The organism is Burkholderia sp. AW33-5 (genome assembly GCF_053427615.1).
Genome location: NZ_JBSAXA010000001.1, coordinates 112,573 through 226,502, shown reverse-complemented (window position 1 = coordinate 226,502; position 113,930 = coordinate 112,573). Strand labels below are relative to the sequence as shown.

At 65.2% G+C, this 113,930-nt stretch carries 110 protein-coding genes and 3 pseudogenes (2 of these 113 only partly in view); 59 read left to right on the top strand and 54 right to left on the bottom strand.

What is annotated here, in order from left to right:
* On the bottom strand, positions 1–220 hold the 5' portion of the coding sequence (locus ACV22V_RS01095; RefSeq protein WP_448012739.1) for a hypothetical protein. It extends 161 nt beyond the left edge of the window; the window shows 220 of its 381 coding nt (coding positions 1–220); the start codon lies at positions 218–220; its stop codon lies beyond the left edge, outside the window.
* Positions 221–477: 257 nt separating this feature from the next.
* Here ACV22V_RS01095 and ACV22V_RS01090 point away from each other — a divergent pair, with 257 nt between their 5' ends.
* Together ACV22V_RS01090 and ACV22V_RS01085 are read left to right on the top strand one after the other, a co-directional pair.
* Positions 478–666 (top strand): hypothetical protein, encoded by a 189-nt coding sequence (locus ACV22V_RS01090; protein WP_448012738.1) that lies wholly within the window; start codon positions 478–480, stop codon positions 664–666.
* 21 nt (positions 667–687) lie between these two features.
* Positions 688–1,056: a hypothetical protein gene (locus ACV22V_RS01085; protein ID WP_448012737.1), complete on the top strand. Its 369-nt coding sequence runs from the start codon at positions 688–690 to the stop codon at positions 1,054–1,056.
* A gap of 159 nt (positions 1,057–1,215) precedes the next feature.
* On the opposite strand, the gene ACV22V_RS01080 is transcribed toward ACV22V_RS01085, so the two are convergent.
* The 3 genes from ACV22V_RS01080 to ACV22V_RS01070 form a co-directional block, all read right to left on the bottom strand.
* Positions 1,216–2,136: a LysR family transcriptional regulator gene (locus ACV22V_RS01080; protein ID WP_059692501.1), complete on the bottom strand. Its 921-nt coding sequence runs from the start codon at positions 2,134–2,136 to the stop codon at positions 1,216–1,218.
* A 137-nt stretch (positions 2,137–2,273) separates the two neighbouring features.
* Entirely contained in the window at positions 2,274–3,734 is a 1,461-nt protein-coding gene (locus ACV22V_RS01075; RefSeq protein WP_448012736.1) for an NAD(P)/FAD-dependent oxidoreductase, read from the bottom strand.
* A gap of 234 nt (positions 3,735–3,968) precedes the next feature.
* The gene (locus ACV22V_RS01070) at positions 3,969–4,313 is read right to left on the bottom strand and encodes a cupin domain-containing protein (protein ID WP_059692502.1); all 345 of its coding nucleotides are present in this window, start codon (positions 4,311–4,313) and stop codon (positions 3,969–3,971) included.
* A gap of 197 nt (positions 4,314–4,510) precedes the next feature.
* Here ACV22V_RS01070 and ACV22V_RS01065 point away from each other — a divergent pair, with 197 nt between their 5' ends.
* From ACV22V_RS01065 to ACV22V_RS01055, 3 genes are all read left to right on the top strand, one after another.
* Positions 4,511–5,380, top strand: coding sequence for a helix-turn-helix transcriptional regulator (locus tag ACV22V_RS01065; protein WP_448012735.1), 870 nt, complete (start codon positions 4,511–4,513; stop codon positions 5,378–5,380).
* Between the two features lie 165 nt (positions 5,381–5,545).
* Complete coding sequence (gene speB, locus ACV22V_RS01060; protein WP_448012734.1) at positions 5,546–6,496, top strand: agmatinase; 951 nt, start codon at positions 5,546–5,548, stop codon at positions 6,494–6,496.
* 22 nt (positions 6,497–6,518) lie between these two features.
* Positions 6,519–8,000 (top strand): aldehyde dehydrogenase family protein, encoded by a 1,482-nt coding sequence (locus ACV22V_RS01055; RefSeq protein WP_448012733.1) that lies wholly within the window; start codon positions 6,519–6,521, stop codon positions 7,998–8,000.
* Between the two features lie 72 nt (positions 8,001–8,072).
* On the opposite strand, the gene ACV22V_RS01050 is transcribed toward ACV22V_RS01055, so the two are convergent.
* A complete protein-coding gene (locus tag ACV22V_RS01050; protein WP_321850438.1) occupies positions 8,073–8,477 on the bottom strand; it encodes a nuclear transport factor 2 family protein in 405 nt (134 codons plus the stop codon).
* Positions 8,478–8,717: 240 nt separating this feature from the next.
* On the opposite strand from ACV22V_RS01050, the pseudogene ACV22V_RS01045 reads away from it, so the two are divergent.
* The 3 genes and pseudogenes from ACV22V_RS01045 to ACV22V_RS01035 all read left to right on the top strand — a co-directional run.
* Positions 8,718–8,897 (top strand): annotated as a pseudogene (locus ACV22V_RS01045) (haloacid dehalogenase-like hydrolase); the annotation flags it as partial.
* A gap of 167 nt (positions 8,898–9,064) precedes the next feature.
* Positions 9,065–9,202 carry a hypothetical protein gene (locus tag ACV22V_RS01040; RefSeq protein WP_448012732.1) on the top strand — a complete coding sequence of 46 codons (138 nt, stop codon included), beginning with the start codon at positions 9,065–9,067 and terminating at the stop codon, positions 9,200–9,202.
* Between the two features lie 104 nt (positions 9,203–9,306).
* Entirely contained in the window at positions 9,307–11,757 is a 2,451-nt protein-coding gene (locus ACV22V_RS01035; RefSeq protein ID WP_059692509.1) for a phosphocholine-specific phospholipase C, read from the top strand.
* 22 nt (positions 11,758–11,779) lie between these two features.
* Here the strand turns inward: ACV22V_RS01035 and ACV22V_RS01030 are convergent, their stop codons facing one another.
* On the bottom strand, positions 11,780–11,956 hold the full coding sequence (locus tag ACV22V_RS01030; protein ID WP_448012731.1) for a hypothetical protein: 177 nt from the start codon (positions 11,954–11,956) through the stop codon (positions 11,780–11,782).
* Positions 11,957–12,251: 295 nt separating this feature from the next.
* Here ACV22V_RS01030 and ACV22V_RS01025 point away from each other — a divergent pair, with 295 nt between their 5' ends.
* Positions 12,252–12,842, top strand: a complete 591-nt coding sequence (locus ACV22V_RS01025) for a GNAT family N-acetyltransferase (protein ID WP_448012730.1) — start codon at positions 12,252–12,254, stop codon at positions 12,840–12,842.
* A 19-nt stretch (positions 12,843–12,861) separates the two neighbouring features.
* Here the strand turns inward: ACV22V_RS01025 and tam are convergent, their stop codons facing one another.
* Complete coding sequence (gene tam, locus ACV22V_RS01020) at positions 12,862–13,647, bottom strand: trans-aconitate 2-methyltransferase (protein ID WP_448012729.1); 786 nt, start codon at positions 13,645–13,647, stop codon at positions 12,862–12,864.
* Between the two features lie 122 nt (positions 13,648–13,769).
* Here tam and ACV22V_RS01015 point away from each other — a divergent pair, with 122 nt between their 5' ends.
* Positions 13,770–14,666: a LysR family transcriptional regulator gene (locus tag ACV22V_RS01015; protein ID WP_059533805.1), complete on the top strand. Its 897-nt coding sequence runs from the start codon at positions 13,770–13,772 to the stop codon at positions 14,664–14,666.
* A 16-nt stretch (positions 14,667–14,682) separates the two neighbouring features.
* Here ACV22V_RS01015 and ACV22V_RS01010 read toward each other — a convergent pair whose 3' ends face one another.
* Complete coding sequence (locus ACV22V_RS01010; protein ID WP_448012728.1) at positions 14,683–15,117, bottom strand: GNAT family N-acetyltransferase; 435 nt, start codon at positions 15,115–15,117, stop codon at positions 14,683–14,685.
* Between the two features lie 254 nt (positions 15,118–15,371).
* Between ACV22V_RS01010 and ACV22V_RS01005 the strand changes: the two genes are divergently transcribed.
* From ACV22V_RS01005 to ACV22V_RS00985, 5 genes are read left to right on the top strand one after another with little or no spacing between them, the layout of a single operon-like run.
* The gene (locus tag ACV22V_RS01005; RefSeq protein ID WP_448012727.1) at positions 15,372–17,924 is read left to right on the top strand and encodes a type VI secretion system Vgr family protein; all 2,553 of its coding nucleotides are present in this window, start codon (positions 15,372–15,374) and stop codon (positions 17,922–17,924) included.
* A complete protein-coding gene (locus ACV22V_RS01000; protein ID WP_448012726.1) occupies positions 17,921–18,970 on the top strand; it encodes a DUF4123 domain-containing protein in 1,050 nt (349 codons plus the stop codon). Before ACV22V_RS01005 ends, ACV22V_RS01000 begins: the two co-directional genes overlap by 4 nt.
* Positions 18,948–19,454 (top strand): DUF3304 domain-containing protein, encoded by a 507-nt coding sequence (locus ACV22V_RS00995; protein WP_448012725.1) that lies wholly within the window; start codon positions 18,948–18,950, stop codon positions 19,452–19,454. Before ACV22V_RS01000 ends, ACV22V_RS00995 begins: the two co-directional genes overlap by 23 nt.
* 17 nt (positions 19,455–19,471) lie before the next feature.
* Complete coding sequence (locus ACV22V_RS00990; RefSeq protein WP_322040599.1) at positions 19,472–19,927, top strand: DUF3304 domain-containing protein; 456 nt, start codon at positions 19,472–19,474, stop codon at positions 19,925–19,927.
* A 15-nt stretch (positions 19,928–19,942) separates the two neighbouring features.
* Positions 19,943–21,955, top strand: a complete 2,013-nt coding sequence (locus ACV22V_RS00985) for a hypothetical protein (protein WP_448012724.1) — start codon at positions 19,943–19,945, stop codon at positions 21,953–21,955.
* Between the two features lie 49 nt (positions 21,956–22,004).
* On the opposite strand, the gene ACV22V_RS00980 is transcribed toward ACV22V_RS00985, so the two are convergent.
* Positions 22,005–22,205, bottom strand: a complete 201-nt coding sequence (locus ACV22V_RS00980; RefSeq protein ID WP_448012723.1) for a hypothetical protein — start codon at positions 22,203–22,205, stop codon at positions 22,005–22,007.
* Positions 22,206–22,235: 30 nt separating this feature from the next.
* A complete protein-coding gene (locus ACV22V_RS00975) occupies positions 22,236–23,555 on the bottom strand; it encodes a DUF3422 family protein (RefSeq protein WP_448012722.1) in 1,320 nt (439 codons plus the stop codon).
* A 161-nt stretch (positions 23,556–23,716) separates the two neighbouring features.
* Here ACV22V_RS00975 and ACV22V_RS00970 point away from each other — a divergent pair, with 161 nt between their 5' ends.
* A complete protein-coding gene (locus ACV22V_RS00970) occupies positions 23,717–24,592 on the top strand; it encodes a LysR family transcriptional regulator (protein WP_044848057.1) in 876 nt (291 codons plus the stop codon).
* Positions 24,593–24,622: 30 nt separating this feature from the next.
* On the opposite strand, the gene ACV22V_RS00965 is transcribed toward ACV22V_RS00970, so the two are convergent.
* From ACV22V_RS00965 to ACV22V_RS00955, 3 genes are all read right to left on the bottom strand, one after another.
* Complete coding sequence (locus tag ACV22V_RS00965) at positions 24,623–25,189, bottom strand: hypothetical protein (RefSeq protein WP_059533712.1); 567 nt, start codon at positions 25,187–25,189, stop codon at positions 24,623–24,625.
* A gap of 106 nt (positions 25,190–25,295) precedes the next feature.
* Complete coding sequence (locus ACV22V_RS00960) at positions 25,296–25,676, bottom strand: hypothetical protein (protein ID WP_448012721.1); 381 nt, start codon at positions 25,674–25,676, stop codon at positions 25,296–25,298.
* A 120-nt stretch (positions 25,677–25,796) separates the two neighbouring features.
* The gene (locus ACV22V_RS00955) at positions 25,797–26,714 is read right to left on the bottom strand and encodes a LysR family transcriptional regulator (RefSeq protein WP_059692516.1); all 918 of its coding nucleotides are present in this window, start codon (positions 26,712–26,714) and stop codon (positions 25,797–25,799) included.
* 326 nt (positions 26,715–27,040) lie between these two features.
* Between ACV22V_RS00955 and fae the strand changes: the two genes are divergently transcribed.
* The 3 genes from fae to ACV22V_RS00940 are packed head-to-tail and all read left to right on the top strand — an operon-like array spanning position 27,041 to position 30,094.
* On the top strand, positions 27,041–27,565 hold the full coding sequence (fae, locus tag ACV22V_RS00950) for a formaldehyde-activating enzyme (protein ID WP_448012720.1): 525 nt from the start codon (positions 27,041–27,043) through the stop codon (positions 27,563–27,565).
* A gap of 40 nt (positions 27,566–27,605) precedes the next feature.
* Positions 27,606–28,628: an aldo/keto reductase gene (locus ACV22V_RS00945; RefSeq protein WP_059692519.1), complete on the top strand. Its 1,023-nt coding sequence runs from the start codon at positions 27,606–27,608 to the stop codon at positions 28,626–28,628.
* 14 nt (positions 28,629–28,642) lie between these two features.
* Entirely contained in the window at positions 28,643–30,094 is a 1,452-nt protein-coding gene (locus ACV22V_RS00940; protein WP_448012719.1) for an NAD-dependent succinate-semialdehyde dehydrogenase, read from the top strand.
* Positions 30,095–30,299: 205 nt separating this feature from the next.
* On the opposite strand, the gene ACV22V_RS00935 is transcribed toward ACV22V_RS00940, so the two are convergent.
* Positions 30,300–31,175: a LysR substrate-binding domain-containing protein gene (locus ACV22V_RS00935; RefSeq protein ID WP_059692521.1), complete on the bottom strand. Its 876-nt coding sequence runs from the start codon at positions 31,173–31,175 to the stop codon at positions 30,300–30,302.
* 218 nt (positions 31,176–31,393) lie between these two features.
* Here ACV22V_RS00935 and ACV22V_RS00930 point away from each other — a divergent pair, with 218 nt between their 5' ends.
* The 7 genes and pseudogenes from ACV22V_RS00930 to ACV22V_RS00900 form a co-directional block, all read left to right on the top strand.
* Positions 31,394–32,332, top strand: a complete 939-nt coding sequence (locus ACV22V_RS00930; protein WP_059692522.1) for a LysR substrate-binding domain-containing protein — start codon at positions 31,394–31,396, stop codon at positions 32,330–32,332.
* A gap of 321 nt (positions 32,333–32,653) precedes the next feature.
* Positions 32,654–34,078, top strand: a complete 1,425-nt coding sequence (aldA, locus tag ACV22V_RS00925) for an aldehyde dehydrogenase (RefSeq protein ID WP_448012718.1) — start codon at positions 32,654–32,656, stop codon at positions 34,076–34,078.
* Between the two features lie 130 nt (positions 34,079–34,208).
* Positions 34,209–35,537: an MFS transporter gene (locus ACV22V_RS00920; protein ID WP_448012717.1), complete on the top strand. Its 1,329-nt coding sequence runs from the start codon at positions 34,209–34,211 to the stop codon at positions 35,535–35,537.
* Positions 35,534–36,751 (top strand): mandelate racemase/muconate lactonizing enzyme family protein, encoded by a 1,218-nt coding sequence (locus tag ACV22V_RS00915; RefSeq protein WP_448012716.1) that lies wholly within the window; start codon positions 35,534–35,536, stop codon positions 36,749–36,751. The genes ACV22V_RS00920 and ACV22V_RS00915 overlap by 4 nt, the downstream gene beginning before the upstream one ends.
* Positions 36,752–36,767: 16 nt before the next feature.
* A complete protein-coding gene (locus ACV22V_RS00910) occupies positions 36,768–38,435 on the top strand; it encodes a GMC family oxidoreductase (protein ID WP_448012715.1) in 1,668 nt (555 codons plus the stop codon).
* Between the two features lie 110 nt (positions 38,436–38,545).
* On the top strand, positions 38,546–39,133 hold the full coding sequence (locus ACV22V_RS00905) for a class I SAM-dependent methyltransferase (RefSeq protein ID WP_448012714.1): 588 nt from the start codon (positions 38,546–38,548) through the stop codon (positions 39,131–39,133).
* 76 nt (positions 39,134–39,209) lie between these two features.
* A pseudogene (locus ACV22V_RS00900) lies at positions 39,210–39,459 on the top strand (alcohol dehydrogenase catalytic domain-containing protein); the annotation flags it as partial.
* A gap of 44 nt (positions 39,460–39,503) precedes the next feature.
* Here the strand turns inward: ACV22V_RS00900 and ACV22V_RS00895 are convergent.
* The 3 genes from ACV22V_RS00895 to ACV22V_RS00885 form a co-directional block, all read right to left on the bottom strand.
* A complete protein-coding gene (locus ACV22V_RS00895; protein WP_059692527.1) occupies positions 39,504–40,325 on the bottom strand; it encodes a quaternary amine ABC transporter ATP-binding protein in 822 nt (273 codons plus the stop codon).
* A 14-nt stretch (positions 40,326–40,339) separates the two neighbouring features.
* Entirely contained in the window at positions 40,340–41,305 is a 966-nt protein-coding gene (locus ACV22V_RS00890; RefSeq protein ID WP_448012713.1) for an ABC transporter permease, read from the bottom strand.
* A gap of 70 nt (positions 41,306–41,375) precedes the next feature.
* The gene (locus ACV22V_RS00885; RefSeq protein WP_059692529.1) at positions 41,376–42,413 is read right to left on the bottom strand and encodes an ABC transporter substrate-binding protein; all 1,038 of its coding nucleotides are present in this window, start codon (positions 42,411–42,413) and stop codon (positions 41,376–41,378) included.
* 565 nt (positions 42,414–42,978) lie between these two features.
* Between ACV22V_RS00885 and ACV22V_RS00880 the strand changes: the two genes are divergently transcribed.
* A complete protein-coding gene (locus ACV22V_RS00880) occupies positions 42,979–44,130 on the top strand; it encodes a porin (protein ID WP_059692531.1) in 1,152 nt (383 codons plus the stop codon).
* Positions 44,131–44,427: 297 nt separating this feature from the next.
* Here the strand turns inward: ACV22V_RS00880 and ACV22V_RS00875 are convergent, their stop codons facing one another.
* From ACV22V_RS00875 to ACV22V_RS00865, 3 genes are all read right to left on the bottom strand, one after another.
* Entirely contained in the window at positions 44,428–45,018 is a 591-nt protein-coding gene (locus ACV22V_RS00875) for a class I SAM-dependent methyltransferase (protein ID WP_059692532.1), read from the bottom strand.
* A complete protein-coding gene (locus ACV22V_RS00870) occupies positions 45,015–45,302 on the bottom strand; it encodes a hypothetical protein (protein ID WP_448012712.1) in 288 nt (95 codons plus the stop codon). Before ACV22V_RS00870 ends, ACV22V_RS00875 begins: the two co-directional genes overlap by 4 nt.
* 184 nt (positions 45,303–45,486) lie before the next feature.
* Entirely contained in the window at positions 45,487–45,987 is a 501-nt protein-coding gene (locus ACV22V_RS00865) for an Lrp/AsnC family transcriptional regulator (RefSeq protein WP_059533702.1), read from the bottom strand.
* A gap of 191 nt (positions 45,988–46,178) precedes the next feature.
* Between ACV22V_RS00865 and ACV22V_RS00860 the strand changes: the two genes are divergently transcribed.
* Positions 46,179–47,195, top strand: a complete 1,017-nt coding sequence (locus tag ACV22V_RS00860; RefSeq protein ID WP_059692533.1) for a 1-aminocyclopropane-1-carboxylate deaminase — start codon at positions 46,179–46,181, stop codon at positions 47,193–47,195.
* A gap of 21 nt (positions 47,196–47,216) precedes the next feature.
* Here ACV22V_RS00860 and ACV22V_RS00855 read toward each other — a convergent pair.
* Positions 47,217–47,488: pseudogene (locus ACV22V_RS00855) on the bottom strand (sel1 repeat family protein); the annotation flags it as partial.
* A gap of 336 nt (positions 47,489–47,824) precedes the next feature.
* Between ACV22V_RS00855 and ACV22V_RS00850 the strand changes: the two are divergent.
* From ACV22V_RS00850 to atsR, 3 genes are read left to right on the top strand one after another with little or no spacing between them, the layout of a single operon-like run.
* Positions 47,825–48,703 (top strand): response regulator, encoded by an 879-nt coding sequence (locus ACV22V_RS00850; RefSeq protein WP_059533697.1) that lies wholly within the window; start codon positions 47,825–47,827, stop codon positions 48,701–48,703.
* Positions 48,704–48,750: 47 nt separating this feature from the next.
* Complete coding sequence (locus ACV22V_RS00845; protein WP_448012711.1) at positions 48,751–49,251, top strand: molybdopterin-dependent oxidoreductase; 501 nt, start codon at positions 48,751–48,753, stop codon at positions 49,249–49,251.
* 9 nt (positions 49,252–49,260) lie between these two features.
* Positions 49,261–51,072, top strand: coding sequence for a hybrid sensor histidine kinase/response regulator AtsR (atsR, locus tag ACV22V_RS00840; protein WP_448012710.1), 1,812 nt, complete (start codon positions 49,261–49,263; stop codon positions 51,070–51,072).
* 57 nt (positions 51,073–51,129) lie between these two features.
* Here atsR and ACV22V_RS00835 read toward each other — a convergent pair whose 3' ends face one another.
* Complete coding sequence (locus ACV22V_RS00835) at positions 51,130–51,549, bottom strand: secondary thiamine-phosphate synthase enzyme YjbQ (RefSeq protein WP_059464957.1); 420 nt, start codon at positions 51,547–51,549, stop codon at positions 51,130–51,132.
* 10 nt (positions 51,550–51,559) lie between these two features.
* Positions 51,560–51,886, bottom strand: a complete 327-nt coding sequence (locus ACV22V_RS00830; protein ID WP_059533691.1) for a thioredoxin family protein — start codon at positions 51,884–51,886, stop codon at positions 51,560–51,562.
* 205 nt (positions 51,887–52,091) lie between these two features.
* Between ACV22V_RS00830 and ACV22V_RS00825 the strand changes: the two genes are divergently transcribed.
* From ACV22V_RS00825 to ACV22V_RS00810, 4 genes are all read left to right on the top strand, one after another.
* Positions 52,092–52,784 carry a flavin reductase family protein gene (locus tag ACV22V_RS00825; protein ID WP_448012709.1) on the top strand — a complete coding sequence of 231 codons (693 nt, stop codon included), beginning with the start codon at positions 52,092–52,094 and terminating at the stop codon, positions 52,782–52,784.
* A 44-nt stretch (positions 52,785–52,828) separates the two neighbouring features.
* A complete protein-coding gene (locus ACV22V_RS00820; RefSeq protein ID WP_059533687.1) occupies positions 52,829–53,161 on the top strand; it encodes a DUF2322 family protein in 333 nt (110 codons plus the stop codon).
* Positions 53,162–53,223: 62 nt separating this feature from the next.
* Positions 53,224–54,084: a hypothetical protein gene (locus ACV22V_RS00815; RefSeq protein ID WP_448012708.1), complete on the top strand. Its 861-nt coding sequence runs from the start codon at positions 53,224–53,226 to the stop codon at positions 54,082–54,084.
* Between the two features lie 191 nt (positions 54,085–54,275).
* On the top strand, positions 54,276–54,908 hold the full coding sequence (locus tag ACV22V_RS00810; protein ID WP_223960232.1) for a LysE family translocator: 633 nt from the start codon (positions 54,276–54,278) through the stop codon (positions 54,906–54,908).
* Positions 54,909–55,158: 250 nt separating this feature from the next.
* Here the strand turns inward: ACV22V_RS00810 and ACV22V_RS00805 are convergent, their stop codons facing one another.
* Positions 55,159–55,728 (bottom strand): hypothetical protein, encoded by a 570-nt coding sequence (locus tag ACV22V_RS00805; RefSeq protein ID WP_321850472.1) that lies wholly within the window; start codon positions 55,726–55,728, stop codon positions 55,159–55,161.
* 219 nt (positions 55,729–55,947) lie between these two features.
* A complete protein-coding gene (locus ACV22V_RS00800; protein WP_006486309.1) occupies positions 55,948–56,406 on the bottom strand; it encodes an Lrp/AsnC family transcriptional regulator in 459 nt (152 codons plus the stop codon).
* Between the two features lie 125 nt (positions 56,407–56,531).
* Between ACV22V_RS00800 and ACV22V_RS00795 the strand changes: the two genes are divergently transcribed.
* From ACV22V_RS00795 to surE, 3 genes are all read left to right on the top strand, one after another.
* The gene (locus ACV22V_RS00795; protein WP_059533681.1) at positions 56,532–57,269 is read left to right on the top strand and encodes an AzlC family ABC transporter permease; all 738 of its coding nucleotides are present in this window, start codon (positions 56,532–56,534) and stop codon (positions 57,267–57,269) included.
* Positions 57,259–57,561, top strand: a complete 303-nt coding sequence (locus ACV22V_RS00790; protein WP_082721853.1) for an AzlD family protein — start codon at positions 57,259–57,261, stop codon at positions 57,559–57,561. Before ACV22V_RS00795 ends, ACV22V_RS00790 begins: the two co-directional genes overlap by 11 nt.
* Before the next feature lie 260 nt (positions 57,562–57,821).
* Positions 57,822–58,601 (top strand): 5'/3'-nucleotidase SurE, encoded by a 780-nt coding sequence (gene surE, locus ACV22V_RS00785; protein ID WP_448012707.1) that lies wholly within the window; start codon positions 57,822–57,824, stop codon positions 58,599–58,601.
* Between the two features lie 62 nt (positions 58,602–58,663).
* Here surE and ACV22V_RS00780 read toward each other — a convergent pair whose 3' ends face one another.
* The 5 genes from ACV22V_RS00780 to ACV22V_RS00760 form a co-directional block, all read right to left on the bottom strand.
* Positions 58,664–59,485, bottom strand: coding sequence for an SDR family NAD(P)-dependent oxidoreductase (locus ACV22V_RS00780; protein ID WP_059692538.1), 822 nt, complete (start codon positions 59,483–59,485; stop codon positions 58,664–58,666).
* Positions 59,486–59,554: 69 nt separating this feature from the next.
* A complete protein-coding gene (locus ACV22V_RS00775; RefSeq protein ID WP_448012706.1) occupies positions 59,555–60,022 on the bottom strand; it encodes a cupin domain-containing protein in 468 nt (155 codons plus the stop codon).
* Between the two features lie 140 nt (positions 60,023–60,162).
* The gene (locus ACV22V_RS00770) at positions 60,163–61,515 is read right to left on the bottom strand and encodes a pyridoxal phosphate-dependent decarboxylase family protein (RefSeq protein WP_448012705.1); all 1,353 of its coding nucleotides are present in this window, start codon (positions 61,513–61,515) and stop codon (positions 60,163–60,165) included.
* Positions 61,516–61,535: 20 nt separating this feature from the next.
* Complete coding sequence (locus ACV22V_RS00765; protein ID WP_059533672.1) at positions 61,536–61,835, bottom strand: ArsR/SmtB family transcription factor; 300 nt, start codon at positions 61,833–61,835, stop codon at positions 61,536–61,538.
* Between the two features lie 195 nt (positions 61,836–62,030).
* A complete protein-coding gene (locus ACV22V_RS00760) occupies positions 62,031–62,918 on the bottom strand; it encodes a LysR family transcriptional regulator (protein ID WP_448012704.1) in 888 nt (295 codons plus the stop codon).
* A gap of 127 nt (positions 62,919–63,045) precedes the next feature.
* Between ACV22V_RS00760 and ACV22V_RS00755 the strand changes: the two genes are divergently transcribed.
* Complete coding sequence (locus ACV22V_RS00755; RefSeq protein WP_448012703.1) at positions 63,046–64,083, top strand: aldo/keto reductase; 1,038 nt, start codon at positions 63,046–63,048, stop codon at positions 64,081–64,083.
* Positions 64,084–64,143: 60 nt separating this feature from the next.
* Here the strand turns inward: ACV22V_RS00755 and pdxR are convergent, their stop codons facing one another.
* Entirely contained in the window at positions 64,144–65,622 is a 1,479-nt protein-coding gene (pdxR, locus tag ACV22V_RS00750) for a MocR-like pyridoxine biosynthesis transcription factor PdxR (RefSeq protein WP_448012702.1), read from the bottom strand.
* A gap of 131 nt (positions 65,623–65,753) precedes the next feature.
* Between pdxR and ACV22V_RS00745 the strand changes: the two genes are divergently transcribed.
* Positions 65,754–66,230: an N-acetyltransferase family protein gene (locus ACV22V_RS00745; RefSeq protein WP_448012701.1), complete on the top strand. Its 477-nt coding sequence runs from the start codon at positions 65,754–65,756 to the stop codon at positions 66,228–66,230.
* 31 nt (positions 66,231–66,261) lie between these two features.
* Here the strand turns inward: ACV22V_RS00745 and ACV22V_RS00740 are convergent, their stop codons facing one another.
* On the bottom strand, positions 66,262–66,987 hold the full coding sequence (locus tag ACV22V_RS00740) for a class I SAM-dependent methyltransferase (RefSeq protein WP_059533662.1): 726 nt from the start codon (positions 66,985–66,987) through the stop codon (positions 66,262–66,264).
* Positions 66,988–67,203: 216 nt separating this feature from the next.
* On the opposite strand from ACV22V_RS00740, the gene ACV22V_RS00735 reads away from it, so the two are divergent.
* On the top strand, positions 67,204–68,217 hold the full coding sequence (locus ACV22V_RS00735; protein WP_448012700.1) for a hypothetical protein: 1,014 nt from the start codon (positions 67,204–67,206) through the stop codon (positions 68,215–68,217).
* Positions 68,218–68,446: 229 nt separating this feature from the next.
* The gene (locus tag ACV22V_RS00730; protein ID WP_448012699.1) at positions 68,447–69,256 is read left to right on the top strand and encodes a TlpA family protein disulfide reductase; all 810 of its coding nucleotides are present in this window, start codon (positions 68,447–68,449) and stop codon (positions 69,254–69,256) included.
* Positions 69,257–69,352: 96 nt separating this feature from the next.
* Here the strand turns inward: ACV22V_RS00730 and ACV22V_RS00725 are convergent, their stop codons facing one another.
* Positions 69,353–69,757: a hypothetical protein gene (locus ACV22V_RS00725; protein ID WP_059533657.1), complete on the bottom strand. Its 405-nt coding sequence runs from the start codon at positions 69,755–69,757 to the stop codon at positions 69,353–69,355.
* 448 nt (positions 69,758–70,205) lie between these two features.
* On the opposite strand from ACV22V_RS00725, the gene ACV22V_RS00720 reads away from it, so the two are divergent.
* From ACV22V_RS00720 to dbpA, 7 genes are all read left to right on the top strand, one after another.
* Positions 70,206–70,595 (top strand): fucose-binding lectin II, encoded by a 390-nt coding sequence (locus ACV22V_RS00720; protein ID WP_059533655.1) that lies wholly within the window; start codon positions 70,206–70,208, stop codon positions 70,593–70,595.
* Between the two features lie 121 nt (positions 70,596–70,716).
* Entirely contained in the window at positions 70,717–71,451 is a 735-nt protein-coding gene (locus ACV22V_RS00715) for a fucose-binding lectin II (RefSeq protein WP_448012698.1), read from the top strand.
* Positions 71,452–71,819: 368 nt separating this feature from the next.
* Positions 71,820–72,695: a mechanosensitive ion channel family protein gene (locus ACV22V_RS00710; RefSeq protein ID WP_448012697.1), complete on the top strand. Its 876-nt coding sequence runs from the start codon at positions 71,820–71,822 to the stop codon at positions 72,693–72,695.
* Positions 72,696–72,820: 125 nt separating this feature from the next.
* The gene (locus ACV22V_RS00705) at positions 72,821–73,141 is read left to right on the top strand and encodes a hypothetical protein (protein ID WP_223960402.1); all 321 of its coding nucleotides are present in this window, start codon (positions 72,821–72,823) and stop codon (positions 73,139–73,141) included.
* Between the two features lie 503 nt (positions 73,142–73,644).
* On the top strand, positions 73,645–75,306 hold the full coding sequence (gene mqo / locus ACV22V_RS00700; protein ID WP_179950357.1) for a malate dehydrogenase (quinone): 1,662 nt from the start codon (positions 73,645–73,647) through the stop codon (positions 75,304–75,306).
* Between the two features lie 341 nt (positions 75,307–75,647).
* Positions 75,648–75,845 (top strand): hypothetical protein, encoded by a 198-nt coding sequence (locus ACV22V_RS00695; RefSeq protein WP_059447636.1) that lies wholly within the window; start codon positions 75,648–75,650, stop codon positions 75,843–75,845.
* 1 nt (position 75,846) lies between these two features.
* Complete coding sequence (gene dbpA / locus ACV22V_RS00690) at positions 75,847–77,244, top strand: ATP-dependent RNA helicase DbpA (protein WP_059533646.1); 1,398 nt, start codon at positions 75,847–75,849, stop codon at positions 77,242–77,244.
* Positions 77,245–77,284: 40 nt separating this feature from the next.
* Here the strand turns inward: dbpA and ACV22V_RS00685 are convergent, their stop codons facing one another.
* Positions 77,285–78,109 (bottom strand): phosphate/phosphite/phosphonate ABC transporter substrate-binding protein, encoded by an 825-nt coding sequence (locus ACV22V_RS00685; RefSeq protein WP_448012696.1) that lies wholly within the window; start codon positions 78,107–78,109, stop codon positions 77,285–77,287.
* A gap of 319 nt (positions 78,110–78,428) precedes the next feature.
* On the opposite strand from ACV22V_RS00685, the gene ACV22V_RS00680 reads away from it, so the two are divergent.
* Together ACV22V_RS00680 and ACV22V_RS00675 are read left to right on the top strand one after the other, a co-directional pair.
* Positions 78,429–79,454 (top strand): fatty acid desaturase, encoded by a 1,026-nt coding sequence (locus ACV22V_RS00680; protein ID WP_448012695.1) that lies wholly within the window; start codon positions 78,429–78,431, stop codon positions 79,452–79,454.
* A gap of 229 nt (positions 79,455–79,683) precedes the next feature.
* Positions 79,684–80,892, top strand: a complete 1,209-nt coding sequence (locus tag ACV22V_RS00675; protein ID WP_448012694.1) for a benzoate/H(+) symporter BenE family transporter — start codon at positions 79,684–79,686, stop codon at positions 80,890–80,892.
* 73 nt (positions 80,893–80,965) lie between these two features.
* Here the strand turns inward: ACV22V_RS00675 and icmH are convergent, their stop codons facing one another.
* From icmH to tssH, 17 genes are all read right to left on the bottom strand, one after another.
* A complete protein-coding gene (icmH, locus tag ACV22V_RS00670; protein WP_448012693.1) occupies positions 80,966–82,183 on the bottom strand; it encodes a type IVB secretion system protein IcmH/DotU in 1,218 nt (405 codons plus the stop codon).
* Between the two features lie 19 nt (positions 82,184–82,202).
* Positions 82,203–86,294 (bottom strand): type VI secretion system membrane subunit TssM, encoded by a 4,092-nt coding sequence (gene tssM, locus ACV22V_RS00665; protein WP_448012692.1) that lies wholly within the window; start codon positions 86,292–86,294, stop codon positions 82,203–82,205.
* A 25-nt stretch (positions 86,295–86,319) separates the two neighbouring features.
* Positions 86,320–87,612 (bottom strand): type VI secretion system protein TssL, long form, encoded by a 1,293-nt coding sequence (tssL, locus tag ACV22V_RS00660; RefSeq protein ID WP_448012691.1) that lies wholly within the window; start codon positions 87,610–87,612, stop codon positions 86,320–86,322.
* A complete protein-coding gene (locus ACV22V_RS00655) occupies positions 87,612–87,890 on the bottom strand; it encodes a PAAR domain-containing protein (protein ID WP_175909775.1) in 279 nt (92 codons plus the stop codon). Before ACV22V_RS00655 ends, tssL begins: the two co-directional genes overlap by 1 nt.
* A 64-nt stretch (positions 87,891–87,954) precedes the next feature.
* Positions 87,955–88,875: a DUF6708 domain-containing protein gene (locus ACV22V_RS00650; RefSeq protein WP_448012690.1), complete on the bottom strand. Its 921-nt coding sequence runs from the start codon at positions 88,873–88,875 to the stop codon at positions 87,955–87,957.
* A gap of 75 nt (positions 88,876–88,950) precedes the next feature.
* The gene (locus ACV22V_RS00645; protein ID WP_448012689.1) at positions 88,951–89,544 is read right to left on the bottom strand and encodes a DUF6708 domain-containing protein; all 594 of its coding nucleotides are present in this window, start codon (positions 89,542–89,544) and stop codon (positions 88,951–88,953) included.
* Positions 89,545–89,871 (bottom strand): hypothetical protein, encoded by a 327-nt coding sequence (locus tag ACV22V_RS00640; RefSeq protein WP_448012688.1) that lies wholly within the window; start codon positions 89,869–89,871, stop codon positions 89,545–89,547. It lies immediately after the preceding gene.
* 1 nt (position 89,872) lies between these two features.
* Positions 89,873–92,428, bottom strand: coding sequence for a T6SS effector BTH_I2691 family protein (locus ACV22V_RS00635; protein WP_448012687.1), 2,556 nt, complete (start codon positions 92,426–92,428; stop codon positions 89,873–89,875).
* Positions 92,425–93,276, bottom strand: a complete 852-nt coding sequence (locus ACV22V_RS00630; protein ID WP_448012686.1) for a DUF4123 domain-containing protein — start codon at positions 93,274–93,276, stop codon at positions 92,425–92,427. The genes ACV22V_RS00635 and ACV22V_RS00630 overlap by 4 nt, the downstream gene beginning before the upstream one ends.
* A 7-nt stretch (positions 93,277–93,283) precedes the next feature.
* Positions 93,284–95,821 (bottom strand): type VI secretion system Vgr family protein, encoded by a 2,538-nt coding sequence (locus ACV22V_RS00625; RefSeq protein WP_448012685.1) that lies wholly within the window; start codon positions 95,819–95,821, stop codon positions 93,284–93,286.
* Positions 95,822–95,893: 72 nt separating this feature from the next.
* Positions 95,894–97,240 (bottom strand): type VI secretion system baseplate subunit TssK, encoded by a 1,347-nt coding sequence (gene tssK / locus ACV22V_RS00620; protein ID WP_223960307.1) that lies wholly within the window; start codon positions 97,238–97,240, stop codon positions 95,894–95,896.
* 133 nt (positions 97,241–97,373) lie between these two features.
* Complete coding sequence (locus tag ACV22V_RS00615) at positions 97,374–97,706, bottom strand: DUF6693 family protein (protein WP_059692579.1); 333 nt, start codon at positions 97,704–97,706, stop codon at positions 97,374–97,376.
* A gap of 4 nt (positions 97,707–97,710) precedes the next feature.
* Entirely contained in the window at positions 97,711–98,217 is a 507-nt protein-coding gene (gene tssJ, locus ACV22V_RS00610; protein ID WP_059692580.1) for a type VI secretion system lipoprotein TssJ, read from the bottom strand.
* A gap of 80 nt (positions 98,218–98,297) precedes the next feature.
* On the bottom strand, positions 98,298–98,783 hold the full coding sequence (locus tag ACV22V_RS00605; RefSeq protein WP_059447502.1) for an Hcp family type VI secretion system effector: 486 nt from the start codon (positions 98,781–98,783) through the stop codon (positions 98,298–98,300).
* A gap of 96 nt (positions 98,784–98,879) precedes the next feature.
* On the bottom strand, positions 98,880–100,373 hold the full coding sequence (gene tssC / locus ACV22V_RS00600; RefSeq protein WP_059447501.1) for a type VI secretion system contractile sheath large subunit: 1,494 nt from the start codon (positions 100,371–100,373) through the stop codon (positions 98,880–98,882).
* A gap of 27 nt (positions 100,374–100,400) precedes the next feature.
* Positions 100,401–100,943 (bottom strand): type VI secretion system contractile sheath small subunit, encoded by a 543-nt coding sequence (gene tssB, locus ACV22V_RS00595; RefSeq protein WP_448013002.1) that lies wholly within the window; start codon positions 100,941–100,943, stop codon positions 100,401–100,403.
* A gap of 37 nt (positions 100,944–100,980) precedes the next feature.
* Positions 100,981–103,662 (bottom strand): type VI secretion system ATPase TssH, encoded by a 2,682-nt coding sequence (gene tssH / locus ACV22V_RS00590; RefSeq protein ID WP_448013000.1) that lies wholly within the window; start codon positions 103,660–103,662, stop codon positions 100,981–100,983.
* 541 nt (positions 103,663–104,203) lie between these two features.
* Between tssH and ACV22V_RS00585 the strand changes: the two genes are divergently transcribed.
* The 6 genes from ACV22V_RS00585 to ACV22V_RS00560 are packed head-to-tail and all read left to right on the top strand — an operon-like array spanning position 104,204 to position 110,371.
* The gene (locus tag ACV22V_RS00585) at positions 104,204–104,851 is read left to right on the top strand and encodes a TagK domain-containing protein (RefSeq protein WP_448012684.1); all 648 of its coding nucleotides are present in this window, start codon (positions 104,204–104,206) and stop codon (positions 104,849–104,851) included.
* On the top strand, positions 104,848–105,699 hold the full coding sequence (locus ACV22V_RS00580) for a type VI secretion system accessory protein TagJ (protein ID WP_448012683.1): 852 nt from the start codon (positions 104,848–104,850) through the stop codon (positions 105,697–105,699). Before ACV22V_RS00585 ends, ACV22V_RS00580 begins: the two co-directional genes overlap by 4 nt.
* On the top strand, positions 105,692–106,252 hold the full coding sequence (gene tssE / locus ACV22V_RS00575) for a type VI secretion system baseplate subunit TssE (RefSeq protein ID WP_448012682.1): 561 nt from the start codon (positions 105,692–105,694) through the stop codon (positions 106,250–106,252). The genes ACV22V_RS00580 and tssE overlap by 8 nt, the downstream gene beginning before the upstream one ends.
* A 35-nt stretch (positions 106,253–106,287) precedes the next feature.
* Positions 106,288–108,177, top strand: a complete 1,890-nt coding sequence (gene tssF / locus ACV22V_RS00570) for a type VI secretion system baseplate subunit TssF (RefSeq protein WP_059692588.1) — start codon at positions 106,288–106,290, stop codon at positions 108,175–108,177.
* The gene (gene tssG, locus ACV22V_RS00565) at positions 108,177–109,253 is read left to right on the top strand and encodes a type VI secretion system baseplate subunit TssG (protein WP_448012681.1); all 1,077 of its coding nucleotides are present in this window, start codon (positions 108,177–108,179) and stop codon (positions 109,251–109,253) included. The genes tssF and tssG overlap by 1 nt, the downstream gene beginning before the upstream one ends.
* Positions 109,250–110,371: a type VI secretion system protein TssA gene (locus tag ACV22V_RS00560; RefSeq protein ID WP_448012680.1), complete on the top strand. Its 1,122-nt coding sequence runs from the start codon at positions 109,250–109,252 to the stop codon at positions 110,369–110,371. Before tssG ends, ACV22V_RS00560 begins: the two co-directional genes overlap by 4 nt.
* Before the next feature lie 24 nt (positions 110,372–110,395).
* Here ACV22V_RS00560 and ACV22V_RS00555 read toward each other — a convergent pair whose 3' ends face one another.
* A complete protein-coding gene (locus ACV22V_RS00555; RefSeq protein ID WP_448012679.1) occupies positions 110,396–111,289 on the bottom strand; it encodes an NmrA family NAD(P)-binding protein in 894 nt (297 codons plus the stop codon).
* Positions 111,290–111,431: 142 nt separating this feature from the next.
* Positions 111,432–112,355, bottom strand: a complete 924-nt coding sequence (locus tag ACV22V_RS00550) for an AraC family transcriptional regulator (RefSeq protein WP_059698739.1) — start codon at positions 112,353–112,355, stop codon at positions 111,432–111,434.
* 193 nt (positions 112,356–112,548) lie between these two features.
* Here ACV22V_RS00550 and ACV22V_RS00545 point away from each other — a divergent pair, with 193 nt between their 5' ends.
* Entirely contained in the window at positions 112,549–112,746 is a 198-nt protein-coding gene (locus ACV22V_RS00545) for a hypothetical protein (RefSeq protein WP_223960321.1), read from the top strand.
* A gap of 48 nt (positions 112,747–112,794) precedes the next feature.
* On the opposite strand, the gene ACV22V_RS00540 is transcribed toward ACV22V_RS00545, so the two are convergent.
* Positions 112,795–113,748, bottom strand: a complete 954-nt coding sequence (locus ACV22V_RS00540; protein ID WP_059698735.1) for a LysR family transcriptional regulator — start codon at positions 113,746–113,748, stop codon at positions 112,795–112,797.
* Positions 113,749–113,848: 100 nt separating this feature from the next.
* Here ACV22V_RS00540 and ACV22V_RS00535 point away from each other — a divergent pair, with 100 nt between their 5' ends.
* A protein-coding gene (locus ACV22V_RS00535; RefSeq protein WP_448012678.1) for an NAD(P)/FAD-dependent oxidoreductase crosses the window boundary here: on the top strand, positions 113,849–113,930 show its 5' end (the start). 1,277 nt of this gene lie beyond the right edge of the window; 82 of the gene's 1,359 nt are visible here — the first part of the coding sequence; the start codon lies at positions 113,849–113,851; its stop codon lies off the right edge, out of view.

Genomic DNA, 113,930 nt, shown 5'->3' with positions numbered 1-113,930 from the left:
TGCAGGCCATGCCTTTCGCTTTGGCCTTCGTGGTGTCGGTGGGCGACACCTTCATCGAATCGCAGTCGCTCATGTCGGCGGGCATGGTCATGGCCGCGTTCGCGTCCATCGACATCGTGTATTGCATCGGACATTCACCGGTCAGGCCGCTCGCTGCCAGCCCGCTGATGGGCAGCACCGCGCAGAGCAGCAGCAGGATGAAGGTTCGAAGCAGTTTCATGCCCGCGATTATAGCGCCGCGATCTGCCGTGTGGCGCGCCGACGTATGCGGCGTCGCTTCCTCCGCGCGGTTGCCGGCGACGCACTAGCGTGCCGGGCCGTCCGCGGCCAGCACCTGCCTATCGATTCGCCGCGACGCGGGCGCTAATATCTCGCATCGGCGCAGCGCCGAGAAGAAGGCAGTCGTTTGTGCCGTAGTCACAAAAAAGTTACCGACCGGGGTTCAGCACGATGAAAACGAGTGCGACAGGATGTTCCGTGGAAGCAGCGATGCGCCTGCTTGGCGGCCGCTGGCGGCTGCTGCTCGTGTCGTACTTGCTCGACGGGCCGAAGCGCTTCAGCGACCGGCTGCGGCCCGTCGTCGAGGTCATGCGCGAGTTCGGGCTGTGGCTGAAGGCGCGCGACGCGCATTGCGAGGTCGAAGCGGAAACCGCGCTGCCCCGATAACCCCACATCGAGAAAAACATCATGGAACTACATGCCACCGTCGGCGCGGCGACGTCCGACATCGACGACGACGAAAGCTGCGCGAACATCTATTGCCACGACGCGAAGCAGAATTATTGCTTCTCGCTGCTGCGCTTTCCGGAGGAAACGTCGATCGAGGTGATGGTGCTCGACCAGCTCACCGCGCACGTGAAGGATCTGACGGTGCGCCTCACGGGCGACACGATCGAAGTCGAACTCGACGAGCGCACCGCCGCGCGGCTCGACGGCAACACGCATTACGTGATTCATCTCGCGCCCGGCGAGCACGATCCGGTCGTGCTGCGTGCCGCGCTCAAGGAAATCTTCGACGGCAAGAGCGGGTATCGCGACGACAGCGCAAGCACGTGACCCGGCCTGCCCGGCACTCGTCCGCATCTCACGCGTTCGCGCTTCGCTCATGACACGCGCTTCGCGATTCCAGCTGCTTCGCCGCCGCTGCTCGCGTTCAACGTCGACGACACCGTCACGGCGCGCGTCGAACGCATCGACGCCTGAGCAGGCCCCGCGCTACGCGGCCAGCGCGATCGATTTGATGTTGAACGCGCGCAGCAAATCCTCGCAGAACGCGTCGACGATCGGCTTGTCGCTCGCGCTGCGCTTCATCGCGAGATGCAGCGGCACGTCGAAACTGAAGGTCGTGCGGCCGATGGCCTTCACGAGCCCGCGCTGCTCGAACGGCTCCGCATAATGCGCGGGCAGATAGCCGAGATGGCCGCCCGACAGGATCAGGATCGTCGCGGCCTCGATGCTGTCCGCGCTCGCGGTCACGCGCCGCTCCGGCAGCGGATACTGCTCCTCCGGCACCGGATAGGTGCGCCATACCCAGTCGTGCGCCTGCAGGTCGTCGGCCGACACCGGCCGTGATGCATGAAACAGCGGATGGCCGCGCCCGCAGTAGATCACCTGCTCCTCGGTAAACAACGGCGTGTAGTCGAGCCCCGGCACGCGATGCCAGAAATACCCGATCGCGAGATCGAGCTGGTTGTTGACGAGGCTTTCCTCGAGTTCCTGCGGCGACGCCACCTTCATCGAGAACGTGACGGCCTGGTCGCGCTTGCGGAACGCGCCGATGGCATCGGCCAGGCGCGCGTTCTCGACGAGCGGCGCCTGCCCGATCAGGCCGATCGACAGCGTGCCGACCAGCTTGCGGTCGATGTCGCGCACGCGCGCGACGAACTCGGACGTCGCCGCGACGAGCGTGCGTGCCGTGGCCGCGAAACGTTCGCCCTTCGACGTCAGCCGAAACCCGCCACGGCCGCGATCGCACAGCTTGAAACCGACGCGCGCTTCCAGCGCGGACAACTGCGTGCTGATCGTCGACTGCCGCACGCCGAGCGAGGCCTCTGCGGCCGTGATGCCGCGTGCGTCGACGACGGCGAGAAAGACCCGGATGAGCCGGAGATCGAGATCGGTGGTATTCGAAAACATGCTTCGAGCCGCTGCGCCTGAGCGCGTTGTCGGGCCGGCGCGACACCGGCCGTCTTCGCCGATGAACCTTGCCGGACGCGCGCCGCCATCGGCAACGGCACGCGCCATACGCGTCGCTCGCGGACACCGCGCGCCGCTTACATCGGGAAACCCATCGCCTTGATCCCGTTGATCCACGCGCGCTTCCAGCCGCCTTCGGCATCCGCGCCGTCGAACGCATGGAACGTGATCTTCGCGGCGACCCAGCGCATCGGCTCGGGCGGGATGTAGCTCGGGCTCTGGTTCGCGATGTCGAGCTTGCGTTCCGGGCTGTCTCGATCGAACAGGATGTTCAGCCCCATGAACGCGCCGAACCGGCTCGCCGCGACGCCGAAACCCGTGTAGCCGGCGACGAACACCGCCTTGTCGCCGAGATAGCGCTTCGCGAACACCGAGCCGCGCGAGCAGTAGTCGATCGGTCCGCCCCATGCGTGCGAGAAGCGCACGTCGGCGAGTTGCGGGAACGTGCGATGGAACGCCTCCGCGAGCCGGTAGTAAGTTTGCCGCTCGCCGTCCTGGTGCGGCTCGGGATCGCCGTCGAAGTGATAGCTGACCAGCCCGCCGAAGATGATGTTGTTGTCCTTCGTCAGCCGGAAATAGTTCAGCTGCGTGCGCGTGTCGTACACGCCCTGGCGATTCTTCCAGCCGATCCGCGCGAGCTGTTCGTCGGTGAGCGGCTCGGTCGCGAGCACGTGATCGCGCACCTGCATCACGCGGCGATTGATGTCGGGAATGCCGACCTTCGCCGTGCCGCTGCCGAACACGACGCGTGGCGCGCGCACGCTGCCCCTCGGCGTCTTCACGTAGACCGTGTCGCCTTCGTCGGCGACCGTCGTGAGCGGCGTGTGTTCGTACAGCTTCACGCCGAGCGACAGCGCCGCGCGCTTGAGCCCCCACGCGAGCTTCGCCGGATGCACGATGCCGCTGCGATTGCGCGACCACAACGCGCCGGCAAACAGCGGCGAATTCAGTTGCCCGAGCGTTTCGTCGCGATCGAGCAGCACGACGTCGTGGCCGTATTCGCGATGCAGGTCGTAGTCGCCCTTCAGGTGCGCGATGTGCTCGGGGTCGACCGCCACCGTCATCTCGCCGTTCCACTCGATGTCGGCGTCGATGCCGTAGCGCTTCAGCGTTTCCTCGAAGCCGTCGAGGTTGTGATGGCCGAATGCCTCGAGTTGCGCGATGTCGTTCGGGAACACGCGCACCGCGTTCGGCAACCCGTGCATCACCGATGTCGAGATGATCCCGCCCGCGCGGCCCGATGCGCCGTGCGCGACCTTGCCGGCCTCGATCAGCACCACGTTCAGGTGCGGCATCTGCTCCTTCGCCTGCACAGCCGCCCACAGCCCCGTGAAGCCGCCGCCGACGATCAGCAGGTCGGCCGTCGCGTCGCCGACGAGTTCCGGCTCGGCGGCCGGTGCGGCCGGGTTGTCGAGCCAGTACGGGAACAGCTTCGTATTCGCGAGCGCCTCGGCGGCGCTCAGTGCAACCGGCGCGCGACGCGCGTCGTGCGCGTGCGCCGGTGCGGCCTGCGTTGCTTCGTTGACTTCCATTTCCATGATTCCAGCCATCCCACGTGATCGCGGCCCGCGCGTGCCGAGCGTGCGCGGCGTGCCGAATTCGCCGATGTCATCGGTTGTTCCGCCGATGGCGATTCGCGGCGCATGCACCGCAAGTCGCGATGCGTGCCGTCGCCAAGCGCGCGACGGGCTTCGCTTGCGGTCGATCGAAAACGCAACCGCCGCCGGGCGCGCGTCGATCCGGCGACGACACCTCGGCGGCGGTCGCTCGCATCACGACTTCTCGAGCAGCACGTAGAACTTCTTCGCGTCCTCGATCGTCTCCCAGCGGCCCGCGAAACCGGCCGGCAGCAGGTAACCCTGGCCCGGCGTGAATTCCTTGCGGTTGCCTTCCACGTCGGTCAGCGCGATGCGGCCCTCGACGAGCCACACCGCCTCGTCCGCCGCCGTTTCCGGGAACGCCACCGAGCCGACCTTGCCTTCCCACCAGCCGATGAGGTAGCCGCCGCTCTTGCCTTCGGCCGCGCGCCAGTCGCTTTCGTCCATCCCGAAATCGAGCTTCGTGAATTCGCCAATGCCTGCGCCGAGCGGCAGGATGTCCTTGATCAGTTTGGTCATCTGAATCTTTCGTCTCTTGATTGAAAAAGCAGAGACGAAGTTACTCATTTACACTGCCCCGGTATGCCCCCCTTCGGGGGGGACAAGCCGCGTTTTCCGCGGCGCGCGGGGTCGCAGGACTCCGTACCGTATTTCCCCCTAATGACGTTTTCGGCTTCCAACGCTAAAATCGCCGCCGCTTTTCACCGGGGAACCGCATGCTGCTCAACGTGAACCCCTTCCACCGCGACACCGACCGCTTCAACGTGTCGTTCAAGGCGCTGGGCGAGCTGATCGAGACGGTCGGCACGCCGCACTTCGTGCCGCGTCTCACGCAATTGCTGAACGACGTGGTGCCGCTCGACGTCGCGCACGTCGAACGCTCGCGCGTGGACGGCACGATGCCCACCGGCTACCGCTGCGAATGGATCGGCAGCAGCGGCATCGGCACCGCGACCGCCGAAATCTCCGACGTGATGACGCTCTACTACGAGCGCTTTCTCGACAGCGACCCGCTGTTCGCGGGGCTGCGCGGCAAGACGGGCACGATGCTGGTCGTGCGCGATATCGCGGCGATTCCGCCCGGCGAATTCCGCCAGCGGCTGTTCGACGACGTGCATATCGGCCACGAATGCGTGCTCGCGCGCGGCACCCGCTACGCGCAGCATTCGATCGCGCTGGAACGCGGCCGCGATCGCCCGCCGTTCACGCTCGCCGAGATGAACCGCTTTCGCAGCATCAGCGACATGCTGTTCCCGCTGCTCGAGCTGCACGCGTCGACCACCGCCGCGCGACGCGTCGCGCATCCGATGCCCGAAGTGCATCCGCTCGCGCAGTTCGATGCGCGGATCGCGGCCGACGGCGTGAAGCTGTCGAAGCGCGAATACGAAACCTGCAAGCATCTGATCTCCGGCAAGACCGTGCCGGAAACCGCCGACATCCTCGGCGTGCGGGTCGCGTCGGCCGAGTCGTACGTGAAGCGTGCGTTCGCGAAGCTCGGTGTGCGCACGAAGCGCGAGCTTGCAGCGTGGGGTTCGGCCGCGCCGCACCACGGCGACGACGCGCCGCCGCCCGCGATCGCGCGCTGATCCGGTCCGACGCCGACCGCCCGCCGACGGTCACGCCGCGTCGATGCGGCCATGCCACTCGCATCGAGCCGCATCGATGTAAACGTTGCGACTTCAAAATCTTCGCGTGCGCGTTCTCCTCTACCATCGGCCGATCGTTTTTCATCAGAAAGAGGAGACGGCCCCATGCACCGCGAACTGAATCAACCGATGGGCGGCAACGAGATGCCGCGCTTTGGCGGCATCGCCACGATGATGCGCCTGCCGCAGGCCGACACGACCGACGGCCTCGACGTGTGCTTCGTCGGCGTGCCGCTCGATCTCGGCACGTCGAACCGCTCGGGTTCGCGCTTCGGCCCGCGCCAGATCCGCACCGAATCCGTGCTGCTGCGTCCGTACAACATGGCCACGCGCGCGGCCCCGTTCGATTCGCTGCAGGTCGCCGACATCGGCGACGTCGCGACCAACCCGTACGACCTGAAGGATTCGGTGCGCCGCATCGAGCAAGCGTATGACGAGATCGTCGCGAACGGCTGCCGGCCGATCACGCTCGGCGGCGATCACACGATCGCATGGCCGATCCTGCGCGCGCTGCACAGGAAGTACGGCAAGGTCGCCGTGGTGCACGTCGACGCGCACGCGGACGTGAACGACACGATGTTCGGCGAGAAGATCGCGCACGGCACGCCGTTCCGCCGCGCGGTGGAGGACGGCCTGCTGCATTGCGACAAGGTCACGCAGATCGGCCTGCGCGGCACCGGCTACCACGCGGACGATTTCGACTGGTGCCGCCAGCAGGGCTTCACGGTCGTGCAGGCGGAGGCATGCTGGAACAAGTCGCTCGCGCCGCTGATGGCGCAGGTGCGCGAACGCATCGGCGACACGCCGGTCTATCTGAGCTTCGACATCGACGGTCTCGATCCGTCGTTCGCGCCCGGCACCGGCACGCCGGAAATCGGCGGGCTGACGGTGCAGCAGGGTCTCGAGATCATTCGCGGAATGAAGGGGCTGAACATCGTCGGCGCGGATCTCGTCGAAGTGTCGCCGCCGTACGATCCGACCGGCACCACCGCGCTCGTCGGCGCGAACCTCGCGTACGAGATGCTCTGCGTGATGCCGGGCGTCGCCTACCGCTAACCCGATCGACAGGAAAACGTTGATGTCCACCGCTCAGCTTTCCCCTTCCGCCACGGCGATCGTGCTGCCCGCCGCGCGCATCGCCGGCCAGCCCGTGCGCACGCATTCCGATGAAGCCGGCGCGCCGATCTTCAATGCGTCGACCGGCGAGACGATCGGCTGGCAGGAATTCGCGACGGCCGCGCACGTCGACGCCGCGGTCCGCGCCGCGCACGCCGCGTTCGCCGGCTGGCGCGACACGCCGCCCGCCGAGCGCGGCCGCCTGCTCGCGACGATCGCCGCGCGCGTCGAAGCCGACCGCGAACGCCTTGCGGCGCTGCAGATGCAGGTGAGCGGCAAGCCGCCGTTCGAAGCGGACGCCGACGTCGGCGACGTCGCCGCGACGTTCGCGTACTACGCGCAGCTGTCCGAGAACCCGGCGCTGTTCGCGGCCGAGCCAATCGCGCTGCCGAGCGACGCCGTCGCCGCCGAGCGCTTTCACGATGCGGTCGGCGTGGCCGCGCTGATCGTGCCGTGGAATTTCCCGATGGTCACGACCGCGTGGAAGCTCGCGCCCGCGCTGGCGGCCGGCTGCACGGTCGTGATGAAGCCGTCCGAACTGACGTCGCCGACCGAGCACGCGCTGCTCGACCTGATCGCCGAAGCCGGCGTGCCGGACGGCGTCGTCAACGTCGTGAACGGCGGTGCGGAAGTCGGCGCGGCGCTGACCGCGCATCCGCTGGTCGACAAGATCTCGTTTACCGGCAGCACGGCCGCCGGCCGCAAGGTCATGCAGGCCGCGGCCGAGGACATGAAGCGCGTGACGCTCGAACTCGGCGGCAAGTCGTCGCTGATCGTGCGCGACGACGCCGATCTCGACGTCGCGGTGTCGCTGGCGGTGGCCGGTGCGTTCACGAACGCGGGCCAGATGTGCTCGGCCACCGCGCGCATCCTCGTGCACGACAGCGTGTACCGCAGCTTCATGGCCGCGTTCGAGACGGCCGTGCGCGCGCTCGTCGTCGCGCCGCCTTCCGCCGGACACGTCGCGATGGGGCCGCTGATCTCGGCCGCGCAGCGCACGCGCGTCGAGGCGATGCTCGAGCAAGGCATCGCGGCCGGCGCGCGCGTCGCGTTCAGCGGGCGCGTCGCCGAGGGTGGCGACAATGGCTTCTTCATGGCGCCGGTCGTGGTCGCCGAACCGGCCGTCGACAACCTGCTGTGGACCGACGAAGTGTTCGGCCCGGTCGCGTGCGTCAAGTCGTTCCGCACCGACGACGAGGCGATCGCGCTCGCGAACGACACGCGCTACGGGCTCGTCGCGACCGTCGTGACGCGCGACGCGGAAATCGCGAAGCAGTTCCAGGCGCGCGTGCGCGCCGGGCTCGTGTGGATCAACGCGCCGCAACTCATCTACCCGCACGTGTGCTGGGGTGGCTTCGGGCTCAGCGGGATCGGCCGCGAACTCGGCGTGACGGGCCTGCGCAGCTACCAGGAACTGCGCCACGCGATGCGCGCGATCGATTGACCACGGCGGCCGGCCGAAGCATGCGATGCACGCTTCCGAAGGTGGCGATGTCCGCGCACGATCGCGGCGTCGTCACGGTCGATGTGCCGCCGCTTCGGCCTCGGTGTCGTGATACTCGACGAACGTCGCGATCTTCCCGTTTTCGATCGTGAGCAGATGCACCCAGTCGTCTTCGTACGTGCGGCCCGTGGCATGAACATGCCAGCGTTGCGTGCCGAGCACGACGACCCGGTTGCCGCTGGCGATGAACTCGAGCGGCTCGAACCGTTCCGCGGTCTGCGTCGACGCAAGCGCCGCGAAGAACGCCGCGACCGCCTGCGGCCCATGTCTTCTGCCGACGAACGGAACGACGTCGGCCGGCCCCGGGATGAACCAGTCGATATTGTCGGAAAGCGTCTGCAGAATGCCGTCGATATCGGCCCTGCCGAACGCCGCGTATGCCTGCTGCACGAGTTGCACGTTGTCTTGTTCGCTCATCGCACCCTCCCGCCTTCGCCGGTTCGCCGCGTCGCGGCGCGGAATTCGGGCCGCGGACAATTCAGCATAGTCGAACCGCGAGGCGGCACTTATGCGTATTCTCCAGCAGTCGCGCGGCGTGAATTCCGTATGAGCAATCGGCGGTGGCGCTGACCCGACGCCACGATGACGTGCGCCTGAATCCTGCCGACCACCAGCCCGTCGCCATGACGGCCGGCAATGGCCACGGTTGCTCGATATCTCTGCTGCATCGTCACCGCGACCAACGTGTTCGTGACGCGGCCGATCGCCGCCGAGTTTGGAATCGAGCATCTACTCGGCATCGAGCTCGATACCGACGACGGCACGCCGGGCGGAAGATTCACCGGGCTGTCGCACGTCGCCGGCACGCGCGGATGGCCTGTCATGAAGTTGTTCTGATTCGGACGATATTCTCCGCTGTTCATTTCTTTTCTGGAGGGGCAATGAAAGCAGGAACAGGAACGACGCACGTCAATCACTCAGGAATCCGACTCGAATCGAGTCGCGACCACTCCGCTCCGCCCGCCGGTAAGGAAAGTCATTTTCCGCACTGGCGCGGCGCTTTCATGATCGCGCTCCTTTGCACGCTGGCCGGTTGCGGCGATGGCGATTCCGGCACGGCCGGCAACCTCGCCGCGAACCGCGCATCGGCATCGGGCCCGGCCGCCGCGCCGGTCCTGCATTGCGCCACGGCTTGCCACTGACGGGCACCTGCCCTTGTCCGGCGTGACTGCGATCGCAACGCGCGGCGTTTGAAGCGCGGGGGCGTCCGGCCAGTCCGTCCGGCCATTCATGACAGAGAGCGAACATGCAAAACAAATCCACGACACGACGTCAGTTCCTGGCCGATGCGCTGAAGCTCGCGGGCGCCACGGCAGTCACCGGCATGCTGCCCGAAAGCATCCTGCGCGCGCAGTCGATTCCGGCGGCGACCGTCACCGGCACGATCCAGGACGTGAAGCACGTCGTGATCCTGATGCAGGAAAACCGGTCGTTCGACCACTACCTCGGCACGCTGCGCAGCGCGCGCGGCTTCGGCGATCCGCGCCCGGTCGTGATCTCGAGCGGGTATCCGGTCTGGCGCCAGCCGTGGCTGCTGTCGTACGTGTTCCCGTTCAACCCGTCGCCGCCGGCCGGCAGCGCGAACGGCGACACCTATTACGGCGACCTCGACCACAGCTGGAACGGCACGCACAGCGCATGGAACAACGGCCGTTACGACAACTGGGCCGGCGCGAAGACCAGCGGCACGATGTACTACTTCACGCAGAACGACATCCCGTTCTATTACGCGCTGGCGAGCGCCTTCACCGTGTGCGACGGCTACCACTGCTCGATGCTCGGGCCGACCGACCCGAACCGCCTGTATCTGTGGACCGGCTGCTGCGGCAACGTGCCCGGCTACACGCCGTACACGACCAACACGATGACCGGCACCGGCTGGACCACGATGCCGGAACGGCTGAATGCGGCCGGCGTCACGTGGAAGTTCTACCAGGACAAGGGCAACGGGCTCGATGCCGCGCACGGTTACGGCGAGTACAACGGCTCCAGCAAGGATCTCTGGTGGAACGGCAACTACGGCGACAACGTCATCCTCAACTTCAGGCAGTACCAGAACCTCGGCGCGACCGATCCGCTCGCGCCGGCGCTCAACGGCACGCAAATCGACCCGACGGGCGGCGGCACCGAATACGACACGCGCCTGTTCAGCCAGTTGCAGGCCGACGTCGCGAACGACACGCTGCCGCAGGTATCGTGGATCGCCGCGCCCTACGCGTACTGCGAACATCCGTCGTGGGCCGCGAGCGGCGGCGAATGGTATGTGAGCAACGTCCTCAACGTGCTGACGTCGAATCCGAAGGTCTGGGCCAGCACGGTGCTGCTCGTGATGTACGACGAGAACGACGGCCTGTTCGACCACGTGCCGCCCGCCGTGCCATCCAGCGCATCCGCGGGCACCGGCCGTTCGACGGTCTCGACCGCGGCCGAATTCGTCGGCAGTAGCGGCGCGGCGTCCGACGGATCGGCCAGCGGCGACGTGCCGATCGGCCTCGGCCCGCGTGTGCCGATGTTCGTGATCTCGCCGTGGTCGAAAGGCGGCAAGGTCAACTCGCAAGTGTTCGATCACACGTCGGTGATCCGCTTTCTGGAAACGCGCTTCGGGCTGCAGGAAACCAACATCACGCCGTGGCGGCGCACCGTGTGCGGCGATCTCACGTCGGCATTCGACTTCACCAATCCCGACCAGACGGTGCCCGCGATCCCGAGCCCGGCCAGCAACATGGACCCGAACGGCTGGACGGTCATCATCCCGCCGGCAACCACCACCGCGGTGCCGGCACAAACGACCGGCCGCAATGCGGCGTGCCGGCTGCCGTACGAGTTTTTCGTGCAGGGCAAGGTCAACCGCTCCGGCAGGACGCTCGCGCTGACGATGACCAATACCGGCACGGCGGGCGTGCATCTGCAGGCGTGGGTCGACGGCACCAGCACGATCCCGCGGCAATACACGATCGGCGCCGGCGCGAACGCGTGCACGACCCTGTCCGATTCGCTCGCGCTGAACTCGGCCGGCGGCTACGACTATTCGGTCTACGGGCCGAACGGATTCCTGCAGACGTTCCGCGGCAACGTCGGCGCGTCGGGCAATACCGGTTCGTCGGCCGAAGTCAGCCTCTGTTACGACGTGCAGAACGGCAACGTGCAGATCACGCTCGACAACACCGCCGGCGCGAGCGCGACGACGTTCCAGCTCGTCGACAACGCGTACGGAATGAACACGCCGCAGTCGGTCAGCGTGCCGGCGGGCGCGACGCAGGCCGTGACGTGGTACGGCGACGCAGGCTGGTACGACGCGAGCATCCGCGACGCGAACGACCCGAACTTCCTGCGCCGTGTGGCCGGCTGCGTGCAGGCGCAAGCGGGCGCGCTGCTGACCGATTCGGCGATCGGCAATACGAACGGGAAGTTCGTGCCCGCGCTGTCGTCGCAGGGCTCGTCGTACGGCACGCTGCGGTTCGACTACGTCGTGCCGCCGTGGCGTCACAGCCCGAAGAACTGGGTCGGCATCTACCCGCGCGGCGCGCAACCGACCAAGGGCGGCTACAAGTCGTGGGCGTATCTGCCGAAGAGCACGGGCTCGCTGCTGTTCTCGACGACGGCGAACAGCGCGCTGGCGTCGGGCCAGTACGATGCGTGGTTCCTCTTCGACGACGGCTACACGCCGCTGGCAGGCCCGGTCGCGATCAGCATCTGACGATGCGGCCGGCGACGCGCGTTCACGGCGCGCGTCGCCCGGCTCGGCTCCTCTCATCAGCAAGTTTTCGTGGAACGCGCCGAACGGCCGCGTCGGATGCGCGCTCCGGATTTCGATTGATCGCGTGCATTCTTGCGCGCCGCATCGCGTCGAGCGAAAACGCTTCGCCGATGGCTTCCCGCTGCGTCGAATTCAACATGGTGCTCCTGTGCCGGCGAACATGGGTCGGTTAGGTCGATCGCCATTTCGATATGCATCGCTGAACATATCGCATTCCGCGCCGATGCGTGGCGTGATTGCATTCCCGTTCCAGGTCGATGCAGCGTCGCTGCCGATATCCCGCATAATCGGGCGTTGAATCGCGCCGCGGGGAGAAGCATTGTGCGAGCGCAGCAATTCGAAACAGGAGCGGGCGCGATCCGGCTCGCCGCAAGGCGGCGCTCGCCCCGGGGGAAATACTTGGCAATCCCGCTGAAGACAGGACACCGACACACATGGACCGAGCCGAGCACATCAGCATCGAACAGGCGGTCGATCTGCCCGCCGACGAACTGAACGGATGCGACTTTTCGTTCGAGATCGCGTGGGAGCTGAATGCGCCGTACCAGGATCTGCTCGATTTGCGCGCGCTGCCCGTGCAGCGCAAGGACTACGGCTTCGACCCGGCCGGCTGGGCGCGCGAGGCGTCCAACGGCACCGCGCTGTTTCGCGCGAGCGCGGGCGGGCGCCTCGCGGGATTCGTCGCGATCACCGAAAGCTGGAACGGGATGGCCGAGATCGCGGAACTCGCGGTCGACCGCGGTTGCCGGCGCCAAGGGATCGGCCAGTTCCTGCTGGCGGCCGCGGAAGCGTGGGCGCGCAACCGCGGGTTCGGCTTCATGCGGCTGGAAACGCAGGCGAACAACGTCGCGGCCTGCTGCACGTACGCGCGTGCGGGCTTCGTCATCGGCGGCCACGACCGCTTCCTGTACGCCGACGGCGCGAACGACGGCGAAGTCGCCCTCTTCTGGTACAAGGACCTGCGTGACGGGCAGTCCGCGAAGAGCCGGACGGTCGATCCGGAATCGATGCGGCCGGCGTCCTGACCGACGACATACTTTCGCGTTACTTCCGCGTCGCGACGATGAACAGGCGCGGAAACGGCAGCAGCACGGTGCCGTCGTCGAGCAGCGGATAGCCGTCCGGACCGGCGAGCGCGTCGCGATAGCGCGCGACGAATGCGTCGCGTTCGCTTTCGTCCAGCGCCGCGAGGAACGGCCGCAGCGCGCTGCCCTTGAACCATTCGACGACCGCATCGACGCCGCCGCGCAACGGATGATAGTAAGTCGTGCGCCAGACATCCATCCGCGAACACGACGGCGACAGCAACGCGTAGTAATACCGCGCGTCGAACCGCTCGGTGCGCGCCGCGTCCTTCAGCTTGTGCGCCCACGGTCCGGCCGCGGCGACCTCGCGCATCAGCCGGTGCGCGGGCTCGTCGAGGTTGTCCGGCATCTGCACGGCGAGATGGCCACCCGGCGCGAGCCGGCCGACGAGCGACGGAAACAGCGTGTCGTGCGCGGGCACCCATTGCAGCACCGCATTCGACAGAATCAGATCGTAGCCGCCCGGATCGTCCCAGGCGGAGACATCCGCGAGATCGAAACGCAGCGCGGGCAGGCGCTTGCGCGCGGCCGCGATCATGTCCGGCGACGCATCGATCCCGCGAACCGTCGCGTCGGGGGCGCGCGCGATCAGCGCTTCGGTCGAATTGCCGGGCCCGCAGCCGATGTCGATCGCGGTATGGATCGGCGTATCCGGCACGGCGGCCAGCAGATCGCGCACGGGCCGCGTGCGTTCGTCTTCGAATCGCACGTACTGGTTGGCGTATTGATCGAGTGATGTCGTCACGGCATGCCTCCTGGTCGGCGTGGACGGCGTCGGGATACCGACAGCCGTCGATGCAGCGCATTCTGCGATCTCGCGGTTCTTCAGTAAAATGAATTTAATATCGTTATTGATTCATGTTTCTGATGAAAATCGATACGCTCGGTGTCCAGGCTTTCGTCGCGATCGCCGACGGCGGCAGCTTCAGGCAGGCGGCCGACACGCTGCACGTCACGCAAACGGCGATCACGCAGCGGCTGCGCAAGCTCGAATCGTTTCTCGGCGTCGCGCTGATCGAGCGCACGACACGCCGCACCACCCTCACCGAAATCGGCCGGCGTTTCCTGCCGCAGGCGCGCCGGCTGCTGAACGAGCTGTCGGACGCGCTGACCGAAATCCGCGAAACGGGCCTGAGCCAGCGCGGCGACGTGACGATCGCGTGCGTGCCGACGGTCGGCGTTCAGTATCTCCCCCGTATTCTGCGTGCGTTTTCCGGGCACCGGCCGCACGATCGCGTGAAGATCCTCGATCACGCGTCGGCGTCGGTATTGCAGGCCGTGCTGCGCCGCGAAGCGGAATTCGGGATCAGCATCGCGGGCGACCAGCACCCCGAACTCGTCAGCGTTCCGCTCATGCATGATCCGTACGTGCTCGTCTGCCGCGACGATCACCCGCTCGCGAAGCGTCGGCGGATCCGTTGGGCCGCGCTGCAGCCGCATCCGCTGATCTTCGCGGGCGAAGTGAGCGGCAATCGCGGGCTGCTCGAAGGTGCGCTGAAGACGAGCGGCGTGACGCTGCATTCGTTCTACGAAGTGCAGCGCAGTTCGACCGCGCTCGGCCTCGTCGCCGAAGGCCTCGGCGCGGCCGTGGTGCCGAAGCTCGCGATCCAGAAGAACGCTTATCCGATGATTCGCACGATCGAACTCGTCGAGCCGTCGGTGTCGCGCACGCTCGTGCTGGTCAAGCGCCGGGCCGCGCAGTTGTCGCCCGCGGCGCAGGCGCTGTACGACATGATCGTCGAGCGCGCGACGCCGGGGCGGTGACGTCGGGCAACATCGTTCAAAGCGCCTTGACCATGAACACGCGCGCCGCCCCTTCCGGCTCGCACGGCACTTCGCCGAATGCCTCGTACCCGTGCTTCCGGTAGAAATCCGGCGCCTGGAACGTAATCGTGTACAGCACCGCGCGGGCGCATCCGCGCCGCTTCGCTTCCGCTTCGGCCTCGCGCAGCAGTCTGCTGCCGAAGCCGCCGCCGCGCAGCGATTCCGGCAGATAAAAGAGGTCGATGAAGAAGAGACCGAGCGACGTTCGGCCGGTGAGCCCGCCCAGGACCTCGCCGGTCGCGGGATCGGTCACGTAGACGTCGAGCGCTGCCGTGTCGCTGCGGCCCGTCATCGCGTGGTTGAATTCGCCGAGCTTGCGGCTGATGAAATCGCGGGCAGCCGGTTGTTCGGTGTCGGTGAGCTGAAGGGAAACGGCGGGATGCGCGGTCATGGAATGGAGACTTGCGTGAAGGAGCCGCCGAACGTGCGGTGTTCGTGGCGGGCGTCGGGCGACTATAGCGCGTTCGGCGGCAGCGTCTTCACGAAGAACGCGTTCAACCGACTATGACCCCATAAACAAGCCGTCATCTGGATGCCGAAATGTTCCGATTTATCCGGTAAAATCGCCAACCGAGAGCATTCCTGCGATAAATCCGGCGGAGAGAGACGCCCACTCATCGTTCTCGATCCAAGAGGGCCACGGCGATGAATTCACAAGAACTCGTGCGCGCAATCGGCGGCGGCCTGTTTCAACAAGGTCGCGTGCTCAGGCTCGATACTTCGCTGGGCCGGAACGTGTTGCTGCCCCAGACGGTTCACGGCGCGTCGCGGCTCGGCCGCGAATTCACGATGACGGTCGATGCCGTCTCGACCCGCGACAACATCGAGCTGAAGAAGCTGATCGCGCAGCCGGTCACGCTTTGGGTCGAACAGCAAGGCGACGCCTACCTGCCGTGGCACGGCTACGTGCAGACCGCGCGCCGGCTCGGCTTCGACGGCGGCATCACCGCATACCAGATCCGTTTCATGTCGTGGCTCGGCTTCCTGCGGTATCGCCGCGACCAGCGCATCTGGCAGGATCGCACCGCCGATGAAATCATTACCGACGTATTCAATCAGCATCCGCAAGCCGGCGGGATGTTCCGTTTTGCACTCTCCGCGCCGCTGCGAAATCGTTCGTTTTGCATGCAATTCGAGGACGACTGGCATTTCGTCCATCGCCTGCTCGAGGACGAAGGCTTGTTCGGCTATTTCGAGCAGGCCCCGGACGGCTCCCACCATACGCTGGTGATCACCGATTCGCTCCACTCGCTGCCCGCCGCGGTACCGTCCCGCGTGCCGTTCCAGCGCGCGGCCGCCAGCGACGAGACCCAGGCGCTGGTCCAGTGGTCAGGCACGCGCACACTGCAAAGCAGCCGTTACACGACGCGCACGTTCGACTACAAGTCGCCCGGCTCCACGCTCAATCCGAAAAGCACCGACATCCCGGCCCGGCCGAACCAGGGCGACCTGCCGGACCAGGCCGAGGTCTACGCGTACACGGGCGCCTATACGTACGGCGCGCAAGGTGACGGCAACCGCCAGTCGACCATCCGGATGGAAGAATGGGAATCGCGCGCGAGGCGGTTCCACGGGATCGGTGGCATGCGCGGCATCGACGCGGGCCAGGTGTTCGAGCTGACCAGCCATCCTGCCCATCCGCCCGCCGAACAGGACGCCAACCGGTTCGCCGTCGTCGAGACGGTCTGGTGGATCAGGAACAACATCCCGGCCACGCCGACGCATTTTCCGCACGGGCTGGCCGCGCAGTTCGACGCGATGAAGGCACAGCTCGGCGACGCGGCCGCCGCGATGGCGGTACGCCACACCGACGGCAGCGAGGGTTTCTATCTCGTCGAGATTGAGGCGCAGCGCCAGACGGTGCCCTTCCGCAGCCCGTTCGAGCATCCGAAGCCCGAGATGCACCTGCAGACCGCGACCGTCGCCGGGCCGAAGGGCGAGGAAGTGCATACCGACGAACTGAACCGGATCAAGGTCCGGTTCCACTGGGACCGCCTGAACGAAGGCGACGAGCGCGCATCGTGCTGGCTGCGCGTCGCGTCGTCGGACACGGGTGACGGATACGGCAGCGTGCACGTGCCCCGCATCGGCGAGGAGGTTGTCGTCGACTGGATGTCCGGCGACTGCGACCGGCCGATCGTCACGGCCCGGCTCTACAACGGCGCGACCAAACCGCAGTGGCACTCGGACGGCCTGCTGTCCGGCTTCCGCTCGAAGGAATATGCGGGCGGCGGCTACAACCAGCTCGTCATGGACGACGCGACCGGGCAAAACCGCGCGCAGCTCTACAGCAGCACGGCGAACAGCCTGCTGCATGTCGGCTATCTGATCGAACAGTCCGGCAACACCCGCGGCGCGTACGTCGGCAGCGGCTTCGACCTGAGGACCGATGCATACGGCGCCGTGCGCGCGAACCAGGGCCTGTACGTGACGACGCATCCGCAGACGGTGTCGAGCCAGCCGCTCGACGTGCGCGAGGCGCAGCAACAGCTCATCGGCGGCGAAAGCCTGCTCGAATCGCTGTCGAGCGTGAGCGAAGCGCATCAGGCCGACACGCTGCAACCCGGTCGCGACGCGCTGAAGACGTTCACAGATTCGACGCAGCAGAGCGTGCCCGGTGTCGCATCGGGCGGACGCACGGCAGGCGGCGGCACGGGCAACGCGAACGCGTTCGCGCAGCCCGTGATGCTGTTCGGCAGTCCGGCCGGCATCGGGATGGCCAGCCAGCAGTCGGTGCAGGTGGTCGCGGATCAGCATGTCAACGTCGTCAGCGGCCAGAACGTGCATGTTGCGGCCGGAAAGTCGCTGATCGCGAGCGTGATCTCCTCGGTGAGCCTATTCGCGCAGAACGCGGGGATGAAATGGTTCGCCGGCAAGGGCAAGATCGAGATCCGCGCGCACGACGACGACATCCAGCTCACCGCGCAGAAGACCGTCAAGGTCGTCTCCGCCACGGCACGGGTCGACGTCGCATCGAAGCAGCCGATCCTGCTGACGTCCGGCGGCGCATACATTCGTATCGGCAACGGCAACATCGAGATCCATGCACCCGGCAAGGTGGAATTCAAGGGAAGCGACCACAGCTTCTCGGGGCCGACCAGCCTCGACTATCCGCTGCCACGCCTGCCCGAAGGCGTATGTTCGGAATGCCGCCGCAGCGCCGCGAAAATGAAGTCCGCACTGACACCCCGGACATGAACGACGCTGCCTCCATGAAGCTGTTTCGCAATCTGGCGCGCGCGTTGCCGCTGCCGACGCAATGGCCACGCACGACCGCAGCGCAGCGGCACGACGATCTGCGCGACTGGCATCGCACGCGGCAAGTCGAACACACGCGCCCGTTGCGCCTGATCGCGCTCGTCGACGGCGCGCTGGACGATACGATGCTCGACGCGGCCCGTGCGCGAAGCATCGCGTGGCAATCGCTGTATCCGGACACGATGCTCGAAGCATCACGTCCCGAAATGGGACCGCTCCTGCTCGATCTGACGGAAGACGACGATGCATCGCGCGGGATGATGCTCGACCTGCTGAATGCAGGCGGCGAATCGGATCTCGTCGTGTGGCTCAAGACGAGTCACTCGGTATCCGAACTCGCGGCTTATCTGCATCCGCTTGCCGAAGCCACGTTGCCCGATACGCGTCAGGCGTTGCTGCGCTATTACGACCCGTCGGTTCTTCAGAATCTCTTGCCGGTCCTTACGCCCGCGCAACGCGGCGAATTACTGGCAGCGTTCGTCGAGTTGCGTTTTCGGTTCGATCCGTGGGAGGCCGTGGCGGGCGAGGAAAAAGGACCGCTACCCAAGCCCGCCGCGACGCCGATCGTGTTCACGGACGCGCAATACGACGCGCTCGCGCGGGAAGGCTTCGCGGAGACGCTCTATTTCCAGTTGCGCGACGAGTTCCTGCCGCCAGTGTCGGCAGTACCGGACCGCTGGGGCATTCGCTATGTGAAGGACCTGGTTGCACGTGCGCGGGAGCAGCATGGGCTCGCGAACGAGAACGATCTCGCGTATTTCGTGCTGGTCGGGATGAACGTGCATCCGGCGTTTGATGCGTATCCGGCGATTGCCGGGAAGATCGCGGCGCGCGGAGACGATCCACCGCCGTTGTCGTCCACGCTCGACGACGTCGACGCTCAAGTGTGGGCGGAACTGCTGGATGGGCATCCGCTGGCGGGTTACGCGGCGGAACGGCAACCGGCGGCGATGGCGGCGGAAGATGCGCGGCCAGATGCGGGTTGAACGGCGGGAGGCGGGGATGTTGAGTGGAATGCGTCGTGCGATTGCCGCAGGGATTACGATCGCAGGCAGCTTATGCTACGCACCGGCACACGCGGACAGCGACGGGCCCTATCGCGTCGTGGGCTTCAACTACACCGATCGCGGCGTCTACAATTTCGTCGTCGACGGATTCGGTGCAGGCAGCGTGCACGCCCGCCAGTTCGGCGGCGGCGGCGGGACGGTCTGTTGCATGCAGGTGCCGCGCAACAAGCAGACCTGGCACCTCAAGGTCACGTACGACCTGACTCCCGAAGAGAATGCGAAGAACCTGTCGCCGGAAATCTACGAGACGAACATCACCGTCCCGAAGTTGCCGAACGAGCGCGACGGTTATATCGAGTTTCGTTTCCTGCCTGACCGCAAGATCGAAGCCCGATGGGTCGAGTACCCGACCGGTCTGCGCAACTTGAACACAACGAGCAACGCGTCGTCTGCGACGAACTGAATGACAGGACCATCGACATGCTGAATTTTCTTCGCCGCCTCGTTCGTAATCCGATCGCGATTGCCGTGCTGCTGCTCGGTGGTGCGTGGTGGGTACATGCGCAGACCGCGAGCTACGGCCCCTATCGCGTCGTGGGCTTCAACTACACCGATCGCGGCGTCTATAACTTCGTCGTCGACGGATTCGGCGCTGGCAGCGTGCACGCCCGCCAGTTCGGCGGCGGCGGCGGTACGGTCTGTTGCATGGAGGTGCCGCGCAACAAGAAGACCTGGCACCTCAAGGTCACGTACGACCTGACTCCTGAAGAGGATGCGAAGAACCTGTCGCCGGAAATCTACGAGACGGACATCACCATCCCGAAGTTGCCGAACAAGCGCGACGGCTATATCGAGTTCCATTTCCTGCCTGACCGCAAGATCGAGGCCCAATGGGTCGAGTACCCGACGATGCCGCGCATGGGCGCCACCAACTAGCCGAGCGAGGAAAGCATGCCGAACGAGACCGCCGCCGCGCAAGGCGCCACGCAAAGTCAATCCGAATCCGGCGCCGCGGCGTCCCGCGCCGCACGCGCCGCAAGTGTCAGCGCGCAATTGCCCGCAGATCCGCCAAGTCCGTGCTTCCGCTGCAATCAGGAGATCTATCAGAGCTTCTTCTTCGATGGTTTCGCGCAGGGAATGGCAGACACCGATCGGCTATCGAATATCGCTCGCCTCTTCAACGCGCATGCGGACAGCAGCGACGAGTTCGGTATCTACAAGATGTATTACGAAGGCATGGGCCGTGACCTGTCGGTGCAAACAGTCGGCACCGCCAAGAAGGTCTTGACGGACGCGAGCGCCGCGTTGCTCAAGGAAGCCGACGGCAAGTTGATCAAGGACCCGGGCAAGAAAATCGCCGCCGACATCGGCCAACGGTTTCGCGACTCCCCTGCGGACAAAGGCCTGCTCTCGCGGGGAAAATCGTCCATCCTGGACGGACTGGATCATGCAGGCGAAACCGCACGAGGCAAGATCAAGGAATCGCTGACACTCAAAAAGGTCGGCGTCGATCTGCTGCCGGCCACCGTGACGATCGCGGCAGACTCCGTTCCGGTTGTCCGGGACAGTGAATTCGCGGCCGGTTATATGGGTACGGGTTTCGATGCACGCGTCAACAAGGCGATTGCCGATTTCAAGAGCAACGTCGAACACGCACGAGCAACCGACAAGCGTGAAATCAAGCGCATCCGCGTATCGCTTTTCGGATATGACCGTGGTGGCGTTATTGCGCGGAAGTTCGCGAACGAATTGATCGGAAAAATCTGCAAGCAGAAGGATGGAAAAATCACTTTTGACGGGATCGAGGTTCAGTTCGATTTCATGGGACTCTTCGATTGCGTATCGACGTCCTATGCGGATTCAATCTTCACCAAAGTCGTCGCACCGGTACTGGGTGTCGTTCCCGGAGAGGGAAAGGTCGCCAGCCTCAGCATCAAGGGATTGAGCCTTTTCGTCGCGCTGTCCAAGCAATCGCTCGGTCAATTCGATATCCAGAAGGAATTCAAGTCGATCGTCCACCACGTCGCCGCGACCGAGCTGCGCTTTTACAAAAATCTGGATTCGCCGAGAAAGTCACCCGACAACGCGAATCTTCGGGAAATCGTCTATCCCGGCAGCCAGTCGGATGTCGGCGGCGGATTCGTCGAAGGAGAGGATCAGAAATCGGCCGAACTCGCGCGTGTATCTGCACGAAACATGCTGGACAGCGCCTGGTCGGCCGGCGTACCGATGCTGCCGCTCGCGAAGTTGCGGACCATCTCGCCGATGGCTGCACGCGAATTCGATTTTCGGAAGACCGTCAACGTCAACGGCAAGGATCTCAACGTCAATGACCTTTTCGGCGCATACACAGCCATGCTGCCGAAATCGACCGGCACGCTCGAGGCCAATTTCCTCGAACATCAAAAACTGTTCGTGTCCTGGGCACGTCACGTCCATGATCGTACGGCGCACGAAAGCGCCGGCAACAACCTGTTCATCAACACCGTCGACGCCGACGTCTACAACGCGATCTTCCCCAATGGCGGCGGTCTGCCAAATTACGAAGGCCGCGACTGGTACTACAAGAGCCAGGACCCGAACTCCAAGGTTCCGCAGTTCACGTTCGGCGAGCGCCGCACGGTCGACAACATCTCCGACAAGACGGTGCGCGCCCTGGCCACAGCCTGGGTGCATCCGCCGAAACTGTCACCGGAAGTCATCGCGTTCTTCGACAACTTCGTTCACAACACGATCACGCGACTCAACAACGTGTCGCTTGGCGACGGCGTATTCATGCAGCTTCGCGAAATCGAGGAGAAAGGCTGGATGGCGCGCAAGACCGACACAGCAAAGGACTACGTGAAGAAGGTCATGGGCAACCTATCGAAGGACATCAAGGACGCGCAGGACGAGTACATCCGGCAAGTCACGTCGGGCCAGATCCCGCACGGTGCGTCGATCGGCGATCTCTCCGGCGACTGAACGGCACGCGGCGCACACGCGACCGGGTGCCGATCTCATTCAACCCGCGTCAGTTGTACCCGAGAATCGCCACCGCCGCGACATCCGGCCGATCGATCGTATTCCCGACGAGCGACGTCATCGGCTCCTGCAGCACGGCCTGATACGACGTCACATGCGCCTCCTCCGGCGCGCCGGCTTCGTCCCATACCGGCTCGTCGAATGCGTCGAGGCCACTGAAGAATCCGGGTTGCGTTTGCGTAACAGTCATCTCCACTCCTTTTGATATGTCGTCGATGTTCTAATTTGCCTGTTTCAACGGCGCTGCCTGCACGGGTGCGCCGTCATGCGCGCCTTCCGACTGTGCAAGTTGCGCGCGTGTGCGCCGCGTGATGTGAATCACCGCGAACACGACCGGCGCGATCAGCAGGCCTTCCGCCAGTTCGGGATCGACCGGCAGGTTCATCACGTGCAGCGCCTTGAACGCCGCTGTCGCGAGCGACAGCACGTAGTACGAAATGGCCGCCACCGACAATCCTTCGACCGCGTGCTGCAGATGAAGCTGATTGCGCGCGGTGCGCTCCATGCCGGCCAGCAAGCGCGTCACGTCCTTTTCCTGCGCGAGATTCACGCGCGTGCGCAACAGGTCCACAGCGCGCGCGATCCGCGCGGCGATCTGCTCGTGACGCGCCCACACGCTGCGGCAGGTTTCCATTGCCGGCGCGAAGCGCCGCTCCATGAACTCGGCGATCGTCGGCATCCCTTCGATGCGCTCCTCGCGCAATTCGTGGATGCGCGCCAGCACGAGCTTTTCGTAGGCACGCGACGCGCTGAAGCGGCCGCCGGCCCCCGACAGCGCCTCGACCCGCACCGCGAGATGCGTGAGCTTCACGAGCAGGGCCGCGTCGTCGCCGTCGGCGCCGCTCGCGTCCATCCGCTGCATCAGCGCATGCAGCGCCGCATGGATTTCGTCGAGCTCGCGGCTCATCCGCCGCGCGACCGGCAACGCGAGCAGCGCCATCATCCGGTACGTCTCGATTTCATACAGGCGCTGCAGCAGTCGGCCGCCCTGCTCCTCGCGAAAATCCTCGTCGACGACGAGAAAGCGCATGAAACCGTCGTCACGCACGTGCCAGTCGCAAAACACCTTGCCGCCGCCCAGCACGTTGCTGCCGACGAGCGCGGGCCCGTCGATCCAGCGGCGCATGTCACCGCACACGAGCCGCGCGGCATCGCCCGACAGCAACTCCATGCGCACCGCGACGAAGCGGATGCCCGCGAGCCGCGCGAACCACGCGGCAGGAATCCCTTCGATCGCGAGATCGTCGAAATAGCCGGTGTCGCGACGCGGCGCGACGAACGTGAACGTCGAGAATTCGGTGTGGCGCTCCCACTTCAGATGCCAGCCGCACGGCGACTGCACCGCATGGTGGGTCGCGCCGTCCTGCGGCACGGCAATGCCGGTGTCGCGACACAGCGCGTGCAGCAGCGTTTCGTGGATGTCGGACTGGCCGTCCGCGTAGATCGCGTAGTGCGTGAGCGACACGGCCTCGGCGAGCCGCAGGAACGGCCGGGCATGCAATTCCGCGGCCAGTGCGGCGCGCAACGGATGATCCATCATCGGTACACCACTCTTCCCTGTTCAACGCTGCGTGCCGGGCATGCCGGCGTGATGGCCGCACCGCATCGAGCGACACAGCAGGCTCGATGCCACTATGGCAGACACACAGCGACAATAAAAACGCATAATGCTGATCGTTACATTCAGTTTTCCTGATACCGATGAAGATGCTCGATCACGACGTGCTGGCCACCGTCGTCGCCGTTGCGGAAACCGGCAACATGACCCGCGCCGCCGAAGCGGTGAACCGCTCGCAATCGGCCGTGAGCATGCAGATCAAGAGCCTCGAGGACGCGATCGGCCGGCCGCTGTTCGTGCGCAAGCCGCGCAGCATCGTGCTGACGCGCGAAGGCGAGGTGCTGCTGGGATTCGCCAGACGAATGCTGGCGCTGCGCGACGAGGCGTGGGCGGCCGTGGTGCGGCCGGAAGTGACCGGCAAGGTCGTGATCGGCGTGCCGGACGACTATGCGTCGTCGCTGCTGCCGTCGGTGCTGAAGAAGTTTTCGGCGACCTACCCGAAGGTCGAGATCCAGGTGATCGGGCTGCCGAGCAGCGCGCTCGCGCCGCTCCTGAAGGACGGCACCGTCGATCTCGTGTGCGGCACGCGCATCAAGGGGCTGTCCGGCGACTTCATCCGCCACGAGCCGATGGCGTGGGCCGCGATGACGAACGGGCCGCGCGTATGGGAAGAACGGCCGCTGCCGATCGCGGTGTTCATGCCGGGCAGCGTCGCGCGCGAGAACGCGATCCGCAGCCTCGAACGCGCGAAGCTGCCGTTTCGCACGTCCTATGAAAGCCCGAGCCTGCTCGGGCTGCTCAGCATGGTCGAGGCCGGGCTCGCGGTCGCGCCGCTCGCGCGCTGCGCGATTCCCGCGCAATTGTCGATGCTCGGCCGCTCGCACGGGCTGCCCGATCTGCCGCCGCTCGAGCTGATCCTCGCGCGCAGCACGAAATCGAAGCGCCCGCCGTGCGACTTTCTCGCGGAACAACTGATGGAAGACCTGCAGCGGCAAACCGGCCAGACCGGCGACGCCTGAACCGCGGCCGGGCGCGCGCCGCCTGCGCCGTCACGAACCGCCGGGCCGTGGATGGCCGGCCGCGAGCAGCGCCGCGTTGACGATGCCCGCTACCGTGTCGACGAGCGCCTCCAGCGTGTCGCCGTGCACATGCCGGCCGGCCGGCGGAATGCATTCGGTACGCCGGCCGCCCCACTGCGACCCGGCCGTCACCGACAGCGTCGCGCCGAACCGGTTGCCGTGCCGTCGGCCGAAGATGCCGACGCGCTGCTCGCCCAGATACGCCTGCTCCGGAAGAAACAGCCGAATGTCGACCGCAACCTGGTCCGGATCGCCGGCGCGCGCAATCGCATCGGCCGACGGCGCGAACGTCTTCGCGATGCGCAGCGTCACGTGCGAATCCCAGGCGGCCAGCGGCCCGCCGGCCGCGTCGACACGTTCGAGGTCGACCGACCACTGATGGCGGTCCGGCAGCCGGATCGCCTGACGCAGCAGCACGTCCGCCGCGCGCACGGTCACCCGCAACTGCAAGGCCAGCTGCGTGCCCGACGGCAACGTCGCCACGCGCACGCGGCCGCTTGCCGGACGCGTGGTCTGCACTTCTTCCATGAGGTGCATGGATTCCTCCCTGTCAAGGGCCGGCGCCGAGTGCGACGCGGCGCATAAACGCTCGCCGCGACCGGCCCGCCCCCGGGCACGACAGCCGGCGAATCGGCGGCGAACCCTACGGTACGAGCAATTGGCGTTCCCCGGCCGGACGATCCTGCGTCGCCACGCGCAGACGGCGGGCAACGGGACCGATCACGGCATCGACCTGCTGCGCGATCAGCATGTGCAGCGTGAAGTCGAGATCCTCCGACGCGATGTCGAATTCCACATGGATCACGTCGCGCACGGTACGCGCGCTGACCACATACACGCCGAGCGGGGAATGCAGCAACGCCGCGAGCCGGGCGTGCGCGAGCGCGCCGGTGTCGGCCGTCAGCGTGACGGGCAACCGCAGGCGCGGGCGCGGCGGCGGAAACGGGATGACGGTCGTGCGCGCGCCGGCGCGCAGTTGAAGGCCGGCGATGTCGTATTCGGGTACGGGATGGATGAAGGTCATGGCGCGGACGGAGGGCGTCCTGGCTGTTGGACACATCCCGAGCTTAGAAGGCGCCGCATCAATACCGTGCAAAAAAACGGCTTTGCAGTGAAAAAAACGGCATGCGCGCCGGCCGTACCGCTATGCGAACGCCTCGAGCGACGCCCGCCGCCGCTCGTCGACCATGGCTTCAATCAGCGAGACCAGATCGTCGGTCAGCGGATCGCAGATACCCGGCGAGCGATGCAGTTCGAGGTCGGCGGGCGGTAGCGGCGGCAAGCCGTCCGCTTGGTCGAGCACGCGCCAGTTCGCGGGCAGCGTGCAGCGGTCGATCATCGTCACGGCCGCGCCGTGGTTCACCGCGATCTTGATGCCGGTCGGGCTCTGGCTCGTATAGACGACGTGGTACGGCCGCTCGGCGGTCGCGAGCGCCTGCAGGCCGCGCTGCCGATAGCAGCACGTTTCCGGAAACAGCGCGAGCGGCACCGATGCGTGCCGGTCGAGCGCGAAGTCGCGATGCGCGGCCCACACGACGTCGTGACGGCCAAGCAGCCGCCCGGCCGCATTCGGCCCGTGCCGCACCACGAGCGCGACGTCCAGCTCGCCGGCCTGCAGCCGCTCGACCAGCTCCAGCGACATCCGGCAATGCACGTGCAAGCGCGCGCCCGGCCGCAGCGCGTAGAACGACTTCAGCAAGTCGGGCAGCCACAGCTCCGCGTAATCCTCGGGCAGCCCGAAACGCACGACACCGCGGTCGCTGCTCGTCTGCTTCAACGCGATGATTGCGTCGTTCTGCACCTGGATGATCCGGCGCGCGTGGATCAGGAAGTTCTCGCCATCGCGAGACAGCTCGAGCCGCCGGCTGTTGCGCATGAACAGGTGCGTGTCGAGCCGCTCCTCGAGCGTGCGGATCCGCAGGCTGATGGTCGACTGCGTGCGATGCAGCTGCCGGGCCGCCGCGGTGAAGCCGCCGCTCTCGACGACGGCGACGAATGCGCGGATCAGCTCCGGGTCGAGAGAGCTGAGCTTCGACCAATCGGGTCTCTGAATGGCTGCCATCGGAATTACTCGCTTTCGAAAAAGGACGGGGCGTCGAAAGATAAGGCCCGGGGTACGCCGATTGTTGTCCAGACGCGCGCGGCGCTCCAACCCCTGCCCGGGTATGACAAACCCGGAGCCAGCACGCCGCCGCCCACCCGCACCGCCCGTTCCGCGACATCGTCCGGTAGCGCCGGCGGCCCGACCGGCGGGCGTTCGCGCGTGGCGGCCAGGGGTTTTCACGGAGACGACGAAAACACATACCTCGATCAGAAAACATCGATTCACCGGCCGCATCGCGGCCCCGGACAATCGCCTCACACCAACTTCATCGACGAGACACCGCAATGACCGCACCGCATCCCAGACAGCTTTTCATCGGCGAAGGCTTCGAAGGCCCCGGAGTCAACCTTGCGCACATCAACGTGCTGATCGGCCCCCGCGACGGCCCCGCCGGGCAGGCGTTCGCGACCGCGCTTGCGACGCCGTCGGCCGGCCATGCGCCGTTCGTCGTGATCGCGCAGCCCGGCATTCCGACCAAGCCGCTCACGCTGTACGTGAACAAGGCTCAGATCGACGGCGACTTCCACGGCAATGCGACATGGGGCGCCTCGCAGGCCGGCATCGCGAAAGCCGTGGCCGAAGCGCTCGAAAACGGCACGCTGCCGCCCGAAGCCGAAAACGACTGGGTCGTCGTATCGGCGAACTGGGTCAATCCGCGGACCGACGATCTCGACGCCGTATTCGAGAACAACTACCGCGCGTGCCGCAACGCGATCGTCGCCGCGATGGAAGGGCTGCCGCATCGCGACGCCGTGTTCGCCGCCGCGCGCGACGTATCGAATCCGTTCTACACACCCAAAAAGAACTGACCGACAACGAGCGGCCGGCAAGGCCGTGACAGGAGGAAGCATGGAATACGTCCGCCTCGGCCAGTCCGGCCTGAAGGTGTCCCGCCTGTGTCTCGGCACGATGAACATGGGCACGCCCGAATGGAAGCCGTGGATCTTCGACGAAGCGCAGAGCGAGCCGATCGTGCGCCGCGCGCTCGATGCCGGCGTCAACTTCATCGATCTCGCGGATTTCTATTCGACGGGTGTCGGCGAGGAAGTGGTCGGCCGCATCCTGAAGCGCAACGCGCGCCGCGAGGAGCTGGTCGTCACGACCAAGGTCGGCTACGACATGGGCAGCTATCCGAACGCGGGCGGCCATTCGCGCAAGCACGTGCTGGACGGCATCGACGGGTCGCTGAAGCGTCTCGGAATGGATTACGTCGACATCTTCATGCTGCACTTCTTCGACGTGAACACGCCCGTCGAGGAAACGATGAGCGCGATGCACGACATCGTGCGGGCGGGCAAGGCGCGCTATATCGGCGTGTCGACGATGTACACGTGGCAATTCGCGAAAATCATGCAGGCGTGCGAGCGCAACGGCTGGGACAAGCCGATCAACATGCAGTTGCAGCTGAACCTTGCGTATCGCGAGGAAGAGCGCGAGATGGTGCCGTACTGCATCGACCAGGGCGTCGGCGTGTCCGTGTTCAGTCCGCTCGCGCGCGGCCTGCTGACATGCGAGCCGCAATCGACGCGCAACCAGACCGACTTCTTCACCGCGCAGATGTACGGCGACGCGTCGTCGCTCGCGATAGCCGAATCGGTCGCGAAGGTCGCGAAGCGGCGCGGCGTGCCGCCCGCGCAGATCGCCCAGGCCTGGGTACTGAGCCGCCCCGGCATTGCCAGCATGCTGGTCGGCGCCGATTCCGTCGCGCAGTTCGACAGCGCGCTCGGCGCGCTCGAGACGCAACTCGGCGAAGACGAACTGCACGAGCTCGAGCGCAACTACACGCCGTGCGACCTGATCAACGACTACACCGCCGGCAAGCGGATCGCGCGCGAGTCGCGCCCGGCGCAGGGCAGTTTTGCGGCAGACTGAAGGAACGAAACGCAATGAGCGAATTTCTGAGAACGGGCCACTACATCGGCGGTGAATGGCACGAGCCGCATCGCGCGAGCGATGCAACCTATCCGGTGCTGAATCCCGCCACGGGCGAGACGGTCGCGAAAGTCGCGAAAGGCGATGCCGAAGACGCCCAGCGCGCGATCGACGCCGCCGCGCACGCATTGCCCGCATGGCGCGCGCTGACCGCGAAGGAGCGCGGCACCCGCGTCAAGCGCTGGGGCGAACTGATGCTCGAACATCGCGACGCACTCGCCGAGCTGCTGACGCGCGAACAGGGCAAGCCGCTCGCGGAGGCGCGTGGAGAAGTCGCCTACGCCGCGAGCTTTCTCGAATGGTTCGCGGAAGAAGCGAAACGCATGTACGGCGACGTGATCCCGAGCCCGAAGCCCGACACGCAGATCGTCGTCACGCGCGAACCGGTCGGTGTCGTCGCGGCGATCACGCCGTGGAACTTCCCGCTCGCGATGATCACGCGCAAGGCCGGCCCCGCGCTCGCGGCCGGCTGCACGATGGTGCTGAAGCCGTCCGAGGAAACGCCGCTGTCGGCATTCGCGCTGGCGGTGCTCGCCGAACGGGCGGGCGTGCCGGCCGGCGTGTTCAACGTCGTGTCGGGCGACGCGGTCGCGATCGGCGAGGCGCTCACGCATTCGCCGGTCGTGCGCAAGCTGTCGTTCACGGGCTCGACACGCGTCGGCAAACTGCTCGCCAGGCAATCGGCCGACACGCTGAAGAAGCTGTCGCTCGAACTCGGCGGCAATGCACCGTTCATCGTGTTCGACGACGCCGATCTCGACGCGGCCGTGCAGGGCGCTATCGCATCGAAGTTCCGCAACACCGGCCAGACCTGCGTGTGCGTGAATCGCTTTCTCGTCCAGGACGGCGTATACGAAGCCTTCACGCGCAAGCTCGCCGACGCGGTACGCGCGCTGCGCGTCGGCAACGCGCTCGCGGGCGACGTCGACCAGGGGCCGCTCATCAACGAAGCGGCACTCGACAAGGTCGAGCGGCACGTGGCCGATGCGACCGCGAAAGGGGCACGCGTGGTCGTCGGCGGCAAGCGCCACGCGCTCGGCGGCACGTTCTACGAACCGACGGTGCTGACCGGTATGACGCCCGACATGCTGATCGCCGAAGAAGAAACCTTCGGCCCCGTCGCCGGCTGCTTCCGCTTCACGACCGAAGACGAAGCGGTCGCCGCGGCGAACGACACGCCGTTCGGTTTGTCCGCCTACTTCTACACGCGCGACCTCGGCCGCGCATGGCGCGTGTCCGGCGCGCTGGAAAGCGGGATGGTCGGCATCAACGACGGGATCATCTCGACCGAGGTCGCGCCGTTCGGCGGCGTCAAACAGTCGGGGCTCGGCCGCGAAGGCTCGAAGTACGGCCTCGATGAGTACGTGGAGCTCAAGTACACGCTGATGGCCGGACTCGGCCGCTGACCACGCCCGACGGTCGATGCGCGCCGCGCGACGAGGTTCGTGCTGGCCGGCGTGCTGCCGGCCGGGAAGATCGTGCCGATCGCGTGGGCGCCCCGGACGAAGCATTCGACGCTGGAGGAGGCGGCCGGGCGTCGAGGCGCGCGCTCGCCCGGTTACGCCGGGCAGTCGCCCTATTCGACACGTCTCACGCTCGGCGTCCACATGCCTACCCCTTCCTCGCCGCTTGCGCCCGCAGCCACGCCGCGAATGCGCCCACATGCTCGACCACCGCGTTTTCCGGCGCGATGTCGAGCCAATAGCCGAACGGACCGATCGGCTGTACCGGCGACAACCGCACGAGGCTACCCTCGCCGATCTCCTCCTCGATCATGGTGAGGTCGACCACGGCAAGCCCCGCGCCCTTGCGGGCCGCGCGAATCGCCTGTTCGAGCGTCGAGAATTCGATGCCGTCGCCAATCCGCTCGACTGCGACGCCAGCCTGCTCGCACCAGTCGGCCCACAGCGTCAAACGCTTGCCCTCGTGCAGCACATGCAGTGACGGCAACCTGCGGAACAGCGCCTCGAGCGTATCGCCGCGATAACGCGGCGCACCGACCAGCGCGTGCCGCTCCATCATCAGCAGTTCGGATTGCATACCGGGCCGCGCCGCGCGCCCGAAACGGATATGGCAATGACAATCGTCGGCCGGCTCGGTGCGGATCGACAGCTCGACGTCCGGCAATGCCTCCGCGAGCGTGCCAAGTCGTGGCGAAAACCACTGCGTGGCAAACGTCGGCGGCAGCGATACCGTGAGACGTCGTTTCGCGTCCGGCCGCGCGACGGCGATCCCGCCGATGCCGCGCTCGATCGTGTCGAACGCCTTCCCGACGAACGGCAGCAGCCGCTCGCCGGCCTCCGTCAGGCGCACGCCCTTGTGATCCCGCTCGAACAGCCGCACGCCGAGCGCGTCCTCGAGCAACCGGATCTGACGGCTCACCGCGCCTTGTGTCACGCATAGCGAAACCGCCGCGCGATTGAAGCTCAGATGACGCGCGGTCTCCTCGAAAAACCGCAACGCGATCAACGATGGCAGGCGTCGCATGATATGTGTGTCCCTCTCCGTCTTTCGTCCGGCTGCCAGTCGGCCTGCCAGCAATCTCGAGCGCAGCTTTATCGCAGAAAAGCGCGCGCCCCGGCAGGCCGTGAAAACCCCGATATCCGTTGCGCGCGCGGCCGCCGCATTCGGCGTTCCCGTCTCGTCGTCTCCCCGCCTACAATGAGCATCCCGCACCAAAACGACACCGCCCCGTGAGACGCAAGATGCCGGCGCTGAATGCGCTGAAAGCCTTCGAGATGGCCGGCCGCACCGGCAGCTTCACGCGCGCCGCCGAACTGCTCAACGTGACGCAGAGCGCGGTGAGCCGCCAGGTGCGTCAGCTCGAAAGCCAGCTCGGCGAAACGCTGCTCGAGCGCCGCCATCACCAGCTCGAGCTGACGGCGGCCGGGCGTGTGCTGCTGCGCGCGCTGCAGCAATCGTTCGACAAGATCGAGCTGACCGTGCGCGGCCTGCAGGAGAAAACCCACCTGAACCGCCTGCGCGCGAACGTCCCGCCGACCTTCGCCGCGCGCTGGCTGGTGCCGCGTCTCGGCCGGCTGCGCGACGCGCATCCGGAATTCGAGCTCAGCCTCACGACGCGCATCCACGACAGCCTCGGCGAATCGCGCGTGCTCGACTGCGCGATCCGCTTCGGCGACGGCGAATGGGACGGCTTCGACAACGCACTGCTGATGCAGGAGCAGCATATCGCCGTCTGCGCCCCCGCGCTCTACGCGCGGCTGAGGCAGGACGGCGCGCCGATCGGCCTGAATCGCTTCACGCTGCTGCACGTGCTCGCCACCGACGACCAGCGCTACCTGACCTGGCAGCACTGGCTGAAGGCCGCCGGCATCGCCGACGTCGACACGCGCGGCGGCTACGAATTCGACCTGCTCGACCACGCGATCCGCGCGGCGATCGACGGCCTCGGCATCACGATCGCCGACCGCCACATGGTCGCGCGCGAACTTGCGACCGGGCAATTGATGCAGGTGCTCAACGTGCACGTCGACGGTCACCAGTCGTACTGGTTCGTCACGCGGCCCGAACAGACGAACCTGCCGCACATCGTGCAGTTCCGCGACTGGCTCCAGCAGGAAGTATGGCTCGCGAAGCGCCATCTCGAGCCGTCGTCGCCGCTGCCGCAAGTGCCGCTGGCCTGACGGGCTATCCGTCCCCGCCTGGCCCTCCATCGAGCCTCGGCCCCGGTCGCGGGCGAGACCTGGGCGGCTTCCGCGCCCGTGCGCACCTGGCCCCGTGTGAACCGGGTCCGGTCACCGTCCGGCGCCCCGGCGCGCGCCACGACAGTCTTGCCGGACGGACGATTCCGGCTGATCGGTGGAGTAACGTGCATTTTTCTCATGCACGGCGCGAAAATAAGTCGTTTGTCGTGCGATAAACGCATGAGCAGAATGGCTTCCGTCCCGCGCCGCGCGTTTCGCCGCTAGAAGCGATCCGCCCGCACCCATCGGAGGAGCCACTTCATGCGTACCGAACGCAACTACGTGAACGGCCGTTTCGTCGCCCCGGAAAACGACGCGACCATCGCCGTCCACAATCCCGCCACCGAAGCACCGTTCGCGCGCGTGCCGGCCGCGACGCCGGCCGACGCGCTCGCGGCCGTCGCCGCCGCGGCCGTCGCGCAGAAAACATGGCGCAAGCTGCCGAGCGCCGAACGCGCGACCTGTCTGCACAGGCTTGCCGACGCGCTGACCGCACGCGCGCCCGCCATCGGCGCGACGCTCGCGCAGGAATCCGGCAAGAGCGTCGAGGACGCAGCGAACGAAGCGGTCTACGCGGGCCAGATCACGCGCTATCACGCCGAGTGGGCGCGCCGGATCGAGGGCGAGATCATCCCGAGCGATACGCCCGACGAGAACCTCTTCCTGCAGCGCGAGCCGATCGGCGTCGTCGCGTGCCTGATCCCGTTCAACTTCCCCGTCTACACGCTGCTGCGCAAGATCGCGCCCGCGCTGATCGCCGGCAACACCGTGGTCGTGCGGCCGAGCAACCATACGCCGGTGTCGGCGTTCGAGATTGCGAAGGCCGTCGACGAAGCCGGCTTCCCGCCGGGCGTCGTCAACATCCTGACGATGGACCACGCGACGGCCGAAGCGCTGTGCACGCATCCGGCAGTCGGGATGATCACGCTGACGGGCAGCGTGAACGCGGGTCGCAAGGTGCTCGACTACTGCAAGGCGAACATCGCGAAGCCGTCGCTCGAACTCGGCGGAAAGACGCCCGCGATCATCGAGCCGGACGCCGACCTCGAGCGCGCGGCCGCCGCGCTCGTCGCATCGAAAACCACGCACTGCGGCCAGCTCTGCACGGCGATCGAGCGCGTGTACGTGCACGACAGCGTGCACGACCGTTTCGTCGCGCTGCTGAAGGAGAAGATGGCGGCCGTGCGAATCGGCGACCGTGCGGAAGACGCAACGCGGATGGGGCCGCTCGTGAGCGCATCGGCGCGCGCGCACATTCACGGAATGGTCGAACGCGCGATCGCGGCCGGCGCAACGCTCGAAACGGGCGGCGCGATCCCCGACGGTCCCGGCTTCTTCTACCCGGCCACGCTGCTCACCGGCGTACGGCAGGACATGGAAATCGTGCAGGAGGAAACTTTCGGCCCGATCATGCCCGTGCTGCGCTACGCGACGATCGACGAGGCCATCGCGTTCGCGAACGACCACCAGTTCGGCCTGTCGTCGGTGCTCTACACCGAGAACTACCGCACCGCGATGAAGGTGGCGAACGCGATCGAAGCCGGCGAGCTGTACGTGAACCGAACGCCGGCAGATCCGTACCAGGGCTTCCACGCCGGCTGGAAACGTTCGGGTCTCGGCGGCGACGACGGCAAGCACGGCATGCTCGAATTCACGCAGACGCGCCTCGTCGTCATGAAGTACTGACGCTCGCCCCCGGGTCCATTTCCGGCACGCGCGGCCACGACACCACGCCGCGCGCCGCCCCCAACGATCGAACGACACATAACGAATCTGCAGGCGTCCGCATCCGGAACGCCTGATGGAGGAAGACACCATGACGATCCAACCGTCGACGCCCGTCGCGTCGCTCGCGTCGCCCGGCGCCGCGCACGAGTCGCGCGCGCAACGCTATCTGCAACTGCTGCTGCTCGTGATTGCCGCGGGCGCGATCTATCCGATGCTGTACCTGCGGCAGGTATACCAGCCGACGATGCTGCAGTTCTTCCGTATCGACGACGTGCAGCTCGGCTATCTGTACTCGTCGCTCGGCACGATCTTCCTCGTCAGCTATCTGCCCAGCGGCTGGCTCGCGGACCGCCTGTCGCCGCGCTGGCTGATCTGCTTCTCGTTGCTCGCGACCGGCGCGCTCGGTCTCGTCTATGCGACCGGGCCGTCGTTCAACGCGCTCGTGCTGATCTTCGGCGGCTGGGGGCTGACGACCGGCCTCACGTTCTGGGCGGCCGTGATCAAGCGCGTGAACATGATCGCCGGTCCCGACGAACAGGGCCGCTTCTTCGGGCTGCTGGACGGCGGACGCGGGCTCGTCGAGGCGCTGCTCGCGACCATCGCGATCACGCTCTTCGCATACGTGACGCAGGCACGCGGCGGCACCGACGCGGCCGGCTTCACGCTCGTCGTGCATCTGTACGCGTTCTTCTGCATCGCGCTGGGCGTGCTGCTCGCGCTGGTGAAGGATCCGGCACACGCGGACGATCGCGGGGCGGCAGCGCAACGCCGTCGCGACAGCGGCCGCCGGGGCAACGTGCTGACGGACCTGAAAACACTCGCGGCGATCCCCGAGCTGTGGCTCGTCGCCGCCATCGTGTTCTGCGGCTACCAGGTGTTCTGGGCGACCTACAGCTTCTCGGCCTATCTGCACGAAGGCAATTTCGGGCTTACCGCGACGGCGGCCGGCTTCATCACCACGCTCAAGCTGTGGATGCGACCCGTCGGCGGCATCGGCGGCGGTTTCCTCGGCGATCGCGTATCGAAGGTGTCCGTGCTGTTCTGGGCACTCGTGCTCGCGGCGCTGTCGCTCGTCGGGCTGATCGCCGCGCCGCCGCACAGCCCGCAAGCGATGCTCGTCGTGCTCGTGCTGTTCATCGGCATCCTCACCTACGCGATCCGCGGCCTCTACTGGTCGCTGCTCGACGAATGCCGCGTGCCCGCGCACTGCGCGGGTCTCGCGATCGGCCTGATCTCGGTGCTCGGCTATTCGCCTGACGTGTTCGTGCCGCTGATCAACGGCTATGTCACGCAGACCTGGCCCGGCGCGCACGGCTATCAGCTCTATTTCGGCTATATCGCGGCCATCGCGCTGTGCGGCGCGGGCGCCGCCGCGCTCCTCAAACATCGCCTCGACCGCATCAAGGAGTCCGTATGAAGATCGTCTCACTCGACACCCATATCGTCGCCGTACCACCGCCGCACATTGGCGGGATGTACTGGATCTTCGTCACGCTGAAGACCGATTGCGGTATCGAAGGCGTCGGCGAAATCTATTCGGCGACGTTCCATCCGAAGGCGATGGGCCCGATCATCGACGACGTGTTCGAGCGCTACCTGCTGAACCACGATCCGCACCACGTCGAGCGGCTGTTCCGCCAGGCCTATTCGAGCGGCTTCACGCAGCGACCGGATCTCACGATGATGGGCGTCGTCAGCGGGCTCGAGATGGCGTGCTGGGACATCATCGGCAAGGCCGCCGGCAAGCCCGTGCACGAGCTGCTCGGCGGCAGGATCCACGAACGACTGCGCTCGTACACGTACCTGTATCCGAAGAACGCGAACGGTGAATACGACTACGACGATCCCGATCTCGCCGCCGAGTGCGCGGCCGAAAACGTGAAGCTCGGCTTCACGGCGGTCAAGTTCGACCCGGCCGGTCCGTACACGGCTTATTCGGGCCATCAGCTGTCGCTGGAAGTGCTCGACCGCTGCGAGCTGTTCTGCCGCCGCGTGCGCGACGCAGTCGGCAGCAAGGCCGATCTGCTATTCGGCACGCACGGGCAGATGGTGCCTTCGTCGGCGATCCGGCTCGCGAAGCGGCTCGAGAAGTACGACCCGCTGTGGTTCGAAGAGCCCGTGCCGCCGGGGCAGGAAGAAGCGATCGCGGAAGTTGCGAAGCACACGTCGATTCCGATCGCGACCGGCGAGCGCCTGACGACCAAGTACGAATTCCACAAGCTGCTGCAGGCGGGCGGCGCATCGATCCTGCAGCTGAACGTGGCACGCGTGGGCGGCCTGCTCGAAGCGAAGAAGATCGCGACGCTCGCCGAAGTGCATTACGCGCAGGTCGCGCCGCACCTCTACAACGGGCCGGTGGGCGCGGCCGCGAGCATCCAGCTCGCGACCTGCACGCCGAACTTCCTGATCCAGGAAAGCATCATGACCTGGGGCGGTTTCCATGCGCAGGTCGTGAAAACGCCGATCCGCTGGGAAGACGGCTACATCATCCCGTCGAACGAGCCGGGCCTCGGCATCGAGCTCGACATGGACGTCGTGCGCCGTCACGCACCGTACACCGGCGAACGGCTTCACCTGCAGATGGGCGAACACCCCGTCGACGTGAAGGATCTCGCGCCCGCGAAGGGCTGACCGCGAAGGACGAAACATGACCTACGACTACATCATCGTCGGCGCGGGTTCGGCCGGCTGCATTCTCGCGAACCGGATGAGCGAATCGGGCCGCTATTCGGTGCTGCTGCTCGAAGCGGGCGAACACGACGCGTCGTTCTGGTTCAAGGTGCCGATCGGCTTCACGAAGACCTACTACAGCCGCCGCTACAACTGGATGTACTACAGCGAGCCGGAGGCGCAGCTCGCCAATCGCAAGCTGTACTGCCCGCGCGGCAAGGTGGTCGGCGGGTCGGGCTCGATCAACGCGATGGTCTACGTGCGCGGCCAGCGCAGCGACTACGACGACTGGGCGAAGGCCGGCAATCCGGGCTGGGCGTACGACGACGTGCTGCCGTATTTCCGCAAGCTCGAGACACACGCGGCCGGTGCGACCGATCCGCAGCATCATGGCTCGACCGGGCCAATCCATATCACGTCGATGAAGGCCGACGTGCATCCGATCATCCATGCGTTCCTGAAGGGCTGCGCGCAGCTGAACCTGCCACACACCGACGACTTCAACGGCGCGCAGTTCGAGGGTGCGGGCATCTACGACCTGAACACCAGGAACGGCGAACGCTGTTCCAGCAGCTTCGCGTACCTGCGTCCCGCGCTGCGCCGTTCGAACCTCACACTGCGCTCAGGTGTGCTCGTGCGGCGCGTGACGTTCGACGGCACGCGTGCGACCGGCGTGATCGTCGCGGGCGAACACGGCGACGAAACGCTCGCCGCCGCGCGCGAGGTGATCCTCGCAGCTGGCGCGGTCGATACGCCGAAGCTGCTGCAACTGTCGGGGGTGGGCGATCCGGCGCTGCTCGCGCGCCAGCGCGTGCCGCTCGTGCATGCGCTGCCGGCCGTCGGCCGCAACCTGCAGGATCACCTGTGCGTGAGCTTCTACTTCAAGGCGAACCGGCCGACGCTGAACGACGAGATGGGTACGCTCCTCGGCAAGCTCAAGATCGGCTTGCGCTACCTGCTGACCCGGCGCGGCCCACTCGCGATGAGCGTGAACCAGGCGGGTGGCTTCTTCCGCGGGACGGCCGATGCGCAGGAGCCGAATATTCAGCTCTACTTCAACCCGCTGTCGTACCGGATCCCGAAGAGCGATCGCGCGAGCATCAAGCCCGAACCCTATTCCGGATTCCTGATCGCGTTCAACCCGTGCCGGCCGACGAGCCGCGGCACGATCGAGATCGCGTCGAACCGCGCGGAAGATGCCGCGAAGATCCGCATTAACGCGCTCACCACTCAAAAGGATCTCGACGAAGCCGTTCAGGGCAGCAAGGTGATTCGCGCGCTGATGCGCGCACCGGCGCTGACGTCGATGACCGTCGAGGAAATCTCGCCGGGGCCGCAGGTCGATTCCGACGAAGCGATGCTCCAGTATTTCCGCGAGCAGTCGGGCTCGATCTATCACCTCTGCGGCTCGTGCGCGATGGGGCCGGACGCGACGACGTCGGTGGTCGATGCGGCGCTGCGCGTGCACGGACTGCAGGCGCTGCGGATCGTCGATGCCTCGGTGTTCCCGAACATCACGTCGGGCAACATCAACGCGCCGACGATGATGGTCGCGGAGAAAGGCGCGGATCTGATTCTGGCGGATGCGTTGCGAGGCGAAGCGGCCGGCGCGCGGATGCACGAAAGGGAAGCGATCACGCCCTGACGCCACGGTCGCGCCGCCACGCCGCCGCGGCAAACGGCCTTGCGCGTGCTCCCCGAACGTCGCGGCGGCGGCACGCTGCTTGCTCGCCGTCGAACCGGAGGGCAAACACCATGAAGACTCATCTCGGGCAAGCCGGCTTGCCGCGTGGCGTGATCGGCCGGATCGTCGGCCGCATCATGCGTCGGCACAACCGGCCGGACAACGCATGGACGCTGTCGCTGCTGGCGATCGCGGACGGCGAGCATGCACTCGAAGTCGGGTTCGGCCCCGGCGATGCGATCCGGCTCGCCACCGAAGCGGCGCCGTCCTGCCGCATCGCCGGCGTCGATCATTCGCCGACCATGCTGACCGCCGCACGGCGCCTGAACCGCATCGCGATCGACCAGGGTCGCGTGCGGCTTGCGCTCGGTTCCGTCGATGCGCTCCCGTTCGCCGACGAGGTGTTCGACAAGGCATTCTCGATCAATTGCATCTATTTCTGGCCGGCGCCAACACGCGGCCTGCGCGAATTGCACCGCGTCGTCAGGCGCGGCGGGATCGTCGCGATCACCGTCCGCGACCTCGGGCGGGCACCCTACGACGCATACCGGCCCGAGAAGCTGGCGCGGCTGATGCCCGAAGCCGGTTTCGCCTCGGTTGCCGTGCATCGCAACGGCGTGCCGTCGCATCCGCTCGCTTGCGTGCTCGGCACGAAGTAACCCGCTCGCTGCCGCCGTCCTCGGCCCGGTTCACACTCGGCCGCCGTCGATCCCGCACATCGCGCGACATTGCGGCATCGTCGAACCCGCACGATGTAAGGCGGCCGTCGAAATCGCCCGCCCCGGCAGCCCCGAAGTCCTCGCGACGGCACATCGCCCCGTGCCGCGACCCGACGCCGACCACGTGCTGATCCGGGTTCACGCCGCCGGCGTCAACGGCCCGGACGTGCTGCAACGCAAGGGGTCGTACGACCAGGCCGCCCGGCGCATCCGACGTCCCGGGCCTGGAAATCGAAGGCGAAGTCGTCGTGGCCGGCGAGGGCGTGCCGACGAAGGCCGCGCACCGGGCGGCGTGACCGGATACTGCGCGTCAGCTCACACTCGTGCGCTTCTCGACGAACCGCCGCACATAATCGTCCGCCGGCCGCGACAGGATTTCGTCCGGTGTCCCGACCTGCACGAGCGTGCCGTCGCGCAGGATCGCGATCCGGTCGCCGATGCGCAATGCCTCGTCGAGATCGTGCGTGATGAAGACGATCGTCTTCGACAGCGTCGCCTGCAGCTCGAGCAACTGATCCTGCATCTCGGTGCGGATCAGCGGATCGAGCGCGGAAAATGCCTCGTCCATCAACAGCACGTCGGTATCGGCCGCCAGCGCACGCGCTAGGCCGACCCGCTGCCGCATCCCGCCCGACAGCTCGTCCGGATAATGCTCGCCGTAGCCGTCGAGCCCGACCTTCGTCAGCCAGTTGCGCGCGGCTTGCGTCGCGTCGTGGCGGTTTTCACCGCGCGTGCGCAGCGCATACGCGGCATTGTCGAGCACGGTCTGGTGCGGCAGCAGTCCGAAGTTCTGGAACACCATGCTGACCTTGTAGCGACGCAGCTCACGCAGCCCGTGCGGATCGAGCTTGATCACATCGTTGCCGTCGATCACGATCTCGCCGGCCGTCGGCTCGATCAGCCGGTTGAAGTGCCGCACGAGCGTCGATTTCCCCGAGCCCGACAGCCCCATGATCACGAAGATCTCGCCCGACGCGATGCCGAGGCTCACGTCGTTGAGTCCGACGTTGCAGCCCGTTTCCGACAGCACGTCGGCCTTGCACCTGCCCGCGCGCAACAGATCGAGCACGCGCGGATGCGCTGCCTCCGGCCCGAACAGCTTGTACACGTGTTTGACTTCGATGGTCGCCATGTGTGCCTCCCTGGCTATGCGCGCGACGATTGCGCCGGCTGGTTCGAATCGGTGCCCGCCGGCGCCGCCTTGCGCGGCAGCCGGTACGGCACGCGCGACGCGCCCTTCTCGCGGCGCTGCCGCGCAAGCTGCCGCCGCGCGCGGCGTTCCTGGCCGAAGCCCTGGCTGATTCGGTCGATCACGATCGCGAGGATCACGATCGCGACGCCCGCCTGCGTGCCCTTGCCGACGTCAAGCGTCTGGATGCCCGCGAGCACGTCCTCGCCAAGGCCGCGCGAGCCGATCATCGACGCGATCACGACCATCGACAGCGCCATCATCGTCGTCTGGTTGATGCCGGCCATGATGCTCGGCCGCGCGAGCGGCAACTGCACGTTCACGAGCAGTTGCCAGCGTGTCGTGCCGAACGCGCGCGCGGCCTCGGTCACGTCCGGATCGACGTGACGGATGCCGAGATCGGTGAGCCGGATCAGCGGCGGCAATGCGTAGATGATCGTCGCGAGGATGGCCGGCACCTTGCCGAGCCCGAACAGCATCAGCACCGGAATCAGGTAGACGAAGCTCGGCAGCGTCTGCATCACGTCGAGCACGGGCAGCAGCAGCCGGCGCAGCCACGGGCTGCGCGACGCGAGAATGCCGAGCGGCACGCCGATCGCGACCGACAGCACCGTCGCGACGAGCATCAGCGCGAGCGTCTGCATCAGCTTGTCCCACAGGCCGAAGCAGCCGATCGCGTAGAGCAGCAGCATGAAGAGCACGCCGAGGCCGATGCGGCGCGTCGCGTTCCACGCGATCGCGCCGACAACGAGCAGCACGAGCCACGGCGGCGCAACGCGCAGCGCGCCTTCGAGCGGCACGAGCAGGTAGCGCAACAGCAGCGCGCTGAAGTGATGAAAGCTGTCGCCGTATTGCGCGACGAACGTCTCGAGCGCGCCGTTGACCCAGTCGGCGATCGACAGGTGCAGGAAGAAGCCGTTCATGATGATTCTCCGTCGCGCCGCAAAGGCGCGTGACGGCGGCGGCGGGTGCAGGCCCGCCGCCGCGCGCAGGTTACGCGCCCTTCAGGCTGCCGGCGATCTTCTGCGCGACGTCGGCCGGCACCCACTGCTTCCACATGTCCGGGCGCGTCTTCAGGAACTGCGTGGCCATCGCCGCGCCGTCGACCTTCTTCGTGGTCATCTCGAGGATCGTCTGATTCAGGAAATCCATCGGAAAGCGCACCTTGCCGAACACGCCGACGAGATCGGGGTTCGCGTCGGCGAACGGCTTCGACACGCCGACAGTCAGCCGCGACACCATGTACGACGACGCGCACTGATGCGTGCTGCTCTCGTCGCGCAGCGTCTTCCAGCAAGCTTCGTTATAGGCCGGCATCTTCAGCGCCGCGAACTTGTATTTCGCCATCAGCGCGGCCGGGCCCCAGTAATAGAACACGATCGGCGCACCGCGCTGGTATGCCGATGCGATCGCCGCGTCGAGCGCCGCGCCCGTGCCCGGATGGAAGTTCGTGTACGACTGGTCGAGCTTCAGTACCTTCAGGAGGCGCGTGTTCACGCGCTCGCAGTCCCAACCCGTCGGGCAGTTCAGGAAGCGGCCCTTGTCCGGCTCCTCCTCGTCGGCGAACACCTGCTTGAACTTCGGCAGATCGTCGACCGACGCGAGCCCCGGAGCGATCGGCTTGATGTTGCGCGCCGGGTCGCCCTTCACCACGTACTCGGGCACGAACCAGCCTTCCGTCGTGCCGCCCGGCAGCGTGTCGCCGATCAGCTTCACGGCGCCCGACGCGACGGCCTTTGCGGTGATCTCGCTGCGGCCCGTCCACTGCTCGGCCCAGATCTGCAGATCGTTGCGCGCGAGCGCCGTTTCCGTCGCCGCCGTGCTGCCAGGCACGACGTCGGTCTTGCAGCCGTAACCCTTCTCCATGATCTGCCGCAGCACCTCGGTCGCGAACGATCCGCTTTCCCACGTGATGCCCGCGAAATGGACCGTCTTGCCGTCGGCGCACGCGCCGCCGGCCGCATGGGCCGCGGGCGCGGACAGGATCGTCGCGGCGGCAAGAAGGACCGTTCTCAGTCGTCGAATCTGCATGGTGGGTCGTCTCCAAATCGAATCTGTTGTTTATGCGTCGCGGCATGCGCGGCGACCGGCGAATCGCGTATCCATCCACGTCCGGTCAGCCTGCATGGTCGAGCCGCCGATATGTTTAGGGAAACGAGTAATTCCGATCATTGCAATCGGCCGCGCCAATCGATCTCCGGCTGCCGCGTCAGGCCCGCCGAACGGGCCTCGCGGCCGATTCTCCGGGGCCGCTGCCGGCCCCGGCGCAGGCGCGTCGCGCCTGCGTTCGGCAACGGCTCGGCCGGCGCCGGCGCGCAGCCGCGGCACGCCGTACCGGCGGTCGAAGGCGGTCGGCGCACCCATCGACGAACCCGATTCCATCCATCGAAATTACTCGCTTTCGGTTCCGTTTCGGCTTCGGAACAATGCGCGGTGTCATCGGAGGAGACAGGATCGGACGCCGCCCGTCGGCACGCCGCCGCGCTCGCGCGGACCGGTGCCGCGCGCGCCGCGCCGCTTCGCCCAGGATGACGGGACGCGCCTCGCCAGACGCGCTCACGACAACCGATACAAGCTGGATACCCCGGAGATCTCAATGAACAGGAAACTGACCGCGCTCGCCGTCACCGCAGCCTTCGCGTCACCCGCATTCGCGCAAAGCAGCGTCACGCTGTACGGCGTGATCGATGAAGGCCTCAACTACACGAACAACGTCGGCACCGGCCACGTCTACGAAATGGCAAGCGGCTATGCGCAGGGCAGCCGCTGGGGCCTGAAGGGGAACGAGGATCTCGGCGGCGGCCTGAAGGCGATCTTCCAGCTCGAGAACGGCTTCGACGTCAACAGCGGCCGGCTCAACCAAGGCGGCCGCATGTTCGGCCGCCAGGCCTATGTCGGCCTGAGCCAGGCGCAGTACGGCACGCTGACCTTCGGTCGCCAGTACGATTCCGTCGTCGACTATCTCGCGCCGACCACCGCCAATGGCAACTGGGGCGGCTACCTGCTCGCGCACCCGTTCGACAACGACAACACCGACAACTCGTTCCGCCTCGACAACACGGTGAAATACGCGAGTCCGAACTTCGGCGGCTTCCAGTTCGGTGGCGCATACAGCTTCAGCAACAGCACGAACTTTTCGGACAATCGCGCATACAGCTTCGGCGCGCAATATCAGAACAACGGGCTGCTGATCGGCGCCGCGTACCTGCAGGCGAACCACCCCGGCGACGGTTCGGCCGGCGCGATCACCGCGAACGACGCCAGCTACATCGCCGAGCGCATGCGCGTGTTCGGCGCGGGCATCAACTACACGTTCGGTCCAGCGACGGTCGGCTTCGCGTACACGAACTCGAACTACAAGAACCCGACCGGCAACGGCTATCTCGGCACGCCGGGGGCGATCATCGCGCCGGGTGCGACGGTCAGCGCGATCAAGTACCAGAATTTCGAAGTGAACGGCGCCTACCAGATCACGCCGGCGTTCATGGTCGGCGCGCAGTACGTGCTGTCGCTCGAGAAATACGACGCGTCGACCGGCGACGCGAAGCCGAAGATTCACTCGGTCGGGCTGATGGCCGACTACAACCTGTCGAAGCGGACCGACGTGTACGTGCAAGCCGCATACCAGCACATCGCCGGCGACAAGACCGGATCGATTCTCGACCAGGCTTTCATCCCGGGCACCGACGCGCCGTCGTCGACGTCGAATCAGGTGGCCGTGCGACTCGCGCTGCGCCACAAGTTCTGACCCGTTTCGCCGTCTTCACGCGACACCCGCGCGGATCTGCCGTGGTGTCTTTGCCCGCCCGCAGGCGCAAGCCTGCCGGCGGGCTTTTTGCTTCGTGCCGGCGACGTCGCGGCGCAACGTGATTCATCGCAGGTCGTGCGTGCGGCCCGCCAACGCTGACAGGACAACCGCCGACTATCCACCGATACACGTGTACCGCCTCGACGCCCGGTGTCCTTCATGCCGGACATCGCGACTTGAACCGCGCCCGACGGCATCCGCAGGGTCGATGAAAGGAAGCGCGCCACGATGCGGACATCACGCCACCTGTCCGATGGCGGCCCGGCGCATCGTGACGATGCGCGCGGGCGGAATATTTGCCCACACGATCCGGCTGGCGTCGGCAACAAATGCCGGATCGCGCAGCGGGTGACGCTCGGGCACGCGCAAATCGTAGGTGAACTGGATCATCACGCCGTCGACCGACAGCACGCGCTCGCACTGCCCGACGATCGCCGTCACGTCCTCGCGCGGCAGCGTGCGCAGCGGCAGGCAGGACACGATCGCATCGACCGCCGCGTCGGGCGGCAGCAGCCGCTCGAGCTGCCGCGCGTCGCCCGACACGATGGAGATGCCGGGAAAGCGGCGTCGCAGGTGCTGCACGAACGCCGGCGACCGCTCGACCACGACGAGACGCCGTGGCGCGACGCCGCGTTCGAGCAACGCGGCGGTGATCGCGCCGGTGCCGCCGCCGAGTTCGACGACGAGCCCGTCGCCGTCCGGCACCGCATCGGCCATCTCGCGCGCCAGATGCCGCGAACTCGGGCACAACGCGCCCACCGCGGCCGGGCGGCCGACCCACTCGCGCACGAACAGTGCCGAGACACGCAACGCGTTCGGCCAGGTCATCGGCCGACCTTGCGCGGTTGCGCGTTCGGCTTCGACGTGCCAATGACTGCCTGCAACAGGGCTACGACGACACGGGGTTCTTTCACGTGCATCCTCCTGAAGAATCGGTTCGCCGCGCTCGCGCGGCGATCAATCGATTCTAGGAAATGCAAACTTAAGGCGACGTGAAGATTGTCCCTGATTGCGTCACCGATGCGTGCCGTGCAACCGACGGCTGCCCGATCAGCGGTCGACGCGCTGCTGAAACTGCGCGGGATACCGCTCGCCGACAATTCGTCGGTCAACGGTTCGCGCCGCCCCGCTGCCTCATCGCAGGTTGGTCCGCGCGTGCTCGACGCGCACGCTGAAGATCCCCGCACACCAGTCGTTTTCTCCGCGAAGCGTTGCCCTGCGGAGTGGCGCTAGCCCCTTCCGCTGGCCCCCGCATGCCGTCAACGCAGCGTGCGCGGCCGACCACATCGCGATGCGCTACACCGGCAGCGCATGCGTCGACAGGATTTCCTTCAGCACCATGAACGAGCGCACCTGCCGCACCCCGGGCAGGTACAGCAGCTGTTCCGCATGCAAGCGGTTGAAGCTCTCGTTGTCGCGCGTGCGCACCAGCATGAAGTAGTCGAATTCGCCGGTCACCACGTGACATTCGACACATCCCGACACCTTCTGCGCGGCCTTCTCGAACTCGGCGAACGCCTCCGGCGTCGAACGATCGAGCACGAAGCCGATCACCACCAGCATCCCGGCACCCAGCGGCTTCGGGTCGAGCAGCGCCACGATGCCGCGAATCAACCCCATCTCCTTCAACCGCTCGACGCGCCGCAGGCACGCCGGCGCGCTCAGCTTCACCTTCGCGGCGAGGCTCACGTTCGAGATCGACGCGTCCTGCTGCAACTGCCGCAGGATCGCGCGGTCGATGCGGTCGAGCACCGGCGCCGTTTCGGCTGGCACTGCGCTTCCACGATCTAATTTCATTGCGTCTCCCGTACATTTTACGAATCAAACTTAACTATCCGATCGTCATTTCATCGATAACGTAGGTCGCCAGTACTTATTTCGCAAGCTCATTTCGCGGGGTCCTGCCTATCATTTTTCCATCGGGACACGGCGTGCCGGCCGCACCCGACCGACTCGAATTCCCGCCCACCGCCTTTCGGAGCTTGCCGATGAACCTGCAACGTTTCCCCCGTTATCCGCTCACGTTCGGCCCGACCCCGATCCAGCCGCTCAAGCGCCTGAGCGCGCACCTCGGCGGCAAGGTCGAGCTATATGCGAAGCGCGAGGACTGCAACAGCGGCCTCGCTTTCGGCGGCAACAAGACGCGCAAGCTCGAATACCTCGTCCCCGACGCGCTCGCGCAAGGCGCCGACACGCTCGTGTCGATCGGCGGCGTGCAGTCGAACCAGACCCGCCAGGTCGCGGCCGTCGCCGCGCATCTGGGGATGAAGTGCGTGCTCGTGCAGGAGCACTGGGTCAACTACGAGGATCCGGTGTACGACCGCGTCGGGAACATCCAGCTGTCGCGGATGATGGGCGCCGACGTGCGGCTCGTCGCCGACGGCTTCGACATCGGCATTCGCCGCAGCTGGGAAGAGGCGATGGAAAGCGTGCGGCAGGCGGGCGGCAAGCCGTATCCGATTCCTGCCGGGTGTTCCGAGCATCCGCTCGGCGGGCTCGGGTTCGTCGGCTTCGCGGAAGAAGTACGCGAGCAGGAAGCGCAACTCGGCTTCAAGTTCGATTACGTCGTGGTCTGCTCGGTCACGGGCAGCACGCAGGCGGGGATGGTGGTCGGCTTCGCGGCCGACGGACGCGCGGACCGCGTGATCGGCATCGACGCGTCGGCAACGCCCGAGCGCACGCACGAACAGATCACGCGCATCGCCCGGCACACGGCCGAGCTGGTCGGGCTGGGGCGCGATATCGACGAGCAGGACGTGGTGCTCGATACGCGCTATGCCGGGCCCGAATACGGACTGCCGAACGACGGCACGCTGGAGGCGATTCGTCTGTGTGCGCGGCTGGAAGGCATGCTGACCGATCCCGTCTATGAAGGCAAATCGATGCACGGGATGATCGACAAGGTGCGGCGCGGGGAATTCGAGCCGGGGTCGAAGGTGCTGTACGCGCACCTCGGCGGGGTGCCGGCGTTGAGCGCGTATAGCGGGATTTTTCGGGAAGGTTGATCTCGCGTTGTGGCAGACCGGCGACGCATGCGCGACGTCGGCGCCGCGGAAATAACGCAAGGCGGAGGTCGCGGGCGGCCTTCGACGGCTGCTTCAACGAAACGATGCGCGGATCCGTCGCCGTCGTCGGAATCGCCCTTTTTTGATAGGAAACCTGATCTTTAGGGCGATCGGAACACCCGGTGTTATTGCAGATCCGCACCAAGTTGCCGGTGACGGACGCATCACGCGCATGCGGCCAACAGCAACAGCCCCGGCGCCAGCAAACGACGAACCGTCGTTTCTTCTCCCACGTTCCATTTGCACCGCACGGCTTCGCGCCATCTTGTCGCGAGCGCGTACCCGGCTTGCGCGCGGCGGGGCGAATACAATTCACCCACGCCGACACGCAGTCCAAGGCTCTCTCAGGCTCTCTTCGAATCGTTCAGTCACGCGCTGGTTGCCGCTTTTCGCTGGGCCGACCGTTGTCGACACCGGCCTCCAAACATGACGCAACAAACAATAGTGACGTGGTGAGCAATAATAATGGAGAAAAACGGCATGTCAAGGTGATTCGCGATTTCAAAGTTTGCGCATCGCGTCACTTTTGAATATGCTCTTCGTCGCTCAAACCAGGAGACCCCTTCGAGATGCCCAATAGCGAGCAGGCCAACGCCGACCTCATCACCGCCACCAAGGTGCGCGATCTGCTGACGCGCAACGGCATCCCGCCGCGCAGTCACAACACGACGATCGCGAACGTGCTGGGCCTCAGTTTCTCGGTCGTCACGCGCAAGATGAAAGGCCTGATCCCGTGGAACCTGTCGCAGTTGCAGGACATCGCGACGCACTTCGGCGTGCCGCCCGCGATCCTGCTCGACGACAAGGGCACGCAGCCGGCCGCCGCGGAGATGATCGACGCGACGCTCGTGATCGAGTCGCGTCGTTTCCGCTGCCGCGCGGCGATCTCGGCGAAGGCCAGCAGCCAGACCGAAACGGATTTCGTCGCGTTGCAGTGGCAGGGCGAATGGATCGTCACCGAACGCCAGCACGCGCGCGAAGGCCGCCTCTATCCGGTCGACGTCATCGAACTGCGCTCGAGCCAGCCGACCGTGTACGCGGCGCGGATCGCGGTCGTCGACGATTCGCGGGACGTCGCCGAAACCGTCTGCGAATACTTCATCGAAAAGGGCGTGAACGCGATTCCGTACCATGACGGCGCGTCGTTCCGCAAGGCGCTGGAAGTCGAGGATTTCGACGGCTACATCCTCGACTGGATGCTCGGCGACCAGACCGCCGCCGAGCTCGTGCGCGGCATCCGTTCGAGCGAGAACGGCGGCGCGCCGATCTTCCTGCTGACCGGCAAGATCTCCACCGGCGAAGCGAGCGAGGACGAAATCGCGCACATCGTGTCGCACTACAACGCGCGCTGCGAGGAAAAGCCGGTGCGCCTGCCGATCCTGTTCGCCGAAGTCGCGCGCGAACTGAAGATCGCGCTGCCGGCCGCAACGGCCGCCGCCGCGAGCTGAGACCACGACAAGAACTCCACCACACGAACACGATCAAGGGGAAACACATGCGAATTTCGACCGTCTGGGTCAAGAGCCTGGTCACGGCCTGCCTGCTCGGCATGGCCGCCGCGAGCTGGGCCGCGTCGTTCACGTTCACCGTCGACGGCAAGATCGGCCGCAGCAACCAGCCCGGCAAGACGACGTTCGTCTTTACCGAGCAGGCGCTGATGGCGCTGCCGCAGCACACGATCGTCACGTCGACGAGCTGGACGCCGAAGGCGACCTTCACCGGCCCGCGCCTGTCCGACGTGCTGAAGACCGTCGACGCGCACGGCACGCAGATCGAGTTCCGCTGCATCGACGAATACACGTTCACGATCCCCGTGTCGGATGCCGACAAGTACGGCGTGATCCTCGCGCGCACGATGAACGGCAAGGTGCTCGGCAACGACAACTACGGCCCGTTGTGGATCATGTATCCGCGCGACCAGTATCCCGACGAGTTGAAGACGCCGCTCGGCGAAGCCAAGTTCGCATGGCAGATCATCGGCCTGACCGTGAAGTAAGCGCGTGACATGATGCGCGGGCGGTGGAAGAACAGAAAGATCATCCTCATCCTGGGATCGTTGTGGATCCTGGGATTCGCCGCGTGGGCATTCCTGCTGTGGGACCTGCTCGCGACCTCGGTCAACGAGGGCGTGCTCGAAGGGCCGCGCGAAGGCGTGTTCTGGACGGCCGCGCAATACCGGAACGCCTACACGCGCTTCGACCGCCAGCTGATCCTCTACTCGACGCACGTGGACGACGACTTCGACCACGTGCAGATGCAGCTCGACAGCCTGTCGGTGTCGTTCGGGTTCCTGCAGCGGCCGTCCGAAGTGTCCGAATACTGGCTGCGCATCCCGCGCGCGCGCGCCGAAATCGCGGTGCTCGGCGCATTCATGGCGCGCCTGAAGCACGACGTGCCGCTGCTGCGCAACGCGCCACAGGATGCGCCGCACGTGATCGACGACGTCAACGCGTACTGGCCGAAGGTCAACGGCCTCGCGAACTACTTCCGCGCGATCGAGATGGCGCAGCGCGACTTCACGTTCCATCAGCTGAAGGAAAAGCAGCGGGCGATCCTGTCGCTCGGCATCATCCTCGGCGTGATCCTGTGCGCGTTGTTCCTGCTGCTGTTCTACACGATGCGCACGCGCGACGACCTGCTCGAACGACAGGACGCGGCGCTCGATGCGGAGCGCAAGGCATCCGATCGCGCGTTCGAGATGATCGAGGCGAAGAACGCGTTCCTCGGGATGGTCAGCCATGAACTGCGCACGCCGCTGCAGGCGATCTGCGGTTCGATCGAGATCCTGCTCGCGCGGTCGCAGTCCGACGCCAACCTGAAGACGATCCGGCGGCTGCAGAATTCCGCGTCGTCGCTCGAAGCGCTGGTCAAGGACCTGACCGATTACATCAAGCTGCGCTCGACCAAGCGCCTCGCCGAAACCGAAACGGTCGGCATGGCGTCGCTGCTCGCCGAGGTGCTCGATCCGCTGCGCGAGAAGATCGCGGCCAAGCGGATCGCCGTCGCGCAGCGCGTCGAGCCTCACGACCTCGCGATCCGCTCCGATCGCAAGCTGTTGCGTCAGGTGCTGTCGAACCTGATCGAGAATTCGGTGAAATACACCGCCGACGGATCGATCGACGTATCGATCATGCTCGTCGACGCGCCGGCCGGCCGCCAACTGAAACTCGCGGTGCGGGACACGGGCGCCGGTATCGCGAAGCAGCATCTGCCGAAGATCTTCGAGCCGTTCTACCGCGCGAACGACGCGGTCGGCCTGCATGTGGACGGAATCGGCATGGGGCTCGCGGTCGTGCGCGAGATCGTGACGACGCTGCGCGGCCACGTCGACGTGCGCAGCGTCGTCGGCGAAGGCAGCGAGTTCGTCGTGACGCTGCCGGCCGAGGTGCCGGATGCCGGCGAGACGACCGGCGACGCGCCCGCGTGGCCGGCCGTCGCCGCGCATCGCAACCGCCGCGCGCTCGTGGTCGACGACAACGACAACGCGCGCGAAACGCTCGGTGCGATGCTGTCGGCGCTCGGCCTCGACGCCGATCTGTGCGGCACCGGGCAGGAAGGCATCGCCCGTTTCGGCGACACGCATTACGACCTCGTCGTGCTCGATCTCGAACTGCCGGACCTGAGTGGCTTCGAAGTCGCGCACCGCATCCGGATGGTCGCGCAACCGGACGACGACGGAAAGTTTCCGTCGATCCTCGGTGTCAGCGCGTACGAATCGGCCGCGCTGCGCGAGAACCAGCGGGTGTTCGACGAATTCCTGCCGAAACCCGTTCACCTGCGCGAACTCGGCGCGCTCGTCGAGAAGCTGCTCGGCTGAGCGCGGACGCGATGCGTGACGGGCGGGCGTTCCGGCCGCCCGCTGCGCGTTTCCCGCTTACTCGCCGATCAAATGCAGCACGATGTCGCGCCGATGCGCGGCGCGACGATGCTCGAACAGATAGATGCCCTGCCACGTGCCGAGCACCATGCGTCCGTGCTCGATCGGGATCGACAGCTGCACTTGCGTGAGCGCCGTGCGCAGATGCGCGGGCATGTCGTCGGGGCCTTCGGTGTCGTGCTCGTAGCGCGTGTCGTCCTCGGGCGCGAGCGTCGCGAAGTAGCGTTCGAGATCGCGCTGCACGGACGGATCCGCGTTCTCCTGGATCAGCAGCGACGCGGACGTATGGCGGCAGAACACGGTCAGCAGCCCGGTGCGGATCGCCTGCTGGTCGACGAATGCGCGCACTTGCGGCGTGAACTCGACGAGGCCGCTGCCGCGCGCGTCGACGCCGATATGCGTGATGGCCTGTTGCATGACGACGGCCTCAGGCGAGCGCGGCGAAGCCGTCGGCCTCGATCTGCCCGGCGTCGGCGGGGCGCACGACGCGCGCGACTTCGACCCCGTCGCGCAGGAATACCAGCGTCGGCCACAGCTTCACGCCGAACGAACGGCCGAGCGGCCGACCCGGGCCATCCTCGATCTTCAGGTGCCGCACGGCCGGATGCGCGGAAAACGACGCGACGATCGCGGGCTGCGCGCCCGCGCAAATTCCGCACCAGTTCGTGCCGAATTCGATGACGGTCGCACCGGCCAGTGCGTCGACTTCCGCGCGCGTCGGCGCGTTGGCGGTGTAGCGTTGCTCGATGTCCATCGGTCCCTCGTGTGCAATTGCGGAACGTGGCCGCCGCGCGCCGGCGTGGGCGGCACATGCGACCTTCGATTTCCCACTGTAGCGGAAAAGCACGCGCGATGCCGACGGCGGCCGCGCCACGCGAATGACACGACAAGAATCGGAGCGCCGCGCGGCGGCGACGCGATCAGCATGCGAACTGATCCCGTCAACGAAGGAAAAGGCCATGAACGCCCCGCATCGCGTCACCGAACCCAACATCCTCTATTTCGGCACGCCCGTCGTGCTGATCAGCACGCTGAACCCGGACGGCACGGCCAATCTTGCGCCGATGTCGTCCGCGTTCTGGCTCGGCTGGCGCGGCATGCTCGGGCTCGCCGCCAGCTCGCAGACCACGCACAACCTGATGCGCACCGGCGAATGCGTGCTGAACCTGCCGTCGGCGGCGCAGGCACACGCGGTCGACCGCATCGCGCGCACGACGGGCACGCATCCGGTGCCGGAGTCGAAGCAGGCACGCGGCTACGTGTACGAACCGGACAAGTTCGGCACCGCCGGGCTCACCGAGACGCCCTCGCAGACCATCGCCCCGCCGCGCGCGCTCGAATGCCCGGTGCATCTGGAAGCGGTGGTCGCCGCCACGCACGGCATCGGCGACGAAGCACCCGACCTGCGCGGCCGCATCCGCGTGTTCGAGGTGCGCATCCAGCGCGTTCACGTACATCCCGACCTGCTGATGGACGGTCATCCGGACCGCATCGATCCGGACAAATGGTCGCCGCTGATCATGAGTTTTCAGAAGTTCTATGGCCTCGCGCCGCATCAGGTGCATGCGTCACGGCTCGCCGAGATTCCGGAGCGCGCCTATCGCAGCCCCGACATCGACCGCGCGCGCGAAGCGGGCATGTCGATCGGATAAGATACGGGCCGATCGACCCATGACCGAACCGACGGAGTGTTTCAGTGATTCAACCGACCCAAGTATTCAAGGACAACCTCGCGCAACTGCCGGCCATCGACGGTGTCGCGCGCATCGATCTCGTCGGCGCGAACGGCGACGTGGTCGCCAGCATCGAGAACCAGCCGGGCAAGCAAGGTTCGCTCGCGGTGTACAACTACCTGAAGCAGGCATTCGGCACGCTCGACGCGAAGGCCGCCGAGCACGGCCTCGCCGTGTTCGCGGAGCACACTGCCGACGCGCGTAACCGCCCGGGCGCACACCCGAACGTCGATCGTCTGCTGGCGATCGTCGACGGCGGCGACGCGCTGCGGATCGACGTGGTCGCGAAGGCCTGAATGCCCGGCGACGGGCACGCACGCAAACGGTCGATGCCCGTCCTTTCCCGGAGACCCTCCACATGCGTCGCATGACTGTCCGGCCGTTCACCCGCCGTGTCGCATCGATCGCCGCCCTCGCGTGCGTCGCGCTCGGCGGCGCGGCGTCCGCCGAGACGCTGCACACGGCTTCCGATATCGCCGGCGCGTCCCTGGTTGCGCTCGGCGCGCTGCCGCGCTCGCCGGAGAACGGCACGCTCGACGCATTCTGTGCGCGATATCGCGCGAAGACCGCAACCGCGGCCGGCCGCGACGTCGCGAAGCTCGGCTGGATCGTGACGTCGGAAGCGCCGCTCGGCCGCTATACGGTCGTCACGTTCGCGAGCGGTTTCAAGCCGGGGACGAGCGCGATCTGTTACGCGCGCAACGCAAACGTCGGCGTCTTCGACGGCACGACGCTCGTCGCGCTCGGCTATACGGCACGCTCGGCCGGCTGGCAGCTCGGCTCGGTCGAGTCGCTGGAAAGCGGCGCGCTGCTGGTCTGGGGAGGCGATGGCCCGTCGGCGCCCGTCGGCGAGCTGCGCGAAGAGCATGGCGGCTTGCGGCTGACGGCGGTCGCCGCCGAACGCACGTATTGCCACGGCCGTGCAGTCGTGCCCAACGTGTACGGCAAGCCGCTCGATACGGCGCGCAAGATCCTGATCTCGCGTGGCTGGCAGCCGCTGCGTCCGCGCGAGAAGCCGGACCCGGCGGACGGCGCGGCCACGCTCGCGAAGCACGGGATCATCGAAGCCGAAGCGTGCTCCGGCACCGGCATGGGGTATTGCGCGCTGCGGTATCGGAGCGCGGCCGGCGTGCTCGGTGTGACGACGGCCGGCGGCGAGCCGGACACGCCGTCGGCGAATACCGTGATCGATTATCAGGTGGCCTGCCGGAAAGAGTGATCGGCGCGGCGCGGCGCGGCGCGTCGGCGAGTGTGCGTGACTCCTCGCGCTTGCTCGCATGGCATGCGTTTGTCGTCGCGCGGAAGACGGAGCAAATACGTTGACCATCGGCCGTCCGGTCGATTGACCCGCTCCACTTGCGCTCCTAAACTGACCTCCCTTTCAGGCATCTCCGGCACAAAGGGACTTCCATGATCGACCTCTCCACGCTCGCGCTGTTCTCCGGCGCGTGTCTCGCGCTGACCGCCACACCCGGCCCCGACATGCTGCTGATTGCGTCGCGCAGCGTGAGCCAGGGCCGCCGCGCGGGGTTCGCCACGCTCGCGGGCATTCAGGTCGGCACCTACTGTCATGCGCTCGCAGCCGCGCTCGGGCTGTCTCAGCTCTTCGTCGCGGTGCCGCTGGCGTACGACGCCGTGCGATTCGCCGGCGCCGCGTATCTGCTTTACCTCGCATGGAAGACATTCCGTTCGGATGCGACCGCGCTGTCGCCGGCCGCGTCGCCTCGCCGCCATTCGACCGCCGCGATCTTCCGCCAGGGCGTGATGACGAACCTGCTGAATCCGAAGATGGCGCTGTTCGTCCTCGCGCTGTTCCCGCAATTCGTGCGTCCCGAGCATGGCTCGATCGCCGTGCAGATCCTCGTTCTCGCGACGGTGCTCAATGCGATCGGGCTCGTCGTCAACGGCGCGGTGATTCTGTCCGCGAGCCGGTTGGGTCAGCGCATCGGCGCGCGACGCCGGCCGTCTAAGCTGCCGCGGTATCTGCTCGGCACGGTGTTCGTGGGATTGGCCGCCCGGCTGGCGGTGGCGGGACGGAATTGATCGTGAACCGGCCGACTCCGAAGTCCGTTCCGAATACGATCGACTGACGCGCGAGAAATTCGTGTCAATCGATGCGATGCCTGGACGACGGCGCCGCCGTATCTCCGGCCGGCGCACCATGAGCGGCTGAAAGCCCATGTCGATCAACCTGCGAACCTCACGCGAGTGGACATGGCCACGTGCATGAGGGAACCAATGCGCGCCGCCCGGTAGCGAATTCCGGTACCGGCGCGCGGCGCGCGCGCAATCGTCAGCGATTCGCGCCGAGCGCCACGCGCAGCCGCTCCATCAGCCGCGTGTAGTGCCGCACCACATCCGCCTTGTCCGTCACGTTCGCGGTCGAGAACCGCTCGGACCACGCGGCCTTCCACTCATACGTGCCGTGCACGCTGCGGTCGCCGTCCGGCGACTGGATCAGCGAACGGATCCGCGCGTCGCGCCCCGGCCCCGTGTGCATCTCGAACAACGCGTGAATGAACGTGTGATACGCGTCGTACACGTCATCGTCGAACAGGTAGCGGTAGATGTGAAACGTGCGGTCGAGTTCGCGCTTCGCGCGGATCACGTCGTCCGGCGAGATGTCCTTCCAGTAGCCGATCCACGTGTAGAAGCACAGCAGCGCATTGAGCTGCGGCGCGACCGCGTCGTACAGCGTGAGCCGCTTCTCGATCAGCCGCTGGTTGGTCCACTGCACGAGCTCGAGCCGCTTCAATCGGCGCGCGACGAGCCAGCCGAGACACGCAACCGACAACGGCGTCAGCACGCCGAGCACGAGCTTGACGATTTCCAGCGAATTCCACGGATTGTTGAATGGCTGCATGAATGGCTCGACAAGAAGGACGCACCGCCCGGCGGATCGCATCGCGCGCAGCGCGCGCGTTCGTCGATCCCTTCGCGGTCGACCGTTAGTTGCTTGCGCATCGAAGTCGCACCGTGATGCGCCCGGTGCGCGGCGAAGCGGCTCGTCCCCCCAGTGTATCGGCCAAATGTCACCGGCCGGTGACGATTCGCCGAATCGTCGTCACGCGCCCGTGCCGCGTTACGTCGGCAGCGCCGACGTGAGCTTGACCTTCTGCATCGGAATGTCGGTCTTCACGCTCAGCACGCCCGGGATGCGCGTCAGGTATTCCATCTGGAAGCGCCGGTAGTCGTCGATGTCGGCGGCCACCACGCGCAGCAGGAAATCGCAGTCGCCGGCCATCAGGTGGCATTCGACCACTTCCGGCATCTGCTGGACGGCCTCGGCAAAGCGGTTCACGGATTCGGCGTCCTGCCCCTTCAGCCACACGCGCGTGAAGATCGTCAGCCCCTTGCCGACCTTCGCCGGGTTCAGCACGGCCACGTATTTCTCGATCACGCCCGCTTCCTCGAGCAGCCGCACGCGCCGCAGGCACGGCGACGGCGACAGCCCGACCTCGTGCGCGAGTTCCACGTTCTGCATGCGGCCGTCGCGTTGCAGCGCGCTCAGGATCCGCCGGTCGATAGCGTCAAGCTTCATTGGCATCAAATTCCAAAAAATTCGCGAATCGCTCACTCAATGCCAAATTCTCGCGAATATCGATCCGCAACGCAATCCGATTCGAGTCAAAAAAGCAGACAATCCTCCTCCCAGAAGGAGGAGTAATGAGCAGTAGCGTTTCAACGTCGTCCGGGCTTCGCGACAGGCCCGCCTATGTCGCCGAGATGGGCCGCGGATTGCGCGCGGCGCTGCCCGTCATGCTGGGTTTCGTGCCGTTCGCGCTGGTGCTCGGCGCGCAGGCCGCGCAAAAGGGGCTGAGCCTGTTCGAGGTCCCGATGATGACGGGCCTGAATTTCGGCGGCGGCTCGGAATTCGCGGCGATCCATCTGTGGACCTCGCCGCCGCACATCGCGCTGATCGTCGCGATGTCGTTCCTCGTGAATTCGCGTCACATCCTGATGGGCGCGGCGTTCGCGCCGTACATCCGGCGCCTGCCGCGCCGCCGCGCATTCGCCGCGCTGTTCTTCATGTGCGACGAAAGCTGGGCGATGTCGCTTGCCGACGCACGCTCGCGCTCGGCCACGCACATCAGCGTCCCGTATTACGCGGGCGTGTGCGCCGGGCTGTACCTGACGTGGATCTCGATGACGACGCTCGGCGCGGCGGTCGGCCCGACGATCGGCAACGTCGAGCAGTACGGCTTCGACATGGCGTTCACGGCCGTGTTTCTGGTGCTGCTGCGCGGGATGTGGAAGGGCATGCGCGCGAGCCGTCCGTGGTTCGTGAGCCTCGTCGTCGCGGCCGCCACGCACCTGGCCGTGCCCGGTGCGTGGTACGTCCCGGCCGGCGCGTGCGCGGGGCTGATCGCCGCGCTGCTGTGGGAGCCGCGCGATGCTGCCTGATTTCGCGACGGTCGCGACCATCGTGCTGATGGCGTCGACGACCTACCTGTCGCGCGTGCTCGGCTACGTGCTGCTGCGCAACCGCACGCTGAGCCCGCGGATGGCGTCGGTGATGGAGAACGTGCCCGGTTGCGTGCTGATCTCGGTGATCGCGCCGGCCTTCGTGTCGACGCGCCCGGCCGATCTGCTCGCGCTCGCCGTCACGCTGATCGCGGCGACCCGCCTGTCGATCCTGCCGACCGTCATCGTCGGCGTCGTGTCGGCCGGCCTGCTGCGGTATTTGCTCGGGTAATCGGGTAACGCGGTTCCGAGCGCCGCGCGGGCGACACATCGAAGCGGAAGACGGGCGCGCCATGCGCCCGTTTTCGCATCCGCGCGCCGGCCGCGGCTCCGGCTCCGGCTCCGGCTCCGGCTCCGGCTCCGGCTTCGGCTCCGGCTCCGGCTCCGGCCCTGCGTGACGCGGCAAGCGGCACGCGTCGCGACGGGGTGTTAGCCTTGCGGCTATACCCACGATGCCTTTCCCCTGATTGCCTGCCTGCGAGGATCGTCCCGATGCAAGAAACCCGCCCGCTGTTCGACCGCGTCCTGCTCACCAACGACGACGGATTCGACGCCCCCGGCCTTGAAGTGCTCGAACAGGTCGCCACGCAACTGGCGCGCGAAGTCTGGATCGTCGCCCCGGCCGAAGACCAGAGCGGCACGTCGCATTCGCTGAGCCTGCACGAACCGCTGCGCGTGCATCGCAAGGGCGAGCGCCGCTTCGCCGTGCGCGGCACGCCGGGCGATTGCGTCGCGATCGCGGTCAGCCACCTGATGAAGGACGCACGGCCCGACGTCGTGCTGTCCGGCGTGAATCGCGGCGCGAACCTCGGCACCGAAACGGTGTTCTCGGGCACCGTCGGCGCCGCGATGACGAGCATGCTGGTCGGCGTGCCGGCGATCGCGCTGAGCCAGGCGTTCAGCGACCGCAACGCGGTGCCGTGGACCACGGCACTCACGCATGCGCCGGACGTGATTCGCCGGCTGGTCGCGGCCGGCTGGGACAGCGACGCGTGCCTCAACGTGAATTTCCCGGCGCGCCCGGCCGACGACGTGCACGGCCTGAAGGTGACGAACCAGGGCGCCGGCACGCTGCAGGGCGTCGAAATCGTGTCGGGGCGCGATCCGCGCGACATCGAATACCACTGGCTGAAACTGGCGCGCGCACCGCGCGACGACGATGCGGATTCGGAAACGGTCGCGCTCGGCGAAGGCTACATCGCGGTCACGCCGCTGAAGTTCGAACGCACGCACGACCACGCGCTCGCGCGGCTGCGGTCGAACCTCGGCTGACCTCGGGGGCGATACCGGCCGGCGGCTTCGCCGTCGTCGCCGCCCGCATCACCCATCCGCGGTCACGTCAGGTTCAATCCCCCGTCGAGCATCACGATCTCGCCCGTCACGTAATCGGACGCGACGAGCATCGCGACCGTCTGCGCGACGTCGTCCGGCGTCGCCGCGCGGCGCATCGGCGCGCGCTCGCGCCAGAGCTGCTGCGCGTCGGTCCAGTCGGCGGTCAGCGGCGTATCGACGAGCCCCGGCGCCACCGCATTGACGCGAATCGCCGGCGCGAGCGTGCGCGCCAGCAAGCGCGTCGTGTGATTGAGCGCGGCCTTCGCCGCCGCATACGGAATCGACGCGCCCTTCGGCCGCACGCCCGCATGCGAGCTGACGTTGATCACGCAACCGGCGCGCCCGCTCGACGCCGCCTCGAGCAGCGCCGGCTGCGCTTCGGCGACGAGCCGGAACGGCGCGATCACGTTGATCTCGTGCATCTCGCGCCACACGTCGGGCGTCGCGGCGGCGAGATCGTCGTGCGGAATCACACGGCTCACGCCCGCGTTGTTGATCAGCACGTCGAGGCGGCCGTGCACCGCCACCGCGTCGCGGATCAGCCGCACGCGCTGCGCATCGTCGGCGAGATCGGCCTGCACGTAGGCCGCGCCGAGTTCGCGCGCCATCGCGCGACCGGTTTCGGCGGAACTGCGCGAATGCAGGATCACAGCGTAACCGTCCGCCGCCAGCCGTCGCGCGATGGCCGCGCCGATTCCCGACGTCGATCCGGTGACGAGCGCGACGGGCCGCTGCACGCGCGACGCGCGCGGCTCGGTGACGGTTTCGGTTTCAGGTTCCGTTTCGGAGACCGGGGCATTCATCGGCGGATGCGGCGCGTCCATGGCGTGGAATCCTGTCAGTGGCGTTCCCGCATCATAAGCATGACGGCGGCCGATGCGGATGCGTGCCGTCTACGGCCGTTTCGGCAGATCGACGAAATCCTCGAGCTCGCCGGCGATGTGAAGCCGCTTGCCGATTCTCGGGTATTCGCAGACGTCGTGTTCGAGGCGCTGGCCGAGGACGAACAGTTCCAGCGGCACGTCGCCGGTGTTCTGCAACGTGTGTGCATCGCCGCCGCGCGGGAAGCCGAGAAAGTCGCCCGGCCCGATTTCGCACGTGCGTTCGCCGATCGTGACCGTGCCGGTGCCGGACAGCACGTACACGCATTCTTCCTCGTACAGGTGGCGGTGATACTCGGCCGATTCGTGGCCGGGCATCAGCGTCAGCAGATGCGCGCCGATCTGCGTGAGGCCGGTCAGGTCGCCGAGCTGTCGTTTGAGGCGAACGGCGTTGGGATTGAGCGAATGCACCGCGCGGGTCGGTTCCATTTTCGCGATGTCGGCGGCTTTCAGCAGTTCCCGGGGAAGTGTCGTGGACATGGGGATCTCGTCGGCGTCAATGCAGCGGTTGAACGCGCCGCCCGGGCGGGCGCGGCGTGCATGCCGCGCTATTGTCCGACATTTTCACGCGGACGAGATCGCCGGCACGATCCTCGTCCACCGCGCCCTGGAGACGTCGCTCAGCCCACGTGCACGCCGCGCAGCTTCGTCAGCAAGGCGACGAGGCGATCGATGTGTTCGTCCTCCGTGCGCCACGACGACACGCTGATCCGGAACGCCGGCCGCCCCTGCCACACGGTCTGCCCGAACCAGACGTCGCCCGAATCCTGCGCAGCCTGAAGGATCGTGATCGTCTCGTCGTCGGTGCCGGCGCGCACGAGCACCTGGTTCAGCACGACGCGGTTCAGCACGTCGTAGCCGGCCGCGCGCAGGCCGTCGGCGACGCGCTGGGCCTGCGCGCAATGCCGCTCGACCAGCGTCGCCACGCCGGCGCGGCCGAGCGCGCGCAGCGCGGCCCACACCGGAATGCCGCGCGCCCGCCGCGAGAATTCGAGGTTGAGGTTCTTCTGCGCGTCCTGCGCGCCGCTCAGATAGACGGCATCGCTGTTCATCGCGGTCGCGAGCGCGGCCGCGTCGCGGCAGATCACCATCGCGCCGTCGTACGGCGTGTTGAGCCACTTGTGGCCGTCGGTGGTCCAGCTGTCCGCGCCGTCGACGCCGTCGGTCAGCGCGCGCTTCGACGACGCGCGCGCCCACAGCCCGAACGCGCCGTCCACGTGCACCCACGCGCCGGCGGCCTTCGCGCGCGGAACCAGCGCCGCGAACGGATCGAATTCGCCGGTGTTCACTTCGCCGGCCTGCACGCAGAGGATCGTCATGTCGTCGAGCGGCGGCAATTGCGCGGGATCGATGCGGCCGTGCGGGTCGACCGGCGCGACGATCAGGCGCTTCATCCCGAAGCCGAGCACCCGCAGCGCCTTCTTCACCGTGATGTGCGCAAGCTCGGAGAGCACGACCTTCACCTCGGGTGCGCCGATCAGGCCTGCTTCGTCGACGTCCCAGCCCTTGCGCGCGAGCAGCGCACGCCGCGCGGCGACCAGCGCGACCAGCGTGCAGGCCGTCGCGCTCGTGCCGAAGCCGACCACGCTGCCCTCCGGCAGCCCGAGCACGTCGACGACCCAGCGCGCGGCCTGCCGCTCGATCGTCGCGGCCACCGGCGAATTCGCAAACGACGACGCGCACTGGTCCCACGCAAGCATCAGCCGCTCGGCCGCCGCCGCGGCCGGCAGCGTCGCGCCGATCACGAAGCCGAAGTAGTTCGGGCCGTTCGATGCGACGGTCGCGGGCGTGCCGCGCTCGTCGAGCAGGCGCAACACGTCGTCGGCCGGGCGGCCCGTATCGGGCAGCGGTTCGTCGAAGGCCGCAAGACCGGCGAGCGCGGCCGCATCGGGATACGCGCGCCGTTCGCCGGCTGCTGCGAGATACGCGTGCGCGCGCCGGTCGGCGTCGGCCAGCAGGGCGAGTTCATCCATGTCGTTTGCCTCTGTGAAGATCAGAGTTGCAGGAGATCGCGGCCCAACCGATGCAGCGCATCGTCGATCCGCTTGTAGTACGTGAACTTGCCGACGCGCGTCGCCTGCACGAGCCCGGCATCCGCGAGGATGCGCATGTGGCGCGTGGTCGTCGCCGGCGCGATGCCGAGCTTCTCGGTGATGTACGTGCAGCACACGCCGAGTTCGTCGAAGTCGCCATGCGGCTGCGGTGGGAAATGCTTGCGCGGCTGCTTGAGCCAGCGCATCACGGCCAGACGGCTTTCGTTGGCCAGTGCGCTGATGCGGGTGACGTCGTCCATGGTTCGGCCTCGTTTGACGTTTCGAATATTAGCTAAATGACGAAACGTGGGCAACCGGTTGCGCGCGGGATCGTTGCGTTTGCCGGCGTGCGGGAAGGTGCCGGAAGCGGCCTCTGCGCTGCTGCGCCGCATTCGACGTCATCACGTCGGAGGCCGACCCGGGAGCGCCAGCCGACGTGATCCGGTTGGTTGCGTTCACTCGGCGGTCAGCGCCTGCGCCAACCTTTCGATCAGCGCCCGCACGCGCCGCGGCTGCACCGCACCGCCCGGATAGACGATCTGCAGGTCGACTTCGCCCGGCGAGAAGTCGCGGAGGATCTCGACGAGCGCGCCGGACGCCAGATCCTGCTCGACGTCGAGTCGCGATTTCAGCGCGATACCGCGCCCCGCGACGCACCACGCCCGCACAAGGGCGCCGTCGTTGGCCACGCGCCGGCCGCGCACCATCACGCGTTTCAGTTCGTCGTCGATGCGGAACGGCCACTCGGCATACAGCTCCTGGCCGAAGCGCATCACGATGCAGTCGTGCGCGGCGAGTTCGTCCGGATGCCGCGGCGTGCCGTGCGTGGCGAGATACGCGGGCGCGGCGCACACCACGCGGCGCGAACGGCCGAGCGAACGGCTGCGCAACGCGCTGTCCGCAAGCGTGCCGCGCCGGATCGCGAAATCGAGCCCCTGCCCGACGAGATCGACGTAGCCGTCGCCGAGATGCAGGTCGACCGTGACGCCGGGATGCTCGGTCAGGAACGCGTCGACCACCGGCACGACGCGCACCTGCCCGAGATCGGCCGGCGCGCTCAGCCGCACGGGCCCCGACAGCGTCTGCGCGCCCAGCCTCACGCGGCTTTCGAGTTCGTCGGCCTCGGCGAGCAGGCGCCGCGCGCCCGCGACCAGCGTGCGGCCTTCGTCGGTCAGGCTGATCGCGCGTGTCGTGCGCGTGAGCAGCGCCGCGCCGTAGTAACTCTCGAGCGCCGCCAGCCGTTCGGAAACCGTGGCCGGCGACAGCCCGACCTCGCGGCCGGCCGCGGCCAGCCCGCCCTTCTCCACGATGCGCAGAAACAGCGCCAGATTGTCGAGCAGCATTCTTCGCTTCCTCCGAAGGATATTTTCGAAGTCTGCCCAATTATCCGGATCAACCGCAAGCGCTAGAGTGAGCGCTACCTTTCCGGCGCATTCACGCGCCGGCCTCGACGACGAGAGGGCACACGACATGGAATACCGCACGCTCGGCCGCTCCGGCCTCAAGATTCCCGTGCTGAGCTTCGGCGCAGGCACGTTCGGCGGCACCGGCCCGTTGTTCGGCGCATGGGGCAACACGGGCGTCGACGAAGCGCGCCGCCTGGTCGACATCTGCGTCGAAGCCGGCGTCAACCTGTTCGACACGGCCGACGTGTATTCGGACGGCGCATCCGAGCGCGTGCTCGGCGCCGCGATCCACGGACGGCGCGACCAGGTGCTCATCTCGACCAAGACGGGCCTGCCGACCGGTGACGGCCCGAACGACGCAGGCACGTCGCGCCCGCGGCTGATCCGCGCGGTCGACGACGCGCTGCGCCGCCTCGACACCGACTACATCGACCTGCTGCAGCTTCACGCGTTCGACGCGGCCACGCCGGTCGAGGAAGTGTTGTCGACGCTGGACGACCTGGTGCGCGCGGGCAAGCTGCGCTATATCGGCGTGTCGAATTTCGCGGGCTGGCAGATCATGAAGTCGCTCGCTGCGGCCGACCGGCACGGCTGGTCGCGCTACGTCGCGAACCAGGTCTACTACTCGCTCGTCGGCCGCGACTACGAGTGGGACCTGATGCCGCTGGGCGCCGACCAGGGCCTCGGCGCGCTGGTGTGGAGCCCGCTCGGCTGGGGCCGGCTCACGGGCAAGATCCGCCGCGATGCGCCGCTGCCCGAACGCAGCCGCCTGCACGACACGGCCGGCTTCGGCCCGCCGGTCGACGAAGAACGGCTGTACGACGTGGTCGATGCGCTCGACGCGATCGCCGAGGAAACCGGCAAGACCGTGCCGCAGATCGCGCTGAACTGGTTGCTGCAGCGCCCGACCGTGTCGTCGGTGATCGTCGGCGCGCGCAACGAGGAGCAGTTGCGCCAGAACCTCGGCGCGGTCGGCTGGTCGCTGACCGACGCGCAGATCGCGAAGCTCGATGCGGCGAGTGCGGTCGAAGCGCCGTATCCGTACTTCCCGTATCGCCGGCAGGACGCGTTCGCGCGACTCAATCCGCCGATGCGCGGCTGAGCGGACCAACGAGCAGGCACGCGCCGACGCAACGGCGGACCGGCGCAACGGACGTCAGTCTCATCGCCCGGCCAGCGCGCGGTCGATCATCTCGCCGATCCGCCGCGCGAGCGCGTCCATCCGCTCGGCCGGCACGCCGCCGTAGCCGAGCACGAGCCCGTTGTAGCCGTGCGCCGTGCCCGGCACGCAGAACGACGACAGCGGCCGCAGAATCAGCCCGTGCGCCTGCGCGACGCGGCTCAGCTCAGTGTCCGCCACCGGCACGTCGAGCCGCGCGGACAGATGCATGCCGCCCGCGCCGCCCGACACCGTCAGCCGCGTGCTCAATCGCCGCGCCAGCGCGTCGTGCAGCGCATCGCGCCGCTCGGCATACACGCGGCGCATGCGCCGCAGATGCCGCGTGAAATGCCCGGCCTCGATGAAATCCGCGAGCGCGCGCTGCTCGACCGCGCGACCCTGCAACATCAGCGCGCCCGCCGCGTCGCGCAGCGGCTGCGCGAGCGTGGGCGGCACCACCATGAAGCCGAGCCGCAACGCCGGAAACATCACCTTGCTGAACGTGCCGAGGTAGATCACCGGCGCGTCGTCCGCGAGCCCCTGCACGGCCGCGTGCGGCGTGCCGTGGTGGCGAAACTCGCTGTCGTAGTCGTCCTCGACGATCCATGCGCCGGCCGCGCGCGCCTGCGCGACGAGCGCGAGCCGCCGTTCGAGGCTCATCACCGCGCCGAGCGGATACTGGTGCGACGGCGTGATGTAGACGAGCTTCGGCGGACGATCGCGCCAGTCGTCCGGATGCGGCGCCAGCCCCTGCGCATCGACGCCGATCGGCTCGACACGCAGGTCGGCCGCGAGAAACGCGTTGCGCGCGCCGTGATAGCCCGGGTTCTCGATCCAGGCGACGTCGCCCGCGTCCGCCAGCGCGCGGGCGCACAGGTCGAGCGCGCCCTGCGTGCCGTCGGTGACGATCACCTGCGCGGCGTCGCAACGCACGCCGCGCGATGCGCGCAGATACCCGGCGATCGCGTCGCGCAGCACCGCGTCGCCTTCCGCCGATTGATAACCGAGCTGCGCCGGCCCCGCCGCGCGCCACGCGCGTTCGATGCAGCGTCGCCACTGCGCGAGCGGGAATTCGTCGACGGCCGGCACGCCCGGCATGAACGGCAGCGATTCGTCGAGGCCACTCGTCGCGCGCTCCGCCTGCGCGACGCGCCGCGACAGCATCGCCGCATCGCCGGCGGGCGCCGCGGCGACGATCCGCGCCCCGCGCAAACCCATCCGGGCGACCACCGTGCCCTGCCGCGTGCCGGTCACGAACCCTTCCGACGCGAGCCGCTCGTACGCGTACAGCACCGAGTTGCGCGCGATGCCGAGTTCGTCGGCCAGCGTGCGCGAGGCGGCAAGCCGCGCGCCTTCGGCGATGCGGCCGCTCAGGATCGCGTCGCGCAGACACGCGTACAGCCGCTGCTGCTGCGACATCCGCGTGACCGCGTGCGGCCCCGCCTCGCGCTCGAAGGTCGACAGCAGCACCGCGTAATCCATCGTGGCTCCAGAATGTGGGAATGTCATGGGTCTACACATGGTGCCACGAACTTTCTATCGTGGATGTCCGTTCTCGTTTCCGGCCGCGCCGGCAACGCTTCAATTCATCCATCCTCGAAAGGTTCGCGACCATGAACGCTACCGACACCGGCCTGACCGTACGCCCCGTGCGTGAAGACGATTTCGACAACTGGCTGCCGCTGTGGGACGGCTACAACCGCTTCTACGGCCGCTTCGGCGACACCGCGCTGCCGCACGAGATCACGCAGCTGACGTGGTCGCGCTTCTTCGACGGTTACGAGCCCGTGCATGCGCGCGTCGCGGAACGCGACGGCCGGCTCGTCGGGCTCGTGCATTTCCTGTATCACCGGAGCACGACGCTGATCGGGCCGACCTGCTATCTGCAGGATCTTTTCACGCTCGAGAGCGAACGCGGCAAGGGCGTGGGCCGCGCGTTGATCGAAGCCGTGTACGACGCCGCGCAGGCGCAACGCGCCGAACGCGTGTACTGGCAGACGCACGAGACGAATCACACGGCGATGCGGCTCTACGACACCGTCGCGGAAAAAACCGGATTCGTGATCTACCGGAGGGTTTTGCCGCGCTGAGGGAGCCGCACGCGGGGGGGTGGCGGCGGGTTCACGCCAGCGGCCGCGCCTTGATCCACAGGAACAGCGGCACGCGCGACCACTGCTTCAGCGTGTCCGTGTCGGCGCGGTCGGGCGGCGGCTCGCGCAGCGACACGATCGCGAAGCCGGCCGCCTCCAGCGCATCCATGTAGGCCTGCAGCGGCAGCGACCAGCCCGCGAAATGCATCGACAACCCGTCGCGCGTTTCCACGCCTTCGAAATGCTCGCTGCCGAAATACGTGCCTTCGAGCACGAACGGCGCGTCGGGCTGCGGCCCCGCGAAACGGCCGCGATCGCGGAACGGATGCACGAGCGACACGAACAGCAGCCCGCCCGGCTTCAGCACGCGGCGCGCCTCGCGCAATGCGGCCGCCATGTCGTCGAGGTCCATCAGCACGTTGTACGCCATCACGACATCGAAGCTTGCCGGATCGAATGGCAGCGATGCCGCATCGGCAAGTGCGTAGCGGTGCGCGGAATCCGCGCGACGGGCGGCGTCGAGCATCGCGGGCACCGCGTCGCTCGCGGTCACGTCGTAGCCGAGCGCCTTCAGCTCGCGGCTCACGCGGCCCTCGCCGCAACCGATTTCCAGTGCGTGGCCGCTGCCGCGGCCGAGGTAAGCCGCCAACCCCTCGCGATACTTCCAGAACGCATCGTGGCCCGGCCTGCCGGCCCAGTCGATCCATTGGTCGGCGACGTGCGTCCAGTGTTCCGTAATGGCTTTCGTGTCGGTCATGTGCGCTCCCGATCGGTGTGCGTCGTGCTGGCCCAGGATGCGCATGGTAAGCCGAAGCGTCGGTGCGCGTGAACGCGTTGCGCGAGTTGGGGCCGCCGCGGCCGGTTTCCGTTTCCGGCGGCGGCGTTCTACAGTTACGAGAGACGACATGCGGCGCCAGCCACTTTCACGTCCGGTTCGCGTCCGTCGATACGCACCCGATTCCGAGGAACGTCCATGCCGAGTATCGTCGCCGGTCCCGCCCATCTTCCGCCGAGCCCCGTCGCCGCCGAAACGCGCATGGTGCACGACGTCGCCACGCTGCGGCCGTCGGACTATCGCTCGGCCGACGGTGCAGCGTGGGTCATCGCCACCCTCACGCCGGCCCCGGACAGCGGCGAAAACGTGACCGGCACGACCTACTTCGATACCGCGAAACAGCAAACCGTCGCGGTGCCCGACGCGCGCCGGCGTTATGCGAACCGCGGCACCTGGCAGGTCGTCGCGAGTTCGAGCCCGTCGGTGCCCGCCACCGGCCGCTACGACTGGCTGACGCTCGCGTGGCTGCCGATCAACCGGCGGCCGCTGCCGCAAACGCCCGAGCATCTGTATTCGCCGTTCATTCACGGCGGCACGATCGTTTATCGCTGGAATCCGGCCGCACAAGGCGGCGAGCAGTTCGGCAACGTGCGGATGATCTTTCCGGAGTGGCGGCAGCAGGTGGCGGACGTGCTGCGCGCCGCGTCCGGCGACGACGCGCAAGCGGCGGCCACCGCGTCCGCATCGGCGCTCGATCGCGTGAAGCAGGACGGCAACCCGATGGCCGCCGTGCTCGACTTCGGCGCCGCGCTGCATGAGGAACCGGCCGACCGGATCGCCGCACGCCTGCCGGCATTGCTGCGCGCGAACGACCTGCATGAAGTGTCGGCGATCGTGTTCCAGTGCATCGCCGCGTCGCGCGAAGCGGACCGGCCGCGCTTCGTCGAAGCGATCAGCGCGTCGATCTTCTCGATCGACGACAGCGCGCGCCTGCTCGCGATCGCCTACGGCGCGTTCGCGGCCGGCAGGGCGAAGTCGCGTCCGTTCAGCGATGCCGCGCAGGCCGCGCGTATCGACGACGTGTTCGCGGCATTGAAGCAGCGGACGTCGGCACTCGGCGTGCCGGTCGGTCAGGGTTCGCCGTGGTACGAGTTCTTCACCGCGTACCGGCTCGGCGGCGCATCGCCCGGCTCCGGCGGAAACAGGCAGTAATTACCGGTGCTGCGCGATCGTCAGTCGACCTGATGCTTCGAGACGCTTCGACGAAAGCAACGTCATCCTGAATGCTCGTACCCGGCATGCGATCCGCGCGCGCAGGGCGATGCATGTCGCGAGCTCGCAACGGGAACCCGCATGCGTCGCGCAGGGTCGAAACGCCACATGACCGGCAACGGTGTCGCCTTCACCGGTCGATCCACGATCCCCGCACTTTTTTCTTCCCATGTTGAGCATCGGTCCCTTCTCGATCCGCGTCGTCGCGGTAGCCGCCGCCGCGCTGCTGGCGTGGCTCGTCGCCCGCTTCATCCAGCGCCGCCCGCCCGACGGCCAGCACAAGACCGCGTCGAGCCTGATCCTCGACGTGCTGCTGCTCGGGCTGGTCGCCGCGCGCATCGGCTATGTCGCGCAATGGTGGCGCGATTATGCAGCGGCGCCACGGTCCATCATCGCGCTCGGCGACGGCGGCTTCGACTGGCGCATCGGCATCGCCGTCGCGCTGGTGTTCGCCGTGTGGCGGCTGCGTCGCCTGCCCGCGCTGCGCCGCCCGGTGGCAGCCGGCATCGTCGCGGGTCTCGCCGCATGGGGTATCGCGCAAGGCACGCTCGCGACGCTGCAGCGCACCGCGCCGCCGTTCGCCGCGATGCGGCTCGAAGCGCTCGATTCGACGCCCGTGCTGCCGCAACGCTTTGCCGGCAAGCCGGTCGTCGTGAACCTGTGGGCAACGTGGTGCGCGCCTTGCCGGCGCGAAATGCCGATCCTCGAACAGGCGCAGCGGGAGCATCCCGGCATCACGGTGCTGATGCTCAACCAGGGAGAAAACGCGCAGGCGGTGCGCGCGTTCCTCGAACAGCAGGGGCTGCGCTTCGACAACGTGCTGCTCGATCCGCCGTTGCGTGCGATGCATGCGTACGGGTCGCGCGGGCTGCCCACGACGCTGTTCTTCGATGCGAAGGGCGAACTCGTCGAATCGCACATGGGCGAGATCACCGCCGCGCGGTTGAAGGACGCCGTCGCGCAGCGCTTCGGTCAGTGATCCCGTCGGCCGCCTGCGCGCGGCCATGCTCGATCGTCGATGGCAGCGCGCGTTCCCGCTGCCGCTGCTGACGCGCCCCACGACATGTCGACACGCTTACGGCCTCGACAACACCATCACGCGCCCCGACACGCGCTGAAGCTTCAACCACCCCGTGTCGGCCGTGAACCGAAGCTGCTGCAACGGAAAATCGAATCCCGCCCGCTGCGCGGCGCTGACCACCGCGTCGGCGATCCAGCGGATCAGTTCCTTTCCTTCGTCGGTCGTCTGGTGACCGTTCTGGACGCCGTAGAAATAGCGATTCCCTGCGTTGACTTCGTTTTGCAGCTGCATCCAGTGCCCCGGGAGGCCCGGCAGGGTTCTGAACAGATCGGCCACGCGCTGCGTCGTCAGGCCACGCGCCCACAACGCGCCATTCACCGCCGGCCGCGCCAGGTTGTGACGGTCTGCCTCCTGAGCCTGCCCCTTTATCTCGCCTTTCAGACTATCGGGTTTCGTCATCGCACTGTCCTCGTGAGGGCCCGGCAAGGGTCGATTGAATAAAAGCCGCCGAATATCAAGCGCGCGCCGTGCACGATAACTCTAATCTCGAAATTAATCGCCTGTCAGGTGTATCAGGCGAGCGCATCGCAACATTGAAGGAATAAATCAGCACGTTCCGACGGGCACCGAAGCCCGATCATCCCGCTGTTCCCGCCCGCGCACCCGTTTATTATTCAAAAAGGCGTGACGCGCAGCGAAATCATTTCGCGGAAACTCATACCCATATTCGATTAAATACTCATCATTAAATCGAACTGTTTCGATCTCCGATTTTCTGGACAACTTCCATTCCCGGTCGAATATTTATTTATTTATTTTTCGCCATGCTTGGCCGCGTCGCGTTTTAAACGGCAAACGTTTGCGCGACGCACAAAACGCCTTATCCACCGACCTTCAGGAGGCAAGCATGGCTGACTCTCAAACGTCCTCGAATCGCGCCGGCGAGTTTTCGATTCCGCCGAACACCGACTTCCGCGCGATTTTCTTCGCGAACGCCGCCGAGCAGCAGCACATCAAGCTGTTCATCGGCGACAGCAAGGAGCCCGCCGCCTATCACAAGCTGACCACGCGCGACGGCCCGCGCGAAGCCACGCTGAATTCCGGAAACGGCAAACTCCGCTTCGAAGTGACGGTGAACGGCAAGACGTCGGCCACCGATGCCCGCCTCGCGCCGATCACCGGCAAGAAATCGGACGGCTCGCCGTTCACGGTCAACTTCGGAATCGTCGTCTCGGAAGACGGTCACGACAGCGACTACAACGACGGCATCGTCGTGCTGCAATGGCCGATCGGCTGACGGCCGAACGCTGACGAAGATTCGCGGCGCGGCATGTCCGGCGCGCCGCGCCGCGCACGACACGGCGACATCCGCTCGCCGGCCGCATCACGCAAAGACAATCCATCAAGACGAGGACGACATGACCCAACCCTTTACCCACGACGACCTGTATGCGCTTCTGCAGCTCGCCGGCAACGACGCAACCGCCGTACAGGCGAACGGCGACCAGGCGGTGCTCGACCGGATGCGTCAGTTCATGACCGCGCAGCTCGTGGAAAAACTGCCGCAATACGACGTGTTCGTCGACATCGCGACCATCCCGTACAGCTTCGACGTCGGCAGCTGGCAGAACAAGGTGAAGGCCGATGCGGCGGGCCAGGTGATCGCGTGCACGGTGACGTGGGCCGGCGCGCCCGGTGTCCTGCCCGGCGCGGCGGCGAAGTTCGGTGTCGGCGCGGTGGTCAATTACTTCTCGAAGGCGACGCCGCAACCCGCGCAGCCGGAACCGACGACGGCCGCCGGCGGCGAGCGCGACGGCATCTTCAACCTGCCGCCGAACATCGCGTTCGGCGTGACGGCGCTGGTCAATTCGTCCGCGCAGCAGACGATCGAAGTCTATGTCGACGACAACCCGAAACCGGCCGCGACGTTCCAGGGCGCCGGCACGCAGGACGCGAACCTGAACACGCAGATCGTGAACTCGGGCAAGGGGAAGGTGCGCGTGGTCGTGACGGCGAACGGCAAGCCGTCGAAGATCGGCTCGCGCCAGGTCGACATCTTCAAGAAGACCTACTTCGGGCTGGTCGGCTCGGAAGACGGCACGGACGGCGACTACAACGACGGCATCGCGATCCTGAACTGGCCGCTGGGCTAAGCCGCTCGATCCTGTCGATGTTCGCCACGCCTTCCGGCGTGGCGATCCGCATCGACGCCGCCCGCCGGCGCGAAGCGGCACGGCCGCATGCGCCACGTGCGGCCGGCGTCGCGAACCGCGCGTCCGCGCGCGGCGAGCGGTCGAGGTCCTGGCACGGGCATCCGACGAGCCCGTTTCCGCGGAAAACCGCACCGCCGCGACGCGCTGGCCGCGACACCGGAAATCGCGTGCCGTCACCCATGCGTTCGCGCGAAAACCCGCATGGCGTGTACAGTCGAGGGCTGCTCACGCGCGAGCGCATGCCTGTCCGACATCGACGGTCGCCGGCATCCGTCGCGCGCCTTCCGCCCTCAACCCGGAATCCCGTCATGTTTCTCGATCATCTTCATCCGGAACGCTGGACGTTCCTGTGGAACGCGCTGTCCACACTCTCGCTCAGGCTCTGCGCCGCCCTCGCGCTGCTCGTCGCGGGCTGGTGGCTGTCGAAACGCATCGGCAACTGGCTGAACCGGCTGCTCGCGAACAAGGAGCGCGTCGACGACACGCTTCGGCCGATCCTCTGCGACGTCGCCGTGTGGGGCATCCGCATCGTCGCGATCGTCGGCGCGCTGTCGCAGCTCGGCATCGAAACCGCGAGCGTCGTCGCGGTGCTCGGCGCGGCCGGCCTCGCGATCGGGCTCGCACTGCAGGGCACGATGCAGAACATCGCGGCCGGCATCATGCTGTTGCTGCTGCGGCCATTCAAGGTGGGCGACTTCATCGACGGCGGATCGAACGTCGCCGGGACGGTGGAAGAAGTCGGGCTCTTCATGACGCGGCTGACGAAGCCGGACGGCATCTGCGAATACGTGCCGAACAGCGCGCTGTGGGGCAGCGCGATCCGCAACTACACGCGCAATCCGACGCGGCGTCTCGATCTGGAAGTGGAAGTGTCCGTGCACGACGACATCGACCGTGCACTCGACGCACTGCGCGCGCTGGCGGAAGCCGATCCCGACGTCCTCCGGGATCCCGCACCGGACGTGATGGTGATGCGTTTCGACGACAGCACGGCGATCGCGAACGTGCGCGTGTGGACGCACCCCGACACGTTCTGGGCGATGCGCTGGCGCCTCGCGCGCCAGGTGCGCAAGACGCTTGCCGATGCGGATTGCGCACTGCCGATCCGCACGCGCGAGCTGCACATCGTGCACGACGCCGAACAGCAGCGCCGGGCCGACACGCGCCGCGTGCAGGCGTCGTGACGCGCATCGCGCCGCGCGAGGTCAAGTTCTCGTCGCGCGTGCCGGTGCCGGATGCGTGATCGAATCGTTCAAGCGCCCGTCCGCGGGCATCCACCGTCGAACCTCATCCCATGGAGCGCTACCGTATGAAGCATTGCACTTCTTCCGCGTCGCTTGCCGCCATGATCGCCTGCGCGCTTGCATTGGGCGCGTGCGCGACTCAGCCGGCTTCGCCTCTTCCGCCCGATGTCGCCGGGCAGGACACGCGCGCCGCGCAAACCGCCCAGGCCGCGCCGCCGATCGTCGGCGGCGATCGCGATGCGCATGGCTGCATCGGCTCGGCCGGCTACGCATGGTGCGAACGCACGCAGCAATGCGAGCGTCCGTGGGAACTCGCGAAGGCGCAAGGCTTCGCGAATTCGGCGCAGGCGTACGAACAGTTTTGCCGGAGCGCTTCGTCGAAGTGATGCCGTGACCGGAACCGGATCGCGGTGCAACGCCGCGGTCCGGATGAAGTATCGATATCGCGCGCGTCGCGACCGTTCCGACCCCGCCGTTCTTCCCGTTCCGCGCACCGTCGTTCCGGAAACCCGGACACGCAAAAAACCCCACGAAAACAAGGATATTCCGCGTGTGCGACACGGCAATCGAGTTCGGTTATATTACGCGCCCCTTGCCATCCCGCCCCCGCGAAACGCATTGCGCGCGGCCTCTTTCGACGCGGCCTGAAGCGCCGTCCGGCGAGGCCTGCGGCACGGGCCCGCGCGCGCCCGGCACGACCGTGAAGCATGCGATTGCGTGACTTCATGAAGTCGATCCGAAGGTGTCCTTCGCAACGGCTTCGCGTGCGCAAATGCAACGGCGAACGCGGCCGTTCCGGAATTCCGGATTCGCGATCCGGATCTCCGGATGCGCGGGCCGAACGCGAATCCGCATCGGCCGGGCGGCATGGCAAACCGATGCATCCAAGTTGAAAAAGGGATCTGCTGTGATCAAAACGTTACGGGTAATACTGTCGGCGCTCGCGCTGTGCGTCGCGGCGTCGTCCGCGCATGCCGCCGATACGAAGAAGGTCGACGTCCTGCTGGTGGGCGGCGGCATCATGAGCTCGACGCTCGGGGTGTGGCTGCACGAGCTTCAGCCCGACTGGTCGATGACGATGGTCGAACGCCTCGACGGCGTCGCGCTGGAAAGCTCGAACGGCTGGAACAACGCGGGCACCGGCCACTCGGCGCTCGCGGAACTGAACTACACGCCGGAGAAGGCGGACGGCAGGATCGACATCTCGAAGGCGATCGAGATCAACGAGTCGTTCCAGATCTCGCGCCAGTTCTGGGCTTGGCAAGTCAGGCAGGGCGTGCTGAAGAATCCGCACTCGTTCATCAACTCGACGCCGCACATGAGCTTCGTGTGGGGCGACGACAACGTCCGCTTCCTGAAGAAGCGCTACGACGCGCTGCAGGCGAGCCCGCTGTTCCGCGGGATGCAGTATTCGGAAGACCACGACCAGATCAAGCAGTGGGTGCCGCTGATGATGGAAGGCCGCGACCGCAACCAGAAGGTCGCGGCGACGTGGACGCCGATCGGCACCGACGTGAACTTCGGCGAGATCACGCGCCAGTTCGTCGGCTACCTGAAGACGCAGCCGAACTTCACGCTGTCGCTGTCGAGCGAAGTGCGCGAGATCTCGCGCAACGCGGACGGCACGTGGCACGTGTCGTGGGTGAAGCTGCATTCGGATGAACCGCCGCAGGCCGTCGACGCGAAATTCGTGTTCATCGGCGCGGGCGGCGGTGCGCTGCACCTGCTGCAGGCGTCGGGCATCCCCGAGGCGAAGGACTACGGCGCGTTCCCGGTCGGCGGCTCGTTCCTCGTGACCGACAACCCCGAGGTCGTGAAGCGCCACCTCGCGAAGGCGTACGGCAAGGCGTCAGTCGGCTCGCCGCCGATGTCGGTGCCGCACCTCGACACGCGCATCATCGACGGCAAGAAGATCATCCTGTTCGGGCCGTTCGCGACGTTCTCGACCAAGTTCCTGAAGAACGGCTCGTACTTCGACCTCGCGAAGAGCACCAACCTGCACAACGTCGCGCCGATGATGCGCGTGGGCGTCGACGAATTCCCGCTCGTCCAGTATCTCGCCGGCCAGCTGATGCTGTCCGACGACGATCGCTACAACGCGCTGAAGGAATATTTTCCGGACGCGAAGAAGGAAGACTGGCGCCTGTGGCAGGCCGGCCAGCGCGTGCAGATCATCAAGCGCGACCCGAAGAAGGGCGGCGTGCTGAAGCTCGGCACCGAGATCGTCAGCTCGCAGGACGGCAGCATCGCGGGCCTGCTCGGCGCATCGCCGGGCGCGTCGACGGCCGCGCCGATCATGCTGAACCTGATGCAGAAGGTGTTCAAGGACAAGGTCGCGACGCCCGAATGGCAGCAGAAGCTCCGCCAGATCGTGCCGAGCTACGGCACGAAGCTGAACGACAGCCCGGCGAAGGTCGTCGAGGAATGGACCTACACGAGCGACGTGCTGCAGCTCTCGCCGCCGCCGAAGATCGACCTGACGGCGCCGTCGCAGGCGACGGGCACCGCCCCGGCGCGCCCCGCGAAGGCATCGGCCGACATGGCGCTGTAACGCGTCCGGCCCCGTTTCGCCGCATCGCACGGCCGCCCTTCGGGGCGGCCGTTTTTCATGGCGGATGCGGGCGGCACCGCTCGCACCCGTCGGCGACGCCCTCCCCGGCCGCGCATCGACGCTCGTCCGCTGCCGGTCCGCGCACCGTGTCGCCCACTGCCGGCCCCCCGCATCCGCTAGAATTGCGGGCACGCGCGACGCCGTCGCCACCCGATCCACCATCCGCATCGACGCGGTCCACGCGACCGCCGGTGCGGCCCGCGCCCGAGCCGCGCGAGCGCCGCACGCCGTTGCCGCGCCCGCCGGGTGCGCCATCAACCGAATTCAGCTGGAGAAAGACCGTGTTTACCTGCCGAAACCAGAGCTGCGGCACGCAGTGGGAGACGTCCGACGTCGTCATCAAGGACGAAGGCCAGGGGCTGCTGTTCCGCTGCCCGCTGTGCGGCGCGCGCAACTATCTCGAACGCTTCGAGGACGATGAAGGTAACGTCCTCTACGAACAGATGGAAGGCCGCCCTTACCTCGGAGACCTCTCCTGACATGACCCAATCGACCGCCACGCCGTTCAGCGCACTGCCGCTGACGCCCGCCACGCTCGCGAACCTCACGCAGCTCGGCTATGTCGACATGACGCCGATCCAGGCCGCGAGCCTGCCGATCGCGCTGGCCGGCCAGGACCTGATCGCGCAGGCGAAGACGGGCAGCGGCAAGACCGCCGCGTTCTCGCTCGCGCTGCTGGCGCGCCTCGACGCGCGCCGCTTCGACGTGCAGGCGATGATCCTGTGCCCGACGCGCGAGCTCGCCGACCAGGTCGCGCAGGAAGTGCGCCGCCTCGCGCGCGCCGAGGAAAACGTGAAGGTGCTGACGCTGTGCGGCGGCACGCCGATGCGGCCGCAGGCGCAGAGCCTCGAGCACGGCGCGCATATCGTCGTGGGCACGCCGGGCCGCATCATGGATCACCTCGACCGCGGCAACCTGAAGCTCGACGCGCTGAACACGCTCGTGCTCGACGAAGCCGACCGGATGCTCGACATGGGCTTCTTCGACGACATCGCGAAGGTCGCGCGGATGTGCCCGACGACGCGCCAGACGCTGCTGTTCTCGGCGACCTATCCCGACGGCATCGCGAAGCTGAGCCAGCAGTTCCTGCGTAATCCGAAGGAAGTGAAGCTCGAAGAGCGCCACGACGACAGCAAGATCCGCCAGCGTTTCTACGAAGTGACGGAAACCGAGCGGCTGCACGCGGTCGGCCAGTTGCTGAACCACTACCGGCCGGTGAGCACGATCGCGTTCTGCAACACCAAGCAGCAATGCCGCGACCTGCTCGACGTGCTGCACGCACAGGGCTTCCACGCGCTCGCGCTGCACGGCGAGCTCGAACAGCGCGAACGCGACCAGGTGCTGATCCAGTTCGCGAACCGCAGCTGTTCGGTGCTGGTCGCGACCGACGTCGCCGCGCGCGGGCTCGACATCGCGCAGCTGGAGGCGGTGATCAACGTCGACGTGACGCCCGACCCCGAAGTGCACGTGCACCGCATCGGCCGCACCGGCCGCGCGGACCAGGAAGGCTGGGCGCTGAGCCTCGCCAGCATGGACGAGATGGGCCGCGTCGGCGCGATCGAGCAGGCGCAGAAGCGCGACGTCGAATGGCATCCGCTCGCGGAACTGAAGCCGGCCGGCAACGACACGCTGCTGCCGCCGATGGAAACGCTGCAGATTCTCGGCGGCCGCAAGGACAAGATCCGTCCGGGCGACGTGCTCGGCGCGCTGACCGGCGACGCGGGGTTCGACGGCAAGCAGATCGGCAAGATCAACGTGACCGAGTTCTCGACCTACGTCGCGATCGAGCGCGGCGTCGCGCGCGACGCGCTGCGCAAGCTCAATGCGGGGAAGATCAAGGGCAAGCGGGTCAAGGTCCGGTTGATGGACGAGGAATGACCTGAAGTAGCGCGGCTGCCACGGCAGCCGCGCCGCCGCATCACGCCAGCTCGGGATACCCGTGCGCGGCCGCGTCCCGCGCGAGATCGGCAATCGTGTCGTAGGCAGCCGGCGGCAGGCGCTCGAACCCCTTCAGGCGCAGTGCGATCGCCCGATCCGCATCGACCGCGACCGCGTGATCGAGCGCATCCTGCAACCCCTCCACGAGGCTCCCGTTCAGCGCCTTCGATGCAATCAACGGCAAGCCCGGCGCCGCCGCCGTCATGCCGATGATCCGGATGTCGTTCAACAGCTCGGGCAATGCGTCACACACATACGCGAACGTCACGCAGTCGATCGCCGCGCAATCGGCAGCACCTGCCGCCAGCGCGCGCAGCACGTTCAGGTGCGAGCCGAACGACACGACCGAACCGAAGAAACGCCCGTCGTGCGCATGCGGCGCGACCGCGTGCCGGAACGCGTTCATCCCGCTGTGTGAATCCGCGCCGTTGAATGCGGCCCGCAATCCGCGACAGGCAGCCAGCGTCGTCGCCCCGCCCGCATGCACGCGCGCCGATACCACCAGCACACTGCGGTAACGCGCACCGTCGCAGCCGGGCGCATCGAATGCCGGTGTCGCGATCAGGTGAACGGCATCGCGCAATCCGAGCATCCGGTACGGATAACCGCATGTCTGCGACAACAGCAAGTCGCTGCGGTGCCACAGCGCGTGCAGATCTCCGAACGGTTCGTCGAGCAGCGCGACGCCGGCCGGCCCGCCGTGACGCGCGAACGCGTCGAGTGCGTCACGCAGCAACGCGCGCCACAGTGCGGCGTGGCGCGGCGTCACGTTGTACATCGGCAGTCCGGCGATCCATGGGCTCATGTGCGCATTCTACGCATCGGCGGTGCGTTGGAGAAAGCCCGTTCGCCCGGGTTTCGCACAGGTCCGGCACGCGCCTGGGCGCGGTCAATGCTTATCGGTCGCGCAGCGATAAGCAAATGCAAATTGCTTGGTTGGCCTGACTACGCGAGCCGGTTAGCGTTCCAGTGTCGCGACGCCGTCGCAAGCCGCTCGCCGTAGCGGTCGACTGCGAGTCGCGACGCAAGTCGGCCACCTGCATCGCGGCCCGCAACGGCGCGATCGTCCGCTACCTGTTACCCGTGCAGCCCCCGTATCACCCGCTACATCCCGCCCCAGCACCATGGCCGAATACTTCGACGTCGACCACGCGCGCGCGATCGCCGCACTCGACGCCCGCTTCACTGCCCGCACCGAGTGGCCGACGTGGCTGCTGGTCGTCGCGATCTACGGCGGCTGGCTCGCCGTGCTGCTGCTCGTACGTGCCGAGCGCCTGTCGCTCGCGGCCGCGACACCGCCGCTGATCCTGCTCGGCGCGTGGCACATGTCGCTGCAGCATGAGCTGCTGCACGGCCACCCGACGCGCTCTGCGTTCGTGAACCGGCTGCTCGGCTATCCGCCGTTGACGATCTGGTATCCGTACACGCTTTATCGCGACACGCACCTCGACCATCACCGCGACGAGGACTTGACCGTGCCGGGCGTCGACCCGGAAACGAACTACGTATCGCGCGCGCAGTGGGCGCGGTTGCCGCGCTGGCGTCGCGCGCTGACCGTTGCGCGCACCACCTTCGTCGGACGTCTCGTGTTCGGGCCGCCAACGAGCGTCGCCGCGATGTTCGCCGACGCATTCACCGCGTTCCGGCGCGGCGACTTCCGCTATCTGCGGATGTGGGTGACGCACGCCGTCTGCGTGGGCGCGCTACTCGCATGGCTGCAGCGGGCGATCGGCGTGCCGTGGTGGTACTACCTGCTGGCCGTCACGTGGCCCGCGCTGTCGCTCGCGATGATCCGTTCGCTGTTCGAGCACCGCGCCGCGCGTCATCCGAAGGCGCGCATCGTCATCAACGAGGCCGGCTTCGCGATGCGGCTGCTGTACCTGAACAACAACTATCACCTCGTGCATCACGACCTGCCGAGGCTGCCGTGGTACGACCTGCCGCGCGCGTACCGGATGCGGCGCGACGCGTATCTGGAGAAATGCGGCGGCTTCGTGATCCGCGGTGGCTATCGCGAACTGCTGGCGCGTCACGCGTGGACGCCGACCGACGGGCCCGTGCATCCGTTCGACCACGGCACGGCGTCGCTGTCGACGGGCAGCGGTGCGAAGGTCGCCGCGGTCGACGGGCATCTTCAGATCAGTACGTAACGCTTGAGTGGGTCGCGCTGCGCCGGGAAGGCGCCCGATGCGGCGACGCCCGCGCAAGGCCGCACGGCTGCCGCGACGCGCATGGCTTACGAAAAGCCGACAACGCCGATCCTCATCGGCAAATTGCCAATTTCGGCGGCAATGCCCAGAATGACGGATCGTCCGGGGCCTCCAACAATCATTCGCCCCGGCTCAGACTCCCGGCCGCGCGCCGCACTCCCCTACGACGATGCAACCGAACACCTCGCCCGGCGCGATCCGCTCGATCGGCAACGACTGGTCCGTCTCCGCGGTCACCGCCGGCTTTCTCGCGGTGCTGATTTCCTACGCGGGCCCGCTCGCGATCTTCTTCCAGGCGTCGCAGGCCGCGCATGTATCCAATGAGATGGTGGCATCGTGGGTCTGGGCGATCTCGATCGGCGCGGGCGTGTCGGGCCTCTTCGCGAGCTGGAAACTGAAGGTGCCGATCGTGACCGCATGGTCGGCGCCCGGCACCGCGCTGCTCGTCGGCCTCTTTCCGCAGTTGACGCTGAACCAGGCCGTCGGCGCGTACATCACGGCCGCGTTGATCATCCTCGTGATCGGCATCACCGGCTATTTCGACCGGCTCGTGCGCCACATTCCGCGCGGCATCGCGTGCGGGATGATGGCCGGCATCCTGCTGCCGTTCGGCATGCATGCGTTCTCCGCCGCGACTGCGCAGCCGGTGCTCGGGTTCGGGATGATCGCGGCGTACGTGATCTTCAAGCGCCTGTTGCCGCGCTACAGCATCGTGCTCGTGCTGATGACGGGCGCCGCGCTCGCGACGCTGCTCGGGATGGCGCATCTCGGCAACGTGTCGCCGAGCATCGCGCGGCCGATCTTCATCGCGCCTGAATGGACGCTCGGCACCACGCTCAGCCTCGCGCTGCCGCTCGTCGTCGTGAGTCTCACCGGCCAGTTCCTGCCCGGCATGACGATCCTGCGCGTCTCGGGCTATCACACGCCGGCGCGGCCGATCATCATCGCAACCAGCGTGATGTCGCTTGTCGTCGCGTGCTTCGGCGGGATCACGATCGTCGTCGCGGCGATCACCGCGGCGCTGTGCACCGGCAAGGATTCGCACGAGGATCCGGACCGGCGTTATATCGCGGGCATCGCGAACGGCGCGATCTACCTGATCGGCGGGCTCTTCGCGGGGACGATCGTCACGCTGTTCTTTGCGCTGCCGAAGGCTTTCGTCGCGATTCTCGCCGGGCTCGCGCTGATCGGTGCGATCGGTGCGAACGTACACGGGATCTTCGAGGACGAGGATCATCGCGAAGCGTCGGTGATCACGTTCCTCGCGACTGCGTCGGGGATGACTTGGCTCGGGCTCGGGTCCGCGTTCTGGGGGATCGTGATCGGGTCGCTTTCTTATGCGGTGTTGAGCAGGGTGCGGCGGCACCAGGACACTTGAGCAAGCTCGGAATATCTCCGGCGAACGGCACGTCTCCTGTATCGGTGCATCGCAACACACATCGACTCGCCGTTCAGTTCGATACGGTCACTTCGACACGGCGATTCCTCGATCTTCCCTGTGCCGTGCCGTTGTCGGCCAGCGGATCGGCGTCGCTCTGTCCGGCCGCGGAGATGTTTTGCACCGGCACACCCGCCGCCGCGAGAATCTGCGCGACCTGCCGGGCGCGGGCTTCGGAAAGCGCCTGATTGTTGTTCCGGGATGTCGCGCCAGCCGGCACGTTGTCGGTGTAACCAACGACCCGCACGTGCGCGGCGGGTACCGACGCGACAATGGTCCGACCGACCGTAGCCATGATGGATGCCCACCACGGCGCGACCGCCACGTCACCCGACGCGTACATGCCGTTGAACCGGAGCGTCAGTGCATTCGTCGCCGTATCCCGGTTCAGTTCGACGTTGCCGGCAGCCATCTCGTCACGCAGACTCGTGACAAGCTGCGCCGACAGGACGTCCAGCGAGGACGTCGTCGCAGCCGGCTTGCCGTGAATCCAGTGGCTCACCGCCGCATAACCCGCCGCGCCGAGCATCAACGCAACGAAAAGGCCCACGCCAATCCACCAACGTGTACGACGCGCCCGTACGGGGCGCACCCACGGATCGACGATCGATTGCCGCGGCCGCCGCATCGGCTCACTGTCGCGCATGCTGCCGAATCCGCCAGTCATCACAACCTGGTGCACGGCTTCGCGAACACCCTGAAGACGGGCCGAGCCATCGTTCCCAACGCGATATCGCCCCTTGAAACCCAGATCGAGGATGTTCTGATACAGCTCGAGCAAATCGAGATGCTCGCGAGGACTCCCGAGCGCCTCGTCGATCAGTCGAAACACGCGATCGCTTCCTTGCCGGTCATGACCCAGCGCCGCTGCCAGGCTGTTCGACTGCCAGTCGGCTCCCGTCGCCCCGCCCTTGCCCCAACGCGTCTGCATCGCCGCTTCGTCAAGCGCGGCACACAGGCCATAGCTCGCGCGAACAACGTGGTCGGATCGCAGTTTCAACTCGTTGCAGACACGCGTGAACAACCTGAGCTCCTGCTCCAGCCACCAGCGTCGATGCGCGACGGCGTCAGGTTCCAGCACGGTGGGCGTATCCGCCAGCGCTCGCAGCAAGCTGCGCGCCGACTCCAGCAGCGGGTTGACCGCCTGTTCCGCATCCCTGAGACGCGTTGCAAGCGGCGGGGATGCAGGCGCTCCGGCAGGACTTCTCGGATCGGCCGTCGAAATCGTCATCGTGTTCCCTCCTCGCCATTCATCGGGCAGTATTGATCGCGCCCGCCGGCACTGTGCCGCGCGGCAATCCGGGGGGCGGGCCACTATCCGACAGGTCGAACAGCGGCATCGAGCTGGGGCAACGGAATGTTCTCAGCACATCGCTCGTCAGCGGGTTCGCCACACTCCCGGTGCTCGCGATGTCAAGCGCCGCCTTGCGACCGTCGAATTCGAACGCGACGCGGGTGCGGCCGGGCGTCGCCGTTTCGACGACCCGCCCACGCTGGAGCAGTCGCATCAGTGCCCAGGGGCCGTCGGCAGCGATCGTCGACGTGTCGGGACGAATGCGCGGACTGGCGGTGATCTCCGCATGAACGCCACCGCGCGGCCCCGGCCACGACACCGTGAACGGCGCCACGGGACCATGCTGATAGAGCGAAGTCTGGCCATCGACGTCGAGCGACAGGCCCAGGATCGCAGGGTCCAGTTCGGGAATGCGGATATCGACCTTCCACGTGAGTTGCTTGTGGCCGGGATCGCTGAAGAAGGCGTCGCGAATCGCTTTCGCGTGTTCGAACGGTTCGAGATCCGGCCCCCGTACGGGTTCCGTCGCGCCGGGAAGCGTTCGGTACCGCCACGGCTTCGCTGATGTGTCGACGAAGGGCGCCAGCGTCTTCGCGAAGAAATCGTCGATTACGCCTCCTTGCGCGAATATGCGGGTGAAATCGTCGATGCCGACATCGCGCTTGCTGTCGGGCGAGAACGGATAGTTGCCCTCGATGGTCAGCCGGCACGTGTCGCCAACGGCTGCCTGCATCTGGCGCGACAATAGTTGCCCGATACCCTGATTGACTTCGCGCGAGCCATCGGCGGCAAGCTGCAGCAGTACCGCCCGGAAAGGCGCGGGCATCGTGTTGGCGGCCATCTTGAGTTTCGCCGCCGTGTCGCTGGCCGGCGGCATACTGTTGTTCGACAACGCGTTGTCGGAGACCGTGAGCGCCGTGTAGTAATCGTTCAACAGGTTCGTTACACCGTCGAGGCCCGTCGTGCCAGCCTGAGCCGCCGCCTGGGAAGCGCCCTCCGAATCGGCGTTGCCGGTCACGACTTCGCGCAGCGCGGCGAAATGGACGTCGACGAGGTCGCGCTCGACGCGTTCCGACGCGCGAATGCCGAGCGCCTTGTCGGCCTTCTGGTTGATCTGGTCGGCTGCTTTCTGCAGAAACGTACCGCCCGATCCGCTCACCGGCGCCGTCAGCGTTGTTTCATGCACCGCCGCACGAGCCAGCCGCACGAGTGGCGAGTCGGGAGCCGCGAAGCGGCGCAGCACCTGAAGATTGAACGCGAGGCTCGTACCGCTGACCGTCCGGATGTCGTTGAGAAACGCATCCCATTGCCGCGCGTACTCCGTCAGATATTCGCGGCGGACCGCATCCGTCAGCGCGTCGTCCGTCCCCGTCGAATTGCTCACGATTTCAGCCGTTTTTTTTTGAGCCGAATCCGACGCACCCGCCAGGTACGAGCGCCCCATTACCCACGCGTCGTCATCGCGAGCAATCTGCACGAACTCAGGCAGCCGCTTGTCGAACAGATTCCGGTAGCCGTCGAACGTGAAGAGCCCTGACACGCCACGCGACAACGGCGCGTCGCTCGCTCGCGTAAACACCGTGCCAGCCTGCGGGCCCACCGCGCGCAGCAGCGTGAACTCGTCCGGCGCCTCCTTCTGCATCGCCGCCTTCGCACGTTCGTACAGACGACCGGTCGCGTTGCTGCCGTCGAGAAACGCACGGGCACGCTGGATCAGTGCGTCATTGCGAATGAGCGGAGACTTCACCACGCGATCACCGGAAAAGAGCTGCTGGACATGGTCGATCATCGACGCACGGCCGCCGAAGATCGCTGCACTGTCATGTTTTGCCCAGTCGTCGAGTACCCACGTCTTGACATCATCGGCATTGAACTTCGCTGCGTCGTAGAGCATCAGGTAGACGCGCAGCGCATCGTAAGCGACCTTCGAATCGTTTGCGGCAATTGCGCCGGACATCACGTCCTCCATCCGACGCACGATTTGCGGCAACAACAGATTGTCCTCGAGGGCATCGTATGTGCGACCGCTCTCCGTCGCGATGCTCGGCGGCACGTACAGCCCATAGCGCCACTCGCTGCCGGGATCGGAAAGGTCCAGATTAGGAAAAGTCGGCAGATAGCGCGCTTCGGTCAGTGTGTCCGGCACCGATTCGGGTTTCGGCGTCTTGTAGAGTTGCGTCACGCGAGCTGTCAACGCCTGCGCCTTGCGCCCCATCGCGTCGAGATAGTCGCTGTTGTGGCCGAAGCTCACACGCAAGCCAATCGCCAACCAGACGAACAACAGCAGGGTCAAAGTGTGCCCGGTCAAGCGCAACAGCCGGTAGCGGAATTCCCAGCGCAGGTTGGGGCTGACGAGATGTGCTTCCGGGAACACGACACGCGTCAGGAGATCGTGCAGAAAGAAGCTCTGGTTGCCCTCGGCACGCTGCGGCGATACGCGGGCGTGGTCCTGCGCCGCCAGAAGGCGTTGGACGACGGTATGGCGCTCTGCAACGACCTCGCCCCCCCGTTGCCGGGCGCTCGTGAAATATACGCCGCGCAACGTCGAATGGAGCTGGGTATCGTCGTAGCGTGAATCGAGAAAGACTCTGTCGATGAGGTCGGTCAGCGGCCCGAGCAGCGCGGAAAACTCCTCCGGGAGGGCTGCAAGCCTTCGCCGCTTCGGCAAGTCGTATTCATCCTGCAGATGCGTATCGATCGAGCCGCTCAATCGTTCGGACAGTTCGGTGAGCTCCTGGTGGCACCGCGCCCGCAGCCCTTCCTTCGCAACTGTTTCCTTGCCGTATGGAAGCGTGAAACCCCATGTCTGAGCTCGCCCTTCCGACGTGAGCGCACCGAAATACTCGGTAAAGCCCGTCAGACCGTCCATCTTCGTGACCAACACGTAAACGGGGAAGCGGATGCCCAGCTCCTGCCTCAGCTCGGCCAACCGCGCACGCAATGCGGCGGCCTCCGCGATCCGTGCTTGCTCGTCGGCGTCGGCCAGCGTCGCAAGATCGATCGTCAGCAACGCGCCATTGATCGGCGCGCGCGGCCGGTTCCGGCGCAGCATGCCGAGAAAGCCGAGCCATTCCGCGCGATCGATCTCCTGATGATCATCGCGGGAGCCTGGCAGGTTCGAAGCGGAATTGACGCTCGATTTCGCTGCCGTTGCCGCCTTCGATTGCGACGGCGCATCTTGTTTCGCATCGTCTTCGGCGCGCTGCTCGTCCGGCGTTGAGTCGCTCGCATTCGCGTCGACGGTATCGGCCGCCGGCTTCGGTTCATCGACGTCCGCGCTCGGCGAGGTGCCATGACGTGTGTAATAGCCCGTCGTGTCGATGAGTACCGCATCATTGGTCAACCACCAGTCCACCGAGGCGGCGGCGTCGACAGGTTTCCCCGCGGCACGCTGCATCTGCTCGGCAACGGGAAACGCCAGTCCGCCGTTCATCAGCACGCTGGTCTTGCCCGATCCTCGTGAGCCGAGCGTGATGTACCAGGGCAACTCGTACAAATAGCGCTTGCCCTGGAACAGCCGACCAAGACCGCGCGCACCCGTGCGCATCGATTTGAGGCGCGCGAGCGCGCTGGTCACGATCGGCTCGACTTTCCGAAGCCGCGATGCGGCAGGCGACTCGTCCTTCTTGTCGCCGATGCGCAACATTTTCTTCAGGAACGCATCGTCGGCACGCATCTTCTGCCAGACGCGATACATCCCGAAGACGACGAGAACGGCCACCACCGCCGCGATTGCGATGAGTCGGGTCGACGCCGGCTCGAACGGAGCGGCATGACCAAACGAAAGCAGCGGGCCTGCATACCAGATCAGCAGGCACAGCAGGGCGACGAACACGATCGTCGTCGACTGGCCCGCGAGCCAGAGCAGCACCCCGGCGAACAGCAATGTGATCAGCAGCACACGCATGCCGACCCCGGCGAGCGGCTTCAGTCCGCCGAACGCAAAGAACGGTCCGACGAACCAGATCACCAGTGCGACGACAATCAGTGCGAGGAACGCGAGAAACTGGCGCGAGGCCAGAAACGACAGGAACTGGAACTTCTTCATGTGTTATTCCGGAAACGGATCTGGCTTATCGCGCGACGATGATCTCGACGCGACGGTTTTGAGCGCGCCCCTGTGCGGTGCGGTTGTCTCCGACGGGGTCGGCATCGCCCTTGCCAGCAGCTTCGAGACGATTCGCCGGCACGCCCGCGGCTTGCAACATCTGCATGACCTGAATGGCCCGCTCTTCAGACAGCGCCTGATTCGATGCGAAATGACGGCTGCGAATCGGTACGCTGTCCGTATAACCCAGCACGGCGACCTTGCCGGGTACCTTGGATATCTCGCCGGCGATCTTGGAAATCAGCGGATTCATCGATGGCTGGACCGACGCGGCGCCGGGCTGGAACATCGCATCGCCGCGGAATGTCACGGCGCTGCGGTGGGCAGCTTCGTCAACGCTGACGGTACCGGCGGCGATCTCGTCCTTGAGCAACTGCTTGAGGTGCATTTGCGGCGGTGCGGGTGGCGGTGTCATCGCGGCTATCGCGGCAATCTGCTTTTGAACGTCGGCGGCACGGTTCATCAGCGCGTATTTGAACCAGGCAAACAGGCCGAGCAGGATCACGGACGCGACGGTTACAGTGATCCACACCGGGAAATCGTGGAACGACAGGCGCTTGCCTTTTGCAGTCGATTGCCAGTGGGGCGATAACGCCATCGGCACGGGTTCGCGTTGCGACGTGATGACGTTGTAGAGGCGTTGGCGGATCGCGTCGTGCTTGCGTTTGTTACCGGTACCCTCCCGATAACGGCCCTCGAAACCGAGACTGAGAATGCGGTAGATGACCTCGAGCAGGTCGCGGTGCTCATGAGGGTCCTCCAGCAGGCGAGCAATCAGGAGATAGACTTTGTCGCCACCGTCACGGTCTTCGTGGAAAGTGGTCGCGAGACTGTGGCTCTCCCATTCAAATCCCGACGTGCCGTCACGGCCCCATTCGGTCCGCATCGCTGCTTCATCCAGCGCCGTACACAAGCAGTATCGCGCACCGATCATATGGTCGCGGCGGATATTGGCCTGCTCACATAGTTTTTGAAAGACACGCATCTCATGCTCGAGCATCCGACGCAGCAATTCCCCAGCAGAGTCGCCCAGTGCGTCCGGCATATCTGCTTGCGCCCTCAACAACGGACGCGCGGCTTCAAGCAATGGATTGTTCGCGACTTTGACGGCATTCAGCCTCTGCATCTCCGCTTCGCCCGGCGGAATTACAAATGTGGTCCTGTTCCGATCCGGATCGACGGTATCGGCAAACGTCGGTGTATCGACGGCGGTCTGTGCATCGTGCCTTTGGCCACCCAGGAATTTCGCACGATCCATCACCCAACCCTCGCAACTGTATTGCTGACGAGAGCACATCCGCACTCCGTGCGATGTCCGTGCAAGGCCACACGGCTTCCGCCGATCGTCAGTGTCGGATGAGCTTGAACAATCCGGTTCACGCCATGTGGTCGACCATCCGGATAGCGTTGAGGGCAATCAACTAGATCGTGAAGCCGTGCGACCGGCTTGCCGCCGATACTGTGAGTGGCAGAGCCAGTAATGATCCGGCCACCATGATCGGTGCCGTCTCCTAATACTGCGATGGGAAGAGACATTAGATGATCCTTGATGAACCGTATATCGAAGCGCAAAGTTCGGTATCGAGAAGAGCTTGAACTGTCACATCGGCTCCATTGGAATTTTCTCGGGATTGCGCGATGCATCACGCAGGTACGGATCGAATGCATCTACGGCGCATTCAGCTTCGATTTCTGCCGGCCACTTCGGAATCTTGCTCGTGCGCATGGCAAACCATCGACCCAGCGATGCCACGAAAAAGACTGGCGAAAGCAATATTTGGCCGATCGGCTGACCATTCAACGAAAAGAACATGTATCTGAGGCCGGCCGTGTATTTCTCCCGTCGCTCGGCAATATCGTGGCACCAGTAAACGTCCCGATAGACTGATGCGGGTCCCTCTTCCATGTATCGACGAATGAACTCCCAACAATGCTTCAACTGCTCCACGAGCACCGTGTCGCCAGGTAAAGCAAATGTTTCCAGGACGGTTTCTCCGTCCTTGTCTAGCACATGACCACGGATATCCCAGTTTTGTCGGCCCAACATACGTTCGCAACGCCCGAGGGTGAAAAATATATCATCCCATTTCGCAATCAAGACTGTCCCATTTCTCCGAAATACATACACCATCCTATTTTTGCAATTAAATCTGATCGGAAAATGCGTCCACGAAAACGCCTCTTTTGACAGCAACCACCCCATCAATATCCAGTATGGAATCGAAATCCCCAAAAAAATACAAAGAGCAATGCGATCAAATCCAACCGCCAGAATAAGCGGAATAAGAAATGAATATACCGGCACCGTCAAACCAATTAAACAGACTGCAGCCATCGACCCACGGTAAATAAACCATCGATCCACACATTCGAGATATGTAGAATTTTCCTTTATTACGGAAATGTTGTAAAATGGCTCTGTTTTATACCTTTTATTTTTAACCAACTGATTTGATCGCTCTTCATCAGTCAACTTTCGATTGACGTGATATTTTTTTGCAAAAAGCCCCGTATAATCCACATCAACTCCCGCCTTCGATTCTCAAGTAACGACGCCATTCCATTTGCTCTTGGCAAAGATTTTTCCTTACACCGATCACATCGGCTCCATCGGAATTTTCTCGGGATTGCGCGATGCATCACGCAGGTACGGATCGAATGCATCTACGGCGCATTCAGCTTCGATTTCTGCCGGCCACTTCGGAATCTTGCTCGTGCGCATGGCAAACCATCGACCCAGCGATGCCACGAAAAATACTGGCGAAAGCAATATTTGGCCGATCGGCTGACCATTCAACGAAAAGAACATGTATCTGAGGCCGGCCGTGTATTTCTCCCGTCGCTCGGCAATATCGTGGCACCAGTAAACGTCGCGATAGACTGACGCAGGTCCCTCCTCCATATATCGGCGAATGAACTCCCAACACTGCTCCAACTGCTCCACGAGCACCGTGTCGCCAGGTAAAGAAAATGTTTCCAGGACGGTTTCTCCGTCGTTGTCAAGCACATGACCACGGATATCCCAGTTTTGTCGGCCCACCATACGCTCACAACGCCCGAGGGTGAAAAATATATCACCCCACTTTTCCTTCAATACAGTTCCATTTCGCCTGAACACATACACCATTCCTTTTTTATAATTAAATCTCAATGGAAAGTATGTCCAAGAAAACGTCTCCCTTGACAACATTCACGCCATAAATATCCAGTACGGAATCCACACCCCAAGAAAAATAGACAGCGAAATAAATTCCAGACCAACCCTAGAGAACAGGGGGATAAAAAAAGCGAAAACTGGGATTACCATGCCAATCAAGCAAAACGCCGCCATCGTTCCCCGATATATAAACCAACGATCAACGCACTCCAGATACGTCGAGTTCATCTCGACAACTGAAATGTTATAGAACGGCGAAATATCGAGTCGCTTCTTCTGATGAAATTGATTCGATCTCTCCTCATTGGTCAACTTTCGATTTATGCTGTATTTCTTTGCATAGAGTCCCGTATAGTCCATATCAGGCTCCGGTTGCCATCTTCAGTTCGTCTAGTTCCTCCTCCAAATTTTTATAGCGATCCTTCCTATCCAGCGCGCCCCAATAGCAACGTTTTAGCCATTTATCGATCTTGTCATCCTGCAAAAATGTAGCAATCACACTGGAACTGATAAAAATAAGAGTGGCTACAATCGTTCCAATGACCGAACCAGCAACCAATAGGGCTGCAGCAACAACACCCGAAAGAGCCGATACACCCAGCGCCACGCCCAACGGATAGTTTCGTTGCTGAATGGCTTCGACGGCATTCTTTCCATCCCAATATGCATTGATTCCAGCCGCAACGATCCCAAGCACCTTCGATGCGCCTCTCAGCAGGGTTTCGGCCATCCCCAACACCGCCGCCCTCCCCTTCAACAAAGTCGTCTCGACCAAATTGCCAGCAGCTCTGGCTATGGTGTCCGCCACGGTGGAGCCCAACGCGATCACAGCACTACCTAATCTGAACTGACTCTCTAGCTTGTCGCCCTTCAGCGAACCGGCCAGATCTATCGATACCTTCTGATAGGCAGCCCACTGGAAAAGCCCCGCCAGCATGTTGCCGATAAACGGTATTGCCTTGCCTGCCGTTGCCACCCTTTGCGGCACATTGATCCGCTCCCGCCATGCGGACAGATTCAACCGTTCGATCTCCTCTGCCGAATGAAGCGAATTCGCAAGCCATTTGGCCTGCTCACTCTTGCTCAGCCCTTTCGGCATGCCTTTGATCGCCTCTTCATCGATCATCACAAGAAATTTCGACCTGACAACCGTGCTCATCGGCTCTCCTCGAATCTGAAGGCGACGCAATGCGAGCGACACTTCTCGCTGGATGGCGTTTTCGCTGGCCTTCTTGATACCGGAAGATTTCAGGAGTTGACGAATAAGCGATGCTCGATATGCCTTATACGAGCCGGTCAACTCGACGGGCACAACCGGCCGGCCGCTGACAACACCGCACGCGACGAGGGCCTGTCGGACCGGCCCATCTACTGCGCTTTGCAATGCCTGGGTGATCGACCCGCCAAGCGATGCCAATAACTTCCCTATCACTTCGGGGGCATGCTTGGCTACGCCGTCAATGGAGTTGTTGAACGCCTGTATCAGACTGTCCCAGCCGACTGTTTTCCACATGACATCTGGCTTGAGGCTTTCCGAAAATATTTTCTTGTTGCTCTCAAGATTCAGGACAATGCCGCGAAGCACCAGATTCTTGTCATCGGAGATCACGCCGTTCAACCAGCGCTCGTATAACCGCGCGCAAGGCTTGAATTGCTCCGTGCCCTGGATACATGCGGTGAGAACACGAGCATAGACGAGCCCGACTTCCGCGGAAGCGCTATCGTGTGTGCAATCCAGATGGTTCCGCATCTGGCTACTTGTCATCCACTGAACGTGAGACACCGCCAACGGATGCAATGTCCGTTCGCTGAACCGGCCATATTCCTGGTTGAATTCGTTTTGCCACTGCGCTCGAGCAGGTTCGTCGTAATCGACCTCATACTTCTTCCACGATTTCGACGAAACACGACTTAAGTCCGCCGGTGTGGCATCGGGAAGCTTCGGGGGATTTGCCACGTAGATCATGCGCCCGACCCCATCCGGTACGTAATGCCCGTCTTGCTCCAGTTCGTCACCTGCGGCGATCTCATTCATTTCCGCACGATCAGTGACAGCAGCCTGGAGACTCAGAATTGCGGTGGAGACGCTCAATTTTCGGGAACGATCGGCAACGGCCATGAATCCACCGTGAAGCTCGATGGCTCTGGCGCCGATTTCCGCCGCGATCCCGGCGGGATCGTCGATAATCAGCACGGCCCCGGGTTTCGGCCCCAATGACGTGGCGGCGTGTAACAGCCCATCTGTTGTCGATGCTCGCGAGTTGAACCCATAAGGCGAAAACGCGAAGGTTTCAACCTTTGACTTCGTCGAATACTCCGCCACGATCGACGCCACGTTATCCAAACTTCGCGCGTGCGGCGCCTTGCGACTTTCCATCCACTTCTTCACATCGAATACGCGCATATGGCGGCTTCGATACGCCTCGTCCTGATTGAGTTGAAGCACCCGTGGCGTCCATTCGGCAACGGAATAGCCGACCCATATCCTTCCAGCGCTTTTTGGTTCTTTTACGGTAATGCACGCTGCAATTTCACGGTGCCCCGTCTTGTTACATGGTTCTCGGCCCTCCACGTAAGCACCGTTCAATGGCACACCAACCGGAACCTTCATCAGATATCCGAACGGCGTGATCCAGTACTTCTCCCACATTCCTCGTTCGTCGTACACGTACAGAAAACCGTTGCGTAATGTCCGACCCGTATAGGCGGCTGACCCTCTCAGTGGAATCTTCTTCCCCCCATCGCCGTCAGCAGGTAGCAGATCGGCCGGCAGCATTGGTCCACCTGAATCCGGGTGCATGATTGCCGCTCGAACCGGGAGGATCGCTAACCCCTTTTTCTCGCAAAACTCGCAATCGTCGAGCGCAGCCGCCTTCGCCCTGGCCAGTGCAGTTAAAGAAGAACTTGCGTTGGTCACGATACCTCCCGTTCTCGATCAATCCGTTCAATGTCTGCGATTACATTGCTCCACTCATTTTCTGGAAACAACTCAGTCGCCTGGGCATAGGCTCCCGGTGTCGCCGCAGCAACTCGAAGGTGCGGCGCCAATTTCGGATGGCTGGTGAAGCTCCGACCGAGGAGGCAGCCGTGTCGCGCAAAGGCCATGCAATCCGATGCGTCCATAAGGCCAAACTCACTCTGCGCGGTACATAACCATTGATTGATCTCCTGACTGAAGCGCCACAGCTGCTTCATCTCAGTGACCTCGGGCATTGTCGCGAGTGTGCCGTTGACCAGTCCGACGTTGGTCAACGCAATCGACTGAGCCTCGTCGAGCTTGCTCCATTCGACCTCCGGTCGGCTAGTGAACTCGAGCTCATGCCATAGGCCGTGGAAAGGCACCCACCAGCGGCTTATACCGTCACAGAGAGCGGCAAGATGCGGAAGCGGCAATACCCACAACAGATGGAGAAATACGGCGGGGTCTGCAAAGCGCAGCAGAACACGCGAATCATCATCGAGCGTCACAGTGACTTTCCCAGCCAACTGACGTGCTTGCGCCTCGGCGCTCAAATCGCTGCAAATCAACATCGCTGATGCAATCTCAGGGGGAGCGACCACCAGAGACTGCGTAATCTCTTCACGCTGACTATCGTCAAGTTGATCGAGGCGAAGCACTACCGGGAGCAAATGGCGTTCATTTTCAAGCCAGTCGGGCACGATGTCGTGCCAAGGCAAATCACCCCTCCAGTCCCGGACGAGGAGGCGATCAGCCAGCAGATGAGTGCTGGCCGACATCGCATCGTTAAGTGTGCGGCTTTGCATGTGTCCCTCAGGAGAGCGGCACGATCGCCGCGTGCTTGACTGCCGCCTTGACCATACTCATTTCGCAAACCTTGAGTTCAGCAGCCGGTATACCCTCAGACGCGCTTCTCGGCCCCGGCATCTCGTGAATTGCCGCGTAGGATTGCCACTGCCCGGGCGTGCCGTTGGTAATGCCCGAGTTATTGAGCGTGATGAAACTCTTCCCGCCGCGCAGCGATAGTTCCTCTTCAGCCCAGATTTCGATCTTGGTCGCGGTCTGCCTGATCCGGATTTTTGCCATCAGGTTAATGGTGTCCTTGAGCGATTCAATGTCAATTGAACCTGCGCCGGCAATCAGCTTGATTCCGGCGTCGTAGACGAAAATCCGCAATTTTTCCTTGATGGTTGCAAACAGTGAGCGTCCGGTGGCAATGCCGAGATGCTCACCCGTCGTCAGCGCGAGATGCTCGCCGCTTGCGATATGCGTGCTACCCGCTGTTGTAGCTTGAATACCAGCTGGACTGGCAAGCGTAAGGTGTGGCTCAGCAAACTCTGGAAACGGGTCACTGCCCGATTTGGCTCCGCCCCGGATTGCATCATTCTGTGCATTCAACGCGGTTGTGACCTCACTCTGATCACTATTCGCCTCCTGCGCGTGGTTCTGCTGAGCCAGTTGTGCGAGTCGTTCGTGCGTGTCACACGCTTCTACAAGCCGCTGGACGGTTTCGCCCATCCCTTTGACATGGCCCTCCGCATCCGACCGTGCCTCGGTGGTGACCAACATTCCCAACGCCGAACGGACCCCCCCCCACAAACCGGTCGCGAGCTCAAAGCCGCGACCACGTTCCTCTTGCCGTCCCGCATTCCCCGCAATACGCGTGATGTACCCCAAATTCAACTGCGACGCGCCTTCGTCACTCGACAGGTGCGCCTGAATCTTTCCGTTCGTATCGTCGAAAGCCAGCGTATTCGCCCGCCGAGCACCGATCTCCTTGCTACGAAAACCGGCAAGCGTCTGGTTCTCCGGCAATGCAAACGGCGGCATGTTGAACGCATTCACAGCACTACCGACGATGATCGGCAAGTCCGGATCACCATTCGCGAATGCAACCTCAACCTCATGGCCGCGACGCGGCAAGAAGATGCCGCCGAACTGATCGCCATGCCATGCACCGGCAACGCGCACCCAGCAGCTTGAACGTTCATCGTTGTCGCCGAGCCGATCCCACAGGAATTGCAACTTCACCCGACCGTACGCGTCCGTCCAGATTTCCTGGTTCTCCGGACATGTCACAACGGCATATTCGACGCCGGTAATGCGCGGCTTCGCGATCGTGCGCGGCAACCGAAACGGCTCATGAGTCGGCTGCAGCACGAAGTCCGCTTCGCAGTGGTAACGCTGACCGGAACCCGATGCCTCGCCAACCTCTTCGATCGTCAGCTTGCAGCCGATGACCGCATACTCCCGGTTGGCGGCGTTCTGCGGATAGTGCGACAGCACAAAGGTCTGGCCGACGACCAGTCCGCGCAGATTGCCCTGCCCGGAAGCCCTGAGCCCCTGGCAGCGATACGCCTGCATCTGCACGAGCGTCAGGTATTCCGCTTCGGTCCGCGGCTCATTGGGCGCGGCCGACAGACCTCCCATACCCGCCTGCGGCTGCGCATAGTCGCCCCACGTGTAATGCTCCTGATGAGCGAGCCCCGTATCGCGCGGATCCTCTCGCCCAACCGTCAGATCGGCGTGCGGTCGCGTGTAGTCGTAATCGACACTCGTGACTGCACCGGTCGTCAACGCATTCGAGATCGACAACGCGTGAATATGCTCCTCGTCGACACGTCGGCTGTCGGGGGCTTCATAGCGGATCGTCGCGTAGGCTTCGCCGTGCGGCTTGAGCGCGGCGATCGCATCGCACAAGACCAGACGATGCTTGCCGTCGGCATGCTCGAAGAAGTAGAAGATGCCCCACTCCTCCCACAACCGCTGCAGGAACGTCCAGTCGCTTTCGTGGTGCTGGCGCTGGATGTCCCGCTTGGGCCAAACGTTGTTCGGACGCGGCGGCGTCAGCCGCTTATCGACCGGAAACAGGTACGTCGAGAGCACCGCGTCGGTGATCTCGATCACGGACATGTCCTGGAAGATCCGGCAATCGCAGTTCTTCGTCGCCAACCAGAGCCACGGTCGAAGCGTGACCGCGTACACGATCGATCGACCGTCTTCTCGCAGGATGGATGCGCGCGAGACGATTCCGGTGATCTCGCGCGTGCCCGCGCCGATGTTCGCCATTCCAGCGTTGCCTGCAAGGCCGCGAATGAAATGCCCGACACCCTCGAGTTGAATCGTGACGGTCAGCTCGGTGCCGATCAGCTTGTCGAGATCGATATTCGCGGCGATGGTTTGCGAGAACGCGAGTTCGTCCGGGGTTTTTAGCTCGAGTGTGTACTCGAACAACTCGCCAACGGCTTCGCCGCCGGTCAGCTTCACCGGCGTGAGGATCGGACGATCACCGTACATCGGCATGGCCGCGCCGCTAACCGACAGCGTCCGTGGTGAGTCAAACAAAGCCATCCCGACATCTCCATTGAATCGATCGAGCCATCGACTGTCGATAGCAATCCAGCCGCTTCGAATCCGTCACGCTTATGCGCGCACGCCCCACAACTCCAATCTCAACGACGGGAACTCACCCGCCACGTGCAACGCGATACCGCCGTGACGCACGACTTCCTCCCAAAGCGGCCCGCCTTGCGTCAACTCGTAATAGATGTAGCCCGCGTTGAACGGGATCTGCCGCGGAGGTACCGGCAGCGCCTGCAAACCGATACCCGGCAAGTGACTGCGGACAAGGCTCGGCAACCTTTCCGACGGCCCGGCCTTCGCCTGCGCCAGGAATTGCTGCTTCAGCACGTCAGGCGGCATCGCCGCGTGAACGGCCAGCACCAGCGCGGTAAAGCCCTGCATATCGACCGGATCGACCACCGCATTGCGCATCCCGTGCCCGCGATCTTCGAATGCAATGCTCTGCGCGCTGCGCACCAGCACGGCGTTCAGCAGCCGGTGCGTATCGTCGACGACCGGCTTCAGACACAGATGCGGCGTCGTATGCTGATAAGGCGGATGTGTGTCGAGCGGCCGACGCGTATCCGTGCGCAGATGCGTCGACAGTTCGCCCGCCATGCTGATCAGCAGCGCATAAACATCGGCCGGCGATACGGTCGGCACCCGCAGCAAGTGCTGCAGCAACGGCTCGTAACGGTTCAGGATCTGCAGCAGCAGGTAATCCGTAACCGTCGCCGCGCTCGCTGTCGTCTCGTCCGTGCCGGCGAGCCGTTCAGCGAGCGCATTCGCACGCAGATGCGCGAGATCGTGGATTTTCGTCACCCAGCTTGCGAGGAGGTCGCTCGCTCCATAACCGGATACAGGCGGTACAAGCGTGTCGTCGAGCTCGATACTGCCGTCCGCGCGGATCGTCTTGACGCGCGTGAGTGCGAGGCCGATCCACGCATCGCCCAACTCCTTTTCCGGCATCAGGCGCAGGCGCAGATTCGACAGTTGCACGGCCTCGGGGGCAAGACCGATCGAATTCGTGTCGCGCAATTCCGTATCGAACACCAGGTAGCGCGCCAGGGAATCCGCGCTGTTCTCGAACGTCGTTTCTTCACAGTTCGGCAGCCGGACCGGCACCGCGAGATAGATCACCTGATCGAGGTGTTCGGGCCGAATCGTCAACGGAGGCGGCGGAGGTGTATTGCCCGGCGCATCGAACGGCGTGCCGTCGGCGAACACGCCGGCGGCCGTTTTGACGATCACCTTCCCGAGCGCCAGCGACTCCAGGTCGAGCGCATAGCTCGCGAAGCCGAAAAAGAACGGCGACAACGGGGTCGCACGCATATGCGCGTATTTCTCGAAATAGCGATCCTGTTGCTGGAACAGTTGTGGACGGAAAAACAGCCCCTCCTGCCAGGCAACCTTGGCATACCAACTCATACGTGTTGTCCGATTGTCCGTGCGAAAGATGGGCCATACCCATCATGTCTGGCAGCCAGGTCCAACTCGGACCTGGCTGCGCGAAGCGCCTGCATTTTTATGCCATCCACTCAAATACGCGCCATGAGATCGATCAGTTGCTGACCATTCGCGTATGGTTCATGCAGTGCGCGAGGATCTTGTACAAAAAGACGAAGTAACCGATGCCCAGCGTGACGATCGAGATCAGCGTCCAGATCACGATCTTTCCGATCATCGTCGCCAGATCCATCGTGCACTCGAGCCTTCCCACTACCTTGCCGTCTGAATTGACGGCGACCGTTCGACTGATCACGAATCGGTACAGGTAGTACGGATAGACGAACAATGCGAGACCGAACGTGACAATCGAAAGAAGGATCCAGATAACAGCGTGTCCGATGATGTCGGTGACTGTCAGTTCCGATTTCAAATTGAGATTGCTCATGCTTTTATTTCTTCCCCGTCTCTCGCACGCTGACTGCCTTGGCGTCGAGAGCAATGTCCAACTTCAGTTTTGGTGTGAAAAAGCGATACCACGCCTTGTCGGGACCAGTCGGTATCGTGTAAACGACTCGCCAGACCGAATTGGGAAGATCCCGATAAGCCGCGATCACGCCGATGGCCGTCGTATCCGCACCGGAATACCGAACGATCTTCTTGTGCTCGCCCGGACGCAGCTGCAGTTCGTCACGCTTCACGACGTCATCGCCCAATACCGTCTTTTCCTGCGTCTGCAGCGTGAAAAAGTCGGCTGTGCCGAACGCGATGTCGTTCTTCAGTTCATAGATGCGAACGACGATCGGCGCGGCCCGACCGCGATCGTCGGGGTTGACGTCCGGTCGCGCGTTGACCGTCAGGTCAAACCGAACCGGCTCCTTGGGCTTCGGTTCGCCGCTCGCACAGGCCGCAAGAATCACGACGCTGGCAAGCGCGGCGGCAGTCAGGATCGAACGCATGCTGATTTCACCTCGAATGCAGCAAAAAGGCGCTGCGCGTGCGCCGAGACACCCATGCGCACACGCAACACCTCGCCGACTTACGCTTCCTTGTTGCCCTTGATGTCGAAGCCGGCCGTCACCGCGCCGCCGCTGCCGCCTTGCGCGTTCTGCACGACGTATTCCTGCTTCACTTTCGCGAACGACAACGCGACCGTCTCACGACTCTTCTCTGCGTCGCTTTTGCTGCCGGACGGCTTCACGCGCGTGACGATCACGTCGCTCATCGTGATCTTCAGGTACTCGAGCGGGTTGCCACCGGCCTTGCGCATCACGAGCGTCGCCTGATCGATATGCTTGCCGGTCAGCGCGTACTTCATCAGGTTCGGGCTCGCGCGATCGATGTTGTGTTCGAACGTCAGATCCTTGACCGTCGCCTTGCCCGCGCCGCCGCCGCTTCCGGCATGCATCGTCGATTCCTGGGTGATTTCCCAATCCCAGTTCAGGACTTCGATCTCGTCCTTGTGCTTGTCGTCGAGCGATTCACCGTTGATACCGTCGATCTTCAGAAAAATGTCCTGCGCCATACGTAGTACTCCTTTACTTACGTGAGTAGAAAAAGGCCGTTCACCACAAAATGAAACGCTTGAATGCCCGGCCCGATGGGATGGGTTATCTTCCGCTTACGCCGCTTCCTTGATCGACGGAAGCTTCGTCACGAGCCGCAGCGAGACCGTCAGCCCTTCGAGCTGAAAGTGCGGACGCAGGAAGAATTTCGCCTGGTAATAGCCCGGGTTGCCCTCGACGTCTTCGACGAGGACTTCCGCCGCGGCGAGCGGTCGGCGCGCCTTGGTGTCCTGCGACGAGTTGGCGGGATCCGCGTCGACATAGTGCATGACCCACTCGTTCAGCCAGCGCTGCATGTCCTCGCGCTCCTTGAACGCGCCGATCTTGTCGCGCACGATGCACTTCAGGTAGTGCGCGAAGCGCGAGCAGGCAAACAGATACGGCAGGCGGGCCGACAGGTTCGCGTTGGCGGTCGCGTCCGGATCGTGATACTCGGCCGGCTTCTGCAACGACTGCGCGCCGATGAAGGTCGCGTGATCGGTGTTCTTGCGATGCACGAGCGGAATGAAACCGTTCTTGGACAGCTCGGCCTCGCGCCGATCCGAGATCGCGATCTCGGTCGGACATTTCATGTCGACGCCGCCGTCGTCGGTCGGGAACGTATGGCACGGCAGGCCCTCGACCGTACCGCCCGACTCGACGCCGCGAATCAGCGAGCACCAGCCGTACTGCTTGAACGAACGGTTGATGTTGACGCCCATTGCGTATGCCGCGTTCGCCCAGCCGTAGCGGCTGTGATCCGAGCCGTTGGTGTCTTCTTCGAAATCGAATTCGTCGACCGGATTGGTCTTGGCGCCATATGGCAGCCGTGCGAGGAAGCGCGGCATCGTCAGCCCGACATAACGAGCGTCTTCGGTATTGCGCAGCGAATTCCACGCCGCATATTCGAGGTTCTGCGTGAAAATCTTCGTCAGGTCGCGCGGGTTCGCCAGCTCCTGCCACGACTCCATCTGGAGCACCGACGGGCCGGCCCCCGTGATGAAAGGCGTGTGAGATGCTGCGGCGACCTTTGCGATCGAACCCAGCAGATCGACGTCGGGCGGCGTATGGTCGAAATAGTAGTCGGCGACGATGCAGCCGTACGGCTCGCCGCCGAGCTGGCCGTATTCCTGTTCATAGATCTGCTTGAAGAGCGGGCTTTGATCCCACGCCAATCCCTTGTACCGACGCATCGTACGGTGCAGCTCGGTCTTCGAGACGTCCAGGACGCGAATCTTGAGATGCTCGTCGGTTTCCGTATTCGACACGAGGTGGTTCAAGCCGCGCCAAGCCGATTCCAGCGCCTGGTAATCGTCGTGGTGCAGGATCAGGTTGATCTGCTCGGAAAGCTTGTGGTCGATCTGCGCAATGATCGCCGCGATGCTCTTGTAGGCGTCGTCGCTGATGGTCGCGGTCTGCGCAAGCGCCTGCTCGGCGAGTGTCTGGACCGCGGATTCAACCGCCTCGCGGGCCTGGTCGGTCTTCGGACGGAATTCCTTTTCCAGCAATTGCGTGAAGTCGGATTGAGTGGCCGTCTGCGTTTGCGCGGCCTGTGCGTGTTGCTTCGCCATGGTGGTCATCCTCGATCGGTTCGTCGGTCAATTGGCGTCGTTCTGGTCGACGGCACCCGCTTCGTGATGCTCGGGCTTCGGCGCAGCAGCCAGCGATTTCAGGAGCGCCGGATCCTGCAGCAGCTGCGTCACGAGCGCTTCGGCACCCGACTTGCCGTCCATGTAGGTTTGCAGGTTCGCCAATTGCGTACGAGCCTCCAGCAACTGGCGGAGCGGTTCGACCTTGCGTGCGATGGCGGCCGGGGAAAAGTCCTCCATGCTCTCGAAGGTCATGTCGACCATCATCTGGCCTTCGCCCGTGAGCGTATTCGGCACGGCAAATGCGACGCGCGGCCGAATGGCCTTCATCCGCTCATCGAAGTTGTCGATGTCGATTTCGAGGAATCGCCGGTCGGATACCGCCGGAAGCGGCTCGACCGGATGCTTGCCCGACAAGTCGGCCAGCACACCCATGACGAAAGGCAGCTCGACCTTCTTCTCCGAGCCGTAAACCTCGACGTCGTACTCGATCTGCACGCGCGGCGCACGATTGCGCGCAATGAATTTCTGCGAACTGCTGGAAGCGGACATGGACAGGTTCTCCTGAACGGTGGGAAATGGACGGCGCTTAGCCAAGCGGCTCGTCCAAGCGAGAAGGCATTGCATCGAAGGTCAGCGCCTGCGCGGGGTCGGCGGCCGGGTCGGCAACACCGACCGCAATGCGCGCGAGCTCACCTTTCGACGCGAAGGCATCGAGCCAGAGCGCCGACAGGCGCGGCAGGATGTGTTGTTCGATGAAACCGATAAGGACGCGTGCACCGGTTTCCTGAACGAGACAGCGACCGACGATGTAGCCGACCACCGCATCGTCGAACGTGAGCGCGATGTCATGAGCGTCGGACATCCGTTTCACGACGCGCCTCAGGTGCAAGCGCACGATGCGAGCGAGCGCGTCGTCGGCCAACGGCCGGTATGGCACCACCGTCACACGGCCGACGAAGGCCGCCGGGAAAGTTTTCAGCAACTCGGGAGCAAGTGCCTGCCGCAAGCCGTCCTGGTCCGGTGCGAGCGCGGGATCGGCACACAGGCTCGCGCTCAAGTCCGCGCCGACATTGCTCGTCAGCAAGATCGTCGTGTTGCGGAAATCGATATGGCGGCCGTCGCCGTCTTCCATGTAGCCCTTGTCGAACACCTGGAAGAACATTTCGTGCACGTCGCCATGGGCCTTTTCGACCTCGTCGAGCAGGACGACCGAATACGGACGGCGGCGCACTGCTTCGGTCAGCACGCCACCCTCGCCATATCCGACGTAGCCCGGCGGCGCCCCCTTTAGCCCCGAAACGGTGTGCGCTTCCTGATACTCGCTCATGTTGACCGTGATCAGGTTTTGCTCGCCACCGTACAGGGCCTCGGCCAGCGCCAGCGCGGTTTCAGTCTTGCCGACGCCCGATGGGCCTGCGAGCAGGAACACGCCCAGCGGCTTTTTCGGATCGGTCAGGCCGGCTCGTGCGGTCTGCACGCGTTCGCCGATCAGGCGCAGCGCGTCGGTCTGACCGACCACGCGCGCCTCGAGCGTTTCCGACAACCGACGCACTGCGTCGAGTTCGTCCGTGACCATGCGGCCGGCAGGGATACCCGTCCAGTCGGAAACAATCTCCGCGACGATTGCCGCATCGACCTCCGGAAACACGAGCGGCGCATCGCCCTGCAGCGTCAGCAACGCCTGTTCGAGTTCGCGGAGCTGATCGCCCGATACCGGCTCGTGCGCCATATCGCCACGCACGGTTTCACGTGCGGCGAGCAATGCCTGCGCGGCCGCCGTCTGTTCACGCCAGCGGACCTCGACCGCAGCCTCGTCCGCTGCGAGCGCGGCGATGCGTTCGCGCACGCTTTCCAACGCCTTGCCTACGCCCAGCCCGATACGAGCTTCCTGCGCGAGTAGCGCCTCTTCCGTGCGGACGGCAGCAAGCCGTTGACGTATATCGTCGAGCTCTCTCGGCGTGGCATGCTGAGACAGCGCCACGCGTGCGCACGCGGTGTCGAGCAAGCTTATCGCCTTGTCCGGCAATTGCCGCGACGGGATGTAACGGTGAGACAACGTCACTGCACCGCGAATCGCCTCGTCACGCACCACGACGCCGTGATGCGCCGAAAACGTTTGCACGAGCCCCCGCACCATGTCGACCGCAGCGGCCTCGGACGGCTCCGCGACCTGGATCACCTGAAAGCGTCGCGTCAATGCGGGATCTTTCTCGATATGCCGCTTGTACTCGGCCCAGGTCGTCGCGCCAATCGTGCGCAGCGTGCCGCGCGCCAGCGCCGGCTTCAGGAGGTTGGCGGCGTCGCCCGTGCCGGCCTGGCCGCCCGCGCCGATCAGCGTGTGGATTTCGTCGATGAACAGGATGACCGGCACCGGCGACTTCACGGCCGCTTCGAGTAACGCCTTCAGTCGTGCCTCGAATTCCCCCTTCATGCTGGCGCCCGCCAGCAACGCGCCGACATCGAGACTCAGCAGACGCACATCCGCAAGCTTCGGCGGCACGTTGCCCGATGCGATCGCACGCGCGAGCCCCTCCACCACGGCCGTCTTGCCGACTCCGGCTTCACCGGTCACCAACGGATTGTTTTGTCTACGGCGCAGCAGCACGTCGATCATCGTGCGAATCTCGAGTTCGCGCCCGATGACCGGGTCGATCTCGCCGGCACGCGCACGCGCCGTCAGATCCGCGCAGTACTGATCGAGTGTGCCGCCCTTCGGCGTGGCCGGCATCGCACCGGACGCTTCGCCCGGCGTGGCAGGCAGATATTCGCTATGGTCATACGGGCCGTCGTCCGCTTCCGGCGAGCCGGCTATCCAGGCTGGCAGAACGTCGTCGACATCACCGACCGGGATTTTGCCGAACGCCGGAGAGATCTCAAGCATGACGCGCCGCAGTTCGGGTGTGGACACGAGTGCCGCGATCAGCCACGCGCCGCGCACGCGGCGATCGCCGTATTCGAGCGTCGCGAGCACCCAGGCACGCTCGATCGCCGATTCGATATGCCACGAAAAGTCGTTGATCGAGCTCGCGCCGGCCGGCAAGGCGGCCAGTGCCCGAGCGAGATCGCGCTCGAGCCCATCGCGATCGATCGCGGCGTGACGCACGATCCGTTGAAGATCGCCGTCCGGTTGTTGCAACAACTGGTGCAGCCAGTGAGCGAGCTCGACGAACGGATTCCCGCGCAGCTTGCAGAAATTCGTTGCTGACTCGATACCTCGGTAAAGCTGGACCCCGAGCTTACCGAATAGCGCTTGGCGAGAAATGGTCATGATGATCTTTGTTGTTGGCCGCAATGGTTCCAAGCACCATGCAGCATCTCTCAGGACTGCTATACAGACTATCTTCCGGACGACCTCCGGAAACACTGACACGCCCCTCTCTATTCAATTCAATCGGCCAATCAAATAGAAGGCGCATTATCGGCACGAATTGCAACTTCCGTCAATGCGAAAAATCAGCAATATTTTCCAAGAACACCTCCAAATCTATTTTTCGCAAATCCCCATCACTCCACACACCACTTCAGGTCGATGTTCGACTGCAGACCAAACTAGACACCCCAAACAACCGCACACAAGTCCTTGTTATTTTGAGATAAATTCATTTTTCTCGTGAATTAACACTTATCAATAAATCGATAATTTTTTGATTGCAAAGGCATTAAATTCATTTTGTGACTTTGTTTTACATTTCAAATTTCATCTCAAAAAACATTCGCACAAAGCCCGTCATCACGCTTATTTTTATCTCAATAAACAACCGGCTGAAACTCGTGGTTAAATTGGGGACTTCTCGTCATTGGACTTCCAGATGCGTTCCTTTCGTCTGCCGTGGCGTCGCCAATCGGATGTCTCGCACACCGGGCTGCCGCGTGGCAACAGTCATGCGCGATCCGGCCACGCCGTTGCTGCTGCAGCCACCGTGCCAGCAGACGATTCACTCGCGTCACCGTATGCCGACGACCTGCTCGGCCAGCTCGGGATCGGCGGCCTGGAGCGCCGCGCGCGACGTTCGGATCCTTCGTCTCACACTTCCATTGGCGCGCCCGACAGCACCGACGCGCTGATCGATACGTTGCACGCGCAGTATTGGCGCGCGCTGGCCGATCCCCACGCGTCGGTTACCGTGGAATGGGCGTCAACTGCAGGAGAGGCGGAGCCGACCACGCGCACGTCCGCGCCCGATTCGCAGGGCTGTCTGGATCCCCGTCGCGATCATGATTCGATCGAAGCGATGCTGCTTGGCGATCGCACGCTCGAGGACGTATTCGATCGACTGGATGAGCACAGCGCCTCCTTGCCAGAAGACGAACCCGTTCCCGAGATCCTGCATCTGTTCGCGCCTTCCGATTTTCGAGCGGAGGCCGTGCAGCATCCCCCCGCGCTCACCCGGCGCGAACACCACGTGTTGACTATGGACAGCCCGCTGTCCGCGCCCTTGCGCAAGGATGAAGATTGACCCGGCTTACCGCTTCCTGCCCGCCCCCACTCGCTCGTCTGGACAAGATCCCACTCAGCGAGCAGATCGAACAAGTGTCCGCGCGCCTGCGCGCGCAGCCGACCATCGCGTCTCATCGGTGGGCACTGTTTCAGTTGTTGTGCGTCATGGGTGAATGGCCCCGGGCAATCCAGCAGTTGCAGACATGGGCCATGCTCGAACCGACACACACGGCAACCGCACAGGTCTATCGCGACCTGATCCGTGCCGAATGCCGGCGCAAGCAGGTGATCGAGGGGCTCGCGCAGCCAGGCTTCGTATTCGAGCAGCCGGCGTGGATCGACGGATTGTTGAACGCACTGCACCTGGCCGCCTCGGGACGGATCGCCGCAGCCGACGACGCGCGCGAAGCGGCCTTCGATGCCGCTCCGACCGTCGCTGCGCGTATCCCGCAGGGCTCGGTAGCCTGGATCGTCGATAGCGATTCCCGTTTCGGCCCCGTGTGCGAAATCATCGTGGCCGGGCACTATCGCTGGATTCCGTTCGCCGATCTGGCGTCGTGGCAAGTGTCGCCGCCGACGAAGGTCGTCGATCTGGTTTGGGCGCCGTGTACGTTCACGCTTGGCGATGGCGCCATCGCTCACGGCTTCATGCCGGCTCGATATCACGGTTCGGAGATTGCCAGCGACGCCGTTCGCATCGGGCGCGAAACGACCTGGCGGGAACACGGCCGAACCGGTGTCACGGCGCTTGGCCAAAAGACCTGGTCAACGGATCGAGGTGACTTCGGACTGTTCGAACTGGCAACCGCGGAGTTCGGCACAGGTATCGGAAGCAGCGCCTCGGTCGGAGAGTCGATCAATGAGTGAGAACAGGAAAGTGCCTCGGGCCGCCGACTCGCTCGCCGTCCGCACGCCACGGCGCGCCAATACGCATTTGATGCCGACCTTACTCGACCGCCTGCGTGACGATGCACCGCACCGAAGCACCGAAGCGCCGGAGGAATACACGGTCACCCGCAAACAGATGCGCGACATTGTTCAGCGCGATCTCGCGTACCTGCTGAACACAACGAGCATCGAGGATCAGATCGATCGGAGCCGTCATCCGCACGTCGCTGCGTCGACCTTGAACTTCGGCGTGCCGCCCCTTGCGGGCGCCTTCATCGCGTCACGTCATTGGAACGACGTCGAGCAGACGATCCGGCGGGCCATCACCGATTTCGAACCGCGGCTGATTCCGGATTCCCTTGTGGTATCTCCCCGCACCGGCAGCGGCGACGCCAGCGAGCATCACAACGTCCTCGCGTTCGAGGTTCGCGGGCTGATCCACATGGATCCGTACCCACTCGAATTCATGGTGCAGAGTTCGCTGGATCTCGAGACCAGCGAGATTCGCATTACCGGCATGCGCACGGGTTAAGCACCCCACGCCACAACGACTACGAGACCGTTCCGATGGACCCGCGACTGCTCGACTACTACAACCAGGAACTCATCTACATGCGCGAACTCGCGACCGAATTCGCGCATGCACATCCGAAGATCGCCCGCCGTCTCGGTATGCAGGCCGGTGAAGTGGCGGATCCCTACGTCGAGCGCCTGATCGAGTCGTTCAGCTTCATGGCCGCTCGCATGCAGCTCAAGCTCGATGCGGAATTCCCGCGCTTTACCGAACGGTTGCTTGAAGTCGTTTACCCGAATTACGTCGCGCCCACGCCGTCGATTGCCGTTGCACGCCTGCATCCCGGGGGCACGGAGGGCAGCCTTGCCAACGGATATCGGATTGCGCGCGGCACCGCCTTTACGGCCCGCGTTCCCGACGGCGAAAGAACGGCGTGCCGATTCACGAGCGGGCAGGACGTGACGCTCTGGCCGCTGACGATCACCGAGGCCCGCTTGACGGGTGTTCCGCCGGACATCGCCGGCCTCGAGCGCTACGTGCCGCCCGATACGCAGGTGCGCGGCGCATTGCGGCTACGCCTGGCAACGACCGGTGACGTGCGAATTTCCGACCTGAAGGGGCTCGATCGACTTCCCGTCTACCTTGCCGGTGACGAGCAGGTTGCATCCCACCTGTTCGAATTGCTGCATGCCGGTGCCGTCGCGTCCGTGATCGGCGCGCCCGGCGAGTTCGGCATCCCGGGGCGTCCGCTCGCAGCGGTGACACGTAACGCAGTCGAGCATGAAGGGCTGCGCACCGACCAGAACCTGTTGCCGCTCACCTGGACGAAGTTCCATGGGCATAACCTGTTGCACGAGTATTTCGCGTGCCCGGCCCGATTCTGGTTCTTTGCGCTGAACGGGCTCGCCGAAGGCTTTTCGGCGGTGCACGGCCGCGAAGTCGAGATCGTCGTGTTGCTCGACCGCTCGCCGGCTCAACTGGCAAACCTCGTGGACGCTTCACGCTTCGCGCTGTTCTGCACACCCGTCATCAACTTGTTCAGCAAGCATACCGACCGGATCGAGATTACGCCGCGAGAAACCGAGTTTCACCTGGTGCCGGCACGGCTCGCACCGCTCGACTACGAGGTGTTTTCGGTGGAGGCCGTGTACGGCCGCGTGGCCTCGACGTCCGCCGAACTCACTTTCCGCCCGCTCTACCAAACGCTGAACAACGACGAAGGCAATCACGGTCGCTACTTCTCCGCGCGGCGCGAGCGACGCCTCGTGTCCGATTCGGCTCGTCGTTACGGTACACGCACGCCTTACATCGGCACGGAAGTGTTTCTCTCCCTCGTCGATCAAAACGAGGCCCCCTATAACGAAAACATCCGCTACCTGTCGGTCGATGCACTGCTGACAAATCGCGATCTGGCTACGCTCGTGCCACGCAACGGCATCGACGACCTGGACACGGCCGAATCCGCGCCGGTCGCGAGCATTGGCCTCATCCGCGCGCCCAGCCCTCCGCTACCGCCCCACGCGGAGCGGGAAATGGCATGGCGCCTGATCCGCCAGCTCAATTTCAACTACCTGCCGCTCGACGATTTCGATCACCGTGAAGGGGGGCAAGGGCTGCGCGATCTGCTGCGCCTGTACGTCGCGGACGGCGATTCCGGACAAGGCCGGCAAGTCGAAAGCCTCGTCGGCGTAAGGACGCGCCCCGTGACCCGCAAGCTGCCGGGAATCGGTCCGATGACATTCGGGCGCGGTATCGAGTGCACACTGACCGTCGACGAGACGGACTTCTCGGGCGTGAGCCCTTACCTGTTCGGTGTGGTCCTCGAACATTGGCTCGCACGGCACGTATCGATCAACAGCTTCACGCAAACCGAACTGCATTCGATGCAGCGAGGTCGCATCGCACGCTGGCCGGTGCGCACGGGCACACGCGGAGTGCTGTGATGAAGCGCGCCACGCTGCCCGCGCAGCTTCGCCACAGCATGCTGTCGCCTGAGCAGCTCGAACGCTTGCAGGCCGAGCCCTGGCGGTTCGGGTTTCTGTCGCTCTTGCGCCGCATCGGCGCGAACCCCGCCATCGATCCGATCGGCACGGCACGCCGGCCAGGCTCGGAACCATTACGGCTTGGCCAGCAGCCGAGCCTCGCCTTTGCCCCGCGAGAAATCGCAAGCGCGGAACAATCCGCGGGGCGGTTGAAGGTGCGACTTTTCAGTCTCGGGATGCTCGGTCCCCATGGTCCGCTCCCGATCCACTTCACCGAAATCGCGAAGGATCGCCAAGAGAGCCGGCGCGACACGACGACCGTCGATTTTTTCGACATCTTCCATCATCGCTACTTCACGCTGTTCTATCGCGCGTGGGCGTCGGCTCAATCAGCCGCCGGACTCGATCGAACACAAAACGAGCGATTTTCGTTCTACATCGCGAGCCTCGCGGGACTGGACATCGGCGAGATTTCCAGGCGCCCGTTGCCCTCGCACGCGCGCCTCGCCGCCGCGGCGCATCTCGTACGCGAATCGCGCAATCCGGACGGCCTGCGCGCGACGCTCGAACACTACTTCGGCGTGCCGGTTGCGCTTGAAGAGAACGTGTTCCACTGGATCGAAATCGACCCGGCCGACTGCGGCCGAATGGGCCGCCCAGGTGCTGCCGCGACGATGGGACAAGGCGCCATGCTCGGACGTGTCGCGCCAGACCGTCAGCACCGCTTTCGAATCATCATCGGCCCGCTCGATCTGGACGCCTATCTGCGCTTCACGCCTCAAGGCGAAGATCTGCCACAGCTCGTCGAATGGGTGCGGGCGTTCGTCGGCTACGAACTGGAATGGGAACTCGAGTTGCGTATCAAGCCGGAGAGTGCGCCGCCGGCGGTGATGGGCGGCCAACAACGCATGGGCTGGTCCGGATGGCTCGGCCGCCCGGACCAGCGCAAACCCATTACCGGGATGCGGTTCGAACCCGAACGTTACGCGCGTCATTTCGATCGCCGCCCGACAAGCCCTGGAACCGACCGACCATGAGCAAGAAGCAATCGCCCACCCCCGCGAAGCCGAGCCGCCCCTCCGCGATCGACGCCACGCACTTCGACTGGCTGTTGCCGGTAAGCGACGACGCACCGTGCGGCTCGGATCTCGAGTATGACCACGATTTCGTGGTGCTTTTCGCTGACGCGGCATCCAGGCCGGATGTGCAGTACGGCGCGTTTGTCGGATCGCCTGAACCGCTCAACTGGAGCGAGCTCGAGCGCAACTGCCGCCGGCTGATGCTGCGCACGAAGGATATCCGTGTCGCGGTGCTCTACGCCCGTTGTCGCACGCGCCTCGGCGGTCCGTCGGGATTGGCGGAGGGAACGGGGCTGCTCGCTGCATGGCTGCAGGCATTTCCCGACAGCGTTCACCCCCAGGCAAGCACGGATGATGATCGCGGCGCCGCGCTGGAAATGCGAATGAATGCCCTGCAGGCGATGACGGATCCCGACGGACTGCTTGCCGACGTCCGGGAGATCGTACTGATGAAGTCGACCGCCACGCGCCTGCAGATGCGGGATGTCGAACGCGCTTTCGCCCATCCGCGTTCGGCGGATGCGCTCGCACCGGATTCAGTCATCCAGCAGTTGCGGGATCTGCGGGCGCAACAGCCGGACATGATGAACGCGTTCGATGAAACGATCTCGAATCTTGCCGCGATCGACATCTGGGGAGCGACTCATCTCGACACGTATCTGCCCGACCTTTCGCCATTGATTCGATTGCTTCAACTGTTGAATGTCGCGGGCACGCACGTCGAGGCAACTTCGGACGTCGCACATGTTTTCGTTGATGACATTGACGGCCAGAATCGAGACGGTGTGCAGCCCGACGGAGAATTCACGTCAATTCCTCCGGATAACGAATTGAACTCGGCCGCAAACGCACCGCATGCTGCTCCCTGCACCGAACCGGTGCCGATGACCCGCCACGAGGCGCTGACTCTGATCAATACGGCGCGCCGTTGGTTCGAAACGAACGAACCAAGCAGCCCGATCCCGGTATTGCTGAAGCGGGCCGAGCAGTTCGTTGGCAAACGCTACGTCGAGGTGGTCAACGCGATTCCGGGTGATCTTCTTGCCCAATGGGACCAGATGGATAGCTTGGAATAGCATCGGAGGTGCCGGCCACCTGCGTCACGCCGGCGCTGCGTGCACGCGCACCAGCGCAGCGAGCGCCTCCTCCGGTGTCGTCGTGCCATACACGCGCTCCGACACACCAGCCTCGACGTCGATCTGCCCCGCGTTGTGCACGTCGTACAGATCGACGATCAGCTGCGCATGTCGCTCACTGAGGCCCGCGCGCAGCAGCGTCGCGGTCCATGCGTCGCGCGGCAGTTCGCGCGCGACGATCTCGCGGTCCGCGGCCGCGCCGAGCGTCTCCGCGATGTCCCGCGCGCTCACGCGCCGCGGGCCCTCGATGCTGACGATGCGCGGCCCGTTGCCGGTTTCCGCGGCATCGAGCAGCAGCCGCGCCGCCGCGACGCCCACGTCGGGCGCCCACACCGTCGGAAACACCTTGTCGACCGGATGGTGAAAACTCGGCAGCACGCCGGTTGCAAGCGCGACCGGCAATACGCGAGTCCAGTTCTGCAGATGTTCTGCCGAGCGCAACAGCGTTAGCCGGGTCGGGACCGTCTTCAACCTCTCTTCCAGCAGATGAAACAACCGCGTGATGCCCGTGTTGCCGTCAAGTTCCGCGCCATAGTCCGACAGCGCGAGCAATGCCGGCGGCGGATTCGCGGCGAGTGCGCCGGTCACGACGTCGAGCGTGCGCGCCATCGTCGCGGCCGGGTCGCCGTCGGCGACAGGCACCGGACACAGCATCTGCACGGCTTGCGCGCCGTCGATCGCCGTGGCGATCGCACCTGCATCCGTCAGGTCGGCGATCGCCACTTCGCAGCCGAGTTGCGCGAAACGTTCGCGATGGCGTGCGTCGCGCAGCACGGCGCGCACGGGATGGCCTGCGTGGCGCAGGGTCGTCACGGTCGACGAGCCGACGTTGCCTGATGCTCCGAAAATCACGAACACGATCCGCTCCTGGAGGATGAAGGTGCAGTGATTGTCGGCGTGCGCGAACGGGAAGGCGCGCAGGCGCGGATGATGCGAACAGGAAAGGATGACGGGATGCGGGGCCGCACACGGATCGCACGGCCCACCGGTTCGTCAGCGGCTATCGATCCGACGCCGACGCATCGTCCTCCCCGTCATAAGCCAGCCGGAGCCCGCCCCGCGCGCCGGACCGCGCGACCTCCGTCGGCGTCGCGCCCAGCACGCGATTCATCCAGTTCGCCATATGGCTCTGATGGGCGAACCCGGCTTCGAGCGCGATCTGGCTGATGCTGAGCCGGCCTTCGAGCAGCAACGCCTTCGCGCGCTCGACCCGGCGTCGCACCACGTACTGATGCACCGGCATCCCGAGCGTCTCGCGAAACAGCACCTTGAAATGCGGCACGCTGATCGACACGAGCGCCGCAAGCTCGGCAAGCGTCATGCGGCGCTCGAGGTTGGCCTCGACATAGTCGATCACGCGCGCCGCCGCCTTCGGCGCGAGCGTCCGCCGGCGCTCGCGGAACACGGGCTGGCCATCGACCAGTCGCGCGACGAGCGCCGTGCACAGGCTCTCCGCATAGAGCGGGTCGGACGCGTCTTCCGCCTCGAGTTCGGCGGCCATTGCCCATGCGATGTGTTGCAGGCGCGGATCGCGCACCTGCAGCCGCCGGCGGATCTGCGCCTGCGACGGCTTCAACTCGAGTTGCTCGAACGTGCGCCGCACGAACGTGTCGCTGAGCATGACGTGCAGGATCCGGCAGTCGGCGCTGTCCGTCCATTGGCCCGGCAGGCCGGCGGGAATCACGTCGATGTCGCCGTGCGCCTGGATGCGCGACACGCGCTGGCCGTCGCACACGCAATCCGCACGCACGGGCGAGCCGATATGCACGCCGATGCGGTGATGATCGGCCGCCGGAATCCGGTACGTACCCGCACGAATCTCCAGCAGCGACGCGCCGAAGCCGCGCCAGCCGAGCCCGCGGCTGGAGCGCAGGCTGACCGGCACGCCGTTGTCGGTCGGCGCGGCGAGAATCGGATCGCTCATGGTTCTTCTCCACCAGATCGTGGGTCGAACGCGCATTGTGACGCTTTTTCCGGCCGCTTGCCGGGCGCGCGCCGCCATTCCCGCAACGAGCAGAAAAAGATCATCCGTTCCTGCTCCGCCGCATCCTTGCGTGCGCGCCGACGGGCGCCGCGGCGCTTACGATGGGCTTCATCCGACACCTACGGAGACCGTCATGCCCCATTCCTGCCCATTGCGCGCGGCGTTCATTCCCTCTTCGCCGTCCCGGACAACCCACCGTCCCGACGGCCCCGCTCCCCGCAACGACCGGATCGCCTTCGCCGCGCGATGCCTGCGCATGCTCGGCTGGTACCGCCTCGAACGGCTGCTCGCGTCGATTCCCGACAGCAACGACGACTTCGGGCTCGTTTGACTGACGGCACGCACGGCTCGCACACGCCGCCCGCGTCCCGGCGTGCGCCTACTTGCGCCGCCGCTCGTGCGGCGCGACCGTCGCGCCGTCGATCACCGGCGCGCCCTGCTTGATCAGGAAGTCGCGAAACAGCCCCGTCACCTGCGAGATCCGCCGGTCGGCGAGCGTGACCACATACCATTCGCGCTCGATCGGGTTGCCCGGAAACGGCAGTTGCCCGAGCAGCCCCGTGCGCAATTCGAGTGCACACGCGTGCAACGACAGGAACGCGACGCCGAGCCCCGCTTCGGCCATCTGCTTGATCGCCTCGTTGCTCGACAGTTCGGAGCCCACATGGAAACGGTAGCCGGCCGTCTTGAACAGGCTCTCGACGGTCGAGCGCGTGCCCGCGCCGCGTTCGCGCACGAGCAGATGCGCGGATTCGAGATCCTTCAGCGCGACGCGCTTGCGCCGCATCAGCGGATGGCCCGGCGCCGCGACGAACACCATAGGATGCTTCGCGAACTCGACCGCGTGCGTGCGCAGCTCCTTCGGTGCGCTGCCCATCACCGCGAGATCGATTTCATGCGTCGCGAGCATGCGGATGATGTCGTCGCGATTGCCGACCTTGAAATAGGTCTTCACGTGCGGTCGCGTCGCGGTGAATTTCACCAGCAGCGGCGGAATCAGGTATTCGGCCGTCGTGATCGCGCCGATCCGCAGCGTACCGCCGAGGTCGCCCGTCAGCGCGGCCACTTCGTCGCCGGCCTCGCTCCATAGATGCAGGATCTCGCGCGCATAGCGCGCCACGATTTCACCGGCGGCGGTCAGCTGCACGCCGCGCCCCACCCGCTGCAGCAACGCGGCGCCCACCGCCTCCTCGAGCAGGCGAACCTGCAGCGACACGGCCGGCTGCGTCAGGTTCAGCTCCTCAGCCGCGCGCGACACGCTGCCGAGTCGCGCGATCATGTCCAGCGCCTTGAGCTGCCGAAACGTCGCGGTCTTTCCTATAAGTGAATACATATGAGTCGCTTATAAACATTAAATTGTTCGCGTAGGTTCAAAACTATATCGTCGGTTCTTGAGCAATGTCATCCGAATCGTCATCAGCGGGAGCCACAACATGGACCACATCACGCCTACCCTTGCAACGGATCGCGCACCGCGCGTGCCGCGCATCGTGATCGTCGGCGGCGGCGCCGGCG

Coding starts and splice junctions, on each gene's coding strand:
- ACV22V_RS01085 (WP_448012737.1), top strand. CDS start 688: ATGGAACTACATGCCACCGTCGGCGCGGCGACGTCCGACATCGACGAC.
- ACV22V_RS01080 (WP_059692501.1), bottom strand. CDS start 2,136: ATGTTTTCGAATACCACCGATCTCGATCTCCGGCTCATCCGGGTCTTT.
- ACV22V_RS01075 (WP_448012736.1), bottom strand. CDS start 3,734: ATGGAAATGGAAGTCAACGAAGCAACGCAGGCCGCACCGGCGCACGCG.
- ACV22V_RS01070 (WP_059692502.1), bottom strand. CDS start 4,313: ATGACCAAACTGATCAAGGACATCCTGCCGCTCGGCGCAGGCATTGGC.
- ACV22V_RS01065 (WP_448012735.1), top strand. CDS start 4,511: ATGCTGCTCAACGTGAACCCCTTCCACCGCGACACCGACCGCTTCAAC.
- speB (WP_448012734.1), top strand. CDS start 5,546: ATGCACCGCGAACTGAATCAACCGATGGGCGGCAACGAGATGCCGCGC.
- ACV22V_RS01055 (WP_448012733.1), top strand. CDS start 6,519: ATGTCCACCGCTCAGCTTTCCCCTTCCGCCACGGCGATCGTGCTGCCC.
- ACV22V_RS01050 (WP_321850438.1), bottom strand. CDS start 8,477: ATGAGCGAACAAGACAACGTGCAACTCGTGCAGCAGGCATACGCGGCG.
- ACV22V_RS01040 (WP_448012732.1), top strand. CDS start 9,065: ATGATCGCGCTCCTTTGCACGCTGGCCGGTTGCGGCGATGGCGATTCC.
- ACV22V_RS01035 (WP_059692509.1), top strand. CDS start 9,307: ATGCAAAACAAATCCACGACACGACGTCAGTTCCTGGCCGATGCGCTG.
- ACV22V_RS01030 (WP_448012731.1), bottom strand. CDS start 11,956: ATGTTGAATTCGACGCAGCGGGAAGCCATCGGCGAAGCGTTTTCGCTC.
- ACV22V_RS01025 (WP_448012730.1), top strand. CDS start 12,252: ATGGACCGAGCCGAGCACATCAGCATCGAACAGGCGGTCGATCTGCCC.
- ACV22V_RS01015 (WP_059533805.1), top strand. CDS start 13,770: ATGAAAATCGATACGCTCGGTGTCCAGGCTTTCGTCGCGATCGCCGAC.
- ACV22V_RS01010 (WP_448012728.1), bottom strand. CDS start 15,117: ATGACCGCGCATCCCGCCGTTTCCCTTCAGCTCACCGACACCGAACAA.
- ACV22V_RS01005 (WP_448012727.1), top strand. CDS start 15,372: ATGAATTCACAAGAACTCGTGCGCGCAATCGGCGGCGGCCTGTTTCAA.
- ACV22V_RS01000 (WP_448012726.1), top strand. CDS start 17,921: ATGAACGACGCTGCCTCCATGAAGCTGTTTCGCAATCTGGCGCGCGCG.
- ACV22V_RS00995 (WP_448012725.1), top strand. CDS start 18,948: ATGCGCGGCCAGATGCGGGTTGAACGGCGGGAGGCGGGGATGTTGAGT.
- ACV22V_RS00990 (WP_322040599.1), top strand. CDS start 19,472: ATGCTGAATTTTCTTCGCCGCCTCGTTCGTAATCCGATCGCGATTGCC.
- ACV22V_RS00985 (WP_448012724.1), top strand. CDS start 19,943: ATGCCGAACGAGACCGCCGCCGCGCAAGGCGCCACGCAAAGTCAATCC.
- ACV22V_RS00980 (WP_448012723.1), bottom strand. CDS start 22,205: ATGACTGTTACGCAAACGCAACCCGGATTCTTCAGTGGCCTCGACGCA.
- ACV22V_RS00975 (WP_448012722.1), bottom strand. CDS start 23,555: ATGATGGATCATCCGTTGCGCGCCGCACTGGCCGCGGAATTGCATGCC.
- ACV22V_RS00970 (WP_044848057.1), top strand. CDS start 23,717: ATGAAGATGCTCGATCACGACGTGCTGGCCACCGTCGTCGCCGTTGCG.
- ACV22V_RS00965 (WP_059533712.1), bottom strand. CDS start 25,189: ATGCACCTCATGGAAGAAGTGCAGACCACGCGTCCGGCAAGCGGCCGC.
- ACV22V_RS00960 (WP_448012721.1), bottom strand. CDS start 25,676: ATGACCTTCATCCATCCCGTACCCGAATACGACATCGCCGGCCTTCAA.
- ACV22V_RS00955 (WP_059692516.1), bottom strand. CDS start 26,714: ATGGCAGCCATTCAGAGACCCGATTGGTCGAAGCTCAGCTCTCTCGAC.
- fae (WP_448012720.1), top strand. CDS start 27,041: ATGACCGCACCGCATCCCAGACAGCTTTTCATCGGCGAAGGCTTCGAA.
- ACV22V_RS00945 (WP_059692519.1), top strand. CDS start 27,606: ATGGAATACGTCCGCCTCGGCCAGTCCGGCCTGAAGGTGTCCCGCCTG.
- ACV22V_RS00940 (WP_448012719.1), top strand. CDS start 28,643: ATGAGCGAATTTCTGAGAACGGGCCACTACATCGGCGGTGAATGGCAC.
- ACV22V_RS00935 (WP_059692521.1), bottom strand. CDS start 31,175: ATGCGACGCCTGCCATCGTTGATCGCGTTGCGGTTTTTCGAGGAGACC.
- ACV22V_RS00930 (WP_059692522.1), top strand. CDS start 31,394: ATGCCGGCGCTGAATGCGCTGAAAGCCTTCGAGATGGCCGGCCGCACC.
- aldA (WP_448012718.1), top strand. CDS start 32,654: ATGCGTACCGAACGCAACTACGTGAACGGCCGTTTCGTCGCCCCGGAA.
- ACV22V_RS00920 (WP_448012717.1), top strand. CDS start 34,209: ATGACGATCCAACCGTCGACGCCCGTCGCGTCGCTCGCGTCGCCCGGC.
- ACV22V_RS00915 (WP_448012716.1), top strand. CDS start 35,534: ATGAAGATCGTCTCACTCGACACCCATATCGTCGCCGTACCACCGCCG.
- ACV22V_RS00910 (WP_448012715.1), top strand. CDS start 36,768: ATGACCTACGACTACATCATCGTCGGCGCGGGTTCGGCCGGCTGCATT.
- ACV22V_RS00905 (WP_448012714.1), top strand. CDS start 38,546: ATGAAGACTCATCTCGGGCAAGCCGGCTTGCCGCGTGGCGTGATCGGC.
- ACV22V_RS00895 (WP_059692527.1), bottom strand. CDS start 40,325: ATGGCGACCATCGAAGTCAAACACGTGTACAAGCTGTTCGGGCCGGAG.
- ACV22V_RS00890 (WP_448012713.1), bottom strand. CDS start 41,305: ATGAACGGCTTCTTCCTGCACCTGTCGATCGCCGACTGGGTCAACGGC.
- ACV22V_RS00885 (WP_059692529.1), bottom strand. CDS start 42,413: ATGCAGATTCGACGACTGAGAACGGTCCTTCTTGCCGCCGCGACGATC.
- ACV22V_RS00880 (WP_059692531.1), top strand. CDS start 42,979: ATGAACAGGAAACTGACCGCGCTCGCCGTCACCGCAGCCTTCGCGTCA.
- ACV22V_RS00875 (WP_059692532.1), bottom strand. CDS start 45,018: ATGACCTGGCCGAACGCGTTGCGTGTCTCGGCACTGTTCGTGCGCGAG.
- ACV22V_RS00865 (WP_059533702.1), bottom strand. CDS start 45,987: ATGAAATTAGATCGTGGAAGCGCAGTGCCAGCCGAAACGGCGCCGGTG.
- ACV22V_RS00860 (WP_059692533.1), top strand. CDS start 46,179: ATGAACCTGCAACGTTTCCCCCGTTATCCGCTCACGTTCGGCCCGACC.
- ACV22V_RS00850 (WP_059533697.1), top strand. CDS start 47,825: ATGCCCAATAGCGAGCAGGCCAACGCCGACCTCATCACCGCCACCAAG.
- ACV22V_RS00845 (WP_448012711.1), top strand. CDS start 48,751: ATGCGAATTTCGACCGTCTGGGTCAAGAGCCTGGTCACGGCCTGCCTG.
- atsR (WP_448012710.1), top strand. CDS start 49,261: ATGATGCGCGGGCGGTGGAAGAACAGAAAGATCATCCTCATCCTGGGA.
- ACV22V_RS00835 (WP_059464957.1), bottom strand. CDS start 51,549: ATGCAACAGGCCATCACGCATATCGGCGTCGACGCGCGCGGCAGCGGC.
- ACV22V_RS00830 (WP_059533691.1), bottom strand. CDS start 51,886: ATGGACATCGAGCAACGCTACACCGCCAACGCGCCGACGCGCGCGGAA.
- ACV22V_RS00825 (WP_448012709.1), top strand. CDS start 52,092: ATGAACGCCCCGCATCGCGTCACCGAACCCAACATCCTCTATTTCGGC.
- ACV22V_RS00815 (WP_448012708.1), top strand. CDS start 53,224: ATGCGTCGCATGACTGTCCGGCCGTTCACCCGCCGTGTCGCATCGATC.
- ACV22V_RS00810 (WP_223960232.1), top strand. CDS start 54,276: ATGATCGACCTCTCCACGCTCGCGCTGTTCTCCGGCGCGTGTCTCGCG.
- ACV22V_RS00805 (WP_321850472.1), bottom strand. CDS start 55,728: ATGCAGCCATTCAACAATCCGTGGAATTCGCTGGAAATCGTCAAGCTC.
- ACV22V_RS00800 (WP_006486309.1), bottom strand. CDS start 56,406: ATGAAGCTTGACGCTATCGACCGGCGGATCCTGAGCGCGCTGCAACGC.
- ACV22V_RS00795 (WP_059533681.1), top strand. CDS start 56,532: ATGAGCAGTAGCGTTTCAACGTCGTCCGGGCTTCGCGACAGGCCCGCC.
- ACV22V_RS00790 (WP_082721853.1), top strand. CDS start 57,259: ATGCTGCCTGATTTCGCGACGGTCGCGACCATCGTGCTGATGGCGTCG.
- surE (WP_448012707.1), top strand. CDS start 57,822: ATGCAAGAAACCCGCCCGCTGTTCGACCGCGTCCTGCTCACCAACGAC.
- ACV22V_RS00780 (WP_059692538.1), bottom strand. CDS start 59,485: ATGGACGCGCCGCATCCGCCGATGAATGCCCCGGTCTCCGAAACGGAA.
- ACV22V_RS00775 (WP_448012706.1), bottom strand. CDS start 60,022: ATGTCCACGACACTTCCCCGGGAACTGCTGAAAGCCGCCGACATCGCG.
- ACV22V_RS00770 (WP_448012705.1), bottom strand. CDS start 61,515: ATGGATGAACTCGCCCTGCTGGCCGACGCCGACCGGCGCGCGCACGCG.
- ACV22V_RS00765 (WP_059533672.1), bottom strand. CDS start 61,835: ATGGACGACGTCACCCGCATCAGCGCACTGGCCAACGAAAGCCGTCTG.
- ACV22V_RS00760 (WP_448012704.1), bottom strand. CDS start 62,918: ATGCTGCTCGACAATCTGGCGCTGTTTCTGCGCATCGTGGAGAAGGGC.
- ACV22V_RS00755 (WP_448012703.1), top strand. CDS start 63,046: ATGGAATACCGCACGCTCGGCCGCTCCGGCCTCAAGATTCCCGTGCTG.
- pdxR (WP_448012702.1), bottom strand. CDS start 65,622: ATGGATTACGCGGTGCTGCTGTCGACCTTCGAGCGCGAGGCGGGGCCG.
- ACV22V_RS00745 (WP_448012701.1), top strand. CDS start 65,754: ATGAACGCTACCGACACCGGCCTGACCGTACGCCCCGTGCGTGAAGAC.
- ACV22V_RS00740 (WP_059533662.1), bottom strand. CDS start 66,987: ATGACCGACACGAAAGCCATTACGGAACACTGGACGCACGTCGCCGAC.
- ACV22V_RS00735 (WP_448012700.1), top strand. CDS start 67,204: ATGCCGAGTATCGTCGCCGGTCCCGCCCATCTTCCGCCGAGCCCCGTC.
- ACV22V_RS00730 (WP_448012699.1), top strand. CDS start 68,447: ATGTTGAGCATCGGTCCCTTCTCGATCCGCGTCGTCGCGGTAGCCGCC.
- ACV22V_RS00725 (WP_059533657.1), bottom strand. CDS start 69,757: ATGACGAAACCCGATAGTCTGAAAGGCGAGATAAAGGGGCAGGCTCAG.
- ACV22V_RS00720 (WP_059533655.1), top strand. CDS start 70,206: ATGGCTGACTCTCAAACGTCCTCGAATCGCGCCGGCGAGTTTTCGATT.
- ACV22V_RS00715 (WP_448012698.1), top strand. CDS start 70,717: ATGACCCAACCCTTTACCCACGACGACCTGTATGCGCTTCTGCAGCTC.
- ACV22V_RS00710 (WP_448012697.1), top strand. CDS start 71,820: ATGTTTCTCGATCATCTTCATCCGGAACGCTGGACGTTCCTGTGGAAC.
- ACV22V_RS00705 (WP_223960402.1), top strand. CDS start 72,821: ATGAAGCATTGCACTTCTTCCGCGTCGCTTGCCGCCATGATCGCCTGC.
- dbpA (WP_059533646.1), top strand. CDS start 75,847: ATGACCCAATCGACCGCCACGCCGTTCAGCGCACTGCCGCTGACGCCC.
- ACV22V_RS00685 (WP_448012696.1), bottom strand. CDS start 78,109: ATGAGCCCATGGATCGCCGGACTGCCGATGTACAACGTGACGCCGCGC.
- ACV22V_RS00680 (WP_448012695.1), top strand. CDS start 78,429: ATGGCCGAATACTTCGACGTCGACCACGCGCGCGCGATCGCCGCACTC.
- ACV22V_RS00675 (WP_448012694.1), top strand. CDS start 79,684: ATGCAACCGAACACCTCGCCCGGCGCGATCCGCTCGATCGGCAACGAC.
- icmH (WP_448012693.1), bottom strand. CDS start 82,183: ATGACGATTTCGACGGCCGATCCGAGAAGTCCTGCCGGAGCGCCTGCA.
- tssM (WP_448012692.1), bottom strand. CDS start 86,294: ATGAAGAAGTTCCAGTTCCTGTCGTTTCTGGCCTCGCGCCAGTTTCTC.
- tssL (WP_448012691.1), bottom strand. CDS start 87,612: ATGGATCGTGCGAAATTCCTGGGTGGCCAAAGGCACGATGCACAGACC.
- ACV22V_RS00655 (WP_175909775.1), bottom strand. CDS start 87,890: ATGTCTCTTCCCATCGCAGTATTAGGAGACGGCACCGATCATGGTGGC.
- ACV22V_RS00645 (WP_448012689.1), bottom strand. CDS start 89,544: ATGTTGTCAAGGGAGACGTTTTCTTGGACATACTTTCCATTGAGATTT.
- ACV22V_RS00640 (WP_448012688.1), bottom strand. CDS start 89,871: ATGGACTATACGGGACTCTATGCAAAGAAATACAGCATAAATCGAAAG.
- ACV22V_RS00630 (WP_448012686.1), bottom strand. CDS start 93,276: ATGCAAAGCCGCACACTTAACGATGCGATGTCGGCCAGCACTCATCTG.
- ACV22V_RS00625 (WP_448012685.1), bottom strand. CDS start 95,821: ATGGCTTTGTTTGACTCACCACGGACGCTGTCGGTTAGCGGCGCGGCC.
- tssK (WP_223960307.1), bottom strand. CDS start 97,240: ATGAGTTGGTATGCCAAGGTTGCCTGGCAGGAGGGGCTGTTTTTCCGT.
- ACV22V_RS00615 (WP_059692579.1), bottom strand. CDS start 97,706: ATGAGCAATCTCAATTTGAAATCGGAACTGACAGTCACCGACATCATC.
- tssJ (WP_059692580.1), bottom strand. CDS start 98,217: ATGCGTTCGATCCTGACTGCCGCCGCGCTTGCCAGCGTCGTGATTCTT.
- ACV22V_RS00605 (WP_059447502.1), bottom strand. CDS start 98,783: ATGGCGCAGGACATTTTTCTGAAGATCGACGGTATCAACGGTGAATCG.
- tssC (WP_059447501.1), bottom strand. CDS start 100,373: ATGGCGAAGCAACACGCACAGGCCGCGCAAACGCAGACGGCCACTCAA.
- tssB (WP_448013002.1), bottom strand. CDS start 100,943: ATGTCCGCTTCCAGCAGTTCGCAGAAATTCATTGCGCGCAATCGTGCG.
- tssH (WP_448013000.1), bottom strand. CDS start 103,662: ATGACCATTTCTCGCCAAGCGCTATTCGGTAAGCTCGGGGTCCAGCTT.
- ACV22V_RS00585 (WP_448012684.1), top strand. CDS start 104,204: ATGCGTTCCTTTCGTCTGCCGTGGCGTCGCCAATCGGATGTCTCGCAC.
- tssE (WP_448012682.1), top strand. CDS start 105,692: ATGAGTGAGAACAGGAAAGTGCCTCGGGCCGCCGACTCGCTCGCCGTC.
- tssF (WP_059692588.1), top strand. CDS start 106,288: ATGGACCCGCGACTGCTCGACTACTACAACCAGGAACTCATCTACATG.
- tssG (WP_448012681.1), top strand. CDS start 108,177: ATGAAGCGCGCCACGCTGCCCGCGCAGCTTCGCCACAGCATGCTGTCG.
- ACV22V_RS00560 (WP_448012680.1), top strand. CDS start 109,250: ATGAGCAAGAAGCAATCGCCCACCCCCGCGAAGCCGAGCCGCCCCTCC.
- ACV22V_RS00550 (WP_059698739.1), bottom strand. CDS start 112,355: ATGAGCGATCCGATTCTCGCCGCGCCGACCGACAACGGCGTGCCGGTC.
- ACV22V_RS00545 (WP_223960321.1), top strand. CDS start 112,549: ATGCCCCATTCCTGCCCATTGCGCGCGGCGTTCATTCCCTCTTCGCCG.
- ACV22V_RS00540 (WP_059698735.1), bottom strand. CDS start 113,748: ATGTATTCACTTATAGGAAAGACCGCGACGTTTCGGCAGCTCAAGGCG.